Here is a 108,240-nt window from a genome sequence, read left to right on the forward strand (position 1 = left end):
CGACCCGAATCCCGATGACCATTCCCTACATGGCGATACCCGTAGGGGCTTCGCTGATGCTGATCAAGGTGCTGTGCCTCATGATCCTGCCCGAGGATGCGCTGCAGCGAGAAGCGGCCGAGGAGAACCAGCCATGATCGCGATGTCCATCGCCTTCGTCATCATGCTCATCATCGGCGTGCCGATCGTGTTTGCTCTGGGCATGGCGGGCGCCGTCGGCCTGTGGGCCCTCGACCTGAACCTGATCACGGTGCCCACGCGGCTGTTCACGGGCATGGACAATTTCGTCCTGCTGGCCGCTCCCTTCTACATCTTCGCCGGGGAGATCATGAACCGGGGGGGCATCACGACACGGCTGATACGGCTGGCCGGGCTGGTCACCCGCGGCGTGCCCGGCGGCACGGCCTACACCAATGTCTCGTCGTCGGTCCTGTTCGCGGGGATATCCGGCGCTGCCGTGGCCGATACCGCTGCCCTCGGACAGATCTTCATCAAGGGCATGCCGGAGGAGGGCTACGACAAGAACTACGCGGCGGCGGTGACGATCGCCTCCTCGATCATCGGTCCCATCGTCCCCCCGTCCGTGATCATGATCATCTATGCCGCCGTCACCCGCCAGTCGGTGATCGACCTGTTCATCGCGGGGATCGTTCCCGGCCTGATGCTGGCCGGCGTCATGTGGCTGGTGATCTGGTGGCAGGCGCGCGGCGGGCGACTCCCCCGCTCCAGCTACAAGGTGGAGCGGCACGAGATCGCCACCCTGGTCCGGGACGGGTTGCTGGTGATGGGACTGCCGGTCCTGATCGTCGGCGGGACCCTGATGGGGGTCTTCACCGCCACAGAGGCGGGCGGGGTGGCCGTCGTCTATGCGCTGCTCATCTCCTGGTTCGTCTTCAGGACCATGGATCTTGCCAGCCTGTGGGACGCGCTGAAGCGCAGCGCCCGGGTCACGGCCACCATCTACCTGATCATCGCGGCCGCGACGGTGGTGTCCTATGTGCTGACAATCGGCGGGATCGGAGGCTGGGTCCAGGGGTTTGCGCTGCAGTTTGCCGACAATCCCACCCTGTTCCTCATGGTCCTCGTCGCCGTCCTGCTGCTGATCGGGACCTTCCTCGAACCCGGGGCCGCCATCGTGCTGATCGTGCCCATGCTGATGCCGGTCACGGCGGCAATGGACATCGATCCGATGCAGTTCGCCATGATCGTCATTCTGCCCCTCACCCTGGGCCTGATCACGCCGCCGGTAGGCGTCTGCCTCTTCGTGGCCTGCCGAATCGCCGAGAGCCCCGTCTTTCCCATCTTCCGCGCCGTGCTCCCGTTCCTGGTGGCGGAAATCGGGGTCGTCATCATGCTGGTGCTCATTCCCGGCCTGTCTTCCTTCCTGCCGACGCTGCTGCGTTGAAGCACGTACTGAGAGACCCGAAGATGCTTGTGATTTCAGAGAGCCTTGCCCGAGAACTGGTGAGCGTCGAGGACGCCATCAGGGAGGTGGAGCGTACCTTTGCCGCCATGGCGAGGGGGGAGGCACGCAACTATCCCGTCGTGCGTGAAGCGATCGGATACCGGGATGCGGTCTACGGGGTGAAGTCCGGTGGCGACGTGGAAGCCCCCCTTCTCGGGCTCAAGGCCGGCGGATACTGGCCGCACAACGCCGGGCAGGGCCTGGGCAACCACCAGTCCTCGACGCTGCTGTTCGATCCGGAAACGGGACGAGCCACGGCCCTGGTCAGTGCCAACTACCTGACCGGCATCAGGACCGGGGCGGCGAGCGCCATCGCCACCCGTTACCTGTCGCGGGAGGAGGCGAGTATTGTCGGGATCATCGGTACCGGGGTTCAGGCCGAGTACCAGCTCAGGGCCACCATGGCGGTCAGGCGCGTGGCACGGGTCCACGCCTGGGACCCTTCGGAGCAGAGCCTGGCGAACTTCAGGGAGACGGTGGCCGGCCTCGGGCTGGCGTGTATCACCGAGCCGGGCTGCGAAGCCGTGGCCCGGGAGGCGGACATCCTGATCACGGCGACACCCTCGCGCCGGGCCCTGGTGGAACAGGGATGGGTGCGCCCGGGCACCCACATCAGCGCCATGGGCTGCGATACCCGGGGCAAGCAGGAGCTGGATCCGCAACTGGTGGCTGCCAGCGCCCTGTTCGTGGACGAGGCCGAGCAATCCGTCAGCATCGGCGAGTTCCAGCATGCCTACGCCAGCGGCTTGATTACCGGGGAGAGCCTGCGCGGCAGCATCGGCCAGGTCATCGCCGGGCACCGTGATGGCCGGCGGGATGCCGATGAGATCACGATCTTCGACGGTACCGGTGTGGCCTTGCAGGACCTGGTCGTGGCAGCACTCGCCGTGCGCCTGGCGAAGGAACATGGCCACGGCGTGGCGGTGGATTACTGACGCACCGACGGCCCCGAGGGGCGCCAGGGCGCCCCTCTTCCCTGGCTTCCCCAGCCTTTCACCCGCCTTTACCAGCCGTTGATTCGCGGCCAGGTGGCGATGATCTCGCAGCCGTCACCCTGGTCGCTGTCGACGAGATGATAGTGGTTGTACATGGCCGCCGTCATGCAGACATGGTTGGGATAGACGCGAAGTCGCGTCCCGACCGGCAGTTCTTCGCACGAGACGCCATCGGCCAGCGGAACCTGGCCGTGCTCCTGATAGACCCTTGCCACCTTCATCCTCTGCTTCAGGGGGTGTCCTCGCACATCGGTCACCAGCCCGAAACCGACATCATCCGGCATGTTCTCGGTGCTGCGGTCCTTGGACAGGGCCAGGGCCCCGGCGTTGATCAGCAGCCTGTTCAGCGAGGCGTGGTGGCTGCAGACCTCGGTGATCACGGAAACGGCAAGGTCGTCGACACCGCAGGAGTTGATCTGCGCCTGGAACATGTCACCGAACATGTAGACCCCCGGGCGTACTTCCGTCACGCCATCCAGCGAGCGAGCATGGAGCGCCGTCGGGGTGGATCCGATGCTGACCGTGGTGCAGGGGATGCCATGGTCACGGATTCGTTCGGCTGCCATGACCGCGGTCGCGCGCTCCGCCTCGGCGACCTCCTCGATCTCGGCGATCGAGCGACACTGGTAGGAGTGGCCGGCATGGGTCATGACGCCGGCAAAGCGTACATGAGAGGCCTCATGGGCAAGGCGGGCGATCTCGATGAGCTCCCCACTGTCGGGAAGGATCCCCGAGCGGCCTTCGCCGCAATCCAGTTCGACCTGGACCAGGAAGGTCGTATCGAGCGCCTTTCCCTTCTCGCAGATCGCTCGGGTGACCTCGACGCTGTCGGTGATCAGGGTGAGGCGAGCTCCCTGTTGCTGAATGCTGGCGACTCGCTCCAGCTGATCCGGCAGGATACAGACGGCATACTGGATGTCCACGATGCCATGACCGGCGAAATACTCGGCCTCTTTCAGCGTGGATACCGCGACACCACCGGCTTGTCCTTCCGTGGCCAGGCGTGCCACATCGATGGATTTTGCGGTCTTCAGGTGGGGGCGAAGTGCGACATTCCTGCTCCTGGCGGCATCGGCCATTCGCCGGATATTCCTCACCAGTTTCGCTCGATCGAGAATCAGGCTTGGCGTGGGAATGTCGAATAGGGTGGTAGGAGGCATGGGGGTTTCGAGACCTCTTCGGTCGTATCAATGAGAGCATCTGAATTTTTCATTGATACCCTATGCAAGTCGCGACAGGGTGGCCAATGCCGCTTTCTCCTAGCGCAATGCCGAGAACGAAAGATGTGCCACGATGGCCGGGTTCGATGCGGCATGCATCCCTTCACCCAGGTCGAGCGCAGCGGTCCGGCATGGCGATGAGACCCGAGCGGGACGTCGACAACGGGCGCCCCTGCTTCGGTCTCGGGGCGCCAGGACAGCCCTGGGCGATGTCGTCGTCGGCGGCGCCAGGCCTGGCCAGTGCCCTGCCGGCCGGGCAGCCGGGGCGGTGATCCCGACCGTGAACCATGAATCATGAGGTTAAGATGGATTATCGATTCATCTTTTGACCCCGCGAGGCGGTCGTGCTATTGACGGAAATCGCCATGCTTCATCATGAACATCGATCGATTTCAAATGGTTAGCGCTAATAAAGTGCGGCTGGATTGATCGCGTGAAACTACCACCGTGGACGTGTTCACCATGCAAGTCGCCACCCAGTGCCAGCCTCATGATCATGTCGTCCAGTTCTACGAGGACGAGACCTTCCTTGCCGATGTCGTCGCCGATTTCCTGCGGGTCGGGGCCGATGCCGGTGAACGCCTGCTGGTGCTGTTGACGCCACCCCATCTGGCGGCCGTTCTGCAGCGGCTGGAAGCCGGTGGCCTGGATACCGGTGCGGCCATGGCGAGTGGGCAACTCGTGGCACATGACGCCGAGCGTATGCTCGAGACCATCCTGCGCGACGGCATGCCGGTCGCGGCGCTGTTCGAGCGGCACATCCTCGCCGGTATCGAGTCCGTCTCCCCCTTGCCCACCCGCGCCTTCGGTGAACTGGTCGACCTGCTGTGCGCCCGGGGCAATCCCGCCGCGGCGGTGCTGCTGGAGGCGCTCTGGCATGCGGCCTGCCAGCGCCTGCCGATGACCCTGCTGTGCGGCTATGCCCTGCGGCATTTCGATCGGCCCGAGGACCAGGCGGCCTTCGACGCCATCTGCGACCATCACTCCCATGTCCTGCCGGCCGAACACTACAGCCGGCTGGAGCCGCGGCAGCAGCTGCGCGAGGTCTCCCGCCTGCAGCAGCAGGTCCAGGCGCTCGAACACGAGCGTGCCTCCCTCCGGCAGGCCGAGCGGAACCTGGTCGCGGTGCAACGGCTGTGCGGCGAGATGCTGATGGAACTGGCCGACCACGCGCTTCACGATGGGGTGACCGGCCTGACGACTCGCGGGCATGCCCAGCAACGGTTGGTGGAGCTCATCGCCGATTCTCGCGGCCAGGCGGGCGGGGTGGCCGTGCTGCATATCGACATCGACCAGCTCAAGGCGATCAACGAGTCACTGGGCCTGGAGATGGGCGACTACTACCTGCACGAGACCGCCCAGCGCATCAAGCGCTGCCTGGGCGGCCACGGGATCGTCAGTCGCCTCGGCAGCGACGAGATGATGGCGGTACTGCCGGACATCGGGCCGCTGGACGAGGTGCTGAAGGTCGTCGAGCGCCTGCTCGACTGGACCTCCAACCCCGTCGAACTGGAGGGCCACACGGTGGTCGCGGGCTGCTGTATCGGCATCAGCCTGTTTCCCGAGCATGGCCGTTCGGCCAATGAATTGATGCGCCATGCCAATCGCGCCCGGCGCCATGCCCAGCGACTCGGTCGTCGCCGCTACCATGTCTTCACCCCCGAGTTGCGCGACGACGACTTCGACCGCCTCGCCCTGCGCAGTGAACTCCGCGAGGCCCTGCCGCTCGGCGAGCTGGAGCTCTACTACCTGCCGACGCTGTGTGCACGCAGCGGCCAGGTCGTGGCCATCTCGGCACAGCCGCGCTGGCAGTCGCGCCGGTTTGCCACGATGGAATCCGCGCGCTGGATGTCGGTCGCCGAGGAGGCGGGGCAGGCGGCCATCATCGGCCAGTGGGTGCTGGCGCGGGCGTGCCGTCATGCCAAGGCCTGGATCGACGCGGGCATCGACCTGCGGGTGGCGGTGCAGGTCTCGGCCGCCGAGCTGCTGGATGGCGAGATCATCGACCGGGTCGGCGAGTTGCTGGACCACAGCGGCTTGCCGGCCGAGATGCTCGAGCTCGAGGTGAGCGAGGCTGGCCTGATGCGTGTTCCCCTGCGTGCCGCGGCCATGCTCGAGCGGCTCAAGGCGCTCGGCGTGCGGCTGACCGTCGACGAATTCTGCTGCGGACACTCGATTCTCGGGCACCTCGACCGCTTCCCGATCGATACCATCAAGATCCACGAGCCGTTCATCGCAGGCTGCCTCGACAGCCCTCATCATCAGGCGATCATCCAGTCGATGATCGGCATGGCCCACCAGCTGGGGCAGCAGGTCATCGCCGGCGGCGTGGCGACCCGGGAGCAGGCCGATTACCTGCGCCGGCAGGGTTGTGATCTCCTGCGAGGCCCTCTCTGGTCGCGCATGGAGTATCGCGACGCCCCCGATGACCCGGCTCCGGAGTAGCGTCATCGTGCCGGCCTGCGGCACGGCGTCCGTCTATCTGCCATCATCAGGTGTATCGCCGGAAGGGCTGCCAAGGAGTTGATTCATGCGACTGCAACACGCCACCTGGCAGGAGGTCGAGGCCTACCTGCAGCGCTCGACGGGCATCATCCTGCCCATCGGCTCCACCGAACAGCACGGCCCCAACGGCCTGCTGGGCACCGACGCGATCTGCCCCGAGGCCATCGCCTGGGCGCTGGGCGAGCGCCATGGCGTGCTGGTGGGGCCGACCCAGAGCATCGGCATGGCGCAGCACCACCTGGCCTTTCCGGGCACCATCACCCTGCGGCCGAGCACCCTGATCGCGGTGCTGCGCGACACCATCGTCTCCCTGGCGCGGCATGGCTTCACCCATGTGTTCCTGCTCAACGGCCATGGCGGCAACATCGCCACCGTGAACGCGGCCTTCGCCGAGGTCTACTCGGAGCGAAGCCTGCTGGGGCTGAGTGGCGAGCTCGATCTGACACTGTTCAACTGGTTCGCCGGTCGCCGGGGGCGCGAGCTGGCCGAGTCGCTGTACGGCGATGCCGAGGGGAGCCACGCCACGGCCTCGGAGGTGTCGCTCTCCTGGTTCGCCAGGCCGGAAGCCGTGAAGCAGGTGTCGATGTCGCCGCAGGTCGCGTCCCGGGGCAGTGCCCAGTGCGATGCCGACGAGTTCCGCCGCCGCTTCCCGGACGGCCGCATGGGGTCCGATCCGTCGCTGGCCAGTATCGAGCACGGTGCACGCTTCCTGGAGGCCGGCGTGGAGGATGCCTGGGAGGCCTATCGGGCCTTCACCGGCCAGGCCTGAGCCCCGCGCCCTCCGGGCAACACGAAACCCGCCGCACGGCGGGTTTCTGCTATCGTGGCCGGCTTCCCCCCCAGCGCCACAGGAGCCGACCATGCCTATTGTCACGATCCAGCAGTTCCCCCGCAGCGTGGAGCAGAAGCGCGAGCTTGCACGCCGCATCACCGAGGCCTTCGTCGAGGCCTACGATGCCCGGCCGGAATCCGTGCAGGTCTTCTTCAGCGAGGTCGACGGCGAGAACTGGTCACGGGGCGGGGTGATGGGCTGTGACCGGGAAGCCGGGTCGCGCTGAAGCCCTGCCTCTTCCGGCGGCGGCCGGAGCGCGCCTAGGGCCGCTTTGCGACCGTCGCTTCCGGATGGCGGTCACGCCACAGGCAGGCGAACATCCACAGGAACACCGGGACGTTCATCAGCAGGCCATAGAGCAGCGGCACCAGGCCGATGGCCGGCTGCTGCAGGATCACGAAGGCGACCATCATCGCCACCCCGGCATTCTGCACGCCGACCTCCACGGTGATGGCACGCACGCTGTCGTGGGGCAGGCGAAGCCGGCGGGCGACCCGGTGCCCCAGCGTCATGCCCAGCATGCACAGCAGCATGACCGCCAGGGTCTCGAGGCTGAGCAGGGCCGGCAGCCGTCCGGCGTGGCTGACGAAGAGCGCGATCACCACCGATATCATCGCCACCCCGGTAAAGACCTTCACCTTGGGCAGCAACCACGCGAGCCAGGGAGCCGTCAGGACTCGGCGCAGCAGCATGCCGGCGAGTACCGGGAACAGGGTGACCAGCAGCAGTTGCCCCACGGTGTGCCAGTAGGGCAGCGAGAAACCCCGGGCGGTGAGGCCCAGCAGTTCGAGGTTCCAGCCCATGATCAACGGCAGGGTGAAGGGGGCCTGCACGGCGGCGATGGCGGTCAGGCTGACCGACAGGGCCAGGTCGCCCTGCACCAGGTAGCTGAACATGTTCGAGGTCGCGCCCCCCGGCACCAGCGAGACCAGCAGCAGCCCGGCGGCCGCCAGCGGTGGCAAGGGCAGCAGCAGGACCAGTGCCCAGGCCAGCAGCGGCAGTGCCAGCATCTGCAGGCTCACCCCGAGCAGTACCCGGCGAGGGTGCCGCCAGGTGCGGGCAAAATCGGCCGTGGTCAGGCTGAGGCCCATGGCCATCATCACCCCGGCCAGCACCCAGGGGAGTATGACCTGGGACAACAACTCTGCGGACATCCTGCCTCCTTGCGGGGAATCGTGATCGGCCGGGCCGGCTTCCGGGGCCGGCAGGGTGGACGGGGGCCGCTGCCACGGACACAGTATGACGCATGCACGCGACAGGAGCGACGAATGGGACCTCGGCCATCAGGGACGATCATGCGGTGAACAAGCTGGCGATATGGTGGCAGACCCTGCGCCCGCGAACCCTCCCGGCGGCGCTCGGTCCCGTGATGCTGGGGCAGTCGCTGGTCGCTACGGGGCACTTCTCCTGGGCGGTTGCCGGCTTCTGCCTGCTCTGTGCGCTGGCGCTGCAGCTGGCGGTGAACCTGGCCAATGACCTGTTCGATGGCCTCGCCGGGGTGGACCAGCCGGACCGCCTGGGTCCCACCCGAGCGCTCCAGGCCGGGCTGCTGGATGCCGGCGAGCTGCGAGCCGGGCTGGCATTGACCCTGGGCATCGCGGTGGCGACGGGCCTGTGGCTGGTGATCGTCGGGCACTGGCTGCTGCTGGTGCTGGGCGGGCTCGCGGTGCTCGGCGTGCTCGGCTATAGCGGCGGACGCCGACCCTACGCCAACCGGGGGCTCGGGGAGGTCGCGGTCTGGCTGTTCTTCGGGCCGGTGGCGGTGCTGGGCAGCCTGCTCGCCCAGCAGAGCCCGATTCCCGCCCACGCCTACCTTGCCGCTGTGCTGATGGGCCTGCCGGTGGCGGCCATACTCGTCGTCAACAACCTGCGCGATCGCCATACCGACGCCCGGGCCGGCAAGATCACCCTGGCGGTGCGGCTGGGGAAGCGGAGAACCCGGCTGCTGTTCGCTACCCTGACAGTGGGGCCACTGCTGCCCAGCCTGCCCCTGCAACTGCCGCCCTGGGCCTGGCTGGCCTGGGGCGTCACGGGGCTGGTTGCACTGGGCCTGAACCGGCGGCTATGGCGCCGCGACGGTGCGGCCCTCAATCCGCTGCTGGGGCAGGCGGCACTCTACTCGCTGATGGTGGCCGGCTGGCTGATCCTGCGTTTCGTCATCGCCGCCGCCTGAGCGCGGCGTGGCCGGGCCATGGAGGTTCCATGCTGCTGCGTTTTCTCGTTGGTCTGGCGCTGGTCTATGTGCTGGTATCGACGCTGGCCTGGGGCTTCCAGAGCCGGCTGCTCTACCTGCCGCACCTGGGGCGCGAGCACGTCGGCACGCCGGCGGACCGGGGGCTGGCCTGGGAGGAGGTGACACTCGAGACCGAGGATGGGCTGCACCTCGACGCCTGGTGGATACCCGCGGACGAGCCCCGTGCCAGCCTGCTCTTCTTCCATGGCAATGCCGGCAACATTTCCCATCGGCTGGAGTCGATCCTGCAGTTCCACCGGCTGGGGCTGTCGGTGTTGATCCTCGACTACCGCGGCTATGGGCGTAGCGAGGGGAGTCCCTCCGAAGCGGGCACGGCGCTGGATGCCAGGGCGGGCTGGCGCTGGCTGGTGGAGGAGCGCGGCCATGAGCCCGGCGAGCTCGTGCTGTTCGGCCGTTCGCTGGGGGCTGCCGTGGCGGCGGAGCTGGCGAGTGCGCTGGAGTCGGGTGGCCGCCCCCCGGGGGCGGTGGTACTCGAGTCGTCGTTTCGCTCGGTGCCGAAGCTCGCCCAGCGGCTCTATCCCTTCCTGCCGGCGCGCTGGCTGGTGCGCTTCGACTATGACACCGAAGCCCACGTCAGGCGCATCACGGCGCCACTGCTGGTGATCCACAGTCGCGAGGACGAGATCATCCCCTTCGCCGAGGGACAGCTGGTATATGCCGCGGCGCGCGAGCCCAAGCGCCTGCTGGAGATCCGCGGTGGCCACAACACCGGCTTCATCGACAGCGAGCCGGACTACTCGGCGGGAATCGATGCCTTCCTGAGCGAGGAGGCTGGCCTGCCGCGACCGCCCTGAGCAGGCGGCAGCGGGTCAGGGGCTACTCGGCCACCTCGGCGTTGTGGTAGACGTTCTGCACGTCGTCCAGGTCGTTGAGGGTGTCGAGAAGCTTCTCGAACATGGCCACGTCGTCGCCCTCGACCGGGGTCATCGTCTGGGGCACGAACTGGATCTCGTCGACCTCGAAGTCGAGATCGCCGAAGGCGTCGAGCAGTGCCTGCTTGGCCTTGGCATACTCGGTATGCGGGGCGAAGACGGTGATCCGGCCCTCCTCGTTCTCGATGTCGGTGACGTCGACATCGGCCTCCATCAGCGCCTCGAGGACGGCTTCCTCGTCATCGCCGGCGAAGGCGAGGATGGCGCAGTGGTCGAACATGTGGCTGACGCTGCCCGGGGTGCCGAGCTTGCTCCTGGCCTTGTTGAAGCAGGCGCGCACGTCGCCGAACGTGCGGTTGGGGTTGTCGGTCAGGCAGTCGACGATGACCATGCAGTTGCCGGGCCCGAACCCCTCGTAGCGGGCCGGGGAGAAGTCCTCGCCGCCCACGCCGCTGGCCTTGTCCAGCGCCTTGTCGATCACGTGGCTGGGCACCTGGTCCTTCTTGGCGCGCTCGATCAGGCCGCGCAGGCTCAGGTTGCCGGCGGGATCGGTGCCGCCCTGCTTGGCGACCACATAGATCTCGCGGCCGTACTTGCTGTACACCTTGGTCTTGGCGGCGGCCGTCTTGGCCATGGATTCCTTGCGGTTCTGGAAGGCCCTGCCCATATCGTCGTCCCGTTGCGTTCAACACGAGGCTGGATTCTACGAAACCGGATGGGAAGGGAACAGCCTTATTTCGCGACTACACTGCCGTGAGGAACCGACCCAATCCTCGATCGGAGCGTCATCCATGGATTTCCATGCCTATCGCCATGCCCTGGCCGGACAACTCGCCGAGAGCGAGCTTCCCTTTCCCCCCGCCGAGCTCGAGGCCCGTCGTGATCGCGTGCGGCGGGCCATGCGCACGGCGGGGATCGAGGCGCTGCTGCTCACCGACCCCGCCGATATCTTCTACCTGACCGGCTATCACACCTTCGAGGTCTCGGTGTACACGGCCCTGGTGGTCTCGGCCCAGCGGCTGGTGCTGCAGGTGCCCTCCATCGAGACCGGCCCCGCGGTGGTCACCGCCCGGGTCGACGAGATCCTCGGTTACCGCTGGGAAGGGGTCGAGGAAGTGATCGAGCCGCTGGCCGAGACCCTGGCACCGTACCGGGCCATCGGCCTGGATGCCTTCGGCGCCGGCCTGCGCTTCGCCATCATCCGCGAGCTGCAGGCGCGGCTCGGCGCCGGGCGCTTCCGTGACGACGGCGGGACGCTGGTCGACGCCATCCGACTCGTCAAGACGCCGGCGGAGCTCGACTGCCTGCGCGAGAGCGCACGGATCACCTCGGCCGGCCTCGCCGCCGCCGAGGCGGTGATCGCCCCCGGGGTCACCGACAACGAGGTCGCTGCCGAGGGCGCCCGGGCGATGCTGGCGGCCGGAGGCGAGTTCATGAGCCTGCAGCCCATCGTCACCAGCGGGCGGCGCATCAGCATCATCCACGTCAACCACAAGCGCCGGGCCATCGGTCGCGACGAGCCGGTCTTCCTGGAGTTCGGCTCGGCCTTCCAGCGCTACACCGCGCCGATGATGCGCACCGCCGTGGCCGGCCGGGCCAGCCGCCAGATGCAGGAGGTCCGGGACCTGTGTCGCGGCCTCTTCGAGGCGCTGCTCGCCGAGATGCGCCCCGGCAATACCTTCGACGATGCCGCCCGGGCCGCCGAGGCGGTGTTGGCACCCCATGCCGACCGGCTGTTCTTCTCGGGGGTGTTCGGCTATGCGGTGGGGGCCCAGTTCCCGCCCAGCTGGGTCGAGGGCACCGGCTATATCGCCCGCGGCCAGCCGCGCGAGTTCGCCGCCGACATGGTCTTCCACCTGCCGCTCTGCCTGCGCCTGCCGGGGCAGTGGGGCATCGGACTGAGCGATACCGTGCGGGTCACCCCGGGTGGCGGCGAGCCACTCACCGACAACGATTGGCAACTGGCCGAGCGTCCCGGCTGAGGTCGTGAATCCGGTGGCAGCAACGTCATACGATGGTTACAGGAGGTGATCTCATGCCAGCGCTCAAGTTGATCCTGGCCGGCCTGGCACTCTCGATGGCCGGCCTCGTCCCGGCCGACGAGGCCCAGCGCCATCCTGACGTGGTCGGGGTCGAGGTGGCCCCGGCCGGCGAGAACCGCTTCGACTTCGACGTGACCCTCTCGTCTCCCTACGACTCCCCGTCGCGGTACGCGGACGCCTTCCGGGTGCTCGGGCCCGACGACCGGGAGCTCGGCGTGCGCGAACTGCTGCACCACCATGCCAACGAGCAGCCCTTCACCCGGCGACTTTCCGGTGTGGAAATCCCGGCCGGTATCGAGCGCGTGACCGTGCAGGGGCGCGACCAGGCGCATGGCTGGGGCGGCGAGACCCGGACGGTGCGCCTCCCCGGAAGACGGGACGATGATGGCTGAGGGCGTGGGGCGCGCCGCGGATAGCCGCGGCGGGCATCGTCCGCGACGATCGCCGATTCAGGCGGTCAGCCGTCGCGCCAGGTAGTCGATCAGGCCGTCCAGGGTGGCGAGTTCGCGGTAGTCGCTCTCCGGTACGCTGACGCCGAGGCGCTTCTCGAGGTCGACCAGGATGTTGAGGAAGTCGAAGGAGTCGATCTCCAGCGGCTCCCGCCAGGGGCGGTCGGGGCGCAGCGAGTCGATGTCGGCCTCGGGGGCCACCGCCAGGATGCAGTCGATGACGGTATCGCGGAGGGCGTCGCGGCTCAGGTCGGCCATAGGCGTTCGGGCTCCTGCAGGTAGTCGGTGAGCTGGTTCAGGAAGCGGGCGCCGATGGCGCCATCGGTGACCCGGTGGTCGGCGGCGAGCGAGGCGTGCAGGCAGCGGGCGGCGACCACCTGGCCATCGCGAACCCAGGGGCGTTCGACGATGCACCCGAAGCCCACCAGCGCCACCTGGGCCGGATAGATCACCCCCTGCATGCTCTCCACGCCGAGGTCGCCCAGGTTGGTGATCGTGAGACCGGCAGCGGTGAGCTCGGAGCTCCTCAGTCGGTCCTGGCGGGCGCGCGTCAGCAGGTCGCGCAGGGCGCTCATCATGGCGTCCGGAGACAGCCGGTCGGCGTCACGCAGCGCCGGGGCCACCAGGCCGCCGCCGCGCAGGGCGATGGCCACCCCCAGGTGTACGCCCCGGGCCGCGTGGAACTTGCCGTCGAGGTACCAGCCGTTGAGCTCCGGGACCTGGCGCAGGGCCAGTGCCACGGCGCGCAGCTGCAGCACCGGGAAGATCAGCCGCTCGGCCACCGGGCGCTCGACGTTGTAGGCCTCGAGCCATGCCAGGGCCGGCTCCACGCAGAGGGTGTGGCCCAGGTAGTAGTGGGGAATCTCGCGCTTGGAGCGGGCCATGGCGGCGGCGATGGCCTGGCGCATGGCGGCGTGGGCGTCGGCCGTGGGGGCTGCCCGGGCGGAAGGGGCGGGCTCGCCGGCCTCGGCCACGCGTTCGATATCGTCCAGGGTAATGCTGCCCCCGGCACCGCTGCCGCTCACGCCTGCCGGGTCGAGGCCCAGCTCGGCGGCCCGCTTGCGCGCGGCCGGGGAGATACGCAGGCGCTCGCCGGCGGCCGGCGCCTCCGGCGTCGCCCTGGCTGGCGGCGGCGCGATGTCGGGTGTCCCGGGGGCTTCGGGGGTGGGGCGGGCGGCCGGCGCCTCCCGGCCGGCGTCCTCGCCCTCGCCGCGAACCAGGGCCAGCACCTCGCCCACCGGCACCTTGTCGCCTTCCTCCACCACCAGCCGCTCCACGGTGCCGGCCTCCCAGATCTCCACGTCGATGGCGCCCTTCTGGGTCTCCACCACGGCGACGACCTGGCCGCGCTCGACCCGGTCGCCGGGCCGGATGTTCCACTCGACCAGGGTGCCGCTCTCCATGTCGGCCCCCAGCGAGGGCATGCGAAACTCGCTCATGGGTGTGTCCCTCTCGCCTGCCTGTGCATCAGCCGAGCAGCCGCCGGACGGCGGCGGCGATATCCTCGGCCTGGGGGATCGCCGCGTCCTCGAGGTGCTTGGGGTAGGGCACCGGCACCTCCTGGCTGCAGACCCGCACCGGCGGGGCATCCAGCTCGAAGAAGGCCTGCTCGTTGATGCGGGTGATGATCTCGGCCGACAGGCTGCCGCTACGCCACCCCTCGTCGATCACCACCACCCGGTGGGTCTTCGCCACGCTGGCCATGATCGCCGCGTCGTCCAGGGGGCGCAGGGTGCGCAGGTCGAGCACCTCGGCGTCGATGCCCTCGCTCGCCAGCTGTTCGGCGGCCGCCAGGGTCTTGTGCAACATGCCGCCGTAGGTGATCAGGCTGACCTGGCTGCCCTCGCGGCGGATGGCGGCGTGGTCGATGTCCACCGCCTGCACCTCGTCCTCGACCTCGCCTTCGACCCCCAGCAGCAGGGCATGCTCGAAGATCAGCACCGGGTCGGGGTCCTCCAGGGCGGTGAGCAGCATGCCGCGGGCGTCCTCGTGGGTGGCGGGGGTGACGATGCGCAGCCCCGGGATATGGGCATACCAGCCCTCCAGGCTGTGCGAGTGCTGGGCGGCGAGCTGGCGGCCGCCGCCGGTGGTCATGCGGATCACCAGCGGCACGCTGAACTGGCCCCCGGACATGTGCCGCAGGGTCGCCGCGTTGTTCATGATCTGGTCGAGGGCCAGCAGGCTGAAGTTCACCGTCATGATCTCGACGATGGGGCGCATGCCGTTGAGCGCCGCCCCGATGCCGGCACCGGTGAAGGTCGATTCGGAGAGCGGCGTGTCGCGGATGCGCGCCTCGCCGAACTCCTCCAGCAGGCCGTGGCTGACCGCATAGGTGCCGCCGTAGCGGCCCACGTCCTCGCCCATCAGGAACACCCGCTCATCCCTCAGCAGGGCCTCGCGAAGCCCTTCGCGCAGGGCCTCCCGATAGGGCAGTGTGCGGCTCGTGTCGCTCATGGCCGCGCCTCCGTGCCGGTCGGTGGCTGGCGGGCATAGACATCGCGGCAGAGCGTCTCCTCCGGCTCCCAGGTGCCCGCCTCGGCGAAGGCCACCGCCGCGTCGATCTCTTCGGCCACCTCCCGCTCGATCGCCTCGCGTACCCCGTCCTCGAGCAGGCCGGCGGCCAGGGCGTCGCGCATGAAGGTGTCGATGGGACAGCGCTTCTTCCACTGCTCGACCTCCGCCTTGTCGCGGTAGCGTTCGGGGTCGAACATCGAGTGGGCGCGAAAACGGTAGGTCCGGTACTCCAGGAACATGGGGCCCTGGCCGCTGCGCACGTACGCCACGGCTGCCTCGGTGGCCCTGGCCACCGCCACCACGTCCATGCCGTCCACCCACTCGCTGGGCATGCGGTAGCTGGCCGCCTTGGCGGCGAGGTCGGTCTGGGACTGGGCGCGCTCGAGCGCGGTGCCCATGGCGTAGTAGTTGTTCTCGCACAGGAACAGCACCGGCAGCTGCCACAGCGCGGCGAGGTTGGCCGACTCGTGGAACTCGCCCTCGGCCACGGCGCCGTCGCCGAAGAAGCAGGCGGTGACGCTGTCCTGTCCGCGCAGCTTGTCGGCCAGGGCAACCCCAACGGCCAGCGGCAGGGCACCGGCGACGATGGCATTGCCGCCGAGGAAGCGCCGGCCGGCATCGAACAGGTGCATGGAGCCCCCGCGGCCGCGACTGCAGCCCTCCTGCTTGCCGTACATCTCGGCCATGATCTCGCCGGCGGGCACGCCGCGAGCCAGGGCGTGGCCATGCTCCCGGTAGGTGGCCAGCACATGGTCCCGCTCGCCCAGGGTGGGCATGGCACCGGCGGCGATCGCCTCCTCGCCGATGTAGAGGTGCAGGAAGCCACGGATCTTGCCGGCGCTGTAGAGTTCGGCGCACTTCTCCTCGAAGCGCCGGATGCGGATCATCTGCCACAGCAGCGCACGGGCCTGGGCGGGGTCGTCCAGGCCGGCACTGCCGGTGGCGGGCCGGGTGGTGGCGTCGTCACTCATCAGGAGCTCTCCAGGGTGGAAGTGTCGCCTTCGGGCAGGCCGAGTTCGCGGGCCTTGAGCAGGCGGCGCATGATCTTGCCGCTGCGGGTCTTCGGCAGCGTGGGCTGGATGTCGATCTCCTTGGGTGCCACCGCCGGGCCCAGGCGCTTGCGGGCGAAGCCGAGCAGCTCGCGACGCAATGTCGCGCTGGCCTCGAAGCCCGGCTTGAGCGCGACGAAGGCCTTGACCACCTCGCCCACCACCGGGTCGGGCTTGCCGATCACCCCGACCTCGGCCACCGCCGGGTGCTCCATCAGTGCCGACTCCACCTCGAAGGGACCGATCAGGTGGCCGGCGGACTTGATCATGTCGTCGGCACGGCCGACGAACCAGAAGTAGCCGTCGGGATCGCGACGAGCGAGATCGCCGGTGAGGTACCAGTCACCGTCGAAGCAGCGCCGGTAGCGGGCCTCCTCGTGCAGGTAGGCGCGAAACATCGACGGCCAGCCGGCACGCAGGGCGAGCTCGCCCTCCTCGTCGTATCGGCTCACCGGCTTGATGCCGCCGCCGGGGAGGTGGCGCATCACGGCGGCCTCGATGCCGGGCAGCGGCTTGCCCATGGCACCCGGGCGGATGTCCACGGCGGCAAAGTTGGCGATCATGATCCCGCCGGTCTCGGTCTGCCACCAGTTGTCATGGATCGGCAGGCCGAAGGCCTCGACGCCCCAGGACACCGCCTGGGGGTTGAGGGGTTCACCGACGCTGGCGATGAAGCGCAGCGTGGGAAATCGGTGGGCCTTCGCGACGGCAGTCCCGCCCTTCATCATCATGCGGATGGCGGTGGGGGCGGTGTACCAGACGCTGACCCCCTCGGCCTCGAGGATCTCGTACCAGCGCTCGGCGTCGAACTCTGCCTCGTCCACCACCAGGGTCGCGCCGATGGAGAGCGGGGCGATGATGCCGTAGGAGGTGCCGGTGACCCAGCCGGGATCGGCGGTGCACCAGAAGACATCGTTCTGGCGCAGGTCGAGGGCGAAGCGGGCGGTGGCGTGATGGGCCACCACGGCCTGGTGGACATGCAGGGCGCCCTTGGGCTTGCCGGTGGTGCCGCTGGTGAAGTGCAGCAGCGCCGGGTCTTCCGGAGCCGTGGCCGGTATCACGTAGCGGTCCGAGGCCGCGTCGAGCAGAGGCCCGAGCTCCCGGGTGCCGGGTGGCAGCTCCGGCTCGTCATCGTCGCGGACCACCAGGACATGGTCGAGGTGGGTGAGCGCCTCGCGAATCGGTGCCACCTTGCGACGGTAGAGGCTGGTGGTGGTCACCAGTACCCGGCCCTCGCCGATGGTGAGGCGGGTGGCGATGGGTTCCGGACCGAAGGCGGAGAACAGGGGGGTGACCACGGCGCCGTGCTTGAGGGAGCCCAGGACGGTGACATAGAGCTCGGGAATCCGCCCGGCGAGCACGAAGACGCCGGCACCTCGCGCCAGGTCCAGCCCGGCCAGCACGTTGGCGAAGCGGCTGCTCAGTGCGGCGAGCTCGGCATAGGAGATATCGCGTCGCGCCCCCGCCTTGCCCCGCCAGCGAAGGGCAGTGCGTCTGCCCAGGGTCCCCGTGGCATGTCGATCCACCGCCTCATGGGCGATGTTCAGTCCACGCCCCTCGGGCAGGCCCTCCAGCCAGCTCTCGGCGTCCTGCCAGGAGAATCGGGCGCATACCGCCTTGTAGTCGTCCAGCACCGCGCCTCGTGCCTCGGCGCGGCTCTTGCGAAGAATCTCCATGGCCAGCAACCCTCCGGTGCAGCATCACCCCCAAGCATAGTCCGGTCACACCGATACGCTTGAGCGTGATGGCGACGGCTTGACTTGCGACAAGTCGGGGAGGGATGCGAGGTACCCCGGCAGGCGAGCAGCTATAACTACACTGAGTGTTCCGGGGGGAGTTCGTCTCCCCGGCAGCCCGTCGCAGTGCCGGTCGGCGCCCGCGACCCGTCAGCATGGATTCTGGAGGACGTCATGACTCAGACCGTTACCGCTGCCTACGGCAGTATCGACAAGGCCAACAATGCCTTCGATGAGCTGGTCTCCGAGGGCTTTCCCCGCGAGAAGCTCTTCCTCGACAAGGAGACCAGCCAGGTCAAGGTGATCATCCCGGATACCTCGAAGCCGGAGGCGGAGGAGATCCTGCGGCGCCACGAGCCGGACGAGGTCTGGGCACGCCCCTTCGAGGCCTCCTAGGGACGCCTTCGAGCCGTCCCGGGGACGATGGCGCCGGGTGACAGGGAAGGGGTGATGCGGTCGGCGGTCCGCCACGGCCCCCGGGCCATCCCCGGGGGCCATGACGGGGGCATGGTGGACGGGCCGCGTGCGGGTGTGGTGCCGGCGCCCGCTTCCTGGCCGGCCTCGGCGAGGGGCAGGAAGTGCCCGGCGGTCGCACCCGAGGACACCGGTGGCCCACCGGGATGGCGTCGAGTGACGGACCGATGAGCACGCTCTTCATCAGCCACAGCAGTGCCGACAACGCCGCGGCCAGTGAGATGGCCCGCTGGCTGCAACGCCATGGTCATCGCTCGGTCTTCCTGGACTTCGATCCGGAACACGGCATTCCCCCCGGGCGCGACTGGGAGGATGAGCTCTACCGCCAGCTGCGCGCCTGCCAGGCCTTCATCGTGCTGTGCAGTGAACCGGCCATGACGTCATGTTGGTGCCTGGCGGAATTGAGTCACGCCCGTGCCCTCGGCAAGCCGATCTTTCCCGTGCGCATCGCCCCCTGCACGCTGCGCCCCCAGCTGGCGGAGTTGCAGCTCATCGACCTGGTCAAGGAACCGCAGGCGGGCTACGAACGATTGCGCGGGGCCCTGACCGAGGTGTTCGACTGGGACCGACGCCGCCCGCCCTATCCGGGGATGATGGCGTTCGAGGAGGCGGATGCCGCCATCTTCTTCGGTCGCGATGCCGAGATCCAGCAGGCCCTGGATCGTCTTCAGCAAGTGCGGCGCTTCGGCGGGCCGCGACTGCAGCTGTTCCTGGGGGCTTCGGGCAGCGGCAAGTCGTCGCTGGTGCGCGCCGGGATCATGCCGCGACTGCGCGCCACGCCCGATGCCTGGACGCCGATCGGCCCCATCCGCCCCGGTGACCGTCCCCTGGATGAGCTGCTGGCCCAGCTGAGGCGCGGATTGGCCGCCGAAGGGGTAGCGAACGAGGAGCTCCTGGCGCTGGCGTCCCGGGCCGAGACGGCTCCCCGGCGCCTGCTGATCGAGGCCCAGCAGGCGCTGCGACAGCGGCCCGGCAGGGCGCATGCGACCCTGCTCCTGGTCATCGACCAGCTCGAGGAGCTGCTGTCGCCCTCGGCCCAGGCCGAGCAGTGCATGCGGCTCCTGCAGCCCGTCCTGCGGGATCCCGACTCCCCGGTGCTGGTCATCACCACCCTGCGCTCCGACTTCCTCGGTTCCCTCCAGGCGCACCCCGACTGGCGGGACCTCCGACCGGAGATGGTCACCGTGGCGCCCTTGTCGGTGGAGGGCTTCTCGGCGGTCATCGAGGGACCGGCGGAGCTCGCCGGACTCGACCTCGAGCCCGGCCTGGTCCGGGCCATGGTGGCGGAAACCGCCACCCAGGACGCCCTGCCGCTGCTGGCCTTCACCCTGCGCGAGCTGTGGGAGATGGGCGGGGCGGATGGACGCCTCACCCTGGCCGAGTATCGACGCCTCGGTGGCCTGGAGGGGGCAGTGGCCAAGGCCGCCCAGGCGGTGTTCGACGCCGTCGCGCCCTCCCGGGCGCAGAAGCAGGTGTTGCGCGCCGCCCTCTTCGCGCTGGTGCGACTCGACGAGGAGGGGCGCTACACGCGCCAGGTCGTGCGTTGGGAGGACCTGCCCGCCGCCAGCCATCCGCTGCTCGAGCCGTTCGTCCAGGCGCGGCTGTTGATCGCCGGGAGCCACGGCGGGGAGCGCACCCTGGAGGTGGCCCACGAATCGCTGTTCCGGGTGTGGAAGAAGCTCAGCGACTGGCTGGAGGAGAATCGCGAAGGACTGCAGGTCCACAACGGGCTGCGGCGTGCCGCCCGGGAGTGGCAGAGCGGCGGTCGCCCCGCCGAGCTGCTGAACCATCGCGGCAGTCGTCTGCAGGCCGCCCGGGTCCTGGCGCGCACCGGCCCGGTTCCCCTCGGTGACACGGAGCTGGCCTATCTGCAGGCCTGTCGCAGCCGGGAACGGTGGAAACAACTCGGGATTGGCGCCGGTCTCGTGGCCGCGGTGATCGTGGTCATCGGCTTGTCCTGGCAGGAGTGGTCGCGTCTCCAGCAGGTGCAGGAAGCCCGGCGGAGCCAGGTCAACTTGCACTGGGCCAGCGGGGTGAGTGCCCGCGACCGGGAGGCCCAGCCCCTCAAGGCGAGCCATCATCTTGTCCATGCCGCGGAACTGGCGAGCGCCCCGGCGCGCGCGGCCAGTGCCTATTGGGCCGCGGGATGGCTGGGGCGTGGCCCGATGCTGGTGGGGGGCGCGGATCTCGATCGGGTGCCGATCTCCGCCGCCTTCGATGCCGTCGTCGGTGCGGTGCGGCTATGGAGCCACGATGGTGCCAGCCAGGTCTGGCGCTGGGCGGAAGATGATGCCCCGCCGCCCCTGACCGAGGGGAGTCGCCGTGCCCAGCTTGTATCCCCGGACGGCCGCCCCTGGATCCGCTGGATCGCCCTCCATGGCGACGACGGCGTCGTGGAGATTCGTGACCGGCAGAGTGGCGCCTTGGGGATCACGACCTCAGCAGATGAGTTCGGCGTATGGATAGGCGGTCACCAGGAGGCCACGGCGGTGAGCGTGCATGGCCAGGACATGCGGGTCTGGGACCTGGAGAGCGGTGAGGCGCGCGACGAGTGGCAGCAGGCGCACGGGGTGGCCGGCGTGGCGATTTCCCCGGACGGAGCGCGGCTGCTGATCTGGACGGATGATGGTGAGGTGCTGCTCTGGCACGAGGGACGCCTCCGGGTGGTGGCCCCTCCCGCCGAGAATATCGCCGATCAGGTCGTCGGCGGCGTCCTGGGCCGGCAGGCGGACGAGGTCGTGCTCTGGCGGAGGGATGGTCGCCTGTGGCTCCCCGAGCGGCCGGACGTCGAGCTGTCACCGGTGGAGGGCGGGTTCTGCGGCCGGAGGGCCATCGGCGCCCGCTTCCTCGACACGCCCTCGCGTCTGTTGATCTGGAACCATGGCGCCTGCGGCACGGCGCAGTTGTGGGATCTCGAGGCGCAGCCCCCCCGGGGTGCCGTGATGCGTCATGGCGATGAGGCGCATGAGCTGGCTCCTCCGGCGATCCAGGGCGAGCGTCTCCTGACCTGGAGTCAAGGGGGGGGGCCGGCACGGCTCTGGCACAGCGCGACCGGCGAGGCATTGGCCAGCCTCGATGCCGTCGTGACGGGAGCAGGTTTCGCTGCGGACGACCTGCTGCTGACCTGGGGGGAACGCGAGGCCCGGCTCTGGTCGAGCCAGAGTGGGGAGCCTCGGGGGTTACCGCTGCGCCATGGGGCGTCGGTCAGGGAGGTGATTGCCAGCGCAGACGGGCAGCGCCTGCTCAGCCGGGCGGTCGACGGCAGCCTGCGGCTATGGGAAGCGCCACCTGAGCCGACCATGTTGACACGGCGGTTGCCGGAGGCGGTACTCGATGCCGTGCTGGTGACGGGGGAGGCGACGGTCCGCGCCGTCGCCCACGACGGTGAGGTCTATCTCTGGTCAACGAGCGACGATGCGCCGCTGGAGCGACTCCCGCTGGACCCCGACGCCGCGTTCGCCGCCTTCGCCCCCGGCGGCGATCGGCTGGTGACCGCCGACGTGAACGGCGAGGTTCGTCTGTGGAACTGGGAGCAGGACGGCTTCCAGCCACTGGTTACACCCGGCGGCACCGCCGGCAACGACCCCGTGGCCGGTGTGGCCTGGGGGGGCGCCGACCGCCTGCTGTTCTGGGGCCTGCGAGACTGTACCGCCTGGCTCTGGCGGGTCGGTAGTGCCCGGGTGGTGCCGATCGAACATGGCGAAGAGGGGCAGGAGGCCTGTCGTCTGCGCGGCGCGACCCTGGCCACCGATGGCAGCGGGCGTGGGCTGACCTGGGGGGAGGACCGACGCCTGCGGCTCTGGGACCTCAGGGAAGGCGCTCCCGTGCTGCTGCAGACGCTCGCCGAGGACGTGCTGGTGCGCTCGGCCGAGCTCGACGGCGATCGCCTGCTGGTCGCCAGCGACGAGGGGGGCATCGCTCTGTCCTGGCTGAGTGGTCGCGATGCCGAGCGGGTGCTGCCGCATGCGGCGATCCGTGGCGCGCGCTTGGCTGCCGATGGCGGGCGGCTCCTGAGCTGGGGGGGCGGCAGCGCGCGCATCTGGGAGGATGAGGGCAGGACATTACTGGCTTTCCTGACTCCAGCGGGCGAACTCGTCGAGGCGGCCTTCCTCCCGGGCGGGGAGCGCATGCTCGGCTGGCAGGCCGATGGGGGCGTGCAGGTTTGGGAGGCGCTCGGTGGTCACCCCCTGACCCCCGTCTTGCGTGGGCCGTGGCCCAGCGCCACGGCGCTCGACAGCGATGTCGGGGCCGCGGGGATCCGGCTGCTGATCGCCGCGAGGGATCGCCTCACCCTGTGGCGGTTGCCGGCGTTCGCCACACCCCCCTCCCGGCCGGCGTTGCACCAGGAGGTGCTGACCGGTACTCGGCTGACGCCTCCCGGCGAAGTGGAAGTGCTCTCGGCGGAGGCGTGGCGCAGCCTCGCCGGTGACCTCGCCGCCTCGGACTAGAGGCCCTCAGGGCGTGACATCGACACGGGAGTCCGACCAGGCGGTGACCCAGCCCTCGGTCGGGGCCCAGGCGCGTATCTTGAGGCGATGCGTCCCCGTGGAGAGGCGCTGGCCGCTGTCGCGCCCGTCCCACTGTCGCGGGTCGATGCTGCGGCCGGCGGTCACGCCGCCGGCGATCGGTGCCTCGTTGACGAAGAAATGGCGCTCGCCGTCCTCGGCCGCTTCCACGCGCATGAACTCGGCCACCGCGCCGGGGAAGTCGGAGTGGGAAAAGAAGCGGTAGGAGGCGTGCTCGCGGGCCTGGGCGCGAATCAGCCGGGGCAGGAACGACACCTCCTCGATGGCCACCGAGCCGAGGGCGCGCGGGCCGCAGCCCAGCGCAATCATCCGGAAGGAGGGCTCCGGGCGCTCGCCGCCCGGTTCGGTGGCGGTCACGGCGATCGCCGCCGGGCGTTCGCTGTCGCCGAACTCCGGCGGCAGGGCGAACTGCAGGCGATGCCGCCCCGTCTCTCCCGCGCCGAAGGGGATCCGCAGGGTATAGACCTCCGGCAGCCCCCGGGCGCTGAGGCGTAGCGTGACGGTGACCGGCCGTTCATGGGCGAAGTCCATCACGAACGGCCAGCCGCCGCGCACCATGCCGACGGCGGCGAAGGCACTGGTGTTGTACGCGGGGGCGAATTCGGGGCCCTGCCGACCCAGCCGCGCCAGCATGTCGTCCTCGCTCGCGGTGGCTTGCTGCCGGCTGGCCTGCTGACGGTTCCGCAGCCAGCGCACCACCAACGCGGTGGCGGCGGCGCCGGCCACGATGGCCGGCACCGTCCAGTCGCTGCCGCCATTCCCCCCCGGCTCCCTGGTGGTGCCGGTGTCGTCCCGGCCGCCGTCGTAGTCGTCGACATCGTCCTGGCTGCTGTCGTAGTAGTCGACGTCGTCGTGGCTGCCGGCATGCGCCGATGCCAGGGGGGCGGCGGTCAGCACACCGACCAGCAGGCAGGCGAGAAACCGGCTGCAGCGGTGATGCCCTGCGTGGATCCTGTTCATGCGCGCTCCCCTAGACCGTGGTCCACTCCTGGTCGTCCGGCCGTCGGCAGGCCGTGCCCGTGGTGCTGCGGGGCTCGCCGTCGACCAGCACCACCATCTCGAAATCCCGGCATTGCTGGTCGCCGCGTTCGAAGGTGTTGCGGGGGGTCATCGTGAAGTCGTGCCCGGTCTCGGGGTTGCGCCAGCGTTCCGACTCACCGTCGGGCGTCCGGTCGAGCGCGCTGCTCATGGAGCGCTGATCCTCGCGGGTCAGCCGGATACCGATCTCCCTGCCGAGCCATGCGCCCAGCCCCGCACCGATCAGGATGGCGGCGGTCCGCCCGGAACCGCTACCTACCTGAGACCCCAGCCCGGCACCGATGAGGGCGCCCAGGCCTGTGCCGACGCCCTCTCCGGTGCTGGTGGTCTGGCAGCCGCCCAGCGTGAACAGGCTCAGCAGCAGGATACACAGCAGGCGCAAGGGGCGCGCCATTGACGTTGCCATGACCACCTCCACGGTGTGGGTGAGTCCCCGGCCGCGCGGTACCGTGACCGCTGTCGAGGGAGGTTGTTCAGGTTCCGTCCCCGGCACTCCTCGCGTCCTTGCCCCGTCCTTGTCGCGTCCTTGCAGATAGTATTGCACCGGGGGCGCATTCGCTCCATGCGTCAGGCTGCTATCTTTCTTCAGGCCTGGCCCGGATATCGACCGAGTTCGCCGACTCGTCGGACCCGACCCTGGCCAAGCGGGTCCCCTGCCTTGCAGGGCGCCGTGGCGATGACCACCGGAGGGAGCCGTGGACGATACCGAACCCGCCGAGCACAGCGATTCACCGGCCGTCGACGCCCTCTCGCCGGACGCCACCCTGCGCCAGCGCGCCGAGTGGCGCCGGCTGGAGGACCAGCTCGGCTGGTACGGGCAGCGCAGCCGTTACTGCCGCCGCTGGCACAAGCGCCTGCGCCTGGTACAGGTGGCATTCGCCGCCGCCATCCCGGTGCTCTCCCTGGCGGACCCGCCGCTGGCCCGCTGGCTGACCGCCCTCCTCGGGGCCTCGATCGCGGTGCTCGAGGCCACCGAGCAGATCAACCAGTTCGGTCCCTTGTGGATCCAGTACCGCGCCACCGCCGAGCACCTGAAGCACGAGAAGTTTCTCCTGCTCGCGGCCGCCGGCCCCTACCGCGACCTGGACCGCGCGGAGGCACTGCGGTTGCTCGCCGAGCGGGTGGAGGAGCATGTCTCGAGCGAGCATGCCCGCTGGGTGCGAACCACCGAGCAGCGCCTGTCGCCCCGGGTGCCTGAAACACAGGGGAAGGGGTGAGCGGCCCCGGGACGCGATCAGTCCGGGTCGAGCAGCTGCGGCCCGGTTCCCCGTTCGGCCAGCTCGTCTTCGGGGTTGCGCAGCGGGCAGTCGTTCATCGACAGGCAGCCACAGCCGATGCAGTGGTCGAGCTGGTCGCGCAATCGGGTCAGGCGCGTGATGCGCTCGTCGAGCGCCCGGCGCCAGCTGGCCGAGAGGCGCTGCCAGTCGGCGGCGGTGGGTGAGTGGAATTCGGGCAGGGTGTCGAAGGCATCGCGGATCTCGGCCAGCGAGATGCCGGTGCGCTGGGCGACCTTGATGATGGCCACGCGCCTCAGCACGTCTCGGTTGAAGCGGCGCTGGTTGCCGGCATTGCGCCGGCTCCTGATCAGCCCCTTGGCCTCGTAGAAATGGATGGCCGATACTGCCAGGCCACTGCGGGCAGCGACTTCTCCGACGCTGAGTTCCCGGTGGCGGTGCGCTGTCATGCTTGCCTCCCTTGTCTCGACGGTACTGGCGGTTTTTATCCCGCTGGGCAGGCAATGGCAAGTTGCCCCTGATGAAGGTATCGGAGAGGCGATATATAAAAGCGTTTGTTATATGTACCCGATGGTCGCGACATAATATTCACGGGTCATCAAGTTTCATGATCAATCGCGCGGTGAATGGTCATATCCCATCATGACTTGTCGCTTGTAATGTCACTCTCCCGGTACTATTTTTCGTCTTTTCGAGTCCCTCGCCAGGGCTTCAGTGCGTCACTGCCGGTGATGGTTTCATCGCGACGTTCTTGACCTCTACTTAACTTGAAGTTTTACCCTGCAGGCCCTGACCGGGGCAAGCCCATGGCTCGCCTCGACGCTTCCCTGACGATCGGTGATGCCATGTTCCGCTACTTCGAAACCCTGGTGAACCCCTACCCCTCGGGGACGCCGGAGACGCCGCCCGGAGGCCTCCTGGCCTTCATCCTGTACTTCTCGCGCCCGGTGCTGCCGCTGTTGATCGCGATGTCACTGCTGACGGCGCTGGTGTCGGCCGCCGAGGTGCTGTTCTTCAGCTACATGGGCGAACTGGTGGACTGGCTCTCCGGCGCCGAGCGGGAGGGCTTCTTCGCCGAGTACGGCTGGCGCCTGGCGGGCATGGCGGCGCTGGTGGTGGTCGGCCTGCCGCTGCTGGTGCTGATGCAGTCGTTGCTGACCCACCAGAGCATCTTCGGCAACTACCCGATGATCGGCCGCTGGCTGGCCCATCGCCACATGCTCGGCCAGAGCATGGCCTTCTATCAGGACGAGTTCGCCGGCCGGGTGTCCCAGAAGGTGATGCAGACGGCGCTCGCCATTCGCGAGACGGTGATGAAGCTGCTGGGCCTGCTGGTCTACGTGGTCATCTACTTCGGCGGCGCCATGCTGCTGATGGGCAGCGCCGAACCCTGGCTGATGCTGCCGCTGGTGGCGTGGCTCGCCGGTTATGTGGCGATCATGTGGGGCTTCGTGCCGCGGCTGCGCCGGGTCTCCATGGAGCAGGCCGATGCCCGGGCGGTGATGACCGGGCGCATCGTCGACAGCTACAGCAACATCCAGACCATCAAGCTGTTCGCCGACACCCGCCGCGAGCAGGCCTACGCCCGCGATGCCATGGAGAGCTTCATGGCCACCGTGCACCGTCAGATGCGGCTGGCGACCCTGCTCTCGGTGTGCCTGACGCTGCTCAATTCGCTGTTGCTGGCGAGCGTCGCCGCCTTGGCCATCGGCGCCTGGTACTTCCAGGCGATCTCGCTGGGTGCCATCGCCGTGGCCATCGCCCTGGTGATGCGTATCCGCTTCATGTCCGACTGGATACTCTGGGAAGTGGCGGGGCTGTTCGAGAACATCGGCACGGTGCAGGACGGCATCAACACCATCGCCCGGGAACCGGCGGTCAAGGATCGTGCCGGGGCGGGAGAGCTCGCCGTGCCGCATGGCGAGATTCGCTTCGAGGCGCTGCGCTTCGGCTACGAGCGGCCCGACGGCGAGGGTGTTCGCGTGTTCGACGGCATGAGCCTGAGCATCGCGCCCGGCGAGAAGGTCGGGGTGATCGGCCGCTCGGGGGCCGGCAAGTCGACGCTCGCCAACCTGCTGCTGCGCTTCTACGACCTCGAGGGCGGACGCATTCTGATCGACGGCCAGGACATCGCCGGGGTGACCCAGGAGTCGCTGCGCCGACAGATCGGCATGGTCACCCAGGACACCTCGCTGCTGCACCGTTCGCTGCGCGACAACATCCGCTACGGCAGCCCGGAGGCCAGCGAGGAGGAGATCCTGGAGGCCGTCCGCCGGGCCCACGCCGACACCTTCATCGACGACCTGGTGGACATCAGGGGGCGCCGAGGGCTCGATGCCCACGTCGGCGAGCGCGGGGTCAAGCTCTCCGGCGGCCAGCGCCAGCGCATCGCCATCGCCCGGGTCCTGCTCAAGAACGCCCCCATCCTGGTGCTCGACGAGGCCACCTCGGCGCTCGACTCCGAGGTCGAGGCGGCGATCCAGGAGCAGCTCTACGCGCTGATGGAGGGCAAGACGGTGATCGCCATCGCCCATCGGCTGTCGACCATCGCCATGCTCGACCGGCTGGTGGTGATCGACGAGGGGCGCATCGTCGAGAGCGGCACCCACCAGGAACTGCTGGCCCGGGATGGCCTCTACGCCGCCCTGTGGCGCCGCCAGTCCGGGGGATTCCTGGGGCTGGACGTCAACGGGGAGGTGGACGAGTCACCGGGCCGGCCCGTCCCCTCCGTGTCGTAGTTCAGGCCGTCTCCCCCGCGGCCTCGGGCGATACCCGGGGTTCGGGAGGGACCGGCGGTTGCCACGCTTCGGGGGGGGGACAGGCTCTCGATCCGCATGCTCTCGACCACGAAGTCGACGAAGGTGCGCACCTTGGGCGAGATGAGCCTGCCGCCCGGAAAGACCGCGTTCAGCTCGAGCTCGGGGCCCTCCCAGTCGTCCAGGATTCTCTTCAGCTGGCTCTCTTCCGGGCCCAGGCAGGCCACGATCTCGCTGGCCAGCATCACCCCCTGGCCCTCGACCAGCAGTCCGCGCAGCACGAAGGGATCGTTGGCGATGGCGATGGGGTCGATCTCGACCTCCTCCCGGCGCTCCCCCTGGCGCAGCTGCCACAGGTAGCGCTGGCCGCGCTGGTCGCTGGACTTGGCCAGGGCCGGATGAAGGGCCAGCTCCGCCGGCTCCCGGGGTTCGCCATGGCGGGCGAGGTAGTCCTCGCTGGCATAGACGAAGGAGCGGAAGCGGGCGAGGGGGCGGGCCACCAGGCTGGAATCCGGCAGGGGACCGACGCGCAGCGCCACGTCGATCTGGTTGGCCACCAGGTCCAGGCGTTCGTTCGAGAGTACCAGCTCGATCCTGACCTCGGGATGCAGCGCCCGGAAATCGCGCACCAGGGCCGCGGTGAACTCGGTGCACATGGTGAAGGGGGCCGTGACCCGGAGCCAGCCCCTCGGGCTCTGCTCGAGCTGGTGGACGGCTCGCTCCGCTTCCCCCAGATCCCGGGCAATGCGGTCGCAGTAGTCGAAATAGGTGGCGCCGGCTTCGGTGAGGCTCAGGTTGCGGGTGGTGCGGTTGAGCAGTCGGGCGCCGAGGTGTTGCTCGAGGCCCTGCACCCGGCGACTTACCGTCGTCTTGGAAAGGCGGAGTTGCCTGGCCGCCGCAATGAAACTTCCTTGTTCCACCACCTTGGCGAATATCAACGCATCATTGAGATCCTGCAGCATGTTGTTGTCCTGTTCCGTTCCTGGAGAGTCAGGGGAGCAACTTGGCAAGAGGCGCGGGGAACGGTAGCACGGTGACTGTCCCGTCAGCGGGACAGTATTTCCCTGACGACCCGACTAATCAAGTAGGCGCCGGAGATTTAATGTTATCTGCGCCATGACTTTGCGGTGTCGATTATCGATGCCGTCGATCGATTATATGCAGTCCTCGTCAATGTAACGGTCATGTCGGGCGGTCGGTGACAAGAACCGCTGCTCCAGATTGATAGAGCCCCATCATGAATATCCACCAGGTATTCCATCGCCCCTGTACCGGGCGAGCCGGCGTGCTGATCGCCATGTTCGCAGGGCTCGCCCTGCTGACGGGCTGTGATGACCAGGAAGAGAGTGCCCATAAGGCGCCGCCTGCGTCCCAGGTCAGCGTGGCCGATGGGGAGGCGCCGTATCCCACCACATCGAGTCGATAGGGGAACCTTCATGAACGTCCACAAGATGTTCCATCACTCGGGTCTCGTGAGAAACGTCATGGTTACCGCCATGCTTTCGGGACTCGTGTTCCTGGCGGGTTGTGACAGTCAGGCGGACAGCGCCCAGCAGGCGCCGCCCCCACCCGAGGTCAGCGTGGCCGATGTGGTGGTCGAGGACGTGCGCTTCTGGGACGAGTTCACCGGTCGCATCGAGGCGGTGGAGACGGTGGAGCTGCGCCCGCGGGTAACCGGGTACATCGAGAGCATCCACTACACCGAGGGCCAGAGCGTCGAGGCGGGCGATGTGCTGTTCGTGATCGACCAGCGCCCCTACCGGGCCGAGCTGGCGCGCGCCGAGGCCGATCTCGAGCGTGCCCGTGCCCGCGCCGAACTCGCCCGCAGCGAGGCCGCCCGGGCCGAGGCGCTGTCCCGGACCCGCGCCATCTCAAGGGAGGAGCTGGACCAGCGCCGGGCGGCGGCGGCCCAGGCCGAGGCCGATATCCTGGCGGCGCGGGCGGCGGTCGACACGGCGAGCCTGCACATGGCGTTCACCGAGGTCCGCGCGCCCATCGCCGGGCGTACCGGCCGGGCCCTGGTGACCGTCGGCAACCTGGTCTCGGAGGCCACGCCGCTGACCAGCATCGTCTCCCTGGACAAGGTCCACGTGCACTTCTTCAGCGACGAGCGGACCTACCTGCAGCACGACGCCATGGCCCGCAACGGCGAGCGCACGAGCTCCCGGGACGAGCGCACGCCGGTGCGCGTCGGGTTGGCCACCGATGCAGGCTATCCGTACGAGGGCGAGGTGGACTTCGTCGACAACCGGCTGGACGCCACGGCGGGAACGATCCTGACGCGCGCCGTGCTCGACAACGTCGACGGCCGTTTCACGCCCGGCATGTTCGCCCGAGTGCAGCTGCTCGGCAGTGGCTCGGAGGACGCCATCCTGATCGACGACAAGGCGGTGCTCACCGACCAGGACCGCAAGTACGTCTACGTGGTCGACGACGAGGGCCGGGCACAGCGCCGCGATGTGCGGCTCGGGCGGAGGGCCGAGGGGCTGCGGGTGGTGGCATCCGGCCTCGAGCCCGGTGACCGGGTGGTCGTGCGTGGTGCCCAGCGGATCTTCTTCCCGGGGATGCCGGTGGCGGCCGAGAGCGTCGACATGCGCGGGCCGGACGCCGCCGCCGAGGAACTGGCCGCCACGCGCTGAGCGTCACGACTCCAGCGATCACCACAACCCCTGAATGACGTCCCCGGGCGGGCTTGGAAGTCCGCCCGGGGAGGGAGTCCTGTCATGGATTTTGCGAAATTCTTCGTCGACCGCCCGATCTTCGCCGCGGTGCTGTCGATCCTGATCTTCATCGCCGGGGCGATCACCATCCCCCTGCTGCCGGTCAGCGAGTATCCCGACGTGGTGCCGCCCACGGTGCAGGTGCGGGCGGTCTATCCCGGGGCGAACCCCAAGGAGATCGCCGAGACGGTGGCCACGCCCCTGGAGGAGGCGATCACCGGCGTCGAGGACCTGATGTACATGAAGTCGGTGGCCGGCTCGGACGGGGTGCTGGCCATGACCCTGACCTTCCGCCCCGGCACCGACCCGGACGCGGCCCAGGTGCAGGTGCAGAACCGGGTCAGCCAGGCGCTGGCCCGGCTGCCCGAGGCGGTGCGCCGCCAGGGCGTGACCACCGACAAGCAGTCCCCCGACCTGACGATGGTGCCGCAGCTGACCTCGCCGGACGGCCGCTACGACAGCACCTACCTGCGCAACTACGCGGCGCTGCACGTACGTGACGAACTGGCGCGCCTGCCCGGCGTCGGCCAGGCGATGCTGTTCGGCGCCGGGGACTACGCCATGCGGGTGTGGATCGACCCCGACCGGGCCGCCGCGAGGGGGCTGACCGCCGGCGACATCCTGGCGGCGATCCGCGAGCAGAACGTCCAGGTCTCGGCGGGCCAGCTCGGTGCCCCGCCGACGCCGGAGGGGGCGGACTTCCTGATCTCGATCAACGCCCAGGGGCGGCTGACCACCGAGCAGGAGTTCGGCGACATCATCGTCAAGGCCGGCCGCGACGGCCAGGTCACCTATCTCTCCGATGTGGCGCGGCTCGAGCTCGGTGCCGCCGAGTACTCGCTGCGTTCGCTGCTCGACAACGATCCGGCCGTGGCGATCGGCATCTTCCAGGCGCCGGGGTCCAATGCCATCGCGCTCTCCGACAGCGTGCGCGAGAAGATGGAGGAGCTGGCCGAACGCTTTCCCGAGGGGGTGGAGTACGAGGTGGTCTACGACCCGACCGTCTTCGTGCGCGACTCCATCAAGTCGGTGATCAAGACCCTGCTCGAGGCGGTGCTGCTGGTGGTGCTGGTGGTGACGCTGTTCCTGCAGACCTGGCGCGCCTCGATCATCCCGCTGCTGGCGGTGCCGGTGTCGATCGTCGGGACCTTCGCGGTGCTCTACCTGCTGGGGTTCTCGATCAATACCCTGACGCTGTTCGGCCTGGTGCTGGCGATCGGCATCGTGGTCGACGACGCCATCGTGGTGGTCGAGAACGTCGAGCGCAACATCGCCGAGGGGCTGGCGCCGCTGGCGGCGGCCCACCAGGCGATGCGCGAGGTGAGCGGGCCGATCATCGCCATCTCGGTGGTGCTGTGTGCGGTGTTCGTGCCCATGGCGTTCCTGGAGGGCGTCACCGGCCAGTTCTACCGCCAGTTCGCGGTGACCATCGCCATCTCCACGGTGATCTCGGCGATCAACTCGCTGTCGTTGTCGCCGGCCCTGGCGGCGCTGCTGCTCAAGCCCCACGACGCGCCCAGGGATAGACTGTCGCGGGCGATCGACGTCCTGTTCGGCTGGCTGTTCCGGCCCTTCAACCGCCTCTTCCACGCCAGCTCCGACCGCTACCAGCGCGGGGTGGGGCGCAGCCTGCGCAAGCGCGGGGTGGTGTTCGGCGCCTATGTCGTGCTGCTGGTGGGCACCGGGCTGATGTTCCAGGCGGTGCCGGGCGGGTTCATCCCCACCCAGGACAAGATGTACCTGATCGGCGGGGCCAAGCTGCCCGAGGGGGCGTCGCTGGACCGCACCGAGGCGGTGATCCGGCGCATGACCGAGGCGGCGCTCGAGACCGACGGGGTGACCTCGGCGGTCGCCTTCCCCGGCCTCAACCCGCTGCAGTTCACCAATACGCCGAACACCGGCACGGTGTTCTTCGGCCTGGAGCCGTTCGCGGAGCGCAAGCGCAGTGCCGAGGCGATCAACGCCGAGCTCAATGGCCGGTTCGCCGCCCTGCAGGAGGCCTTCAGCTTCGCCTTCCTGCCGCCGGCGATCCTCGGCCTGGGCTCCGGCTCGGGGTTCTCGCTGTTCGTGCAGGATCGCGCCGGCCTCGGCTACGGCGAGCTGCAGGATGCCGTCGACGGCCTCAGCGGCGCCCTGGCGCAGACGCCGGGCATGGGCTATCCCATCACCTCCTACCAGTCCAACGTGCCGCAGCTCGACCTGCACGTCGACCGGACCAAGGCCAAGGCCCAGGGCGTGGCGCTGACCGACCTGTTCGAAACCCTGCAGGTCTACCTGGGGTCGGCCTACGTCAACGACTTCAACCGCTTCGGCCGCACCTGGCAGGTGATCGCCCAGGCCGATGGCGACTTTCGCCTGGACGTCGAGAACATCGATCGCCTGCGCACCCGCAACGGGGCCGGCGAGATGGTGCCGATCGGCAGCATGATCCGCGTCAGCGAGACCTTCGGGCCGGACCCGGTGATCCGCTACAACGGCTATCCGGCCGCCGACCTGATGGGCGAGTCCGATCCGAGGGTTCTCTCGTCCAGCCAGGCGCTGGTGGTGGTCGAGGGCCTGGCGCCGGCGGTGCTGCCGGCCGGCATGACCTTCGAATGGAGCGACCTGAGCTACCAGCAAGTCAACCAGGGCGGCGCCGCCCTGGTGGTCTTCCCGCTGGCGATCCTGCTGGTGTTCCTGGCGCTGGCCGCGCTCTACGAGAGCTGGACCCTGCCGCTGGCGGTGATCCTGATCGTGCCGATGTGCATGCTCTCGGCGCTGATCGGCGTGAAGCTCACCGGCGGCGACAACAACATCTTCGTGCAGGTCGGCCTGGTGGTGCTGATCGGCCTGGCGTGCAAGAACGCCATCCTGATCGTCGAGTTCGCCCGCGAGCTCGAGCGGCAGGGGCGGGGCATCGTCGAAGCGGCGCTGGAGGCCTGCCGCCTGCGCCTGCGGCCGATCATCATGACCTCGATCACCTTCACCGCGGCGGTGGTGCCGCTGATGCTGGCCGGCGGGGCCGGCGCCGAGGTGCGCCAGGCGCTGGGCACCGCGGTGTTCGCCGGCATGCTCGGCGTGACCCTGTTCGGCCTCTTCCTGACCCCGGTGTTCTACGTCGCCCTGCGCAAGCTGGTGACGCGTGACCGCCCGGAGCCCGAGGGCTCCCAGCCGATGGAGGATGAATACCGTGCCTAAGCTGCTGCTGATGCCCGTGCTGCTGACGCTCACGGCCTGCGCCGTGGGACCCGACTATCGCGCGCCGGCGTCACCGGCGCCCGAGACGCTGGTGCGTGCCGACGAGGCGCTCTATTCGGCCGAGCCGGTGGAGGCCGAGTTCTGGCGGCGCTTCGAGGACCCCTTGCTGACGCAACTGGTGGAGGAGGCCCTGGCCGCCAACCACGACCTGCGCATCGGCCTGGCGCGCTACGACAGGAGCCGGGCCCTGCTGCGGCAATCCCGTCGCGACCTGGCGCCGACGGTCACCGCCGAGGGCGGCGTGGCGACCCAGCGCCTGAGCGCCGACCAGATGCCGGGCGTCCCACGCGCCGACCGCGACAGCGACAGCTTCGATGCCGGGGTATCGGCCTTCTGGGAGCTGGACTTCTTCGGCCGCGTGCGCCGCAGCGTCGAGGCCCGGCACGCCGACGCCGAGGCCACGGCCGCCGACCTGCGCGCGCTGCAGGTAGTGGTGGTCGCCGAACTGGTGGACACCTACTTCCGGCTGCGCGGGCTGCAGGAGCAGCTGCGGGTCGCGCGGGCCAACGCCGACAACCAGCGCGAATCGCTGGCGCTGGTGGACGCCCGCCTCGAGGCGGGCCGCGGCACCGAGTTCGACAGCGTGCGCGCCTGGGCCCAGCTGGAGAGCACGCTGTCGCGCCTTCCGGCCCTCGAGGGGGAGATCGCCGCCGCCACGCACCGCATCGCCGTGCTGGCGGGCCAGGAGCCCGGTGCCCTGGTCGCGGTGCTGGAGGCGCCGGCCGACCCGCCGGCGCTGCCGACCCGGGTGGCCACCGGCCTGCCCGGCGAGCTGCTGCGCCGACGCCCGGACGTCGCCGCCGCCGAGCGCCGCCTGGAGGCCGCCGGCGCCCGCATCGGCGTGGCCACCGCCGACCTCTATCCGCGCTTTACCCTGAGCGGGCTGCTGGGGACCCAGGCGGCCAGCGCCGGGAACCTGTTCGCTCGCGACAGCGAGACGCGGCTGATCGCGCTCGGCGTCGACTGGTCGTTCCTCGATACGGGGCGGGTCCGCGCCCGGATGGCGGTCGCCGATGCCGACGCCGACGCCAACCTGGCCCGTTACGAACAGACGGTCCTGGCGGCGCTCGAGGAGACCGAGACCGCGCTCGCCCGCTACGCCCAGGCGCTGCGCGAGCGCGAGCACCTGGTCGATGCCGCCGAGGCCAGCGCCGAGGCGGCGCGCCAGGCCCGGGTGCGCTTCGAGGTGGGGGTCATCGACTTCCTGGAGGTCATCGACGCCGAGCGCTCGCGGCTCGAGGCCGAGGACAGCCTGGCGCGCAGCCATGCCCGTTCCGCCACGGCCCTGGTCGGGCTCTACAAGGCGCTGGCCGGCGGCTGGGAGGGCGCCCCGGAGGGCAGGAGGACGAGCGTCGAGAGCGCCTCGCTCTGAGGCGCGACCCCGGCGGTCGGCTCTGCGCTGGCGCAGGCGGCCGGCGGGCGCCCAGCCAGGACGGCAGGAGGCCGGTTCGATGATTTCTTGCCACACTGGCTGTGAATCCACTCGCAAGGGAGTTGCCCCGATGCCCCGTTACCGCCCAGGAAGGCTTTCCTCGTTGTCCTGTCCCCCGCCTGCCCTCGCCCTGGTCGTGCTGCTCCTCCTCGCCGGTTGCCAGCTGCAGCCGCCGGAGCCGCCCGACGAGGACAAGCTGGCCATCGACAGGATGCTGGTGTTGATCGATGAGCGCCTCGACGTCGCGCCTGTCGTGGCCCGGGCGAAATGGAATTCCGGCGCGGCGATAGAGGCCCCGGAGCGCGAGGCGCAGATCCTCGAGCGGGTCGCGGACGAGGCGGGCGAGGCCGGGGTCGACGAGGCCTTCGCCCGGGAGTTCTTCCAGAAGCAGTTCGACGCCAGCAAGCAGATCCAGCGCCGCCTCCACTTCCAATGGCTTCGGGAGGGGCGCTCGCCGTTCGCCGATCCGCCGGATCTCGCCGAGGAGGTCAGGCCGGTGCTCGACCGCCTGACGCCCCGGCTCATCGACGCCCTGGGCGACATGCAGCGGATCGCCGGGGTCGAGGGGGCGGGACGTTACCTGGAGGAGCGGGCCCGGGTCCTGGTGCAGGACGACTTCGACGGCGAGCCCCGCGCCGTGGCGCTGGAACCGCTGCTGGAACGCATGGTGCCATAGGGTCGGGGAGCCGCGGCGCCCCGGCCTGGTGCTGGGCTATGCCGGTGCCAGCGAAGACGAGATCGAGCGTGCCGGGCGCTGGCTGGCGCGCGAATGGGCAGCGGTCACCCGCCGCTGAGCCCCGCTTCGAGCGCCTCCCGGCGCTGTGGTACCGTTGACGGCAGCGACAGCATCGGTCGATCGGCTGTCGCCCGTTCCCCATCGCCCGGAACCGCCCCGATGATCCATACGCCTCCCGGCGACCGTCGCCGGTGTCGATCGCTCACCTTGCCCAACGGCCTGAGGGTCCTGCTGCTCCGCGATCCTGACGCCGACCAGGCGGGGGCCGCCATGAGCGTCGGCGCCGGCAGCGGCGATGAGCCGCCCGACCGCGCCGGGCTGGCCCACCTGCTGGAGCACATGCTGTTCCTGGGCACGGACAGGTATCCGGCACCGGAAGACTTCCCGGCCTATGTGCAGGGGCACGGCGGGCGCTACAACGCCACGACGGAGCTCCACCAGACCTGCTACTTCTTCGAGGTCCCCCCGGCCCATCTGGGTGGCGCCCTGGATCGCTTCGCCCAGTTCTTCATCGCCCCGCGCCTGACCGAATCGGCCATCGCGCAGGAGCGTGAGGTGATCGACGCGGAGTACCGGGCACGGCGAGGGGACGACGAGCAGCGCATCCTGGGCGTCATCAAGCAGGTGCTCGATCCGGCGCATCCCGCCAGCCGCTTCCTGGCCGGCAACCGCGACACCCTGGGGGAGGCCCCCGAGGCGCTGCGCCGGGCCCTGATGGCCTTCCGGCAGCGCCATTACACGGCCGCCAACCTGCGGCTGGCGGTCGTCGGGAACGAGCCGCTGGACACCCTGGAGCGGCAGGTGCGCCGCTGTTTCGCGGACATCCCGCCCGGGACGATGCCGGCGCCGGCGGCCCATCCCCCCCTGCTGCCGCCGGGGAGCCTCCCTCTGGGCCTGGCGCTGCAGCCGACACATCGCCGCCACGAGCTGCGCCTGTGCTTTCCGGTGCCCGCCCTGCGGCCGGACGACTACCTGCAACCCTGGGCGTACCTGGGAGAGCTGCTGGCGTTCCGCGGTCCCGGCAGCCTGTACGGCCAGCTCATGGATCGGGGCTGGCTCACGGGCATCGACGGCTCGGTGCTGCTGGATACCCGGCCCCAGGCCCTGTTCCAGATCCGCTTGCGCCTCACGCCCGACGGCATGGGCCACACCGCGGCCATCACGGCGGCGGTGTTCGCCTGCCTGCGGCGGATCGGGACGGACGGCATCGCCGCCTGGCGCCACCGGGAACGGCAGGTGCTGGCCGATCAGCGCTTCCGGCTCGCGGCGACGACGTCCACCCTGGAGTTCGTCAAGTCGCTGGCCGACCAGCTCCACCGCTATCCCGTCGCGGAAGCGCTGCGCGGCCCCTACCGGCTCGATGCGTTCCAGCCCCGGGTGATCCGCGATTGCCTGGCCCACCTGACCCCGGACAACCTGCTGACGCTGACGGTCGACCCGGCGGTCCGGGGCGATCGCACGAGCCCCTGGTTCCCGGCGCCCTATCGGGTCGCGGCGGCGCCCGACCCCGGGGCCACCCGATGGGACGGGGCGCCCGACTTCACGCTGCCGCCCCCCAACCCCTTCCTCGTGACGATACCCCATGCCGAGCCAGGGGGACCGAGTGCCGCCGTGCCCCGCCTGCTGCACGACAGCGGGCAGAGCCGGGTCTGGCATCAGCCGCTCGCCCGGGCCCCGGGCGGGCGCACCGGGATCCACCTGAATCTGGTGGCGGCCTGTCCCACGCACACCCTGGGCGCCACCGTCCTGACGGCGCTGCTGATCGCCTGGCTGGAACGGGAGCTGGCCGCCGAGTGGCAGCAGGCACGGGCCGCCGGCATGGAAGTGACGCCGAGCCGCCATCACCAGGGCATCACGCTGAGAGCCAGCGGCCTTCCCGAGCAGCTCGACCGGCTGCTGCAGCGGCTGTCGAGCTGCCTGAGCCGAACCCGGATCACCGCGGAGCGCTTCGATCAGGCCCGCCAGGGACTGCAGGCGTGCTGGGAGGCGCAGCAGCACGACCTCGCCTTTCGCCGCCTGCTGCGGCTGCCCGAGGCACGCCTGGGCCACGGCTTCGATGACGAGGAGCGCCTGGCCGAGCTGGCCACGGTGAGCCTGGAGCGGTTGCAGGTGTTTCGGGACGAGCTGCTGCACGGCGTGGGGATCGACTGCCTGGTGGCGGGGCCGCTGGATGGGGCCCGGGCACGGCGGCTCGTCGCGGGGCTGGAAGCGCGCCTGCTGGCCGGCGAGGCGTCGGCGGTGGAACGGCGCCGGCCGCCCATCGTTTCGCTGCAGGCGGGCCAGGCCTATCACTATCGTCTCGAGGCGAGCCACCCCGACAGCGCGGTGGCCCTGTACCTGCCGGGGCCCGATGGCTCGCCGCTGCAGGAGGCTCGCTATCGCCTGCTGGCCGCGCTGCTCCACGACGCCTTCTTTCATCGCTTGCGCATCGAACAGCAGCTCGGCTATGTGGTGCTGGCCCGCTACCTGCCCCTTCACGACTGCCCGGGGCTGATCCTGCTGGTTCAGTCGCCGTCGCTCTCGGTGGACGAGCTGCAGCGGCGGATCCGCCACTTCCTGACGGCGCCCGACGCTCCCCTCCCGAGGCTCGACCCCGAGCGCTTCGCTCACTACCGCGACGGCCTGCTGCACGCCCTCCAGGCGCAGCAGCGCCAGCCCGCTCAGCAGATGGAGCAGTTCTGGGCCAGCCTGGCCGCGGGCGATGCCGATTTCCAGCGGCCCCGACAGCTGCTGCAGGCCGTCACCGACCTGACCCTCGAGGAACTGCAGCGCTTCTACCAGGCGCAACTGCTGCCGTCGCCCTGGGTCTGGCTGCATACCTGACGGCTGGGCGTCGCTGCTCAGGGGCGCCAGCGGGCCGGATGCTCGTCCCGGAGCACGCCATGCTCGTCCCAGTCGTCCCAGCCGGTGAAGGGGAGGGTGGCCTCGCCAGCCAGCCCCTCCAGCCGCCTTGTCCAGAGCGTCTTGTCGCCTTCCAGCTGGGCGCGGAAGGCCTCTTCGGCCTGATAGCTGAGCCCGCCGGCCTGAACGCCATAGGCGACATGGGGCGCGAGCACGTCCATGCCCAGGTAATAGAGCGAGCAGTGCATGGGCCACATCAGGGTTGCCATGTCGCCCCCGCGACCGTGGCGCGAGAAGGCGGCTGCCGGTGAGCCGGTCGTCACCGAGCAGATGGCCCGCTTGCCGCGAAAACGGCCACGGTCGTAGCGCATGCTTCCCGAGTAGACGCCGCCATAGACCATGACCCGATCGAACCAGCCCTTGAGCATCGCCGGCAGGGCGTGCCACCACAGCGGAAACTGCAGGATCACCAGGTCCGCACGTTCGATCCGGGCGATCTCGCGCTGCACGTCGTCGGGCAGGGTGCCGGCGTCGAAGGCGTGGCGCTGCTCGGTCAGCGGCAGGAACGTCTCCGGCTCGGCGCGCTCGGCGAAGTGTGCCGGGTGCTCGACGGGGTCGAATCCCTCGGCGTAGAGGTCCGAGACCTCGACGCTGTGGCCGAGGCCCTCGAGGGTCTCCACTGCCAGCTCCTTCAGGGCGCCGTTGAACGAGCGGGGCTCGGGGTGGCAGAACACGATCAGGGCATGCATGTCGGGTCTCCGGTGGGAAAGCATTCGAAGTGTCCCTGCAGGCTATGATGTACGCTGACGAAACGGTATTCCCTGAAAATGACAATGAACCTTGCATGAATGAACAAGCACTGCGCTGGGACGACCTGCGCGTCGTGCTGGCCATCGCCGAGTCGGGAACGCTGTCGGGGGCGGGGCGGCGGCTGGGTGCCAGCCACGCCACGCTGTTCCGGCGCCTCAACGCCATCGAGCAACGCCTGGGGGTCCGGCTGTTCGATCGGGCACGGACCGGCTATTCACCCACCGCGGCGGGGGAGGAGCTCGCGGCGACGGCCGCGCGGGTGGAGGCCGAGGTCCTGCATGCCGAACGGCGCCTGGTGGGGCGCGACCTGCGCCTCTCCGGGGTGATTCGGATGACCACCACCGATACGCTGCTGATGGGGCTGCTGTCGCCGATCCTCGCCGATTTCCGGCGCACCCATCCCGAGATCGTGCTCGAGGTGGCGGTATCCAACCAGCTGTTCAATCTCTCCCAGCGCGACGCCGACGTGGCGGTGCGGCCCTCGCTGGCGCCTCCCGAGCACCTGGTGGGACGGCGGGTCGGCAGCATTGCCCAGGCGATCTATGTCAGGGCCGACGGGACGGGAGACGATGCCGCCTGGGTCGGGCCGGATCGCCACCTGGGCTATGCCGCGCTCGACGCCTGGATGGCCGCGCAGGGAGCGAACGAGCACTGTCGTTATCGCGTCGACACCATGTTCGGCATGCTGGCCGCCGCCCGCGACGGGCTCGGCCGCGCCGTGCTGCCCTGCTACCTGGCCGATGCCGAGCCGGCGCTTGCGCGCCTCGGCGAGCCGATCCCCGAGCTCGCCACCGAGCTGTGGCTGCTGACCCACCCCGACCTGCGCCGGGTGGCGCGCGTCCGCGCCTTCATGGCCTTCGTCGCCGAGGCGTTGGGGAAGCGTCCGGCGCAACTGTGTGGCCAGGGACTCATGTAACCGAATCCACTGGCGATCTGTTTTGCATTACAAGGTCGATGAGGGTGGGGGCGAGCCCGTCGGGGTCGAGGATGGCCTGGATGTGATTGGCCTGGGGAAGGCGCACCAGGCGGGCATCGTTCAGCTCGTCGTGGAATCGCTCGATCTGGGGCAGCAGCGGGTCGTTGCTACCCGCGAACAGCAGGCAGGGGCAGCGTAGCTGGCCCCAGGGGCCCTCGAGCGGTGGGCGGTCGTGGGCCACGGCGGCGGCGAGGGCGAGTGGGTCGTTGCGAAGAAAGCGCTGCACCCCGGCCTCCGTCAGGCGCGGGCCGGCGGCCTGGCGCAGGACGTCGGCCCAGGCTGCCATGCCGCCGGCGATCCCCTGGCGATAGGGGCCCATGTCCTGGCCATAGGGATGGATACCGCCGAGGGACAGGCTGAGCAGCCTGTGGGGGGCCGCCTGGGCCAGGCCCAGGCCGATCCAGCCGCCCATGGAGTAGCCCAGGCAGTGGACGCGTTCGAGCCCGAGGGCATCGAGTACCGCCACGACATCGGCCACCCGATGGGCCAGGGCATAGGCCTCCGGGGCGTGCGGCTTGTCGCTGTCGCCATGCCCACGGGCATCGATCATGATCAGGCGGAAGTGGCGCTCGAGTCGTGCCACCCAGCCCGCTTCGTACCAGCCCGCGATGCTGTCGCTGAAGCCGTGCTGCAACACCAGCGGCGGCCCTTCGCCGGCCTGCCGATAGTGGATCCTGACCTGTGCGTTGTCGATATACGGCATGGGGAGTCTCCGCTTCGGGGGTGTGGGGCCTTCGGTATAGCCCCGGGGCGTCTCCCGGGCGTCCCCTCAGGTGTCGCGGAGCCTCAGGTGTCGCGGAGAGAGTGCAGGAAGGTGGCCAGGTGGTGCAGGACGAGGCCGGCATCGCCGACCCACCACCAGTGATCCTCGCCGGGAAGCTCTATCCATCGGGCCCGGGCAATATGCTCGGCCAGATACCGGCCATGCCCGATGGGCACCGCCAGGTCGTCGCGTCGATGCAGCACCAGGGTGGGGCAGGCGATGCCGGCGAGCAGTGGCCGGACATCCATCGACTTGAGCGCTTCGAAGACCTGTCTCACCGTGCCGGGGCTGGCCGCGAGCCGCAGGGCCCGTGCCCACCAGGCGCGTCGCTCGACGTCGCCAGCCCAGCCCGGGGCGAAGCGCTCGATACCGGCGGGTCCTCCCCAGTCGTCGATCAGGGCGCGCACCTGGGCGTCGTAACTCTCGGCCGCATAGCCCCAGGGGTAGTCGTCCGCGCGCATGGCCCGTGCCAGGGTGCCATAGAGGATCAGCGCCTTGACCCGTGCCGGGGCCGCCGCCGCCAGGGTCAGGGCCGCCGGGCCGCCCTCCGAGACGCCCAGCAGCACCGCCTGATCGATCCGTTCCGCGTCGAGGATTCTCAGCAGGTCCTCGGCGGTGTGCTGCGGTGTCGCGGCTTGGTCGACACGGTCCGAGAGCCCCATGCCCCGCTTGTCGAAGCACACCACCCTGGCCAGGCGGCCGAGCGCCTGCATGAAGCCGGCAAGCTCCGGCTGATCCCAGTAGAAGTCGAGATGCGACACGAAGCCGGGCAGGGCCACCAGGGTCAGCGGACCCTCCCCGTACAGCCGATAGGCGACATGGACTCCATCGCTGACCACGTACCTGACCGGTGTCGGCGTGCTCATCGGCACGAGGGCGAGGGGGTAGTCGCCGTGCGCGATGGCGTGCCGGATGCGCTCGGTGCTCGCCTGGGGCTCGACGCCGAGTTCCCGCATGAGCATGTCGCGACACTCCTCGTACCGCCGAAGGGCGGCCGCCGGCTCACCTGACTCTGCATGGAGCCGCATCAGCAGTTGGTGGGTGGGCTCGTGCAGGGGATCGAGCGACAGCCTGCGATGGGCATGGGCGAGTGCCGCCTCGCGGTCGTCTGCAGCGGCTGCGGCATGTGCCAGATGCGTCAGCGTCTCGCCGAATGCCTGGCGCAGCCCCTCGCTCTGCTGGACCTGCCAATCCTCGAAGTCGGGGCACTCGGGGAGACCGAAACCCGCGAGAAAGTCGTCCCGGTAGAGGGCCACGGCCTGGCGAAGCAGGGCGCGGGAGGCCTGGGGGTCGACCTCGCGTCGTGACTGCTCGAGGAGTGTGCCGAAGGTGACCGCATCACTGGCCACCACCTGGGGGGCCAGGGCGATGGTGTCGGGGGTGGCGAGGAACACGCCGGCGCCGAGCCGCTGCTGCATGCGGTGGAGGGTGCGACGCAGGCAGGCACGACCGTCACCGGCAGGTGACTCCGGCCACAGCAGTTCCGCCAGCCGGTCGCGACCGAGGGGGCTGCCGGCCATGGCCAGATAAGCCAACAGCGCCAGACCCTTGCGCAACTTGATGGGCAGGGGCTGACCCTGGTGTTCCAACCGGGGGTAGCCAAACAGGAACAGGTTCAGCGGCACGCTTTCTTCCTCTCACGCTGGCGGCCGGTGCGGCATGGGCCAGGGGACGCACAGGCGACGCCCGCCGGGCAAGCTGATGCCGAGCCTGGCGTGGCAGGGGGCGCGACGGCCTACCTCGAGTCTAACCAGTAAACGGCCCTGCCGCGATCTGGCCCCCCCATCCTCCCAGGATGCCAACCCATACCAACCCAGGAGATGACGATGCGTTGGGTAACGATGCTCTATGCGGCCATGGCCTATCTGTTGTTCTGGTTGTGCTCCGCCTATCTGATCGGCTTCACGGCCGACTCCCTGGTGCCTCGAACGATGAATCGCGGCCCCGTCGGCGAGACGGGGCCGGCACTGCTGGTCAATGCCGGCCTCATGCTGCTGTTCGGCGTGCAGCATTCGCTCATGGCGCGGCAAGGCTTCAAGCGCTGGTGCCGACGCTGGCTGCCGGAACCGATGGAGCGCAGTACCTTCGTGCTGGCGTCGGCGCTGATGCTGGGCCTGCTGTACTGGGGCTGGCGCCCCATCCCCAGGATACTGTGGCAGCTGGAGGGCGGCTGGGCCCTGGCCGTGTGGGCCCTGTTCGGCCTGGGCTGGGGCCTGGTCGTATATGCCACCTTCCTGATCAGCCATGGCGAACTGCTGGGTGTCAGCCAGGCCTATCGACACCTTTGCGGCAGGGCCTCCCGCGAGACCGGTTTCCGCACGCCCGGGCTGCACCGCATGGTGCGCCATCCCCTGATGCTGGGGCTCCTGCTGGCCTTCTGGGCCACGCCGCACATGACCGTGGGCCATCTGGTGTTCGCGGCGGGCATGACGCTCTACATCCTCGTCGGTGTCCACTTCGAGGAGCGAAGCCTGGTCGAGGCCTTTGGCGATCGTTACCGCGCCTACCAGGCATCGACCCCCATGCTGCTGCCCGGGCCGGGATCGCTGTATCGCTGGCGCAGGTCTCGGCTCATGAAGCGCAGAGGGAGCGTATGAAGTCCCCCTTGGCCCGGGTGTAGGCCTCGCGGTCCCGGTGATGGCGGGAAGCCAGCTCGCGCTTGAGCGCGGCGTAGCGCGCGGCCAGTACCGGGTCACCGCGCAGGGCATCGCGAAAGGCCAGCCGCTGGCGCCACAGGTCGCCGTCGTGGACCACCACGTGCAGGTGATGGGTACGCCGGCCGTTGGCGTGGCGCATGAACCAGCGGCGGTCGGTCAGGCCGGCGTTGAACTCGAGCGAGGTCACGTAGCCGAAATCGAGCAGCGGATCGAACAGGGTGTCGGCGACGGCCATGGAAACGACCCCGGCCATGACATCGATGATGGGCTTGGCCGGCATGCCGGGAATGGCGGTACTGCCGATGTGTCGCACGTCGAGCAGCTCGGCGGGGAACCGCTCCAGCAGGCGACGGCGCTCGGCGTCGAAGCGTGCCGGCCAGGACGGGTCGGAGGGCACCAGCATCACCCGCTCGTGGATGGCGCGCTCGAGGGATTCCGTGTCCGTCATGCGTGGGGCTTCGCGAGGGCCCAATGGACGGCCTCCTCGGCGTGGATGGCCGTGGTGTCGTAGAGCGGTACCGGGGTGTGTTCCTGTTGCACCAGCAGGGCGATCTCCGTGCAGCCCAGGATCACCGCCTCGGCGCCCCGTGCGCGCAGGGCGGCGATGATCTCGAGATAGTGCTGCCGCGATGCGTCGCGGACCCGGCCGAGACACAGCTCGGAGTAGATCACCTCGTGCACCAGGGCCTGTTCCCGGGCATCGGGCACGATGACGTCGATGCCGTACCCGTCGGCGATCCTGCCCTTGTAGAAGTCCTGCTCCATGGTGAAGCGGGTGCCGAGCAGGCCGACCCGCCCGATGCCGTCGGCGGCCAGGCGCTGCGCCGTGGCATCGGCGATATGCAGCAGGGGAATGGAGATCGATGCCTCGATCTCGGGGGCGACCTTGTGCATGGTGTTGGTGCCGATCATCAGGAAGTCGGCGCCACCGGCCTCCACCGCGCGTGCCGCCGTGCAGAGGATCTCCGCCGTCGCCGGCCAGTCGCCCTCGTGCTGCAGCCGCTCGATGTCGGCGAAGTCCACGCTGTACAGGCACAGCTTCGCCGAGTGCAGCCCGCCCAGGGCGGCCTTGACCCCCTCGTTGAGCGCCCGGTAGTAGCTGACGGTGGACTCCCAGCTCATGCCGCCCAGCAGGCCGATGGTCTTCATGGCGATTCCTTGCTCCTCATCATTCCTCGAGTTCCCAGACGGGGTTCCAGGCCACTTCCCACAGGTGGCCGTCGGGGTCCTGGAAGTAACCGGCATAGCCGCCCCAGAAGGTCTCGTGGGCGGGCTTGGTGATCGTGGCGCCGGCCTCCTTTGCCTGCTCCATGACGCCATCGACCTCTTCCCGGGAGGCGACATTGTGCGCCAGGGTGAACTCGGTCGCGCTCGGTGCGTCCATCGGCAGGTCGGCATCATTGGCGATGCAGCGACGCGGCCAGAGCCCGAGCTTCAGCCCGCCCTGCAGCTCGAAGAACACCACGGCCCCGTCGCCTTCCTGGAACTCCTCGCCGACGATGCCGGGCGTTTCCAGGCCGAGGCCGTCACGATAGAAGTGCAGGGCGCGCTCCAGGTCGTCGACGCCCAGGGTGATCAGCGTGATACGCGGTTGCATGTGATGCTACCCCCGTTCGTGGCACATCATTGCCGGGAAAACCCGGTGAGGTGGCATTCAGGGTAGATCAAGTTATCTCCGCGGGTGGAGCCGGGGGCGTTCGTTCACGACTCGTACTCGTCGTGGCGGCGGTTCCATGCGTATGGCGGCGTCTGGGGCCAGCCCGCCGGCGAGTCCTCCCAGGTCTCCTGGCGGCCGTAGGGCGTCAGGTCCAGATAGGTCCAGTGGCTGCCCAGGTGCTCGACGCCACGCCTGCCGGTGAAGTAGGTCCGGAAGACCCGTTCGCCGTCGCGCAGGAAGACGCTGACCCCGTGGCGCTCGCCGCGGTCGGTGTCCGGGGCGCAGCAGTCCTCGCTCGTCACGCCCATGTCGCGGTTGAAGTCGCTGCCCAGGGAGGAGACCCAGGGCGGGTGCTGCCAGCCCATGCGCGCCCGGTAGCGTTCCAGTTTTTCCAGCGGCGCCCGCGACACCAGCACCAGCGAGGTGTCGCGGGCGTGCAGGTGGGCGGGGTGGCTCATGGCGTCGACGACCCAGGAGCAGCCGTCGCAGCCGGCCTCCCAATCGGGGCCGAACATGAAGTGGTAGACGATCAGCTGGCGACGCCCTTCGAAGAGGTCGAGCAGGCTCGCCGGGCCATCGGGCCCCTCGAAGGCGTACGCCTTCGTCACCTCGACCATGGGCAGCCGGCGGCGCGCGGCATTGAGCCGGTCGCGCTCCCGGGTATGGGCCTTCTCCCGGGCGATCTGGCGCTCGAGCGCAGCCTGCCACTCGTCCATCGAGACGATGGGAGGAAGCGGATGGGGGGCATCGTTCACTGCTGGTTCCTCCCGCTTGAGTTTACCCGCACTCAGCCGCTTCAGCAGGGCGAAGTGGGTCGGCCAGGGCATGGAAGGCCTGGTCCAGGGATGTCGACTGTTATTCAACCCTAGATACCATCTCTAGGGTTTAGTTAGACGCCGTGTCGGCAACGGTCAACCTCTTCTCACCGATAGCCAAGCCCTATCGAAGCCATTGCCACGATGACCTTTGACCTCAACTTTGCTTGAGGTCGTATCGTGCAGCGTATTCATCACCCGACAGGAGAGAGTGCGATGAGCGATACGATCAAGGTGGCCGTGATCTATGGCAGCGTGCGGGAAGGGCGCTTCGGCGATACCGTGGGGCAGTGGGTCGTGGAACAGATCCAGCGCCGGGAGGCGTTCGCGCCTGTGGTGATCGATCCCGCCGCCGAGCCGGTGGAGGCCTTCGCCGGGCGCCTCGACGAGGCGGATGCCTTCGTGGTGGTCACGCCCGAGTACAATCACTCCTACCCGGCTGCCCTCAAGGCGCTGATCGACGCCTACAAGGTGGAGTGGCAGGCCAAGCCGGTGGCCTTCGTCTCCTACGGCGGCGCCTCGGGCGGGCTGCGGGCGGTGGAGCACCTGCGCCATGTCCTTGCTGAGCTGCACGCGGTGGGCATCCGCGACGGAGTGATGTTCCCCAACGCCTGGGAGCAGTTCGACGAGCATGGGCAGCCGCTTCAGGCACCGCGCGCCGAGCGCGGCATGCAGACCCTGCTGGCGCGACTCGCCTGGTGGGCCGAGACACTGCGCCAGGGGCGTGCCGCCCGCGACTACGCCCAGGCGGTCATGCTGGATTGAGGGGTGGACGAGGAGGAATACCATGAAGGAATCATGCGACGCGATCGACCTCGCCGCCTATTGCGCCCGGATCGGCCATGACGGCGAACTCGGCCCGACCCTCGAGACGCTGCGCCGCCTGCAGGCACGGCATGTGGCCGCCATTCCCTTCGAGAATCTCGACATCCTGCTGGGTCGCGGCATCGACATCTCGCCCCGGGCCGTGGACGCCAAGCTGATCGGCGCCCGCCGTGGCGGCTACTGCTTCGAGCAGAATGCCCTGTTCAAGCGGGTGCTGGAGGCCATCGGCTTCCAGGTGGAGGGGCTGCTCGCACGGGTGCTGTGGATGGCGCCGAGCGATGCGCCGCCCCGGCCGCGTACGCACATGGCGCTGCGGGTGGTGGTCGAGGGACGGCCCTGGCTCGCCGATGTCGGCTTCGGCGGCAATGCACCCGTGGCGCCGCTGGCGATGGATGTCCGGGAAGTGCAAGCGACCCGGCATGAAACCTACCGGGTGACGCCGAGCGAGGAGGGCCTGCTGCTGCAGGCGCGGCTGGACGGGGAGTGGGCCCCGCTCTACGACCTCTCGCTGCAACCGCAGTTGCCGGTGGATTACGAGCTGCCCAACTGGTACACCGCCACGCACCCCTCGTCGCACTTTCGCCATCAGCTCAGCGTGGCGCGCACCACCCCTGAAGCGCGCTACGCGCTGAGGAATGCCCGGCTGACGGTGCGGACGCCCGCGGGCGAACAGACCCGGCGGGAGCTCGGGGTGGGCGAACTGGAGACGGTGTTGCGCGAGACCTTCGGCCTGCCCGTGGCGGAGGGCTGGCGCGCCGTGCTCGAGCGCGCCGTGGCCGCCGAACGGGAGACCGCCTAGCCGTTCCCGGCGGCGCCGGGCGGAAGGTGTCAGTCGCCCGCGGCCTGGGCGCGCAACCAGGCGATCTCCTCGGCCCAGATCGCCGGCTCGATGGTCTCCAGTATCATGGGGATCTCGTCGATGCGCGGGTCGCGCATGAGGGTGGTGAAGGCGTCGAGCCCGATGTTGCCCTGGCCCAGGCTGTGGTGGCGGTCGACGCGGCTGGCGAATTCGCTCTTGGCGTCGTTCAGGTGCATGCCGCGCAGATACTCGAAGCCGACCACCTTGTCGAACTCGTCCAGCGTCGCGGTGCAGGCCTCCGGCGTGCGCAGGTCATAGCCGGCGGCGAAGGCGTGGCAGGTGTCGATGCACACCCCGACCCGCGACCGGTCGTCGACCTGGTCGATGATCTCGGCGAGGTGCTCGAAGCGCCAGCCCAGGTTGGTGCCCTGGCCGGCGGTGTTCTCGATCACCGCAGTGACGCCCCGGGTCTCGGCGAGCACATGGTTGATCGAGTCGGCGATACGGGTCAGGCACTCGCGTTCGCTGATCTTCTTCAGGTGGCTGCCGGGGTGGAAGTTGAGCAGGGTGAGCCCGAGCTGCTCGCAGCGCTGGAACTCGTCGAGGAAGGCCGCGCGGGACTTCTCGAGCCCGGCGGCATCCGGGTGGCCGAGGTTGATCAGGTAGCTGTCGTGGGGAAGGATCTGCCCCGGGCCGAAGCCGTGCTCGTGGCAGGCCGTGCGGAAGGCCTCGATGGCCTCGTCGGTCAGCGGCTTGGCGTGCCACTGGCGCTGGTTCTTGGTGAACAGCGCGAAGGCGTCGGCGCCGATCTCCACGGCGCGCAACACGGCCTGGTCGGGGCCGCCGGCGGCACTGACGTGGGCTCCGAGATATTTCATGCGGCGTTTCCTTCCATCACGGCTCGGGGAAGGGCTTACGATAGCACCGTGACGGGCCGGCATCAGCCCGTCACGGTGCGCACCCGGTTGCTGCTGCCTGGCGCCGGGTCTCGCCTGCCGGGCTCGGCGGTGAGCCGAGGGGAATCGCGTGCTCGACGTCGCCGGCGGCCCGCCGTCGCTATGCCGACGGCAGGTGGACGAACAGCTTCTCCCGGGGCCAGCGTACCTTCTCGAGGCCGGCGTGCCGGTCGGCCTCGCCGTCGCGATAGCCCAGCGCCATCAGCACCACGCTGCGCAGGTTCTGCGCCCTGAGCCCCAGCAGGTCATCCAGCCCCGCCGGGTCGAAGCCCTCCATGGGCGAGGCGTCCACGCGCTCCGCGGCCGCCGCGGCGAGTGCCGTGCCCAGCGCCAGGTAGGCCTGCTTGGCCGCCCACTGGAATTTCTCCCGGGCCGAGGCGAAGCCGCCGACGGCGCCCTTGATGGTGTTCCCGTATGCCGCCAGCTCGTCCGGGTGCTGGCCGCGTGTCTCGGCGGTGAGCCGGATCAGGTCGTCGACCTGGGCCTCCTCGACGGGATCCCAGGCGGCGAACACCAGCAGGTGCGAGGACTGGGTGATCTGCGGCTGGTCGAAGGCCACCGGGCTGATCCGCTCGCGCAGCGCCCGGTCCTCGATCACCAGCACGGAGTAGGGCTGCAGGCCGTAGGAGGAGGGGGCCAGGCGCACCGCCTCCAGGATCCGGTCGACCTGTGCCCGGGGCACACGCTCGCCGTTCATGCGCTTGGTGGCGTAACGCCAGTTCAGGGCTTCGATGAGGCTCATGATGACTCCTTGTCGGGGAAACGTGACGCCATCAGGTGGTCCGGGCGCCACTCGGGACGGACGCGGCGCGGGCGCCGCGATGGAAGAGCACGGTGCCGAGCGCCACCAGCAACGCGGCCAGGCCCAGGTTGGGGGGCGGGGCCTCGCCGAGTGCCAGCACCGCGATCAGCGTGCCGACCAGCGCCGCCACCGTGCCGATCTGGCTCAGGTAGACGGGGCCGGCGATTTTCTGCAGCACGAAGTAGACGAGGTAGAGCACCGAGAACACGGCGACCTCCACCAGCAGCAACCGCAGAACGGCACCGCTGGTGAACAGCGCCAGGGACTGGCCGGGTTCGAGCAGCAGCACGAAGGGCACCAGCGTCGCGGCGCCGCCGAACATCATCAGCGCCGCCAGGAACACCGGCGCGGTGCCGTCGGGCCAGCGCAGGGTGCGGTAGATGTTGCCCAGCGCGATCACCAGCGGCATGGCCAGCACCAGCAGGACCCACCCCTGGCCACCGCCGGCGCCGCCGGCCTTGGCCGCGGCCAGCACCAGCCCCCCGGCGAGCCCCAGCAGCACGCCCAGCAGGCGCAGCGCGCGCAGCCGCTCCAGGCTCAGCCAGACGGCCAGCAACCAGGTGACGAGGATCGGGAAGGCGAAGCTGAGCGAGATGAAGCCCGCGCCGACATGGCGTACCGCGAGGAAGGCCAGGGCGTTGGGCACGGCGAACAGGGCCCCGGCCACGGCGGCGTACTCCAGGGTGCGGCGGTTGAGTGCCATCGACCGCCGTTGCAGCGCCCCGATGGTGGCCAGCACGATCCCGGCCCCGGCCATGGCCGTCATCAGGAAGGTCAGCCGCGGCGCCCCCGCGCCGTCCGCCAGCTTGGCCACCACCAGCGACAGTGCCAGGAAGGTGCCGACCAGCAGCAGGCAGCCCAGGGCGTGGAACCCGGCCCGATCCGTCCCCTTGCGCGACAGCGTTGCGTTCGACATCATCCCTCCTCCCGTAGCTTGGCGGAAAGTATCTCCACACAAAGTATCTTTTCATCAAGATAAAAGCACCTTAGCATCGAGATAAATGGTTGGCAATGAACAGAGTGAAATCGGCGATCGCCCAGTGGCAGCGCGAGATGCCCGGCCTCGACCTGCTCCCGATGGAGGTGGTCGGCTACCTGAAGACCAGCCAGGTGATCACCCGGAACCAGTTGGAGGCCTTCTTCAAGGCCCATGGCCTGCAGCTGGGCGAGTTCGACGTGCTGGCCACCCTGCGCCGTTCCGGCGCCCCCTATGCGCTGACGCCGACCCAGTTGTTCGGCACCCTGATGGTCTCGTCCGGGGGCATGACCAACCGGCTGGATCGCCTGGAGCGGGCCGGACTGATCGTGCGCACCCCCAACCCCGAGGATCGTCGTGGCACCCTGGTCTCGCTGACGGACGAGGGGCGGGAGATGATGGACAGGCTCGTCCCGCTGCATGTCGAGAACGAGGCGGGCCTGCTCGCCGGCCTCAGCCGGGAGGAGCAGGAGACACTGGGCCGGCTGCTCGGCAAGCTGCTCGACGGCCTGGAAGGGGAGTAGCGGCCGGGCCGCGGCGGAGGCGATCGCAATCGGCGGGGCAGTGGCATGGGCCAGGGCTCCTGGCGGGAGTTCGCCAGGAGCCCGGGTGCCTCAGGGTGACTTGGGGGCCGGCGGGGGGGAATCGCCCTGCCGGGCCTTGCGCAGCGCCCGGCGCTCCTCGATGGCCTTCAGCGCATCGACCCGCAGCGGCAGGCGCGATGCCCACAGGATGTCGTCGCGGCGGTGGCCCATGTCGTCGAGGATATGGTCGTCATGGGCGAGCAGCGGCAGGAAGCGCCGCCGGAACTGCCACCGGCGGCGAAAGGCGTGGCACCAGTGCTCCACGGCGGTGATCAGCCCCAGGGGCGGCATGGCCGGCATATAGAAGTCCGGTACTGGCGGTGGCGCCGGCTTGTCGGCGACTCTCGGGCGGCGAATCGGTTCGTACTGGCTCATCTCGCACCTCCATCCAGGCGGCCGCCAGGCGGGCGGCTGCCGGTGTCTGCTTGCGGGTGGGTGGAGGGTCGCGACCTCTGGGGGACAGCATGGCCCGGGTCTTTTGATCAATCCAGCGAAAAGGCTTACATTGACCTTTAAGAATTTCTGAAAGGTTAGGGCCATGACCCAGATGCCATCCACCGGGTGCGCACCGTTGCCGCTGCTGGATACCGACGTGCTGCGCACCTTCGTCGCCATCGCCGAGAGCGGCAGCTTCACCCGCGCTGCCCGGCAGGTGTTTCGCACCCCCTCGGCCCTGAGCATGCAGATCAAGCGCCTGGAAGAGACCCTGGGCCAGACGCTGTTCGTGCGCGAGGCGCGCCAGGTGCGGCTCACGCCGGAGGGCGAGGTGCTGCTGGGCTATGGGCGCCGGTTGCTCAAGCTCAACGAGGAGGCGGTGACCCAGTTCCTGGCGCCGTCGCTGGAGGGGCGGGTGAGCATCGGGACCACCGATGACGTGGGCACGCGCATCCTGCCCGGGGTGCTGGCGCGGTTCGCCCGCTCGCACCCGGCGGTGCAGGTCGAGGTGGTGGTGGGCGGCAGCACGGGGATACTGGCGCGCCTGGACGCCGGCGAACTCGACCTGGTGCTGGTCACCTCCGGCAACCCGGGGCAGCCGGTACGGGGCGAGATCGTGCACAGCGAGCCACTGGTGTGGGCCGGGCGCGAAGGCGGGATCGCCGCCCAGCGCTCGCCGCTGCCGGTGGCGTTGGCCCACCATGGCTGTGCCTGGCGGGGGATGGCCCTCGACGCCCTCGACCGGGCCGGGGTGAGCTACCGCATCGCCTACACCTGCGAGCACTCCGCCGGGCAGGAGGCCGCCATGCTCGCCGACCTGGCGGTTTCCCCCTTCCCGCTGACCCTGGTCCGGCCGCCGCTGCGCCGGATCGACAGGGCCCTGCTGCCGCCCCTCGGCGACTACCAGCTGGAACTGGTCAAGCGGGGCGGCGCGGGCGAGGCCAGCGAGGCCCTGGTGGGGCATGTGATCGAGGCATTTCGCGACATGCACGGCTAGCAGCCGGCGTGGCGACACCGGTGGCGTCGCCTACCGATCGAGATTGCGGATCAGGTCGCCTGCCCAGGGCAGGGCTTGCGGGTAGTCGTCGCCGTCGAGGACGAACTCCTGGCCGCGTGCCGCCGCGGTCAGCTCGGCGTGAGCGTCGCGCTTGCGCCACCGTTGGCGGTTCGCGTGGTAGGTCAGGGGCCGGCGGCCCGCTTCCGGATAGCACCACGCGGGCAGCCGCCAGGTGGAGGTGTTGGCGGCATGGGGGGCGGTCAGCTGGCGCTCCGCTGCGAAGCGCGGGAAGACGCCGGCACCGGGCAGTGTCTCGCCGAGCCCCGGCAGGCCGAGCCGGCGAGCGGCCAGGTAGAGCACGTTGCCGGGATCGGCCCCGCGTCGGAAGTGGGGGTGATAGGCCGCCCAGGCGAAGTCCCCCGAGCGTGCCTCGTCCACCGCCACCACCGAGCCGACCTGCAGCCAGCCCCAGACGACATGGCAGGGGCGGGAATCGGGGGCCCAGCGCCAGGCACCGTCGTGGGGCTCGACGCGCCGGAAGAGCCCGAAGAAGAGGAACAGGTCGCCCGGCCCGACCCCCTGGTTGCGCAGGTGCCCCTGGGCCTGGCCGGCCTGCCCGAAGAGCGGCCGCCAGCCGGGCATGCGAGGCAGCATGTCGGAGATCAGGTCGGGGTCGAGATGGGCGCCGTCCTCGGGGGTCACCTTGCCCCGGGTGAGCTGGCCGACCAGATCGCCGAGCGAGGCGCCGTCGTGGGCGATATCCCGGTAGCGAATCGTCGAAGCGGCATCCGGAATCGGCAGGGTGACCATCCGGCCGTCGGGAAAGATGGGGCTCGGCACGCCGCCGGCGGAAGAGTCGAAGCCCTTGCGGCTGAGGATCAGCTTCATTCGTTCGCCTGCGGCAAGGGGGGCCCAGGAGCCGGTCCGCTCGTCGGCCGGGGGGAGGCATCGAGGCGGGCGGCACTCGGCGTGGCGTGCCACGTTCCCTTCGATATCGCCGTCGCGGAGGCGTCCTGCACGGCACACAGCGTCATCGGCTCGTTCCCTCTCGCCTGGTTTTCCAGAAAGCGTAAGCCATTCTTCGAAACCACCACAACGGCCTGCCGTCGATGGCCGCCAGCCTTCATCGATGACACGGGCTGCCAGCAGGGATCGACCCTGCGGAGTGAGACGGGCATTCTTATGGGTGTTCATCCGGGCCCCCTGGAGGTTGGTTTGGTTCGCACCCCCAGTTTCCGGGTAGGCTCCGGATGAACAACCTGTCGAGAGATCACTCCTGGGCTTCCCGCTGCATCTTCTCGCGCCTTGCTACTTCCGCCGCAGACGGCGGCTCCATGGCAAAGTCGCCGGTCTTCACCGAGCCTTCGCGCTCATACCTGGCGATCACGATGCCGTTGGGCGACACGCGACTGCCGGTGAGCTTGAACGCTGCCGCCTTGCCGCCGTCGTCGAACAGCTTCTTGCCGTTCCCCAGCACCACGGGAAAGGTGAACGTATGAATCTCATCGACGAGGTCGCCGGCAAGCAGCGTGTGGATCAGCTCGGTACTGCCCTGGGTGAGCAGCGTCGGCCCGTCTCCCTGTTTCAGCCTGGCGACATCGGACGCCGCATCGCCGAGGGCCACCGAGCCCTGCCAGGTCAGTTCCAGTCCCTTGCGGGTCGCCACGTACTTGGTAATCGAGTTGAAGGTTCTGGCGATGGCGTCATCCGGGCCATTCTCGGCATGGGGCCAGTGCGCGGCGAAGATCTCGTACGTCTTGCGCCCGAGCAGCAGATCGAAGGGATGTTCGAACAGCTTGCCCATCTCCTCCCCGAACACCTCATCCGCCAGCGGTGCGACCCAGCCGCCGTGGTGGAAACCGCCGGTCGGGTCTTCCTGAGGCCCGCCGGGTGCCTGCATGACGCCGTCCAGTGACACCATCGCGCCAACGATCACTTTCCGCATGTGCTCATCCTCCAGGTTCATTCATGTACCCGGTAATCGAACGGGATGCGGCGGAATCGACAGGGTGGCAAGGCAACGACCTCGTCAACCTGCCCTGTCTCTGGTTAGATGCCTCTTTGGTGACATGCGTCCCCGACGAGATTCATCCCATCGATACCCCGGAGCCCGCTCATGTCTCGCGCCATCGAAATCCCTGCCGCCGACGGCATCATCGACGCCCATGTCTTCACGCCGGGGAGCGCCAAAGGCCCCCTGCCAGCCGTAGTGCTGTTCACCGATATCGGCGGCCTGCGCCCCTGCTATCACGAGAAGGCCCAGCAGATCGCGGACAACGGCTATGCCGTATTGATGCCCAACGTCTACTACCGCGATGCGAGCGGCCCCGTCGTGCCGGAGGGCAAGTCCTTCCGCGACCCGGACGTGCGTCCGACGCTGTTCGAGTATGCCGGCCGCCTGACGCCCGAGGCGCAATCCCGCGATTTCGCCGCCCTGTTGGACTGCATCGATAATGAGGCCGAATTCGCACACGGCAGGATAGGCGTGGTCGGCTACTGCATGACCGGGGCCTTCGCGCTGCGCATGGCGGCCGAACACCCCGACCGCGTCGCCGCCGCAGCCGGCTTTCATTCGGCCCGGCTGGCGGAGGCCGGCGACCCGGACAGTTCCGTGCACCTGGTCGGCAGCATCGAGGGGCGCGTCTACCTCGGCCACGCCGACAAGGACGAGCTGCTGCCCCCCGAGCAGATCGCCCGCATGGACGAGGCACTGGCCACAGCCGGCGTGCACTTCACCACCGAGCTCTACAAGGGCGCCGCCCACGGCTTCACGGCCAAGGACGCTCCCTCCTACGATGCGACCGCCGATGCCCTGCATCACAAGCGGCTCGCCATGCTCCTGGAAGAGACGCTGTAACGGGACCCTCCCGCTTTCATCAGCGGCCCCGCTGTATGGGGCCGCGATGGCGGGAGCAAAGAGCAGCCTTTGAGAAGGGGAAATGTGAATTTCTTCCCGGTTATCCAATTGGGGTCTTCACTCGGCCAATAGCGGACATTAACTATTTTTGACCCTATTCAAATAGGGTCATTTTTCGTGAAATAGTTGTATCAATGTCGTAAAGCGATTGAATCTGATCTAGAAAGATGTTCTGACCACCGTAACTCGGATGACGAACCTTAAATACCTTACAGCGATCCTCGAATTTGTTTGCTGCATTTTCTGCATCATTTCCTACAGCAATTAACCTTTTTGGTCTGAGAAAACCAATGAGATTATCTAGCAACTCTTCTCCTGCTTTCCGCTCTCTGGAATTATGAGCACGATTGCTAAACGGAGAACCAGATTCAAACGGATGAAGAGGAAATACATTCCATAGAAAGACGGGAGAAGAAACTTGAGAAAGAATACTCCAGATCACTGCTGCTGTTCGTTCTGGAACAGCATCTCCTTTTGTAAGTCGGCCAAAATCAAGCTGCCATCTATCAACATGGTGGCAAAAATGAACATCATCTGTTAATGCTAATCCAGTTCGTCTTCCACCTCTATACCCCAAATCTCGACCTATCCAAATTGCATCGATTTCTACTTGGCTCGCGGCCTCTAGCATTTTCTTTAAGATCGCTCGTCGTTTTTTGGGGGCATCAAAATAATCATATATTTCACAACGCTCAGAATATGGATTAAATACATTTTCGAACTTTAGATTAGCTAGATCTTTTACAAAGCCTTCAGCTTTCATGACTCTCTCCTATCGGTCGGTATTCGAGAGTTCGATTGTCTCGATTTCCAACTACTATTCCGCCATTATTTTTTTTCAATTCTCTAAATACTGCATAACCCTGAAGAATAGCATTTTCCCATAGCTTTAGAGGGCATCTTTCCACCTCATAGCCTTGAACAAATTTTTGAATTGTCTTTAGAACATCGAAGGATACGCCATCATGTCCCTCAAAATTATCCAGCCCTTGCGCATAGGAAAATAGCCATGCGGTTAAGCCTTCTTCAACAACTATTGCACGCCCACCATCCTGATCTCTATCTGTCGTAGGATCACTTTTTCTTTTTTGCTTGATAAGTGCTCTTAAAGTGGGTGACCAGTGAAGAACTGCGGCGTGAGCCATATGAAAAACATCATGAAAACGATAACCATCAGGTTTGCTTATATTGTCAGTCAAAGGATCGCCGATAAAGACACCATTCCACTTAAGATAGCTAAATCCACTTTTTCTCTGAGTAATGTGAATTTCAAAATATCTTGGTAGCTGTTCATCTTTTGGAAATGCTTCGTCAAAATCATCAAGTTCTCTTAGATCAGGCTCAGAAAATCTACCAAGCGTCTTAATTAAATTATCTTCAACTACTTTGCGAAATTCTAGGCCAGTTAATCGAAGAGCAGAACCGTATAAACAGGCAACTTTTAGTACCTCATTCTTTAAAAGACCTTCATTTTCTTTCGCTATAAGCAGATCAGTAACGGCACAGCCGAGATCAATCAAGGCAGCGTCAAGCTCTTTTGAAACAGTTGATTTGGATTCCAAAGTGCTTGAAGTTTTTTTTATGCTTGGCTTATCATCAGCTAAGTCTCCGACAATGCGCTCTATATTGATATCTAACCGACGACACAAAGCCGACAAATACCAGAAAGCATCACCAAATTCTTCTTCGACAGCGGCTTTATGGCCAACATATGCCTTTTTTTCACGATAATACTTTTTCGAGGTAGCCATAATGCTGCCAACTTCGCCGTATAGCCCCATAAGGATTGGCGTGATTTCATCCTTCGAAAATCTGTCGGTCTTTTCTATGGACAGTTCATACTGTCGAAGAAAAGATATGCTGGTATCATCGTCCATTTTTCAGCCTTCCTAGCTGTCTCTTTTGGGTCTCAGAAACATAATTCACGAATTTCTGCCACTCAATTTATTTAATCCTTTAAGGATTAAATAAAGACATTCATCTACGAATGGGGAGTTCATTATTCTAATGTATTCATCCTCAGATAGCCCACAGCGCGTTGCTAAATCTGATACATTTTGCTTCTGAAGAAATTCGATTATCGCGCTGTAATCACACGCTTTCCCATGACTTTTCGCTATAGCTTGCAGCTCGCTATATCCAGAATTGTGGGAATTCTGCCAATCCTCAGTCAGCTCTTCTGGTACAGCTTTAGTGAGTAACAGGTTACAGACACCTCCAACTACGCCGCCAAATGCCCCAAGTAGAAATGTCGGCTTTTGGGAGTTTAAAGCCAAAACGATCTCTTCTAATACCCCCGGCATTTTTCCTTTGTAACCGGATAGCTTTCCACCAGCACAAATTCTTGCCGTCGAGGACGCTATAGACTTTTCCCGCATCTCTGTCAAACATCTCGACCAAACATATGAATTGTCCGGTGTAGTCGGTGGCAAAAAGACATCCCGCGCAAGCCCGCTCGCAACATCGCTAGCTATTTCGTATTCCTCCGTTTTCATTACTTGACTATATTTAGCTCGCCATGACACAACCCTCGGCTCGGACTCTGTATATATCGGCCATGCCAAATGATTTTCTACCTTGGGCAAGTCTCCACCAATGCGTTCTTTCAAAATGGAAGCTTCATCAAGAATAAACTCAGTAAATCCATCTGGGCGCAAATCACCTCCATAGATCAGGGTGGCAGAACGTGCCAATAAATGTCTGGCAATGTCCTGAGCCAATCGAATTAAATGGTCAGGATGAATGTGATTACTTGAAAAGCCGTCTCCCTGCACATCAGAAATGGAAATACCAATTCGCTGCTGAAGCAAGTTATCTTGTTCAGCCAAGTTCCACAGGGGCGTAAACGCTTCTATATCTAGATGATTGTGCCAGTCGGCTTCATCCGAATATATTGGCGGTTCTGGATAACAAATCTTTTTCTGTTTACTACTCTTTACCTTTAATACCTGCCTAATTTCCGGCGGTCGAGCAGACAATTCACAATCATTTTCGATCCATCCAACATGTTTATATAATTTAAGGCACTGAATAGAATGGGTGTAACGAATAGTTTCAAGCATTGCGGCTGATAAAATGCGCAATATGTCCCGCTGACTTAATGGGGTTTCCGACGAAACATGGACACATGGAACGTTTGATGCGGCAGGGAAAATACGGTCTTCGTAGTCATTGAGGCTGTTTACTACAACAATGGGGCGCCCGTTTTCTTTTGCGCATAATATTTCTCTCTGGCACCAATATCGAGATGAATACGCATCACTTTCGATTGCGACAAGAGTTGACTTCTTAACGCATTTCTCGATTTCTTGGTCAAACTGAAATCCAGGTGATATTTCTGTAGAATCAAAAAATCGATTGAGATTTGTATTGTCTATAAATTTCTTTATTTCCTCTGAATGTAACCTACCTGTATCTCCGGCTTTGGCATGACTTAAGAAAATTGTTATTGAGGATTCTTTGCTTGGATCATCAGGAGAGAATTCATTGCATCCGTGACGATAAATTTCATGTGCTAGTGATACGATTGCGTAAAACTCTCTATTTTCAGGAGGCCAATCATATAGTCGAATACAGTTCGTTCCTGAAAGAGGCCCATGATGCGCCAAACCACCCTTGTCCAAGGCAATGGGCACAATAATAGTAGAGGGTGATACTGAAAGCCCTTCCACGTATTCTCGCCAGTTGTCTCTCCCATTTGTATTCACGCTTGTGAATACAAAAATCACATTCTTTTTTGCCTGCGCAGCGGGGATGTCATGAGGAATCTTATTGGCATTCTGGGAACTGTAGAAAAATAGCGGTATGTTCAGCCCCCTTGAGAAGGGTTTATCTTTGTCTCTTGCAAAGCTCTTTTTTACAACTTCAATAACGGGATTAACAGCTTCGGAATCTGCGAAATTCCAGACAAAGCTCACAGAAAGTGGTGGCGTGTATAGCGTGCTCATTAGTGTGTTACCCCGCATATTCTGCATCTGGAATTATACTTCATCATATCTTGTGAATTATTAATCAGGTTTGCTCGTGTAGTGCGCGCTTGATGAGCATCTTCTATCCAGATAGATAGTTGCTGTGAAGAAGCCGGATATGACCAATATCTCGCATAGCAATTAACATGATTTGAGTTCCAATTACTTTGGAGTCTATCTGGCAAAAATGCATTGTTTTCTCTGCTTGGTAGTACTATCCCCATAAGACCATTCGGTGTGAAGTTACCCTGTCTCAATGAGCTTTTAATTTCCCAATCGATATACCTTCTGCTGTGTGTACATGCTCCAAGAAGCACAATAGTTACAGTGCTATCTTGAAGGTACATTTCTCGAATACGCTGCATTACGTAATTTGTATCTGAGCTATTAATAAAGTTATCATTGTTATTCGCACCAAGAACCTTGGGAATAAATACATTGGAAAAATTTCGGATAAATGCATCTGCTTCATCACGATCAGCACCATAGTGAGAAATAAAAACTTTTCGACGTGGCGAATTCATTTAATGTCCCTTATTACACAATTTTTCCACTACCTTGATCTACACGCTGGTGTGAATCCATAAATTGACATGGATCTGATATGACGCGATTTAAATTACTCTTATTCTGATTAACAATTGAAGCTATTAAATTTTGCGCTTCAACAGATTCAGAAAGCTTAATTTTTCTGAAGTTTCTAATTCTTCTATAGCCTATTGACTCCAAGTCAATAGCTATTGCCTGACTTCCAAAATAGAGGAAACAATCGGAGATCAAAACTTGATTGGTCTTTCCTGTGTCCCGCCTTAAGTTCACAAGATTTGGTGATCCATCAGGATTACTGTGATGTGAATCCTCTTGCAGCCAATGGCCCTCATCATCTTTGTGATAAATGTTATCGCCAAGCATCTGAACTCTGCTGCCATTTCTTGAGGGTTTTTTTATTGAAAAACGCTCATCATCCCAATAGTCCTGGAAGCTCAATTTTTCTGATACTCTCATCAAACAAATACATTTTCCCTTTACAGGCCTGAGTAGACTTCCTCCCACACCCATAACCCAATCACCGACTTTCGCAGATTTACGTACATCTGGCTTACATGTGGCCAGAGTGCAAATACCGTGGAATGGATTTGGCGCAAAGCCAAAATCTCTTGTTATCGCATATGCAAATAGAGTCGATTTATCATCAATCAACATGTCACGTTCCCACCGTCGATTTTAGGAGAAGGAGAGCCATCCGGATTCTGGAACTGAGTTTTACCTTCTAAAGCATCGACGACTGAATCTGATTTCCATCCGACAATAGATGTCGCATACTTCTTAAGATTCTCCGGTATTTCAACTTGATCTTTCAGGCCATTTTCATAAACACCGATTATGGGCTTCCCAAGTTGATGGGCGGCTTTTATTTCCCAGTTAACCCAGTCTCTTTGGTGAGTTTCTTTACCAATAACCACTATTACCTGACTTGCCCAACGCATTTTCATTCGAAGTAACCGAGCTATCGTTTTGTCACTAATCTGCTTGTTGTCTATGCGCTTCTGGTTTTCCGGTTTCACTCTGATAGAACTATTTCTAAGTTGATATCCTTTCCCAGAAACCATGGATGTCAGACCATCAACGCTCGCATCATCCTTGTGGTGATGACTCACAAACACATTTTTAATTTTATCAGTCATTCGGTTCTCTCTCTGCTTTCTGCTTCAACAACGTGTTTCGTGTGAGTAAGTAGCATCATTGTTAGGTAATCACGCAATGTCCGCTAAGGGTCGATTGCTGTCTTTCACCTGCCATTGAGAAGGCGATCATTCATCCCCGCATCCATAGTCTCAGAAGCATATGGCTAATTCATCTTAGCAGATCATGTTTTGCCTGCTGTCAGTCGAGTCAACGCTGACCGCATGGAGCATCGCGACCCCTTGGCGCAGGTCGTATCGGCAAGGGGCAGCAAGGCGAGGGCAGGTCTGGACTTGGCGGTGACTATGGGGTCGATAGGACTTCTTGTGCTTTACCTCAAGCGAGCTTGAGGTCCTAGCCTTGCGCTGCAAGGTCGCCCTCGGCGGCCGTCTCACTCACCGCGGCAGGGTGCCGCCGAGCGAAGGAGTCCCCACCATGAATGCTTCCGTGTCCCCGCTTTCGCCCCAGGAATCGGCCCGTTGGGAGACGCCGCTTCTCGATCTCGAGGCCTACCTGGCACGCATCGATTACCGGGGCCCGTTGACGCCGACCCTGGCGACGCTGCGCGCCCTGCAGCGGGCGCATCTCCAGGCGGTGCCCTTCGAGAACCTGGAGATCGTCACCGGTGGCGAGATCCGGCTCGATCTGGAGAGCCTGCAGGACAAGCTGGTACGGCGGCGGCGCGGTGGTTACTGCCACGAGCAGAACACCCTGTTCGCCACGGTGCTGGATCGGCTCGGCTTCGCCGTCGCGGGGCGCAGCGCGCGGATGCTGATGGGCGTCGACGCGGGCAGGATCACCGCCATCGGGCACACGATCCTCGATGTGACGGTGGAGGGGCGGCAGTGGCTGGTCGATGTCGGCGTCGGCAACGTCGGCCCGCGTGAGCCGGTCCCGCTCGAGGAGGGCGTCGAGGTGCGCCATGGCCGCTGGGAATACCGCCTGGAACGCTCGCCGCTGGGGTACTGGCTGCTGCGCCATCGGCGCCACGATGGCTGGTTCAATCTCTACCAGTTCGGCGACGAGCGCCACTTTCGCGCTGACTTCGAAGAGCACAACTATCTCGCCTCCCATCACCCGGGCTCGCCCTTCGTGCGGCGGATCGTGGCCCAGCGCAACGGGGACGCGGAGCGCCTGGCACTCACCGACCTGGAGCTCAAGACCTTTCGCCCCGGCGAGGCACCGGAACTGCGGCGGATCGGTGTCGAAGCGCTGCCCGGCGTGCTGCGCGAGCGGTTCGGGCTGGTGCTCTCGCCCGAGCAGGAGGCGATCCTGCTGCGGCGTGCCGAGTCCCTCGCCGGGGCGTCGTCCGAGGGCGAGCAGCTCGGCACCTGAGGCAGGTGCGATCAGCGCTTCGGCGGGCCGTAGTTCTCGCGTGTGTAGACCGGCCGGAATCCTGCTCGGGTGATGTTCCTGGGAGTGCTGCGGGTCTCCTTCGGCCGCTTCCCCCGTGGCCGTGACCAGGGTGCGGCAGCCCAGTGCGGCGGCGTGGCGCAGGCGGGCAGCCATCAGGGTGCGCTGGCTGCCTCGCCTGCGATGGTCGGGGTCGGTCGCACCGAAGTCGAACCAGCCGAGGTTGCCGTGGACATGGAGCCCGCCGGTGCCGATCGGCGTGTCGCCCTCGCAGGTCATGAAGAGATGCCAGTTCGGCTCCTTCGCGAGACCACGCACCACGCCGCGGAACGCGTCCGCCATGTCGAAGCCGGCGCAGACGATACGAGCAAAGGCGTCGGCGTCGGCCGCGCTCTCGACTCTGCGGACGGTGAAGGAAGGCGTCTCCGAGTCGGTCCCCGCCGTCGGGGGCAGCTGGCGGGTGAACTTGACCCAGCCGCGTCGCTTGACCAGCCCGTTATCCGCCAGCCAATCACGGATCGCTGGCGGGCGAATGCCGTCGTTCACGTGAATGAAGAACTGCTCGATACCCGCCCGGCGATACTCGGTCACGATCGCGGCGACGTTCCCGGGCGATACTGCCTCCTGCTCGCCCAGGCCCAGGGCTCGATTGAGGAGGATGTTCGTCGGGTCATGCTCGGCGATCGACACCAGGGCGTCGCCGATCACTGTCGTGCGCAGGCCGAGCGCGGCGCGCGTGTCGGCATCCGCGACGCGGTGCATGTCCTCGAGCACCCGCCGCTCGATCATCTCGGGGAACGTCGATCCTGTCTCTCTCATGGGCGTGTCCTCGCCAGTCGTTGAAGCCTCTGAGACTGCATTCTGGCGCTCCCGGCTGGGTTACACTGAAGTCCCCACGGACACAAACCGGCGGTTTCCGCCATGTCGAGACACAAGCCCTCCATTGCCCTGCTGGCCATCCCGGAAGTGGCCGCGTCCACCCTCTACGGGGTCTACGACGTCTTCGCCGCTGCGGGGCGCGACTGGCCCGCCCTGATCGAGGGCAAGGCCGGCGAGCCGCTATTCGTGCCCAGGGTGGTCGCTCGCAGCGGCACGCGTGAACTGACCATCGCCAACGGCGTGCGCATCGTTCCCGACACCGGCCTGGATTGGGTGCCCGACGTGGTGTGCATCCCCGAGATCATGCTGCCGCCCGAAGCGGTGCTCGAGGGCCGCTATACCGAGGAGGTCGAGTGGATCAAGCGCTGCCATGCCGCCGGCGCGATCCTGGCCACCGCCTGCTCGGGCGCCCTGTTGCTGGCCGAGGCGGGGCTGCTGCGGGGCGAGGACGCCACCACGCACTGGGCCTACTGCGATGTGCTGGGTCGCTATCCGGAGGTTCGGGTGCATCCCCATCGCGCGCTGGTGATCGGGGGAACCGGAAGTCGCCTGGTCATGGCGGGGGGCGGCACCTCCTGGACCGATCTGGCGCTGTACCTCGTCGCGCGCCTGGCCGACATCGACGAGGCGATGCATCTCGCCAGGCTGTTCCTTATCGACTGGCATGCTGCCGGTCAGCTGCCCTTCGCCATGCTCGCGCGCACCCGCCAGTCCGAGGATGCCGTGATCGCCCGCTGCCAGGCGTGGATCGCCGAGCACTACGACGAGCCGTCGCCCGTGGCCGCCTTGATCGAGGTCTCGGGGCTGAGCGAGCGCAGCTTTCATCGTCGCTTCCGCAAGGCCACCGGCCTGACGCCCATGGAGTACGTGCACACCCTGCGCCTGGAAGAGGCCAAGCAGATGCTGGAGACCGAGAAGACGCCCGTGGATGCCATCGCCGAGGCCGTGGGCTACGAGGATGGCACCTTCTTCGGGCGGCTGTTCCGGCGCAAGGTCGGCCTGACGCCGGCCCAGTACCGGCGCCGCTTCGGGGGGCTGCGCCAGGCCCTGGCAGGGTGAGGGCAGCGGGCTGTCCTCACCCGTTCGCGCGGCCGAGCCATGGCCGCGGCACCTGAGGCAGTCGGATCAGTCGGGGCGGTAGCTGCCGGCGTCCGCCGCGAAGCCGATCGCCAGGCGGTTCCAGGCGTTGATGGTGCAGATCGCCAGGGTCAGGTCGACCAGGCCCTGCTCCGAGAAGTGGGCACGGGTGGCGTCGAACAGGGCGTCGTCGATGCCGCGGCCGGCGATCAGGGTGTGGGCCTCGGCCCAGGCCAGGGCGGCCCGCTCGCGCGGGGTGAAGAAGGGCGTCTCGCGCCAGGCGCTCAGGGCGTAGAGCCGCTGCTCGCTTTCGCCGGCCTTGCGCGCGTCCTGGGTGTGCATGTCGATGCAGTAGGCGCAGCCGTTGATCTGGGAGACGCGGGTATAGACCAGCGCCACCAGGCCGTCGCCCAGTTCGCCGTTTTCGGCGGCCTTCTGGACATGGCCTTGCAGGTCGAGCATGGCCTTGAGGCCGGCTGGGCTGGCGGAAAAGTGGTTCATGCGCATGGGTGGGACTCCATAAGGTATTGGAAGCCCCACCCTGACACGGCGGTTACCGCCTCGATTGTAGATTTTCGGCCTCAGTGCAGCTTCATGCGCGGGCGAATGAAGCGGTTGAGCCCGTCCGAGAGCAGGATGAGTGCCGTCTTGGCCGTGCCGTGGATGGCACGCTGGTGCATGCGGTAGAGCGAGGCGTAGAAGAACTTGGCCAGCCGCCCCTCGATGAACAGGCTGCGTGCCGAGGCCCCGCGCATCAGGCTGCCGATCGCCTCGAAATGGGCCAGCGAGATGAGCGAGCCGCGGTCGCGATAGAGGAAGGTCTTGAGCGTGCGGTTGTCGAGCCGGGCAACCAGGTTCTTGTAGAGCCGCTGGGCCTGCTGGTGGGCGGCCTGGGCCCGCGGCGGCACCATGGAGCCGTCCGGCTGCGGGCAGCTGGCACAGTCGCCGAAGACGAAGATGTTGGGGTCGTCGACACTCTGCAGCGTCGGCTCCACCTTGATGCGCTGGTTGCGGTCCAGGGTGAGCCCCAGCTTGCTCAGCACCTCGGGGGCCTTGATGCCGGCGGCCCAGACGTTGAGGTCCGTCTCGATGCGCTGCTCGTCGGCAGTGACGATGGCACCCTCCTCGACGCTCACCACCCGGGTGCCGGTATGCACCTGCACGCCCAGGCGTTCCAGCTCGGTGCGCACGGCACCGCGAATGCGCTCGGGCAGGGCCGGCAGTACATCCGACGCCGCCTCGATCAGGTGAACTTCCAGATGGCGGCTGTCCATCTCGGTGAAGCCGTAGCTGTGCAGCATGCGCGAGGCGTCGTAGAGCTCCGCCGAAAGCTCCACGCCGGTGGCGCCGGCGCCGACGATGCCCACGGTGAGCCGCGGATGGTGGCGCCGCTCGGGGGCGCTGTAGCGCAGGAAGGTGTTGAGCATGTCGTGGCGGAAGGCTTCCGCCTGGGCCGGACTGTCGAGGAAGTGGCAGTGCTCGGCGACACCGGTCGTGCCGAAGTCGTTGCTCACGCTACCCAGTGACAGCACCAGCAGGTCGTAGTCCAGGCTGCGCGCCGGCAGTACCTCCTCGCCGTGGTCGTCGAGCACCGCCGCCAGGCGCAGCCGGCGGGCGTCGCGGTCGAGACCCTCGAGCGTACCGCGCTGGAAGCGGTAGCCATTGAGGCTGGCATGGTTCTGGTAGGAGATCTCGTCGATGCTGGAATCGAGCGCCCCGGTGGCGACCTCATGCAGCAGGGGCTTCCAGATGTGGGTCGCATTGCGATCTATCAGGGTGATCTCGGCCTTGCCGCGTCGGCCCAGGCGCCGGCCGAGGCGGGTGACCAGCTCCAGTCCGCCGGCGCCACCGCCGACGACCACGATTCGCGTTCTGTCCATGTAGGGCTCCGCTAGAATGAGAGTGTGTGAAATCGAGAAATGGGTGCCCTCTACTCTACATCTTGCATTAGTGAGTCGTTCTACTTTTTGCTTAGATAGCCAGCGCTCCCAGGCGGTGACTGTCTCGCTTCGGGTGGCCTCCCTTTCGCTGGAAGACGTTGAACATGAGTGAAGTTTCCCAGCCTGACCTGGCTGGCAGCAGCGGCATTGGAGATTTCCGTCCTGCACCCCAGGCGGTAATGACCGGCCTGACACTCGAGCGCGTCGCCCCCGGTGCGGCGCTGCGCCCCTACGTGCAGTGCTACTGGCAGGCGAGGGGAGGGGGCGGCGCGCCGGCGGGCACGGAGCTGCTGCATCCGGATGGCGCCTCGGGGCTGCTGTTCAACTTCGGCGGTGCGCTGGAGCGCGACGGCGAACGAGTGCTGGGTGACTGCTGGATCGACGGTCCCAAGCGGCGCACGGCAAGGCTGGCGGTGGGTGCCTCGCTCGATCTGCTCGGCGTGCGCTTCCTGCCGGGCATGGCGTTTCCCTTCGTCGGCGAGGCACTCTCGGCCCTGGCCGGTGAAGGCCTGACGTCGGGGGATGCCCTGCGCCAGCTGGAACTCGAAGCACTGCACGAGCGGCTGTGGCAGGCACCCGACCTGGCCGGACGCCTGGCACTGCTGGAGGAGTACCTGCGAGCCAGGCTGCGCCACGCGGAACGGACGCCATCGGCCCTGGTGACATCGCTTGGCTGGCTCCAGCGTCAACAAGGCCAGGCCAGCATCGCCGCGCTGGTAGACGAGCTGCCGTTCGGCCAGCGTCGCCTGGAACGGCTGTTCCAGCGCCATGTGGGGCTCTCGCCCAAGCGCTACGCGCGGCTGCTGCGCGTCGCCCACAGCCGCGAGCTGATCAAGCGGGGCAGGGCACGCACGCCGCTCACCGATATCGCCCACGAGGCGGGCTATTTCGACCAGGCGCACTTCATCCACGACTTCAAGGCGGTGACCGGCGTCACCCCGGGCGGCTATCTCGCCCATGTGCGGCGACGCTACGGGTAGCGGCGGCTTGCGGGGACGTTGACACCTCGAACATCGAGGTATAGGCTTCGACCCATGACAACGCCCGGATCGACACCTGCCGGCGGCCGCAAGGTCCCGGACTACAGCGACCCTGCCTACTGGCGCGGCACCATCAAGATGTCGCTGTCGAAGTTCTTCGTGCTCAGCGTGTTGCACCGCAAGCCGATGCACGGCTACGAGGTGGTGCAGGCGGTGGAGAAGAGCACCAGGGGTTGCTGCAGCCCCTCGGAGGGAACGGTCTACCCGATGCTCAACGAGTTCGAGGCGGGGGGCTACCTGAGCGCGACCGCCGAGGTGGTGCAGGGGCGCACGCGCAAGGTCTACGCGCTCACGGAGAAGGGCCGGGAGGCCTTCCAGGTGGCGGTGGATGCCTGGCTGGAAGCCACGGACTGCATCGTCGAGAGCCGCCGCATGGCGGGGAGGGCGACGGCGGATCGGGAGGAGCGGGAAGGATGAGGGCAAGGCGTCTTTTCAGGTCTCGATACCTCGATGGTCGAGGTGTCAGGTGAACGCTCGCACCCGCGTGGTCATCGCCCTGGGCGTGTCCCAGACCCTGGCCTGGGGCTCGACCTACTACCTGCCGGCGATCCTCGCCGTGCCCATGGCGCGGGACCTCGACCTTTCCACCGGCACGGTGTTCGCGGCGTTCTCCTCGGCGCTGGTGGTGCCGGCGCGCTTCGGCCAGGCGCTGGCACCGCTGGCCTTCGCCCTGCTGATCGAGCGCTTCGGCACCCAGGCGCTGCTGTTCTCCGCCGCCCTGGGGCTCGCCGGCCTGGGGGCGCTGTTCGTCCTGCAAACACACGCCATGAAGGAGGCGACATGAGGCTTCGCACGCTGTCCGACCCCGACTATCTGCCGGCCCTCGACGAGCGTTTCGCCCGTCAGCGGCCCGGCGAGAACTTGCCCGATCCGCTGGGCCATCCGCCGCGCTTCCTGCTGCTCTACGGTTCGCTGCGCGAGCGCTCCTGTTCGCGCCTGGCGGTGGAGGAGGCCGCACGGCTGCTGCGCTTCTTCGGCGCCGAGACGCGCATCTTCGACCCGTCGGACCTGCCGCTGCCGGACCAGGTGGCCGGCGATGATCACCCGGCGGTGCAGGAGCTGCGCGAACTCGCCATCTGGTCCGAGGGGCAGGTGTGGTGCAGCCCCGAGCGGCACGGCCAGATCACCGGCGTGATGAAGACCCAGATCGACCACCTGCCGCTGAGCATGGGGGCGGTGCGGCCCACCCAGGGGCGCACGCTGGCGGTGATGCAGGTCAGCGGCGGCTCGCAGTCGTTCAATGCGGTGAATACCCTGCGCCTGCTGGGTCGCTGGATGCGCATGACCACCATCCCCAACCAGTCCAGCGTGCCCAGGGCCTACCAGGAGTTCGACGAGGCCGGCCGCATGCGCCCCTCGCCACTCTACGATCGCATCGTCGACGTGATGGAGGAACTGGTGCGTTTCACCCTGCTGCTGCGGCCCTACGCCGAGACGCTGGTGGATCGCTACTCGGAGCGCCGCGAGGCGGCCGGCGCCAAGGCCGACCCGGTGACCGACAGGGCGGCGGTGAGTCAGGCCTCATAGCGGAGAGACGCAAGGCGGGGCGCCAAGCGCCCGTGTTCGCGTCTCGAAGGGCCGTCATCATGCCGGCTGCGTCAGGCGTGGTGTTGCCAACTCGCGATGCAACCGCTCGACCAGTCGATCGATGCGCGCCAGGGCGCTCTTGGTCGAGGCCGCCAGCGCCTCGCCGCCTTCCTCCTGGTGCTCGATGGCGATGTCGTGGAAGCCGCCGATGCCGATGAACTGCAGGGCGGTGCGTGCGCTGGGCTCGAGGTGGTTGAAGGCGGCGAGGGTACGTCCCGGGTCGAAGTCGTAACCACCGCGGGAGGAGAGCAGCACGGCATGCCGTTCATGATCGGCCAGCAGCGGCACGTATTGCGCCAATGGCATGAAGGGGTGGGAGGCCTGCTGAGGATCGAAATCGACAGTGCGGCCTACGCGGACGATATTGTCGATCCACGCCTTGAACGCGGCCGGGGGACCGAAGTTGTACATGGGCACGCCGAGCACCAGGATGTCGGCCCGTTCGACCTCGTCGACCAGCGCATCGCTCTCGGCGAGTACCGCTCGCATCGATACGCTTTGCTGTTCGGCGGGCGTGAAGGCGGCCTCGATCCATTCGACACTGGTCAACTGCGGCGGGGTGGCGCCGAGATCGCGATAGACGACCTCGGTGTCCGGCTCCAGGGTGCGCCAGCGGGAAACGAAGTGGTGGGTCAGGCGGCGGGTGTGCGAACCGTGTTCGTGTGTGCCGGCGCGTCCGGGGCGCGGGCTGGCGTCGAGGTGCAGCAGGCGCGTCATGGGCTTTCTCCTTCGTTGGGTGTAGGATCTTTTGCATGAGCTGCTTTCAGCTGTGATCGGCAGCTCGTGTCATCAAGCCAGAAGCCCTATGGGGCGACAAACGACGATTCTTTTCCGCCAACGGAAAATAGAATTCATCCATGATGCCGCGACGACTCCCCTCCCTTTCCGCCCTGCGCGCCTTCGAGGCGGCGGCGCGCCACCTCAGTGCCAAGCGGGCCGCCGAGGAGCTTTCGGTGACGCCGACGGCGATCAGCCATCAGATTCGCCAGCTCGAGGAGGCCCTCGGCGTGGCGCTGTTCGTGCGCAAGCCGCGGCAGCTGGTGCTGACCGCCCAGGGGCAGGCGCTGCTTGGCGTGCTGAGCGACTCCTTCGATGCCATCGCCGAGACGGTGGCCAAGCTGCGCCGGCCACCGGCTCGGCAGTCGGTAACGCTCTCCACCACGCCGGCGGTGGCCGCACGCTGGCTGCTGCCCTGGGTCTGCCTGCTGCGCGACGCCCATCCGCAGATCGACCTGAGCATCCAGGTCTCCCACGAAGCGGTCGCCCTGGATGGTGTCGTCGCCGACATGGCGATCCGCTATGGCGAGGGCCCCTGGCCCGGACTGGTGGCCGAGAAGCTGTTCGACAATGTCTTCATACCGGCCTGCAGCCCTGCGCTGGGGCTGAAGGAGCCCGGCGAGCTGGTCCGCCATACGCTGCTGCACTTCTCCTCGCCCACGCCGGTGGACTGGGCGGCCTGGCAGCGCCAGGTCCAGGTGCCGGGGCTCGACGTCAGCGCCAGGCTGCTGTTCTCCGACGAGACGCACGGTATCGCGGCCGCCCTGGATGGCCAGGGGGTGGCCCTGATGAGCCGCTACCTGATCGAGGAGGAGCTGCGCCAGGGACGCCTGGTCCAGCCTTTCGGTCCCGAGATCAAGGCCGCTCCCTTCCAACTCGTCTACCCACCCGAGCGGCTCGAGGAGCCGGCCATCGCCGCCGTGCGCGAGTGGATCATCGGGTTGCTGGACCCTCAGTCCAGTGAGAGTGGTTGCCGTGCGATAGTCGAGCGCCATTCATGACATCCGCCGTGCCAGCTTGTCGGGCAGTGCCTTGCGGGCGATGAAGGGAGTGCCCTGGCTCATGACAGGATTCCTGAATCGTTGGGGGAAGATCGGGTGATGAAGGCCGAGTGGCCGTCACAGTGATGACGATTCAGGAAGGCGTCGTGTGACATGGGTGACGGCGTTGCTACCGTTCCAGCCGGGAGGGGAACTGGTCGATCGCCTCCCCTCGCTCCGGATGAAGAGGCAGCAGTCGCCCCTGCTCGCGATAGAGGCCGATGTCGCGCAGCATTCGTGCGTCACACTCTCTCAATGCGACATGGTCCCGATAGTTGGCAGTACCTCGGCGGCTACGCTTCAGCCAAGTCATGAGCTTGCGCAGATCCATGTTCTTCTCTCCGAAAGTGGCGTTTCCCTGCCACTTTCCCGCTCCGGTCGAGAGGCCACACTCCGTTTATTGCTGTCGGGGGTGCTCACTGGCGGGAAGGTCAGGGCAGACGGGTGGCCTGCACCGGGAAGGGGGCCGCCCGGCGGCCAAGGTTCGCGCTTCATCGGTCTGCTCGCCGAGCGGCCGAGGCAGGGCGCGATGCTGCGGCTAGGTCGAGTCCTGCTCTTCCTTTTCGTGGTTGATCATCCAGGCAACGCCGAATCGATCCACCAGCATGCCGAAACGATATGCCCAGAAGGTCTCCTCGAGCGGCATCTGCACGGTGCCGTTGTCGGCCAGGGCGTTGAAGAGCCGTTCGGCCTCTTCCACCGAGTCGACGCCGACCGCAATGCTCGCCCCCTTGATGCCTTCGTAGGGCACGGGGCACATGGGGGCATTGTCCGAGGCCATCAACAACTGGTCGCCGATGCGCAGGCGGGCATGCATGATCAGGTCGTGGGCTTCCGCGGGGATTTCCATGCCTTCGCTGTCGGGCATCTCGGCGTAGGTGGCCATGGCCTCGAGCTCGGCGCCGAAGCAGCGCTGGTAGAACGCGAAGGCATCACGGCAGTTGCCGTCGAAGATCAGGTAGGTGGAAAGTTGCATGGGGGACCTCCAGGCGGTGTGTTGTCGGTGCTGCTTCCTTTCGTCGATTCACCGTGGTCGATTTCGACACGCATTCGCGCATTTTCTGGAGGCCAGCCGCTGGTGCGGGACGTTTCCAACTATCCGAGCCGTGGCAAGTATCCGAGCCGTGGCAAGTGGCGGTATCGCAACAGCGGTGAATGGAGCCGGGTCGAGCACGTGCAGCGCGAGCCGTAGGTGGAGGAGCTCCAGGTCGAGCCTTGCCGGTAAGTAAGTCCTTACCGGGGCGCTATCCCTTCACTCGAAAAGTGGAGCTCAGTCGTGGCACTCGCGGCTGTCGGCGGGTGCCTGTTCGCGGTCGTGCATGCCGTAGTCGCGCATCACCCCGGCCACGCGCAGCCGGTAGTCGTCGAAGACCCCTTCGCGGCCCTGGGCCTGGGCCGCGCGGTGGCGTTCGAGCCGGCGCCACTGGGCCACGGCCTGCTCGTCGCGCCAGAAGGAGAGCGAGAGGATCTTGCCCGGCTGGGTGAGACTCTCGAAGCGTTCGATGGAGATGAATCCGTCGATCTCGTCGAGCAGCGGGCGCAGGCTGGCGGCGATGTCGAGGTAGTGGTCGCGGCGGCCGGATCTGGGGATGACTTCGAAGATGACGGCGATCATGGGAGTTCCTGACTCGGTGATGGCTGATGTGGTGTCGCATTGCGCCAGCGTTTCAGGTCGCGATCTCATCGTAGCCGCGATTCAGGAACTGCACGAAGCAGAAGCCGTGGCCGAAGGGGTCGGCCATCAGCGCAAGCTTGCCCCAGTCGTGGGTGACAATGGGCTGCTCCTGGGTGGCACCGGCCGCCCTGGCACGCTCCACCGCGGCCTCGATTTCCTCCACCACCACGTCCAGGTGCACCGGGGTCCAGTGGCGCGTGTAGTGGCGCTGCTCACCGGGCACGGGCTGTCCCGCGGCATAGGCCGGGGAGCCGGTCGCTTTCTCGAGCAAGTAGATCGGCGCCGGGCCACCGACCAGCTCGACCCCGTCATTGCCGAAGCGACGCCCGATCTCGAGGCCGAAAGCCTGCACGTAGAAGTCGATGCCACGTTCCAGGTCGTCCACGTCCAGGTTGACGAGAAAATCCATGTCGCCTCCTGCCACTGAATCAGGCCGGACTCCAACCGAAGTGGAGCCGTAGGCGTCGCCAGGTCAGCAAGTGCTTGCCGGGGCTGTGCCTGACAAGGTAGCAGGACGTTGGGGTCGCTGCCGTGCCGAACGCGGTAGCGCCGGGGTTGCAGACTCGGGCGTGCTGGACCGATGCCCGGGCGGGCACTCGCTGCGCTCTTGCCGTCGAAAAACCTGGCGGTTCCGGCGGTGCTATGCTGCGGATGTTGCGAAATACTGTGAAGAGGCGGGCTCACTTTGAAAGCAAGGGACGGAGTGTGCCAGGCGTGTACCGGGCTCATCCTCGACTCACAAGGCACGCCGAAGACACTGCAGGAGCCCGCCATGAACGAGACGCCCTCCGATTCACTTGCCACCTTCGATACCGATGAGGCGAAATGGGCGGCGGTACTGGCCCGCGATCCCGCGGCGGACGACGCCTTCGTCTATGCGGTGCGCACCACCGGGATCTATTGCCGTCCTACCTGCCCGTCACGCCGGCCGCGCCGCGAGAACGCCGAGTTCCATGCCGATGCGGCAGCCGCCGAGCGGGCCGGTTACCGGCCGTGCCAGCGCTGTCGTCCCCAGGAGCCTTCGTTGACCCAGCGGCACGCCCGGAGCGTCGCCAGGGCCTGCCGTCTCATCGAAGAATCCCAGGACCTGCCATCGCTCGACGAACTGGCGCAGGTGGCGGGGCTGAGTCGCTTCCACTTCCATCGTGTCTTCAAGTCGGTCACCGGGCTCACGCCCAGGGCCTATGCGGTCGCTTGCCGGGCGGAACGTGCGCGCCGGACACTGACGCAGCGAGAGACGATCACCGAGGCGATCTATGAGGCGGGCTTCAATTCCAGCGGGCGCTTCTATGCCGGTGCCGATCGCATGCTTGGCATGACACCCGGGCGCTACCGTGAGGGAGGGAAGGGCATGGAGATTCACTTCGCCCTGGGAGAATGTTCGCTGGGCAACATTCTAGTCGCGACCAGCGAAAAGGGCATCTGCGCCATTTCCCTGGGGAGCGATCCGGAGCAGCTGTTGCAGGAGTTCCAGGAGCGATTCGCCAACGCCAACCTGCTTCCGGGGGGCAAGCGCTTCGACGCCTGGGTGGCCAAGGTGGTGGCCTTCGTCGAGGCGCCTGGTGTCGGCTGTCACTGCCGCTGGATATTCGTGGTACCGCCTTTCAGCAGCGCGTCTGGCAGGCGCTGACCGAGATTCCCGTGGGCACCACGATCAGCTATGCGGAGTTGGCGGAGCGGATCGGCTCTCCCAGGGCTGTACGCGCCGTGGCCGGGGCCTGCGCCTCCAATCCCATCGCGCTTGCCATTCCCTGCCACCGGGTCGTGCGCAGCGACGGGGCGCTCTCGGGCTATCGTTGGGGCGTGGAGAGAAAGCGCACGCTGCTCGAGCGCGAGGCGGCGCGAGCAGAGGCCGCCATGCGGGAGCAGGAGCATGAGTGAAGATGATTCATCGCGGAGTTTCCTCCAGGGGCGGCTCTTCCAGCGCGTCGGTGACGCTGGTGCTGCCGGTATTCCCGGGTTATTTGTCGGTTATCCCTTCGATGGCCAGGATGTCAGTGTGGGAAATGGCACCATGACGGCCTTCCAGTTCGCTGACCCTGAGCGGGTCGACAAGCTATACGAAATGGCTATCGGCAACGGGGGCAGTGACGAGGGCGCTCCCGGTTATCGGCCTCAATACGCCGAAGGTTTCTATGCGGCCTATGTAGGGGATTGCGATGGCAATAAACTGGCGTTTGTCGTCTATCCGGATGAGTCGGAGCAAGCGAAATAAACCACCATCCTGAGATGCCGATGCTCGTCCACCAGCAGTGTGGCGTGTTCGTATGCTTTCGGATTCGAGTCGGCGTCGAGCAGCGTGCCGATGCCGTAGCGGTAGGCTTCATGATCGGGCTGTTCCCACCAGCGGCGAAAATCCGGCGACAGCTTGGCGAGCGCTTCGGTCAGTTCCTGCATGGCGGGGTCTTCGGGGGCGGCGGCCAGGTCGCAGCGAAACTGGGCCAGCAGGCGGGGGGCATGCCGGTGCGGGGTTCGAACCACCGATTTCCCCGTCGCCTGCTAACCTGTCTAGAACAGTCGAGTAGCCTTGGCATGGATCCGCAGCGGAGTTGTAGGAGATGCCCGAACGAAGCCCCGAACGTATCCGCAATATCGCGCTGGCCGGCCCGGCCGGCGCGGGAAAGACGTCCCTGGCCGAGGCGCTGCTGGCGGCCGCCGTCGGAAACTCCACTCCCGGCAGCGTGGAAACGGGCACCACGGTAAGCGACACCATGTCCCAGGAGAAGGCGTTGCAGCACTCCATCGCCGCCTCGGTGATGGGCGTCGAATGGGGCGATACCTGGATCAACCTGATCGACACCCCCGGCATGGCCGACTTCCAGGGCACGGCGCTCTCCATCCTGCCCGCCGTCGAGACCGTCGCGGTGGTGATGAATGCCGGTCGCGGCATCGAGGCCGGCGCTCGGCGCATGATGCAGTGGGCCGCAGAGCGCGGGCTGTGTCGGCTGATCATCGTCAACCAGATCGATGCTGCGCCCTCCGCGCTGCCCGCCCTGCTCGAGGAGATCCGTGCCACCTTCGGGGCCGAGTGCCTGCCGCTCAACCTGCCGGCGCAGGGTGCCGAGCAGGTGGCGGACTGCTTCTTCACGCCGGCCGGCGAGGCCGACTTCTCCTCGGTGGCCGAGACCCACGAGATGCTGGTCGACCAGGTGGTGGAGCTCGACGAGGAACTGATGGCGCTCTATCTGGAGCAGGGCGAGGAACTCGATCCCGCGCAGCTCCATGACCCCTTCGAAGCCGCACTGCGCGACGGGCACCTGGTGCCCGTCTGTTTCGTCTCGGCGGCCAGCGGTGCCGGGGTCCGTGAGCTGCTCGAGGTCTTCGTGCGGCTGATGCCCAATCCCCTGGAGGGCAATCCGCCGCCCTTCCTGCGTGAAGACGAGGAGGGCCGCCGCGAGTTCCACGCGCGGCCGGATCCTCAGGCCCATGTCCTGGCCCATGTGGTCAAGGTCGAGCACGACCCCTTCCTCGGCAAGATGGGGGTATTTCGTGTCCACCAGGGCACTGTCACCCGTGACACCCGGCTGTTCGCCGGGGAGGCCCGCAAGCCGTTCCGGGTCGGCACCCTCTTTCGCCTGCAGGGGCGCGAACACCTGGACGTGGAGCGCCTGGGCCCCGGCGAGATCGGCGCCCTGACCAAGGTCGACGAGGTGACCTTCGACAGCGTGCTGCACGACTCCCACGACGAGGACGATATCCACCTGCGCCCCGTGGCGCTGCCGGCCCCGGTGTTCGGCCTGGCGATCCAGGCGACCCGCCATGGTGACGAACAGAAGCTCTGGGAAGCCCTGGCCAGGATCGTCGAGGAGGATCAGGGGCTCAGGGTGGAGCAGGACGCCACCACCCAGGAGATCGTGCTGCGCGGGCTGGGCGAGCTGCACCTGCGCACGGCCCTGGAGCGGCTTCGCGAACGCTTCCGGCTGGAGGTCGAGACCAGCACGCCCTCCATTGCCTATCGGGAGACCATCGGTGCCTCCGCCGAGGGGCACTGCCGGCACAAGAAGCAGACCGGCGGGGCGGGGCAGTTCGGCGAGGTGTTCCTGCGCGTCGAGCCGTTGCCGCGCGGGGCCGGCTTCGAGTTCGTGGACACCATCCGCGGCGGCGTGATTCCGGGATCGCTGCTGCCGGCGGTGGAGAAGGGGGTGCGCCAGGCCATGGCCAGCGGCGCGGTGGCCGGCTACCCCATGCAGGACATTCGGGTCACCGTGCACGACGGCAAGACCCATCCGGTGGACTCCAAGGAGATCGCCTTCGTCATCGCCGGTCGCAAGGCATTCCTCGATGCGGTGCGCCGGGCGAACCCGATGGTCCTCGAGCCGGTGGCGGAACTGGTGGTGGAGGGCCCGAGCAGCGCCATGGGCGATCTCACGGCGGATCTCGCCGCGAGTCGCGGGCGCATCCAGGACACCCGCAATCACGGCGACCAGGTCGGTATCCAGGCGATCGTGCCGCTCGCGGAGATCGCCGACTACTCCAATCGCCTCAATGCCCTGACCGGAGGGGCCGGCAGCTACACCCTGCAGTTCAGCCACTACGAGCCCGCTCCCGACAATGTTCAGCGCCGGCTGATGCAGGCCTATCGGCCCACCGAGGAGGAGTAGCCCGGCTCGCCGGGATGATGGCCCGCCGGGGTCTGCTGGCGTCCGGTCGTGTAGCACGGCTGCCTGCTAGGCTGGAGGTTGGACAGGGACGAGCAGGAGAGGCGAGATGCTTCAGGCCGTACTACTCGATATCAGCGGGGTGCTTCACGAGGATGGGGTACCGCTGCCCGGTGCCGTGGAGGCGGTGGCGCGGCTGCAGGCCTCCCGCCTGGCGCTGCGCTTCGTCACCAATACGTCCCGCAAGACCAGCGCTACCGTCTATGCCGAGCTGCTGGAGATGGGCTTCGACCTGGAGCGGCAGCAGGTTTTCACGGCGCCGGCCGCCGTCCGGCGCCATCTCGAACAGCACCGGCTGCGTCCCTACCTGCTGGTTCACCAGGCCCTGGAGCCGGAGTTCGAGGGATTGGACGTCGCCGACCCCGATGCCGTGGTGCTGTGCGATGCCGAGCATCGACTGGACTATCGGCATCTCGATGAGGCCTTCCAGCTGCTCCTGCAGGGGGCGCCGCTGCTGACCGTGGGCACCAATCGCTATTTCCGCCAGCACGGCGGACTGCACCTGGACGTGGGCCCCTTCGTCAAGGCACTCGAGTATGCCGCCGACACCGAAGCCGTGGTGCTGGGCAAGCCGGCGTCGGGCTTCTTCCGGGCCGTGCTCGAGGATGTCGGCGTGGGGGCCGAGGATGCGCTGATGGTCGGCGACGATGTCGAGGCCGATGTGGCCGCGGCCATGGAGATCGGCATGTGCGCTGCGCTGGTCCGGACCGGCAAGTATCGCGACGGCGATGAGACGCGTGCGCCGGGGGCGTCGGTCGAGGCCGGTCTGGCGGGCCTGGTGGAGAGGCTGCTCTGACGAAGGCCTGTTGCCGACCGCACTTGGCCTGCTGGCGCGAGCCGAGGCCTGGCGGCCCTGGCGCGCCAATGCGGCGATGGACCTGTGGCATGCCGGTGCGGCCACCACGGGGGCGACCGTCCACCAGGGGGAGACCCTTGCCATTCTCACGGGCGCCGCGCTGCTAAGCTGATACCAGGCCTGGCTCTGCCTGTCGGGGGGAGGGAAGCATGCTGCCGGAACTGCTGATGGTGGTCGCACTCGGGCTGGAACCCGACCCCTTGTCGGCGGCCCTGTCGCGGTTCGAGCAGGTACCCGCCTACCAGCTGACCGTGCGCAGCGAGGGCCGGCGTGGCGAAGAGGTCATCCGCTACACCTACCGTCGTCCCGGCTTCATCCGCATGGACATGGTCACGCCCTACCGCGGGGCCGTGCTGATCTACAGCCCCGAGACCCGGAGGGTCCGGCTGTGGCCCTTCGGCTCCCCCGAGCGGCGTGCCGGCCTCTCCCTGAGCCCGCTCAATCCCCTGGTGCGCAGCGCCCGGGGGCACCGGGTGGACGAGTCGGACGTGGGCACCCTGCTGCGCAACGTGCAGCGACTGCAGCAGCAGGGGGAACTGCATCACCTGGGCGGCGCCGTGGTCGATGGCCGACACAGCCAGCATCTGGTCGTGCAGGGCGAGGAGGGGCATCGGGTGGGGGAGGTCGCCCGCTACGAGCTCTGGCTCGACGACGAGACCCTCTTCCCGCTCAAGGTCATCAGCTCGGATCGACTGGGGAGCGTGATCGAGACCGTGTGGCTGGAGGATATCGTCATCGACCCCGACCTGCCGGCCAACGTCTTCTCCCCCTGAGCGCCGGTCGCGAGTCCACGCAGGGACCCCGAGCATGGCGGAATTCCGGTTCGTCACCACCTGGGAGCTCGAGGCGCCGATCGACGCGGTGTATCGGGCGATCGGTGACTCGCCGTGCTGGCCGGCCTGGTGGAAGAGCCTCCGTTCGGTGGAGGAGCTGGCGCCGGGTGATGCCGACGGCATCGGCCGGCGATATCGCTATACCTGGAAGAGCCGCCTGGGCTATCGGCTGTGTTTCGAGATCCGTGTCACCCGGGTCCTGCCGGGCCGATCGATCGAGGGCAGCGCCAGTGGCGACGTGCAGGGGACAGGCCGCTGGCTGCTGATCGACGAGGGGGGCGTCACCCGGGTGCGCTACGAATGGCGGGTGCGTCCTGCCCGGCGCTGGATGACCCTGGTCGCCCCCGTCGCGGGGCCGCTGTTCGCCTGGAATCATCATGCCGTGATGGAGGACGGTGCCACCGGGCTCGCCCGGTGGCTCGGCGTGCGGCTGCTCCGGACCACCCGCGAGTGAGGTGGCCATCGACATCGCCCGCGCGCTCGCTGCGTTGTCGATTCGCGGCGCCGTCGCTCGACCCTTGAGCAGGCAGCGCCTAGGCTGCTGGGCAACCGAGGAGATTTCGACATGCAATACATGCTGATGTGCTGTATCGACGAGGCGCTGTGGGAGGCACTGCCCGAGGCATCGCGCGACGAGGTGATGGACGACTACCATGCACTGATCCAGGAGATGGTCACCAGCGGCCACTATCGGGGCGGCGCGAGGCTGCAGCCGGTGGCCACCTCCACCACCCTGCGCGAACAGGACGGCAAGGTGGTGATGCTCGACGGCCCCTTCGCCGAGGCTCGCGAGCAGCTGGGGGGCTTCCATGTGGTGGAGTGCCGCGACCTGGACGAGGCCCTGGCCCTGGCCCGGCGCATTCCGCCGCTGCGGGTGGGGGGCTCGGTCGAGGTGCGGCCGGTGGATCCGGCCTATCGCATGTGATGGGCATGCAGGTGGACCTGGCCGCCCTCTACCGCCGTGAGTATGGCCGTCTGCTCGCCGGCCTGATTCGCCGCTACGGCGATTTCGCCCTGGCCGAGGACGCCCTCCAGGCCGCCTTCGAGGCCGCCATGGAGCAGTGGCCGGCCGAGGGCGCACCGCCGAATCCGGTCTCCTGGCTGGCGGCCACCGCCCGACACAAGGCCGTCGACCAGCTGCGGCACCGGCAGATGCGCGAGCGCAAGCAGGGCGAGCTCGCGACCCACCTGACACTGCTGCTCGAGTCCGCGGCGGGCCCGGACGACCCCGAGCCACTGGACAGCCTGCGGCTGATCTTCACCTGCTGCCATCCCGCCCTGTCCCGCGCCGCCCAGGTGGCACTGACCCTGCGCACCCTGGGCGGGCTCACCACCGAGGAGATCGCCCGGGCCTTCATGGTGCCGGTACCCACCCTGGCCCAGCGGCTGGTGCGCGCCAAGGCCAAGATCCGCGATGCCGGCATCCCCTTCGAGGTGCCGGGTGACGACGACCTGGCCGAGCGCCTGGAGGCGGTGCTGGCGGTGATCTACCTGATCTTCAACGAAGGGTATGTCGCCAGCTATGGCCATCGGCTGATACGCGTCGAGCTGTGCCATGAGGCGATTCGTCTCGGCCGCCTGCTGGTCGGCCTGATGCCCGCCGAGCACGAGGCCCGGGGCCTGCTGGCGCTGATGCTGCTGCATGACGCCCGGCGCGAGACGCGTACCGATGCCGCCGACGATATCGTGCTGCTCGAGGACCAGGATCGCACGCGCTGGGATCGCGAGGCGATCGAGGAGGGGAGCGCCCAGGTCGAGCTGGCGTTGCGCGGCCGATCGGTCGGCCCCTACACGATCCAGGCCGCGATCGCGGCCCTGCATGCCCAGGCACCCACGGCGGCCGAGACCGACTGGCGGCGCATCGCGGCGCTCTACAGCCTGCTCCACGGCCTCCAGCCCACCCCCGTGGTGGCGCTCAATCGCGCCGTGGCCATCGCCATGGCGGACGGCCTGGAGACGGGGCTTGACCTGCTCGAGAAGATCCACCTGCCCGGCTATCACCTGCTACCGGCCACCCGGGCCGACCTGCTGCGCCGGCTGGGCCGCTACGGCGAGGCCGCCGTGCAGTATCGCGAGGCCCTGCGCCTGGTGTCCCAGGCGGCGGAGCGGCGCTTCCTCGAGCGGCGTCTGGCCGAGGTCGAACGCCTGCGGGATTGAGCGCGCGTGCCGGCTCAGACCAGCCACGCCACCCCGAGCCCTGCCATCAGGGAGGCGAGCATCGGCAGGGCGACCCGCTGGCCGAGTCGGCGGGTGCCGAAGCCGGCCGCCAGGCCGGCCTTCACCAGGTTGTTCACCGCGGCGGCGATGACGATCCCCAGCACCGCGGTGGAGGGGTCAATGCGCTCCAGCGACATGCGGGTCAGCGAGAGGGTGATGGCATCGACGTCGGCCAGCCCGGAGGTGGCGGCCAGCAGGTAGATGCCGGCGTCGCCCAGCCACTCCCTGAGCCACTCGCCGAGCAGCATGATCAGTGCCAGCAGGGCACCGAACAGCAGCGCCGTGCGCAGTTCCAGCGGGTTCTGGATCAGCGCGGGTCGGTCGAGCTTGAGCGCCCGGTACCGGGTGCGCCAGAGGTAGAGGGCCGGGGCATAGAGCAGCAACCCCATCATCGTGACCGGCAGCAGCAGCCGGGGCAACAGGCCGGGGCTGACCACCGCGGCGTAGATCAGGATGCGCGGGAACATGGTGCCGCAGGCGAGCAGGATGCCGGCGGCCAGCATTTCCTGGACCTCCTGGTTGTGGCGCGACTGGCGGGCGAAGTGCAGGGTCAGGGCGGTGGAGGAGCTGAGTCCGGCGAACAGGCCGGTGAAGAGGATGCCCTTCTCGGGGCCGCCGACCCGGATGGCGAAGTAGCCGACGAAGGAGATCGAGGCGATCAGCACCACCATCCACCAGATCTGGTAGGGGTTGAGGGCCTCGCCCGGCCCCATGCCCTGGTTGGGCAGCAGCGGCAGCATCACCACGGTGATCAGCAGCAGCTTGAGGCCGGCGTCGAGCTCGTGGGCCTGCAGCTTGCCCAGCAGGGCGTGGATCTCGCGCTTGTTGTCGAGGATCACCGCGGTGACCACGGCGCAGGCGGTGGCCAGGGCCAGGTCGATGGCCACCGCGATGGCGCCGAAGCAGAAGGTGAGCAGCAGCCCGACCAGGCCGGTGATGCTGTAGTCGCGGTGTTCGCTCACCCGGGCCCGCCAGGCCACCAGGCCGATGGCTGCCACGGCCAGGAACAGCAGCGGGAAGGCCCAGGCGATGAGCCGCTCGGCGAGCAGCGCGGCGATGCCACCAAGCAGCCCCACCAGGGCATGGGTGCGAATACCGGCGATACGCTCGCCGGACTTCTGCTCCCGTGCCACCCAGCCCCGCTCGATACCGATCAGCGCCCCCAGCAGTAGCGCCACCGCCAGCTGGATGGCGGTCTCGTTGGCGGCGATGAACTGGCTGGCGACGTCGTCCATGGGGCAATGTTTCCAGAACTGATGTGATGGTTGGTACGCCTTCAGAGTGGAGGGCAGGCTGCATGATTTCCATGCCATGGACGGTGCCTGTTCCGGATGCCTGGTTTTTCCTGTCCTGCATCAACAAGTCCACGGATCGAACGGTTGTGGGGTGCTGGTCCATGGACGGGGGCCGTCAAGCCAGCTAGATAGTGAAGAAGCAAGGGACCGCCATGGTCCCTTATCACTTTGCACGAGGTTACCGCCATGAAACGCCAGTCACTCTTCCAGCGCTGCGCCACCCTGCTGCCGGTGGCCGTGCTGAGCCTCTCCGTGGGCCTGGCCCAGGCCCAGGACGCCGACCTTGAGGAGTCCCTCTACGGCCGGCAGATGACCACCCAGCAGGAGCGCGACCAGATCCGCCAGCGCCTGCAGAGCACCCGCTCCTTCGAGGAGCGCCAGCAGATCCACAACGAGTACCAGCAGATGATCCGCCAGCGCGCCATGGAGCGCGGGTTCGAGCCCGACGGCATCTATGGTCGCCAGATGATGAACCAGCAGGAGCGCCGGGACTTCGCCGAGCGCATGCAGGGCGCCCGTTCCCTCGAGGAGCGCCAGCGGCTGCAGGCCGAGCATCGCCAGCAGATGCGCCACCGCATTCTCGAGCAGCGTGGCGCCGAGCAGCGGCAACGGCAGCAACAGCGTCAGCAGGAGCCGGGCAGCGGTGCCGGTAGAGGCAGGGGGGCGGGCCAGGGACGCAACTAGCGCGACCCCGCGGGCTTCCTGCCATGTCTGTCACCACGATCACGGCCTCGCGAGGGGCCGTGATCGTGAGGGATGGGGGCGTCGAGCGAAACGGCATCGCTCATGCCCCGGCTTCCTTGAGGTGCGCCTGCGCCTCCTCGGCACTCTCGAAGATGTGCGGCGCCACGGCCCGGGCCTCCAGGGCATGGCCGAGCTTCTTGCGCATGAAGCCGCTGGTGGTGTAGCGAGTCACCCGTGAATAGAAGCGCTCCTCCAGGCCGCGCACCATGTCGGTATAGGCGTCGAGCAGTGCCTCGTCGATGCGGCAGTGGTCATAGTTGACCACGGCATAGACACGCCGTCCCAGCGGGGCCAGCCGTGTCTGCACCTCGCGCTCGATGGCGTCGATGTCTGCCTGCGAGGCGATGCTGAGGTTCTCGAAGTTGATGAAGAGGATGTCCTCGGCCTCGTCGAAACTGAAGCGCCGGGCGAGTGGCAGGGCGAGCAGATCCCCACGCAGGCCCATGGGGGACTCGCGGAAGATGCGCTCGTCCATCGGCCTTGGCGGCTCGGGCATCAGCGGGGTGAAATCCATCTGCGCGAGGATATCGCGCTCGAGGTCCACCCCCGGGGCGATCTCGGTGAGGGCGATGCCCGCCGGCGTGAGCTCGAAGACGCCGCGCTCGGTCACATAGAGCACCGGCTTGCCATCCCCGGCGGCCAGTTCGCCGCTGAAGGTGCGGTGTTCCACCGCGGTGACGAACTTGGGGTGGCCGCCCTCGGGCAGGCGCAGCTGGCCGTCGACGAGGGCCAGCTCCTGCTTCGTGGCCGTGAAGGTGCCCATGAACACCACCTTGCGGGCATTCTGGCTGATGTTGATGAACCCGCCGGCACCGGCCAGGCGCGGGCCGAACTTCGAGACGTTGACGTTGCCGGCGGCGTCGACCTGGGCCATGCCGAGGAAGGCGATATCCAGCCCGCCGCCGTCGTAGAAGTCGAACTGGGCCGGCTGGTCGATGATCGCCTGGGTGTTGAGCGCCGCGCCGAAGTCGAGCCCGCCGGCGGGCAGGCCGCCGATCACCCCGGGCTCGGCGGTGAGGGTCACCAGCTCCAGCACCCGCTCTTCGCTGGCCACCGCGCCGACCCCTTCCGGCATGCCGATCCCCAGGTTCACCACGCTGTTGGGGGCCAGCTCGAAGGCGGCGCGTCGGGCGATGACCTTGCGTATCGACAGGGGCAGAACCTCGGGGGCGGCCATGGGCGCCTTGATCTCGCCGGAATAGGCCGGGTTGTAGGGGGTGCGGAAGGTCTGCCAGTGGTGCTCCGGTTCGTCGCACACCACCACGCAGTCCACCAGCACCCCGGGGATGCGCACGTCCTTGGGGTGCAGGGTGCCGCGCTCGGCGAGGCGTTCCACCTGCACGATGACCAGGCCGCCGGAGTTGCGCACCGCGGTGGCGATGGCCAGCGCCTCCAGCACCAGCGCCTCGCGCTCCATGGTCACGTTGCCCAGGGTGTCGGCGGTGGTGCCGCGCAGCAGCGCCACCTGCAGCGGCAGGGCCGGGTAGAACAGGTACTCCTCGCCGTCGATGGGCAGCAGCCGCACCCGTTCGTCGGGGGTCACGTCGTTGATCCGCCCGCCGCCCAGCCGCGGGTCGACGAAGGTGCCAAGGCCCACCCGGGTGAGGGTGCCGGGCTTGCCGGCGGCGATGTCGCGGAACAGGTGGGAGATCACCCCCTGGGGCAGGTTCCAGGCCTGGATGCGCCCCTCGATGGCGAGCTTCTGCAGCCGGGGCACCAGCCCCCAGTGGCCGCCGATCACCCTTGCCACCAGCCCCTCATGGCCCAGGTGGTTGAGGCCGCGCATCTTGCCGTCACCCTGGCCGGCCGCATACATCAGGGTCAGGTCGCGGGGCGTGCCTGTCTCCAGGAAGCGCGCCTCCAGGGCCACCGCCAGGTGCTCGGCGAAGCCGATGCCGACGAAGCCGCCGGTGGCCACGGCATCGCCGTCGCGGATCAGCTCGATCGCCTCGCGGGCCGAGACCACCTTGCCCTTCTCGGTGAAGGGGCGGCGGGAGAGCAACGGGTGGGTGCGGCGTTCCATGGCGTGGCTCCCCTGTGTCGATGGCGTCTCGTTGTCATGGACGGGTACTGTCTCGTTACATTAGCACAGCCCCTGGGGGTGGCCGCCTGATGCAACGCAAGGCCGGCGTGCGAGAGCCCGGTCAGGCGCCATGGTCTGCCGGATGAGGCGGGAGGCGTGTTGATGAAGGTCAAGGCCAGTTGATAAAGGCCTTGTGAGACGGGGAGGTCGGCGGGTCGCCTGCGGGATGATTGGCTACACTGAGGGCGCGCCGGGTGGTCCGCCTGCCCGGCCGTCTCATCGAGAACCGCCTTGCCCGGTCGAGGCGAGCGTCGTCAAGGAGCATCATCAATGCGTCTGCAAGGAAAGAACATCATCGTCACCGGCGGAGCCAGTGGCATCGGCCTCTCCTCCGTGGAGCGCTGCCTGGAGGAGGGCGCCAGTGTGATCATCGCCGATATCGAGGACGGTGACGGTGCCTCGCGCGCGGCAGCGCTGGACGGCAAGCACGCGGGACGCTGCCTGTTCAAGGCGGCCGACGTCACCGACACCGACCAGGTCGACCACCTGTTCGAGCATGCGGTGGCCGAGCTGGGCAGCGTGGATGCGGTGTTCAACAACGCCGGCATCGGCGGCATCTGCCCTTCCGACGAGGTGAGCGACGAGGCGTATCTCCGGGTCATCGACGTCAACCTCAACGGCGTCTTCCGGGTGGCCCGGGCTGCCCTGCGGGTGATGTACCCGCAGGGCAGCGGCAGCATCGTCAACTGCGCCTCCATCCTCGGGGTGTTCGGTCAGTCCCAGACCGCCGCCTACACCGCCGCCAAGGGCGGCGTGGTCAACCTCACCCGTACCCTGGCCATCGAGGCGGCACCGAAGGGCGTGCGGGTCAATGCCATCGGCCCGGGCTATATCGATACGCCGCTGCTCGAGGCGCTGGATGACGACATGCTGCAGGGATTGATCAGCCTGCACCCCCTCGGCCGCCTGGGGCGCCCGGAGGAGATCGCCAACGCCTTCCTGTTCCTGGCCAGCGACGAGGCGAGCTTCATCACCGGGGCCAACCTGATGGTCGACGGGGGCTTCACCGCCGGCAAGTCGTGAGACGGCCCCGGTGGCGTGCCGGACTCCCGGATGGCGCAGTGCCGACCGGACTGCCATGCTGAAAGGGCATTCACTCAGCCGCCGATCCTGCCAGGATGGGGGCGGATGCCGAGGAGCCCATGACACCCACCCTGCTGTCAGCATCCCGGCGCCTGCTGGCGCCACTGTGTCTCATCCTGCTGCTGGTCGCCTGGAGCCAGGCTGCCGCTCGCGAGCTCGCTGCCGAACCCGATGACATGGTCGAGGTGGAGGTTGCCACCGTCGGCATGGCCGGCATGGGCGGCCCCCCCGTGGTGCTGCTGCGAGAGCCTGGCGCCAGGGAGGTGATCCCGATCTTCATCGGCCCGGTGGAGGCCGGTGCCATCCTGCGAGGGTTGCACGGGGACCGGCCGCGTCGGCCCATGACCCATGACCTGCTGGGCGACGTGCTCGACGGCATCGAGGTGCGCCTGGAACGGGTCTATGTCGACGCCATCGTCGACAACACCTTCCTGGGGATGCTCGAGCTGCGCCTGGCGGGGCGCGATGACCCGCTGCACATCGACAGCCGGGCCAGCGATGCCATCGCCCTGGCCCTCACCGCCGGGGCGAGCATCCACGTGGCACCGCGGGTGCTGGAGGCCGCGCGGCAGATCGAGTACGAAGGGTTCGAGGACCAGGCGGTGGTGGCACTCGGCATCACGGTCACTCCCATCGACGACGACCTGCGCGAGGCACTCGGGCTGCCGGACGAAACCGGCCTGCTGGTCAGCGATGTCAGCGGCCCGGCCGAGGAGGCCGGCATGGCCCCGGGATCGATGCTGCTCGAGGTGAACGGCGAGGCGCCCGAGAGCCCGATGCACTTCCTCGAACTGGTGCGCGGTACCGCCGAGGGCGAGGATGCCCATCTGCGCTACTGGCAGCAGGGCGAGGTCCATGGTCTCGACCTCTCCACCGATGTGCCCGCCCCCCGGCCGCGGCGCCGCGAACCGGCGACCCCGAGTATCGAGACCTGAGCGCCGACGTCTCTCCCTCCTGAAACGCCGACAGCCGCCGGGTGATGACCGGGCGGCTGTCTCGCGGTGTCTTCATGGTGCCGGTGATAGGAGTCGAACCTACGACCTACGCATTACGAGTGCGTTGCTCTACCGACTGAGCTACACCGGCTCCGTTGGCGATGATAGTGACAACCTCGGGGCATTGCCAGCGGCGGGGCGCGATCGGCGGGGGCGTCAGCGCAGCCGCGTCAGTCCCTCCTGGGCCGTGGAGGCGACCAGCCGGCCCCGGCGGTCGTAGATGCTGCCGCGGGCGAAGCCACGGGAAGCGCCGGCCCAGGGGCTGTCCATGTCGTAGAGCAGCCAGTCGTCGAGCTTGACGTCATGATGGAACCAGAGCGCGTGGTCGAGGCTGGCGATCTGCAGTGTCGGGTCCCGGAAGGTGATGCCGTGGGGCACCAGTGCCGTGGTCAGCAGGTTGAAGTCGGAGCTGTAGGCGAGCAGGTAGCGGTTGAGTGCCGGGTCGTCGGGCAGTCTGCCGGCGAGGCGGAACCAGAGCCGCTTGCGTGCGGGCTGGCCGGGCGCTGCCTCGTCGCCGAGGTGCAGGAACTCGATGGGGTGGCCGGGGAAGCGCTCCACCCGGGCGTCGGTACGCTCCAGCGTCTCGGGCAGGGCCACCTCGGGCATTGTCGGCTGGTGGGTGAACCCCGCCTCCTCGCCGTGGAAGGAGGCGCTGCAGAAGAAGATCGGCCGCCCCTTCTGGATGGCGGTGACCCGGCGGGTGGTGAAGCTGCCGCCGTCGCGTACCGCATCGACCTGATAGACTACCGGGCGATGGGCATCGCCCGGGCGCAGGAAGTAGCCGTGCAGCGAGTGGGCGCGCCGCGAGGGGTCGACGGTCTGGCTGGCGGCCGACAGGGCCTGGCCCAGCACCTGGCCGCCGAACAGCTGGGGCAGGCCGAGATCCTGGCTGGTGCCGCGGAACAGGTTCTCCTCGAGGGCTTCCAGGCCGAGCAGGTCCACCAGGGCATTCAGGGCGTCAGGCATCGTCGCTATCCTCCGGGGGCCGCCGGCGGAGGAGCGCCGGCGGTGTCATACGATCGTTTCATGGTGTTCAGTCTACCGGAGTCGATGCCGATGCGCAGTGACGAATTCTACATGCACCGGGCGCTCGATCAGGCCCGGGAGGGGCTGGCCGCCGGCGAGGTGCCGGTGGGGGCGGTGGTGGTGGATGCCGCCGGCGAGATCGTCGGCGGCGGCTTCAATGCCCCGGTCTCGGGGCATGACCCCAGTGCCCATGCCGAGATCCGGGCCCTGCGCGACGCCGGCGAGCGGCTCGGCAACTACCGGCTGGACGGCTGCACCCTCTACGTGACCCTGGAGCCCTGCCTGATGTGTACCGGGGCCATCATCCATGCCCGCCTCGCCAGGGTGGTCTACGGGGCCGCCGAGCCCCGCACCGGGATGGTGGAGTCGAAGGCCAACCTCTTCGCCCAGCCCTGGCACAATCACCGTGTCGAGGTGGAGGGCGGGGTGCTGGCCGCCCGGGCGGCTCGGCTGCTGCGTGAGTTCTTCGCCGCGCGGCGGGAGGAGGGCGAGCCCGGTTGACCCTTACTGCCTCACCGAGGGAACGACTTCGAACGCCTCCCGCTCATGCTCGGCGGGCAGCCGGACATCGAGCCGGTGGAACTGCTGCTGGCTGCGATCCACATAGGAGAGGATCTCGTGGTAACGGCGAATGTTGCGCACGTAGATCACCGGCTCGCCACCCCGGGCATAGCCGTGCCGGGTCTGGCTGTGCCATTCGCGTTCCTGCAGCAGCGGCAGCGACTCGCGCACGTCGCGCCAGAGGTCCGGGTCCCCTCCGCGCCGTTCGGTGATCCGGCGTGCGTCATACAGGTGCCCCAGCCCCACGTTGTAGGCCGCCATGGCCATGAACAGCCGGTCCTCCCCGGTGATCGACTCCGGCAGGCGATCCTTCAGGCTGCGCAGGTAGCGAGCGCCGCCGTCGATGCTCTGCTCCGGGTCGAGGCGGTCGTCGACGTCCAGGTCGCCGGCGGTGGGCAGGGTCAGCATCATCAGGCCGCGCACCCCGGTGGGCGAGGTGGCCTGCGGATCCCAGTGGGACTCCTGGTAGCCCAGCGCGGCCAGCAGCTTCCAGTCGAAGTGGGTGTTCCGCGCGGCCTCGCGAAACAGCTCGGCGTACTCCGGAAGGCGCTTGTGCACGTGGTCGATGAAGGTGCGAGCCCCGACATATTCCAGGTAGTCGTCGTGGCCGAAATAGCGGGCCACGAGTCGCTCCAGCTCGCCCTCCATCCGCAGGGACTCGAGGAAGCGGTTGGCCTCCTCCACCAGCCCCAGGCCGCGCCCGGCGGGGAAGGCCCAGGCCATGGAGAGCGGCTCGCCCAGCACGAAACCCCGCTCGACGGCGGGGAAGAACAGCCGGTTGAGGCGGAACTGGTGCTCGAAGATCACGGCGGCGTCCAGGGTGCCGTCCTCGACCAGGCCGAGCAGCTCGGCGACCTCCAGGTCGGCGGACTCCCGCCAGCTCAGCTCGGGGTGCTCGGCCTGCAGTTCCCGCAACACCAGGTCGGTGCCTGAGCCCCCCAGGGTGGCGATGGCGAGGTCGTCCAGGTCGTCGAGCGCCTTCACCGGTGGCAGCCCCCGGCGGTAGACCAGCAGCGGCTGCAGGTCGAGGATCGGCCGGCTGAAGATGACGCCCTCCAGGGTCGGGTCCAGCGGCAGGGCGGCCGCCCCCAGGTCGCCCTCGCGGCGGACCGCGTCGAGCACGCCGGAGATATGGTGGCTGGCATCCAGGGTCAGGCTGACATCGAGATGGGCGGCGAAGCGTCGCATCAACTCGTACTCGAAGCCGGTGGGACCCTGCCGACCCTCGTAGTAGGTGGTGGGGGTGTTGCGGGTGTGCACGCTGATGAAGTCGCGCGCCAGCACGTCCTCGAGATGCCGGCCATTGGGCACCTCGGGCCGTTCCGGCACGAGGCTCAGGAGCAGCGCGACCACCAGGGCGGCATGGCCGCGCCGGACGCGCCGGAAATGGTCGGGAAGGGCTGTGGGCATTCGGGCACTGGATGACGACGGGACTCGTCACCATAACCAGCGGACGGCGAGCTGTCATCTCCGTGATTTCTCGCGCCCCGCGCTTTCCAGTATCATGTTCGCTCGTTGCCGCAGGCCGCGGCCCCGGATTTATCTGCTTCAGAGGCTCCAAGACATGCTCGAACTGCGAGGCGCGCCCGCCCTTTCCGCTTTCCGTCATGCCAAGCTGCTGGCCGCCCTGCGCGACACCGTTGCCGACGTCGAGTCGCTGCATGCCGAGTACGTGCACTTCGTCGACCATGACGGCGAGCTGGCCGGTGATGACATGACCGTGCTGGAGCGACTGCTGGACTATGGCACCAGGGACGAGGGGGAGCGCACCGGCCCGACCGATGGCCAGCTGTTTCTGGTGGTGCCGCGTATCGGCACCCAGTCGCCCTGGTCCTCCAAGGCCACCGATATCGCCCGCAACTGCGGCCTGGACCAGGTCCGGCGCATCGAGCGCGGCATCGCCTACCGGGTCAGGCTCAAGGGCATGCTCTCCGAGAAGGCCTTCGACAGGATCGTCGCCGCCCTGCACGACCGCATGACCGAGACGGTGCTGGCCAACGCCAGCGACGCGGCGAAGCTGTTCGCCCACCATGAGCCGGCGCCACTGGGCAGCGTCGACATCCTCGAGGGGGGGCGGGAAGCGCTGGCCACCGCCAACGTCGAGCTGGGCCTGGCACTGGCCGAGGACGAGATCGACTATCTTCTGGAGGCCTTCCGGGAACTGGGTCGCAATCCCGCGGATGTCGAACTGATGATGTTCGCCCAGGCCAACTCCGAGCACTGCCGTCACAAGATCTTCAACGCCGACTGGCTGATCGACGGCGAGGCGCAATCGCACTCGCTGTTCCGGATGATCAAGAACACCCATGCGGTGTCGCCCGAGGGCATACTTTCGGCCTACAGCGACAATGCCGCGGTGATCCGTGGCACGACGGCACCGCGCTTCTTTCCGGCCCCCCTCACCGGCCAGGCGGGCGAGCGCGCCGTCTACTCGAGCGTCGAGGAGCCGATCCACATCCTGATGAAGGTGGAGACCCACAACCACCCGACCGCGATCGCGCCCTATCCCGGCGCCGCCACCGGCGCCGGCGGCGAGATCCGCGACGAGGGTGCCACCGGCATCGGCGGCAAGCCCAAGGCGGGCCTGACCGGCTTCACCGTCTCCAACCTGCGTATCCCCGAGTTCGTGCAGCCCTGGGAGGCCTTCGACTACGGCAAGCCGGAGCGCATGCAGTCGGCGCTGGAGATCATGCTGGATGGCCCCATCGGCGGTGCCGCCTTCAACAACGAGTTTGGCCGGCCCAACCTCGCCGGCTATTTCCGCAGCTACGAGCAGGAGGCGCTGGGCCGGGACGGTATCGAACGCCGCGGCTTCCACAAGCCGATCATGATCGCCGGCGGCTACGGCAACATCCGCGACGGCCACGTCCAGAAGGGCGAGATCCCCGTGGGGGGCAAGCTGATCGTGATGGGCGGCCCGGCCATGCTCATCGGCCTGGGCGGCGGCGCGGCCTCGAGCATGGCCTCCGGGGCATCGAGTGCCGACCTGGACTTCGCCTCGGTGCAGCGCGAGAACCCCGAGATCGAGCGCCGCGCCCAGGAGGTGATCGATCGCTGCTGGGCCCTGGGGGAGCAGAACCCCATCCGCTTCATCCACGACGTGGGCGCCGGCGGCCTCTCCAACGCCCTGCCGGAACTGGTCAAGGACGGCGAGCGCGGCGGCCGCTTCGACCTGCGTGCCGTGCCCAACGCCGAGCCGGGGATGAGCCCGCTGGAGATCTGGTGCAACGAGGCCCAGGAGCGCTACGTGCTGGCGGTGGCGCCGGAGGATCTCGAGACCTTCGACGCCCTGTGCCGGCGCGAGCGCTGCCCCTATGCGGTGGTCGGCGAGGCCCTCGAGGCGCACCACCTGGAGGTGCGCGACGGCCACTTCGAGAGCAAGCCCGTCGACCTGCCCATGAGCGTGCTGTTCGGCAAGCCGCCGAAGATGCAGCGCGAGTTCACCCGCGAGGAGAACGAGCTGCCGGGGGTGATGCTCGACAACCTCGACCTGCGCGAGGCCATGGACCGGGTGCTGCGGCTGCCTACCGTGGCCTCCAAGAGCTTCCTGATCACCATCGGCGACCGCTCCATCACCGGCCAGGTGGCTCGCGACCAGATGGTCGGCCCCTGGCAGGTGCCGGTGGCCGATGTCGCCGTGACCACGGCCGGCTTCGACACCCATGCCGGCGAGGCCATGGCGGTGGGCGAGCGCCCGCCGGTGGCATTGATCGACCCCGCCGCCAGCGCACGGCTGGCGGTGGCCGAGGCGATCACCAACCTGGCCGCGGCCGCCATCGACGGGCTCGGCGACATCAAGCTCTCCGCCAACTGGATGAGCGCCGCCGACCATCCCGGCGAGAACCAGGCGCTGTATGACGCCGTGCACGCGGTGGGCATGGAGCTCTGTCCCGCACTCGGCATCGCCATCCCGGTGGGCAAGGACTCGATGTCCATGCGCACCGCCTGGCAGGAGGAGAACGACCGGGGCGAGGTCGAGGAGAAGAGCGTCACCTCGCCGCTCTCCCTGGTGGTCACCGGCTTCGCCCCGGTGCGCGATGCCATGCGGACCCTCACCCCGCAGATCAACCTGGAACAGGACGAGTCCGACCTGATCCTCGTCGACCTGGGCGGCGGCCGCAACCGCCTGGGCGGCTCGGCGCTGGCCCAGGTCTACGGCCAGGTGGGCTGCGAGTGCCCGGACCTCGACGACCCGGAGGACCTCAAGGCGTTCTTCGCCGTCATCCAGGGCCTCAATCGTGACGGCAAGCTGCTCGCCTACCATGACCGCAGCGATGGTGGCCTGCTGGTGACCCTGCTGGAGATGGCCTTCGCCGCCCATGCCGGCCTGGAGATCAAGCTCGACTGGCTGATCGACGAGCCGGCCGAGGCGGTGAACGCGCTGTTTGCCGAGGAGCTCGGCGCGGTGATCCAGGTGAACCGCCAGTACACCGAGGAGGTGCTGGCGCAGTTCGCCGCCGCCGGCCTCGAGACCTGCGGCGTCATCGCCCGGCCGCGTTACGACGACCAGGTGCGCGTGACCCTCTTCGAGGAGCCGTTGCTCGAGACCACCCGGCTGCTCACCCAGCGCACCTGGGCCGAGACCAGCTACCGGATGCAGGCGCTGCGCGACAATCCCGACTGCGCCAAGAGCGAGTTCGACGGCCTGCTCGACGACCGTGACCCGGGCCTCTCCGCCACGCCGACCTTCGACGTGGACGAGGACATCGCCGCCCCCTACCTGAACACGACCCGGCCGGCCGTGGCGGTGCTGCGCGAGCAGGGCGTCAACGGCCAGCTGGAGATGGCCTGGGCCTTCGACCGCGCCGGCTTCGAGGCGGTGGACGTGCACATGAGCGATATCCTCGCCGGGCGTGTGACCCTGGAGGCATTCAAGGGGCTGGTGGCCTGCGGCGGCTTCTCCTACGGCGACGTGCTGGGGGCCGGCGGCGGCTGGGCCAAGTCGGTGCTCTTCAATGCCCGTGCCCGCGAGCAGTTCGCCGGCTTCTTCCAGCGCGACGACAGCTTCGCGCTGGGCGTCTGCAACGGCTGCCAGATGCTGGCCCAGCTCAAGGAGCTGATTCCCGGTGCCGAGAACTGGCCGCGTTTCGTGCGCAACGAGTCCGAGCAGTTCGAGGCTCGGGTGGCCATGGTGCAGGTGGAGCAGAGCCCGTCGATCCTGCTGGCCGGCATGGAGGGCTCGCGGCTGCCCATTGCCGTGGCCCACGGCGAGGGACGCAGCGAGTTCCGCGACAGCGCCCACCTGCGTCGCATGCAGGGCAGCAGCCAGGTCGCCCTGCGCTACGTGGATAACTACGGCCAGGTGACCACCCGCTACCCGGCCAACCCCAACGGCTCGCCCTCCGGCATCACGGGCCTGACCACCCCGGATGGCCGGGTCACCATCATGATGCCGCACCCCGAGCGCGTGGTGCGGGCGGTGACCAACTCCTGGCGCCCGGCGGAGTGGACCCGCGAGGGTCCCTGGATGCGGCTGTTCCGCAACGCCCGGGTCTGGCTGGGGTGATCCCTCGGCGTTGAATGGTCCGAACGACGCGAGGCGGCCGGTGGCCGCCTCGCGTCGTTCGGGGTGCCTGGGCAGCGCTGCCTAGCACAGGGCGATGGGGCGGGCGAGGTGTTCGCCGTCGGTCAAGCGCCTGCCGAGCACGCCGAGCTCAGAGCGCTTCTGCTGGACGATGGTGTCCAGCAGGGGGTGAAGTGCGGCGGAGCTGGCCTCGCGCAACTGCTCGTAGAAGCGCCGTGATGCCTCGGCGTCCATGAGGGCCTGGGTCAAGGCGTCCATGGCCATGCCTTCGCAGTCGATGAAATGGCAGGGGTCGGCCTGCTTGCCATGCCGCTTGGCGTGCAGCATGGCGCCGTAGCGGTCGCTGCTCGACAGCGGGTACAGCAGCTCCATCTGCTGGGCGATGTGACCAAGCTTCTTCAGGCGCATCTCGCATTCGATACCCAGCCCGGCCATCATGCGGCTGATGCCCGTGTTGTAGGTGAGGAAGCTGAAGGCGAGGCGACGGTAGCGGGTGAGTTCGGCCAGCTCGTGGGTGCCGGCGAGGGCCAGCAGCTGGTCGACTCGCCAGCTGTTCCGGCAGGGAGACCGCGGGGCAGGCGTGGGACGTCGGGTGGGTGTCGTCGGCATGGCGGTGTCCTCTCGTGGTGGGGGAGTGACATCGGGGAGTCCGACAGCCGCGTGAGGTACGAGGGCGACCGCTCGGCAGTTGATGCCCTTCGTTTGTCGTGGCGCGTTACGCTGTTGATCCGTGACCCGATGCCCGCATGATGGGAAGAGCCGTACACTCGTGATGAGTGTCGCCATCACGCCTTGGACATTGGTCTGATACCCGGTGGTCAGCTCACTATAGTCCAGGCCAGGAGGATTCCGGATGAAAGTTCTTCATGGCGAGCGTCCCCCACCGGCACCTTGCCCATGCGGGGCATGAAACGGCTGTTTGAATGCTTGGGCGGGACTGGTCACACTCTGTCGGTGACACCCATACAGGAGAGTGGCATGGCAGTGACGGAACGCTTTCATGATCGAGTGGCCGTGGTCGTCGAGGACCATGTGGCCGAAGTGCGCCTGGCGCGGCCGAAGCAGCACAACGGCCTCGACTGGCCGATGATCGATGGCCTGCTGACGGCGCAGCATCGGCTGGTCGAGCTCGCGAAGGAGGGCGATGAAGGGTTGCGTGCCGTGATCCTCGGGGGAGAGGGGGACAGCTTCTGTGCCGGACTCGACATGGGCGCCATCATGGGCGAGCCGACGCGGCTGCCGACCCTGCTCGAGGCCGACGCGGCCGGCGTCAACACGGTGCAGCGCCTGGCGCTGGGCTGGCGCGAGGTCGGGGTGCCGGTGATCGCCGCCCTCCATGGCCATGTCTACGGGGGCGGGCTGCAGATCGCCCTGGGCGCCGACATCCGAGTCAGCCACCCCGAGGCTCGGCTGGCGTTGCTGGAGATCGTCTGGGGCATCATCCCCGACATGGGCATCAGCGTCACGGCGAGCGACATCCGCGGGGACGTGCTGCGCGAACTGGCCTGGACCGGCCGCAAGGTCACGGGCGAGGAGGCGCTGGCGCTGGGGCTGGTCACGCGGCTGGCCGACGACCCGTGGCGCACGGCCCGGGATATCGCCACCGCCGTGGCCGAACGCTCGCCCAGGGCGGTGGCCGCGGCCCGCGAGCTCTTCACCCTGGCGCCGGACATGCCGCCCCGCGAGCGGCTGGCGCTGGAGGCCCGCCTGCAGCATGGCCTGCTGGGAGGGGAGGAGCAGCTCGAGGCGGTGGCGGCGAGGCTGGCAGGGCGTCAGCCGCGCTTCTGACCCCTGACGCGGGCGGTGGTGGCGGGTAAGATGGCGGCGTTCCGTCGCCACTGCGGTCTGCCCATGCCCGTCGCGCCCGTCCCCGTGCCCCCATCGCTGCGCCCCTACCAACGGGAGGCGGTCAGCCGGGTGGTCGAGCACTTCCGCGCCGCGGACGACCCGGCGGTGGTGGTACTGCCCACCGGCAGCGGCAAGTCGCTGGTGATCGCCGAGCTGGCGCGGCTGGCGCGGGGACGCGTGCTGGTGCTGGCCCATGTGCGGGAACTGGTGGAGCAGAACCACGCCAAGTACCTCGATTACGGGCTCGAGGCCGATATCTTCAGTGCCGGGCTCGGCCGCAAGGAGGCGGCCCGCCAGGTGGTCTTCGGCTCGGTGCAGTCGGTGGTGCGTAACCTCGGGAACTTCGACGACGGCAACTTCACCCTGCTGGTGATCGACGAGTGCCACCGGGTCTCCCTGGACGAGGACGCGAGCTACCGCCGGGTGATCGATCATCTGCGTGCGGCCAACCCGCGCCTCAAGGTGCTGGGGCTGACCGCCACCCCCTACCGGCTGGGGCAGGGCTTCATCTATCATCGCCACCATCACGGCATGGTGCGCGGCGATGCCGGCTGCTTCTTCCGCGACTGCGTCTTCGAGCAGCCGCTGCGGCTGATGGTCAGGCAGGGCTACCTCGCCGAGCCGCGGCGCATCGATGCCGCGGTGGAGCGTTACGACTTCTCTGCGCTCGCCCCCTCCTCGAGCGGACGCTTCCGCGAGGAGGAGCTCAACCGGGTGGCGGCGGGTAATCGCGCCACCCCGGGGATCATCGCCGAGGTCGTCGAGCGCGCCCGGGAGCGCCGGGGGGTGATGTTGTTCGCCGCCACCGTGGCCCACGCCGAGGAGATCCTCGGCTACCTGCCCGCCGGGGAGGCGGCGCTGGTCACCGGCGAGACCCCCTCCGCCGAGCGCGAGCGGCTCATCCGTGCCTTCAAGGCCCGGGAGCTCAAGTACCTGGTCAACGTGGCGGTGCTGACCACCGGCTTCGATGCCCCCCACGTGGACCTGATCGCCATCCTGCGTCCCACCGAGTCGGTGAGCCTCTACCAGCAGATCGTCGGCCGCGGCCTGCGCCTCTCGCCGGGCAAGCGCGACTGCCTGATCCTCGACTACGCCGGCAACCCCTGGGACCTCTACGCCCCCGAGGTGGGCAGCCCCAGGCCCGCCGGTGACACCGAGCCGGTGCAGGTCGAGTGCCCGGCCTGCGGCCATGCCAACCTCTTCTGGGGGCGGCGCGACGGGGAGCTCGTCATCGAGCACTTCGGCCGCCGCTGCCAGGGGCTGGTTCTTTCCAGTCGCGCCCGACCCCGCGCGAAAAGCGTAAATTCAACCGCCGACTATCGCGACCCGACCCGCACGCAAGGCGCTGGGCCAAAACCACCAACGACGGCGATGGAGCAATGTTCGTTTCGCTTTCGCTTCAAGGTGTGTGGCGACTGCGGCGCCGAGAACGATATCGCCGCCCGTCGCTGCCACGGCTGCCAGACGCTTTTGGTCGACGCCGACGACAAGCTGAAGGAAGCGCTGCGCCTGCGCGACGCCCGGGTGCTGCGCGTTTCCGGCATGCAGCTGGAGGCCACCCTCAACGGCCGGGGGCTACCGCGCCTCAAGGTGACCTACCATGACGAGGATGGCGCGACGCTGTCGGAGTGGTTCGCCCTGGAGACACCGGCCCAGCGCGGCGCCTTCGCCGCGGCCTTCCTGCGTGACCACCTGCGCGCACCGGGCGTGCCCTTCCGTCCCGCCACCCCCGAGGAGGTCATTGCCGAGCAGCGTCGCCTGCGCGCCCCGGACTTCGTGGTGGGGCGCCGGGTGGGCCGCCACTGGCAGGTGCGCGAGAAGCTGTTCGACTACACCGGGCGCCACAGGAAGGCGGCCGATGCCGGCTGAATTACCCCCGATGGCGAGGAGTTGGTAGACTGACGGATCGATCATCCGTCGATTCGTCGAGAGGCCAGGCCCCGCGTGAGCGAAACGTCCCAGACAGCAGCACCCCGGAGTGCCGTGCCACCGGCAGCCGAGCAGGCCGTGGCGCTGGGGCGGCTGTTCGACGAGCCGATCACCGAGCTGCCGGAGGACCTCTACATCCCGCCGGAGGCACTGCGGGTCTTCCTCGAGGCCTTCGAGGGGCCACTGGACCTGCTGCTCTACCTGATCCGTCGCCAGAACCTGGATATCCTGGCCATCGACGTGGCCGCCATCACCCGCCAGTACATCGAGTACGTGGAGCTGATGAAGGCCCTGGAGATCGAGCTGGCCGGGGAGTACCTGCTGATGGCGGCCATGCTGGCCGAGATCAAGTCGCGCACCCTGTTGCCGCGCCCGCCGAAGGAGGGCGGTGACGACGAGGAGGAGGACCCGCGCGCCGAGCTGATCCGCCGGCTGCAGGAGTACGAACAGCTCAAGAGTGCCGCCGAGGCGCTGGCCGAGCTGCCGCGACTGGGACGTGACTGGTTCCCGGCGCGGGCGGTGCTGCCGCCGCTGGAAGCCCGGGTGATCCACCCCGAGGTGGAACTCGACGAGTTGCTCGGGGCGCTCGCCGGCATCCTGCGTCGTGCCGAACTCAACCAGGCGCACCAGATCAGCCGCGAGGTGCTCTCGACGCGGGAGCGGATGCTCAGGATCATGGAGCGGCTGAATCACGAGCAGTTCACCCCGTTCGAGGCACTGTTCACCCTCGAGGAGGGGCGGGCTGGCGTGGTGGTGACCTTCATGGCGATCCTCGAGCTGGCCAAGGAGGCGATGATCGAGATCGTGCAGAATGCACCGCTCTCGCCGATCCACGTACGGGCTCGCCTGGAGGAGCAGGAGGCCTTCGAGGTGGAGGCCCTGGAGGAGGGCGGCGAGAGCCCCTTCGACGAGCGTCCCGCCACTGATCCGGAAGGGAGTGCCCCGGCATGACCGCCATGGAATTTCCCGACGCGCTGGACGAGATCCTCGAGGCGGCCCTGCTGGCGGCCGGGGAGCCGCTGGGGCTGGATCGCCTGGAGGGCCTGTTCGACGATCACGAGCGCCCGCCGCGACGCGCCCTGCGCGAGGCCCTGGAGCGGCTCGGGATCCGCCACGAGCGCGGTGCCATGGAGCTGATCGAGACCGCCTCGGGCTACCAGCTGCGCATCAGGCCGCGGCTCTCCTCCTGGGTGTCGCGGCTGTGGGACGAGCGCCCCCAGCGCTACTCCCGGGCGCTGCTCGAGACCCTGGCGCTGATCGCCTATCGCCAGCCGGTGACCCGTGGTGACATCGAGGAGGTGCGCGGGGTCACGGTGAGCGGCTCGATCATGCGCACCCTGCTCGAGCGTGGCTGGATCCGCGTGGTGGGGCATCGTGATGTCCCGGGGCGCCCGGCGGTCTATGCCACCACGCGCAGCTTCCTCGATGACTTCGGCCTGAAGACCCTCGACGAGCTGCCGCCGATGCACGAGCTCAAGACCTTCGACGAGCCGGCCTTCGAGGAGAGCGCGCCCCCGCCGCCCCAGGAGGCGCTGCTGGCCCAGGCCGATGCCCCCCTCGACGAGGGCGAGGGGGACGACGACACGAATCACGAGGGCCTCGAGGCGGGTGACATCGCCACAGGGGCCGTCGAGCCGACGGCCGGGATGGCCGACGATGACCACGCCGGGATGGCGTCCGAACGGGCAGGGCTGAGCTTCGCCGATCTGGAGGCCCGCCTGTCCGAACGTGCCCGCGGCCGCGTCGACGATGACGCTGCCCCGGGGGCGGAATCCACACCCAGTGAGACAGACGACTGATGAGCAACACCACCGAGAAACTGCAGAAGGTCCTGGCCCGCGCCGGGCTGGGCTCGCGTCGCGAGATGGAGGCCGCCATCGCCGATGGCCGGGTCAAGGTCAACGGCAAGGTGGCGACCCTGGGCGACCGTATCGAGATGCGCGACAGGGTCAGCTTCGACGAGCGCCCGGTGACCCTGCGCGGCGCCGAGGAAGTGCCGCGCCGGGTGATCATGTACAACAAGCCCGAGGGCGAGCTCTGCACTCGCAAGGACCCGGAAGGGCGCCGCACCGTCTTCGACCGCCTGCCGCGGCTCAAGGGCGAGCGCTGGATCGCCATCGGTCGTCTCGATATCAACACCAGCGGCCTGCTGCTGTTTACCACCGATGGCGAACTGGCCAACCGGCTGATGCATCCCTCTACCCAGGTGGAGCGCGAATACGCCGTGCGGGTCATGGGCGAGGTGAAGAAGGAGCAGATCGTGGCCATGGTCGAGGGCGTGATGCTCGACGATGGCCCGGCGCGCTTCACCGATGTCCAGGAGTTCGGCGGCGAGGGCATCAACACCTGGTTCCATGTGGTGATCATGGAGGGCCGCAACCGCGAGGTGCGTCGCCTGTGGGAGTCCCAGGGGCTCACCGTCAGCCGCCTCAAGCGGGTGCGCTACGGCAACATCTTCCTCGACAAGCGGGCCCGTGCCGGCGAGTGGACCGAGCTGACCCAGGACGAGGTCGACGACCTGGCCGCCCAGGCGGGGCTGGCACCGCGCAAGGTGCCGGAGCTGACGCCGGACGAGAAGAACCGCTGGAGCCGTGACAAGAACAAGCGTCGTCCGGTGCAGGCCATGCGCAAGCCGAAGGGGGGGCGCAGCCGCTGAGCGTGCTGCCTGCGACCAAAGGCAATAAAGCGCTTGCTTTCAGGCAGCTGGATCAGTAATATCTGCCCCCGTTCGGACGGGTCGTTAGCTCAGTTGGTAGAGCAGTTGGCTTTTAACCAATTGGTCGTAGGTTCGAATCCTACACGACCCACCATCCGAGCCTGTATGCTTGTCCGCAAGCACCGGGTCGTTAGCTCAGTTGGTAGAGCAGTTGGCTTTTAACCAATTGGTCGTAGGTTCGAATCCTACACGACCCACCAGATTGCCGACAAAGCCCCCTCGCTTCCAGAAAGCGAGGGGGCTTTGTCGTTATGGGATCCGCGGATTGATCCCCTAATGCTCCAGCCGTACCCGACGCAGGTTGTAATCGCCTCCATGATTCACCAGCGTGAAGCCCTGGAAGCCTTGGCGAAGACGCTGATCCTGTGCCTGCAGCACACGCCGGCCATCCATCCAGACTTGCATGTTCCCGCTCTCGTCGCGGGTCCAGCTCAGCATATGGAAGCGGCCATCCTCGAGGTCGAGCGCGCCCGCGGTGCTGGCGATCACCTCGCCCCCATCGGTCGTCATCCGTACCAGGCTGAGCCCGGGCCGCGAGCCCGGGTTGTAGACCAGGCGGTAGCCTCCGCCGGGCTGATTGCCCTGGAACAGCCCCACTTCCAGGCTGCCCGGTCGCTGGTGGGAGGCCAGTTCCAGCTCCAGTCTGAAGGCGTTGTCGACCGGTGCATGGACGAAAATTCGGGCCGCGTCCCCGAATTCGACCTCTGCCGCCTCCGGCGGTGCCGCGTCTGGCGTCAGCCCGCCCGCCTGTCCGAGGATCAACTGGAGCATCGCCAGGCCGATCTCCTCCGGTCGCTCCGGGCGGAGCGTCGTTGAGGCGGGGGTGGCCACCTGTGGCTTCTCAACGATGCTGCGCAACCCGCCATCATCGATTGCGAAGCGTCCGCTGAGCACGGTCCAGGGTGGGTTGCGCCGGAAATCACCGTCGCTGAAGGCGTCGTCCAGGGCGACCCGTCTTGCCGGTGTCGGCTCCGGCTCGGGTGGCGCCGTGGCCACCGGCTCCCGGCCCGTCTGCCGTAATCGAGCCAGCAGTGCCGTCGTCGGTTGACCATCCTGGGCCAGGCCCACCGTGCCCTGGTAATCGCGAATCGCATTACGGCTGCGAGTTCCCATCAGACCGTCCACCGGACCGGCCTCGTAGCCGAGTCGGTTGAGTTCGCGCTGGACTTCGGTCACCAGCTGTCGGTCCGACAGGGTCTCGACAGGTGGCGCTGGTTCGTGCGCTCTCCCCGACGATGTCGCCCTCGGCTGCCAGGCGCGGGCTGCCTGTTGGGCCTCGCTGATCTGTTGCGCGGTCATCCGCGCCGCCACTGCATCCCGCGCAGTGGCGGCATGGCGGTGGCCGCGAGCCGCGGCCAGGTTGTACCACTTGTGCGCCTCCACGAAGTCCTGGAGCGTCCCTTGGCCGGCCTCGTGCATCTGCCCCAGCATGTACTGGGCCTCGGCGTTGCCGATGGCGGCAAGCCGGTCGAACATCTGCAAGGCCGGGCGGTACTCCTGCCGCTCGTAGGTCTGCAGGGCGTCGGTGTAGCCGTCATCGGCACTGGTCAGCGCGATGTGACCGAACAGAAAGAGCAGGAACACGAATCCTTTGAGGATGATCACGGGGCATCTCCAGTGAACGGGGCGGCATCTTCGGCCTGCAGCCTCCCGGCTTCACCGTGCTGCCTTGCCACTCGACTCTCTCGTCGCTTGTCTCAACGAAGACCGAGAACGGAAAGAACCACCAGCACGATGACGACTGCGCCGACGATATAGACGATATTGTTCATGAAGCTTTCCTCTGCGGCGCATTATCCTGTTTCAGGATGCTGCGGGATGGTTCGTGTCATGATGGCGTCGCAGTCCGTGCGACGCGTGGCGCAACTCCCTGTACCGGCTGTTCCCTTGCCACACCCATGTTGAGGCTATGCCAACGGCGCCCCCCCGTCTGTGCGCTGGCGTACATGGCCATCCTGATGCCTGGTGGAACGCTCTTCGGCTAGAAGTCGAAAAAGAGTTGCGACGGCCGGAGGGAGCGATCCAGACCTGGTTCGAGCCGCCTTCGTTGAATGAGCAGGGTATTCATCCCGGCCGTGAAGCACTGATGCCCATTTCGGCCATTTCGCTTGGTGTGGTACATGGCCGTGTCGGCGTTGTGCATGAGGGTATCGGCATCGTCGGCATCATCCGGGTAGAGACTGATGCCGATGCTGAGCGTGATGAGGAGTTCATGACCATGGATACGATACGGTCTGCCCAGGACGGCAAGTAGTTTTTCCGCGACCCTGGTGGCATCCTCAGGCTTCATGATCTCGGCGAGCAGGATCACGAATTCGTCGCCACCCTGACGGCAGACGGTGTCGATGTCGCGCATGCAGTCCTGAAGGCGACTCGCAACCGCCTGGAGCAGACTGTCCCCCAGAGCATGGCCGAACGAATCATTGATGGGCTTGAAGGCGTCAAGGTCAAGATAGAGCAGGGCGACCAGGTGTCGGTGTCGTCGGGCCAGGCCAATGGCCCGGGAAAGCCGTTCCGTCAGCAGGGCACGATTGGGCAGGCCGGTGAGCGCATCATGCTGCGCCAGATAGGCCATCCTCGCCAGCATGACCTGTGAGCGAGTGGCGTCGTGGAACACGATCACGGCGCCGGTGACTCGACCTTCCCGGTCACGGGTGGGCGCCGCTGAATCCTCGATCTCGAGCTTGCTGCCATCCTGTCGGACGAGCACACCATCCAGGGCGAGGCCTACCGTTCTGTTCTCCTCGATGGCCCGCTGCCCAGGGGGAATGCTCGTTTGCTGTGTCTTGCCATCGACGCGATGGAACACTCGGGAAAGTGGCTTGCCGATCGCCTCCGGTTCCGACCAGCCTGTCAGGGTCTCAGCCACTCGGTTCATGTAGGTGACCGTACCGTGAAGATCGATGGTCAGGACGGCATCGCTGATTGTGTCGAGAGCCACCCGAGCCCATGCCGTCTCGGCATCCACGGCCGCTGCGACTTCCCGTCTCGAGGCGTGGATCTGGGGGTGTCCTTGCCGTACCGGTTCCTCTGCGCGTAAGGAGGATGAAGGCAGCGGCGTCCAGGCGGTGCCCTGGTGCATCGAGTCATCCTTCATGCACTCGGCCTGGCAACGCGCCTTACCCATGGGCCGCACGCCCAAGGGAGAGGCAAGAGCGGTGTGGCCCGGTGCGGCGCTGGAGACCATGAGACAAGAGACGTCATCATCCGAAACGTGGGCACTACCATGAGCTGGTTTCCTGTTCCGCCTGCGTGTGAGCCCCGGCAGGACGGCATTGCCTGACCCGAGCCTTGGGGCTTGGCCGGTATCCAGCGAGCGTAGTGGCGTGACGGAGTCGCTTCCGTGCGCTAGCGTACACAGCATGTGCTGCGGTTCCTGCGCCTGAGTCGGCGGGTGGGGGAGAACAGCGAGAACCATTGGACGAGTCCACTTTTCGTACCCTGTACGGGGGTGGCTTGCCTGAAGCGGGAGTGTCCGTCATGGCCTTGCAACATGACCCTCGTCAGAATCACTTGCTGGCGGTCCTGCCGAGGGATGAATACCAGCGCCTGGCGCCTCACCTCGAACGGGTCGAGCTGAAGCTGGGGGATTCGCTGGTCGAGTCGGGAAAGGTGATGCATCATGTCTATTTTCCGACGGATTCCATTGTCTCGCTACTGTGCGTCATGGAGGATGGTGATTCGACAGAAATTGCCGTCGTCGGCGCCGAGGGTATCGTCGGCATCTCGCTGTTCATGGGCGGTGAAACCACGCCGAGCCGTGCCATCGTGCAGAGTGCCGGCAGTGCCTATCGCCTCAAGGGGCAGCTGCTGAAGGACGAATTCGATCGCGCGTCGACCCTTCAGCACCTATTGTTGCGTTACACCCAGGCCCTGATCACCCAGATGGCGCAGACGGCGGTATGCAACCGGCATCACAGCCTGGATCAGCAGCTGTGTCGCTGGCTGTTGCTGAGCCTCGACCGCCTGCCGACCAACGAGCTGGTCATGACCCAGGAACTGATCGCCAATATGCTTGGCGTTCGTCGCGAGGGCGTCACCGAGTCGGCCGGCAAGCTGCAGAGGGCCGGCCTGATTGCCTACCATCGCGGGCATATCAGCATCCTCGACAGGCCTGGCCTGGAAGCGCGGGTCTGTGAATGCTATGCGGTCGTCAAGAAGGAGTATCAACGACTGCTGGGCGATCATCACGAGTCGTGAACGAGGCACATCCTTGCTGCATCCCCCTCGCTTGAGGAGGCGAGGCTTTCCGGTGATATGTATCCTGCCGTACAGATGGACCATCGATGCCATGCTAATTTGAAACCTTGCTGCGCGAGGAGCGCTGCCCGTTTCCTGTCTAGCAGCGGACATCGATTTTTCATGGCTATTTTCCATGTGACGATTCCAGTTATCTCGAGCAGGAGCGTGCGCATGGGACTCGTTGATTTTGGCCCCGCCGGCAATCGGCTTCTCGACAGCTTGCCGCGCCAGGACAAGGTACATCTCCTCAACGGCTGCGAGGTCGTCGACCTGGTGTTCGGTGAGGTGCTCGCCGAGCCAGGCGGACCGATCTCGCATGTCTATTTTCCCCTCATGAGCTTCATTTCCCTGATTGCCAATCTGAGTGACGGGGACCGGCTGGAAGTGGCAATGATCGGCAGTGAAGGCATGTACGGGATGCCCTTGATCCTGGGGGTCGAAGAGTCGCCCTGGCACGCCCTGGTGCAGGGCGCCGGGCCGGCACTGCGCATGCCGGCGGCTGTCTTTGGCCGTCACCTGGAGCAGAGCCCCGCGCTTCAGGCGCTGCTGAGGCGCTATCTCTATGTGCTGATACACCAGCTGTCCCGGGTGGCGGCATGTACCCACTTTCATCAGGTCGAGGCCCGTCTGGCTCGCTGGCTGTTGATGACCCAGGATCGTGCGCACTCGGATCAGCTGCATCTCACCCACGAGTTCCTGGCCATGATGCTGGGGGTGCGTCGTGCCGGCATCACCCTGGCCGCCATGGCACTGCAGACGCGCCGGTTGATCCGCTATCACCGTGGAAATATCACGGTGCTGGACCGGCCCGGTCTGATCGAGGCCGCTTGTGGCTGCTATGCCTCCGATCAATGCATCTACCGTCAGGTCATCATCGAAGGGGAGGCACCATGAAATCGGCTGGTGCGCCCTGGGAAGGGTGCGCCAGCCGGGACGTCATGACGGCATCTTGGGGGCGAGCGCATTGATATCCTGGCTCATCGGGTCATCGTCGCCTCCGGCAGAGCGCCTCTCTGGCTCGCCGAGTGCCTCTTCGGGGGGCGTCTCGCGTGGTGCTTCGGGCAAGCGTTGCGGCTTGAAGGGATAGCCGTGCTGTTGTTCGCCTGGCGCGCGGTCGGGCAGGCGCGTGAATGTCTTGAATGCAGTCGTGGGAGGGGGGCTGTGCTGGATGGGGGATGGCATGGCGACCTCGTGTCACTGTCCGGCCTTCACGATGTCGTGAAGCATCGGTAGCACGACTATGGCGGAACGGCAGGCCGCCGTCGGTGCGCTAGCACACGAACGCCACCGAAACCGCCGGGAACCTCGAGTGCCCTTGACCCTGCCGGGCGGAGCCCCCACATCATGTGCATGACCCTTTTCTGGCTGGGACTGGTAAACATGCCACCGTTTTGGTCTAGAATAGGGGCTCGGGTCGACCACGGCGAGAGACGCAAGGGTTGGCCCCAGGCGCATCGTCCGCGCGGAGCGCGCGAGCCGAGATGCACCCGATCATGCAGGGGGAGCCCCTGCCAGTCACAGTGGTAGACACGATGACGATCATGACTTCCCGTGCCGATCTGCGTGAGCAGCTCGCACGCACCTACTGCCCCACCCGCATTCCCGTCGAGGACGAGGCACGCATCGAGGAGATCAAGCGTCTGCTCGAGGCCAACAATGCCGTCCTGGTGGCGCACTACTATACCGACGATGCCATACAGCAGCTGGCCGAGGAGACCGGCGGCTGCGTGGCCGACTCCCTGGAGATGGCCCGCTTCGGCGCCCGCCACGAGGCCGATACCCTGGTGGTGGCCGGCGTTCGCTTCATGGGCGAGACCGCCAAGATCCTCTCCCCGGAGAAGCGCGTGCTGATGCCGACGCTCGAGGCGACCTGTTCCCTGGACCTGGGCTGTCCGGCCGACGAGTTCAGCGCCTTCTGCGACCAGCATCCCGATCGTACCGTGGTGGTCTATGCCAACACCTCGGCGGCGGTGAAGGCGCGCGCCGACTGGGTGGTGACCTCGTCGATCGCCGTGGAGGTGATCGAGCACCTCCAGGCCCGTGGCGAGAAGATTCTCTGGGCGCCGGACAAGCACCTGGGCGGCTACATCCAGAAGAAGACCGGCGCCGACATGCTGCTGTGGGACGGCGCCTGCATCGTCCACGAGGAGTTCAAGGCCAAGGGCGTCGAGGACCTCAAGGCCCTCTATCCGGAGGCGGCGGTGTTGGTGCACCCGGAGTCACCGGCCACGGTGATCGATCTGGCCGACGTGGCGGGCTCCACCTCGCAGCTGATCAAGGCCGCGAAGGAGCTGCCCAACGACAAGCTGATCGTGGCCACCGACCGCGGCATCTTCTTCAAGATGCAGCAGGCGGTCCCGGACAAGACCCTGTTCGAGGCGCCCACCGCCGGCAACGGCGCGACCTGCAAGAGCTGCGCCCACTGCCCCTGGATGGCGATGAACGCCCTGGACAACCTGGCCGGCGCCCTGCGCCACGGCAGCGGCGAGATCTTCGTCGACGACGCGCTGCGTACCGCTGCGCTCAAGCCGCTGGAGCGGATGCTCAACTTCCAGCGCTAGGCTTCGCCTAGCGCTGGAGCTGGAAGAGCGCCCGCTTCGCGGGCTTGAGCTTGAAGCTGGAAGAAAAACCCTTGACGCCAGGGCTGGTGGCAACATGCTGATTTCCAGCTTCCAGCTTCCAGCTTCCAGCTTCCAGCTTCCAGCTTCCAGCTT

General features: G+C 67.2%; 101 protein-coding genes, 3 tRNA genes and 1 pseudogene (1 of these 105 cut by a window edge). 57 read left to right on the plus strand and 48 right to left on the minus strand.

Features of this window, described 5'->3' with window-relative positions; translation table 11 throughout:
• The 3 genes in view from ACOMD9_RS03590 to ACOMD9_RS03600 are tightly spaced (at most 23 nt apart) and all read left to right on the plus strand, a layout consistent with a single transcriptional unit that may run on beyond the window.
• A protein-coding gene (locus tag ACOMD9_RS03590; protein WP_197567824.1) for a TRAP transporter small permease crosses the window boundary here: on the plus strand, window positions 1-137 show its 3' end. It extends 370 nt beyond the left edge of the window; 137 of the gene's 507 nt are visible here — the last part of the coding sequence; the start codon falls outside the window, past its left edge; it ends in the stop codon at window positions 135-137.
• Entirely contained in the window at window positions 134-1,405 is a 1,272-nt protein-coding gene (locus ACOMD9_RS03595) for a TRAP transporter large permease (RefSeq protein ID WP_421412179.1), read from the plus strand. Before ACOMD9_RS03590 ends, ACOMD9_RS03595 begins: the two co-directional genes overlap by 4 nt.
• A gap of 23 nt (window positions 1,406-1,428) precedes the next feature.
• A complete protein-coding gene (locus ACOMD9_RS03600; RefSeq protein WP_421412180.1) occupies window positions 1,429-2,400 on the plus strand; it encodes an ornithine cyclodeaminase family protein in 972 nt (323 codons plus the stop codon).
• Window positions 2,401-2,468: 68 nt separating this feature from the next.
• On the opposite strand, the gene ACOMD9_RS03605 is transcribed toward ACOMD9_RS03600, so the two are convergent.
• Window positions 2,469-3,620 (minus strand): alanine racemase, encoded by a 1,152-nt coding sequence (locus ACOMD9_RS03605; protein WP_421412181.1) that lies wholly within the window; start codon window positions 3,618-3,620, stop codon window positions 2,469-2,471.
• A gap of 522 nt (window positions 3,621-4,142) precedes the next feature.
• Between ACOMD9_RS03605 and ACOMD9_RS03610 the strand changes: the two genes are divergently transcribed.
• The 3 genes from ACOMD9_RS03610 (at window position 4,143) to ACOMD9_RS03620 (ending at window position 7,243) form a co-directional block, all read left to right on the plus strand.
• The gene (locus ACOMD9_RS03610) at window positions 4,143-6,125 is read left to right on the plus strand and encodes a putative bifunctional diguanylate cyclase/phosphodiesterase (RefSeq protein WP_421412182.1); all 1,983 of its coding nucleotides are present in this window, start codon (window positions 4,143-4,145) and stop codon (window positions 6,123-6,125) included.
• An 85-nt stretch (window positions 6,126-6,210) separates the two neighbouring features.
• Complete coding sequence (locus ACOMD9_RS03615) at window positions 6,211-6,954, plus strand: creatininase family protein (protein ID WP_421412183.1); 744 nt, start codon at window positions 6,211-6,213, stop codon at window positions 6,952-6,954.
• A gap of 91 nt (window positions 6,955-7,045) precedes the next feature.
• A complete protein-coding gene (locus ACOMD9_RS03620; protein ID WP_421412184.1) occupies window positions 7,046-7,243 on the plus strand; it encodes a tautomerase family protein in 198 nt (65 codons plus the stop codon).
• 34 nt (window positions 7,244-7,277) lie between these two features.
• On the opposite strand, the gene ACOMD9_RS03625 is transcribed toward ACOMD9_RS03620, so the two are convergent.
• Window positions 7,278-8,171: a bile acid:sodium symporter family protein gene (locus ACOMD9_RS03625; protein WP_421412185.1), complete on the minus strand. Its 894-nt coding sequence runs from the start codon at window positions 8,169-8,171 to the stop codon at window positions 7,278-7,280.
• Between the two features lie 146 nt (window positions 8,172-8,317).
• Between ACOMD9_RS03625 and menA the strand changes: the two genes are divergently transcribed.
• Both menA and ACOMD9_RS03635 read left to right on the plus strand, forming a co-directional pair.
• Entirely contained in the window at window positions 8,318-9,190 is an 873-nt protein-coding gene (menA, locus tag ACOMD9_RS03630; protein WP_421412186.1) for a 1,4-dihydroxy-2-naphthoate octaprenyltransferase, read from the plus strand.
• A 29-nt stretch (window positions 9,191-9,219) separates the two neighbouring features.
• Window positions 9,220-10,065: an alpha/beta hydrolase gene (locus ACOMD9_RS03635; protein WP_421412187.1), complete on the plus strand. Its 846-nt coding sequence runs from the start codon at window positions 9,220-9,222 to the stop codon at window positions 10,063-10,065.
• A gap of 22 nt (window positions 10,066-10,087) precedes the next feature.
• On the opposite strand, the gene ACOMD9_RS03640 is transcribed toward ACOMD9_RS03635, so the two are convergent.
• Window positions 10,088-10,810, minus strand: coding sequence for a YebC/PmpR family DNA-binding transcriptional regulator (locus ACOMD9_RS03640; protein WP_421412188.1), 723 nt, complete (start codon window positions 10,808-10,810; stop codon window positions 10,088-10,090).
• Window positions 10,811-10,934: 124 nt separating this feature from the next.
• On the opposite strand from ACOMD9_RS03640, the gene ACOMD9_RS03645 reads away from it, so the two are divergent.
• On the plus strand, window positions 10,935-12,125 hold the full coding sequence (locus tag ACOMD9_RS03645) for a M24 family metallopeptidase (protein WP_421412189.1): 1,191 nt from the start codon (window positions 10,935-10,937) through the stop codon (window positions 12,123-12,125).
• A 53-nt stretch (window positions 12,126-12,178) separates the two neighbouring features.
• Window positions 12,179-12,577, plus strand: coding sequence for a hypothetical protein (locus ACOMD9_RS03650; RefSeq protein WP_421412190.1), 399 nt, complete (start codon window positions 12,179-12,181; stop codon window positions 12,575-12,577).
• Window positions 12,578-12,634: 57 nt separating this feature from the next.
• Here ACOMD9_RS03650 and ACOMD9_RS03655 read toward each other — a convergent pair whose 3' ends face one another.
• The 5 genes from ACOMD9_RS03655 to acsA are packed head-to-tail and all read right to left on the minus strand — an operon-like array spanning window position 12,635 to window position 17,873.
• A complete protein-coding gene (locus ACOMD9_RS03655) occupies window positions 12,635-12,892 on the minus strand; it encodes an acyl carrier protein (RefSeq protein WP_421412191.1) in 258 nt (85 codons plus the stop codon).
• Window positions 12,880-14,073 carry a dihydrolipoamide acetyltransferase family protein gene (locus ACOMD9_RS03660; protein WP_421412192.1) on the minus strand — a complete coding sequence of 398 codons (1,194 nt, stop codon included), beginning with the start codon at window positions 14,071-14,073 and terminating at the stop codon, window positions 12,880-12,882. The genes ACOMD9_RS03655 and ACOMD9_RS03660 overlap by 13 nt, the downstream gene beginning before the upstream one ends.
• A 28-nt stretch (window positions 14,074-14,101) precedes the next feature.
• Window positions 14,102-15,088 (minus strand): alpha-ketoacid dehydrogenase subunit beta, encoded by a 987-nt coding sequence (locus ACOMD9_RS03665; protein ID WP_421412193.1) that lies wholly within the window; start codon window positions 15,086-15,088, stop codon window positions 14,102-14,104.
• The gene (pdhA, locus tag ACOMD9_RS03670) at window positions 15,085-16,119 is read right to left on the minus strand and encodes a pyruvate dehydrogenase (acetyl-transferring) E1 component subunit alpha (RefSeq protein WP_421412194.1); all 1,035 of its coding nucleotides are present in this window, start codon (window positions 16,117-16,119) and stop codon (window positions 15,085-15,087) included. Before pdhA ends, ACOMD9_RS03665 begins: the two co-directional genes overlap by 4 nt.
• Entirely contained in the window at window positions 16,119-17,873 is a 1,755-nt protein-coding gene (gene acsA / locus ACOMD9_RS03675; protein ID WP_421412195.1) for an acetate--CoA ligase, read from the minus strand. Before acsA ends, pdhA begins: the two co-directional genes overlap by 1 nt.
• 234 nt (window positions 17,874-18,107) lie before the next feature.
• On the opposite strand from acsA, the gene ACOMD9_RS03680 reads away from it, so the two are divergent.
• Window positions 18,108-18,329, plus strand: coding sequence for a hypothetical protein (locus tag ACOMD9_RS03680; RefSeq protein ID WP_421412196.1), 222 nt, complete (start codon window positions 18,108-18,110; stop codon window positions 18,327-18,329).
• Window positions 18,330-18,574: 245 nt separating this feature from the next.
• Window positions 18,575-22,855 (plus strand): nSTAND1 domain-containing NTPase, encoded by a 4,281-nt coding sequence (locus tag ACOMD9_RS03685; RefSeq protein WP_421412197.1) that lies wholly within the window; start codon window positions 18,575-18,577, stop codon window positions 22,853-22,855.
• 6 nt (window positions 22,856-22,861) lie between these two features.
• On the opposite strand, the gene ACOMD9_RS03690 is transcribed toward ACOMD9_RS03685, so the two are convergent.
• Both ACOMD9_RS03690 and ACOMD9_RS03695 read right to left on the minus strand, forming a co-directional pair.
• Window positions 22,862-23,893, minus strand: coding sequence for a hypothetical protein (locus ACOMD9_RS03690; RefSeq protein ID WP_421412198.1), 1,032 nt, complete (start codon window positions 23,891-23,893; stop codon window positions 22,862-22,864).
• A 10-nt stretch (window positions 23,894-23,903) separates the two neighbouring features.
• Complete coding sequence (locus ACOMD9_RS03695; protein ID WP_421412199.1) at window positions 23,904-24,377, minus strand: glycine zipper 2TM domain-containing protein; 474 nt, start codon at window positions 24,375-24,377, stop codon at window positions 23,904-23,906.
• Window positions 24,378-24,666: 289 nt separating this feature from the next.
• Here ACOMD9_RS03695 and ACOMD9_RS03700 point away from each other — a divergent pair, with 289 nt between their 5' ends.
• Complete coding sequence (locus ACOMD9_RS03700) at window positions 24,667-25,188, plus strand: DUF4231 domain-containing protein (RefSeq protein ID WP_421412200.1); 522 nt, start codon at window positions 24,667-24,669, stop codon at window positions 25,186-25,188.
• A gap of 17 nt (window positions 25,189-25,205) precedes the next feature.
• On the opposite strand, the gene soxR is transcribed toward ACOMD9_RS03700, so the two are convergent.
• Entirely contained in the window at window positions 25,206-25,655 is a 450-nt protein-coding gene (soxR, locus tag ACOMD9_RS03705; protein ID WP_421412201.1) for a redox-sensitive transcriptional activator SoxR, read from the minus strand.
• Between the two features lie 396 nt (window positions 25,656-26,051).
• On the opposite strand from soxR, the gene ACOMD9_RS03710 reads away from it, so the two are divergent.
• A complete protein-coding gene (locus ACOMD9_RS03710; RefSeq protein WP_421412291.1) occupies window positions 26,052-27,944 on the plus strand; it encodes an ABC transporter ATP-binding protein in 1,893 nt (630 codons plus the stop codon).
• Here the strand turns inward: ACOMD9_RS03710 and ACOMD9_RS03715 are convergent.
• Window positions 27,842-28,924, minus strand: a complete 1,083-nt coding sequence (locus tag ACOMD9_RS03715) for a LysR family transcriptional regulator (RefSeq protein ID WP_421412202.1) — start codon at window positions 28,922-28,924, stop codon at window positions 27,842-27,844. The genes ACOMD9_RS03710 and ACOMD9_RS03715 overlap by 103 nt on opposite strands.
• 489 nt (window positions 28,925-29,413) lie before the next feature.
• On the opposite strand from ACOMD9_RS03715, the gene ACOMD9_RS03720 reads away from it, so the two are divergent.
• The 5 genes from ACOMD9_RS03720 to ACOMD9_RS03740 all read left to right on the plus strand — a co-directional run bounded on the left by ACOMD9_RS03720 (window position 29,414) and on the right by ACOMD9_RS03740 (window position 38,910).
• Window positions 29,414-30,601, plus strand: coding sequence for an efflux RND transporter periplasmic adaptor subunit (locus ACOMD9_RS03720; RefSeq protein ID WP_421412292.1), 1,188 nt, complete (start codon window positions 29,414-29,416; stop codon window positions 30,599-30,601).
• Window positions 30,602-30,685: 84 nt separating this feature from the next.
• A complete protein-coding gene (locus ACOMD9_RS03725) occupies window positions 30,686-33,859 on the plus strand; it encodes an efflux RND transporter permease subunit (protein ID WP_421412203.1) in 3,174 nt (1,057 codons plus the stop codon).
• Window positions 33,852-35,291, plus strand: a complete 1,440-nt coding sequence (locus ACOMD9_RS03730) for an efflux transporter outer membrane subunit (protein ID WP_421412204.1) — start codon at window positions 33,852-33,854, stop codon at window positions 35,289-35,291. Before ACOMD9_RS03725 ends, ACOMD9_RS03730 begins: the two co-directional genes overlap by 8 nt.
• Window positions 35,292-35,454: 163 nt before the next feature.
• A complete protein-coding gene (gene aroQ, locus ACOMD9_RS03735; RefSeq protein WP_421412205.1) occupies window positions 35,455-36,027 on the plus strand; it encodes a gamma subclass chorismate mutase AroQ in 573 nt (190 codons plus the stop codon).
• Between the two features lie 219 nt (window positions 36,028-36,246).
• Window positions 36,247-38,910, plus strand: a complete 2,664-nt coding sequence (locus tag ACOMD9_RS03740; RefSeq protein WP_421412206.1) for an insulinase family protein — start codon at window positions 36,247-36,249, stop codon at window positions 38,908-38,910.
• 17 nt (window positions 38,911-38,927) lie between these two features.
• On the opposite strand, the gene ACOMD9_RS03745 is transcribed toward ACOMD9_RS03740, so the two are convergent.
• The gene (locus tag ACOMD9_RS03745; RefSeq protein ID WP_421412207.1) at window positions 38,928-39,677 is read right to left on the minus strand and encodes an NAD(P)H-dependent oxidoreductase; all 750 of its coding nucleotides are present in this window, start codon (window positions 39,675-39,677) and stop codon (window positions 38,928-38,930) included.
• Between the two features lie 95 nt (window positions 39,678-39,772).
• Between ACOMD9_RS03745 and ACOMD9_RS03750 the strand changes: the two genes are divergently transcribed.
• On the plus strand, window positions 39,773-40,654 hold the full coding sequence (locus tag ACOMD9_RS03750; protein ID WP_421412208.1) for a LysR family transcriptional regulator: 882 nt from the start codon (window positions 39,773-39,775) through the stop codon (window positions 40,652-40,654).
• Here the strand turns inward: ACOMD9_RS03750 and ACOMD9_RS03755 are convergent.
• Entirely contained in the window at window positions 40,647-41,417 is a 771-nt protein-coding gene (locus ACOMD9_RS03755; RefSeq protein ID WP_421412209.1) for an alpha/beta fold hydrolase, read from the minus strand. The two genes, ACOMD9_RS03750 and ACOMD9_RS03755, sit on opposite strands and share 8 nt — an antisense overlap.
• A gap of 83 nt (window positions 41,418-41,500) precedes the next feature.
• A complete protein-coding gene (locus tag ACOMD9_RS03760) occupies window positions 41,501-43,102 on the minus strand; it encodes a bifunctional AfsR/SARP family transcriptional regulator/alpha/beta hydrolase (protein ID WP_421412210.1) in 1,602 nt (533 codons plus the stop codon).
• Window positions 43,103-43,303: 201 nt separating this feature from the next.
• On the opposite strand from ACOMD9_RS03760, the gene mddA reads away from it, so the two are divergent.
• Window positions 43,304-44,074, plus strand: coding sequence for a methanethiol S-methyltransferase (mddA, locus tag ACOMD9_RS03765; protein WP_421412211.1), 771 nt, complete (start codon window positions 43,304-43,306; stop codon window positions 44,072-44,074).
• Here mddA and ACOMD9_RS03770 read toward each other — a convergent pair.
• The 4 genes from ACOMD9_RS03770 to ACOMD9_RS03785 all read right to left on the minus strand — a co-directional run bounded on the left by ACOMD9_RS03770 (window position 44,049) and on the right by ACOMD9_RS03785 (window position 46,618).
• The gene (locus ACOMD9_RS03770; RefSeq protein ID WP_421412212.1) at window positions 44,049-44,582 is read right to left on the minus strand and encodes a GrpB family protein; all 534 of its coding nucleotides are present in this window, start codon (window positions 44,580-44,582) and stop codon (window positions 44,049-44,051) included. The two genes, mddA and ACOMD9_RS03770, sit on opposite strands and share 26 nt — an antisense overlap.
• Window positions 44,579-45,283: an aspartate/glutamate racemase family protein gene (locus ACOMD9_RS03775; RefSeq protein WP_421412213.1), complete on the minus strand. Its 705-nt coding sequence runs from the start codon at window positions 45,281-45,283 to the stop codon at window positions 44,579-44,581. The genes ACOMD9_RS03770 and ACOMD9_RS03775 overlap by 4 nt, the downstream gene beginning before the upstream one ends.
• A 19-nt stretch (window positions 45,284-45,302) precedes the next feature.
• Window positions 45,303-45,731, minus strand: a complete 429-nt coding sequence (locus tag ACOMD9_RS03780) for a VOC family protein (protein WP_421412214.1) — start codon at window positions 45,729-45,731, stop codon at window positions 45,303-45,305.
• 104 nt (window positions 45,732-45,835) lie between these two features.
• Window positions 45,836-46,618: a DUF899 domain-containing protein gene (locus tag ACOMD9_RS03785; protein WP_421412215.1), complete on the minus strand. Its 783-nt coding sequence runs from the start codon at window positions 46,616-46,618 to the stop codon at window positions 45,836-45,838.
• Window positions 46,619-46,822: 204 nt separating this feature from the next.
• Between ACOMD9_RS03785 and ACOMD9_RS03790 the strand changes: the two genes are divergently transcribed.
• Together ACOMD9_RS03790 and ACOMD9_RS03795 are read left to right on the plus strand one after the other, a co-directional pair.
• Window positions 46,823-47,371 (plus strand): NADPH-dependent FMN reductase, encoded by a 549-nt coding sequence (locus ACOMD9_RS03790; protein WP_421412216.1) that lies wholly within the window; start codon window positions 46,823-46,825, stop codon window positions 47,369-47,371.
• A gap of 22 nt (window positions 47,372-47,393) precedes the next feature.
• On the plus strand, window positions 47,394-48,230 hold the full coding sequence (locus tag ACOMD9_RS03795; RefSeq protein WP_421412217.1) for an arylamine N-acetyltransferase family protein: 837 nt from the start codon (window positions 47,394-47,396) through the stop codon (window positions 48,228-48,230).
• Between the two features lie 29 nt (window positions 48,231-48,259).
• Here ACOMD9_RS03795 and nfo read toward each other — a convergent pair whose 3' ends face one another.
• The 3 genes from nfo to ACOMD9_RS03810 form a co-directional block, all read right to left on the minus strand.
• Window positions 48,260-49,108 (minus strand): deoxyribonuclease IV, encoded by an 849-nt coding sequence (gene nfo / locus ACOMD9_RS03800; protein ID WP_421412218.1) that lies wholly within the window; start codon window positions 49,106-49,108, stop codon window positions 48,260-48,262.
• Between the two features lie 178 nt (window positions 49,109-49,286).
• Entirely contained in the window at window positions 49,287-49,928 is a 642-nt protein-coding gene (locus ACOMD9_RS03805; RefSeq protein ID WP_421412219.1) for a nitroreductase family protein, read from the minus strand.
• Window positions 49,929-49,959: 31 nt separating this feature from the next.
• Window positions 49,960-50,907 carry an EamA family transporter gene (locus ACOMD9_RS03810; RefSeq protein ID WP_421412220.1) on the minus strand — a complete coding sequence of 316 codons (948 nt, stop codon included), beginning with the start codon at window positions 50,905-50,907 and terminating at the stop codon, window positions 49,960-49,962.
• Window positions 50,908-50,999: 92 nt separating this feature from the next.
• Between ACOMD9_RS03810 and ACOMD9_RS03815 the strand changes: the two genes are divergently transcribed.
• Window positions 51,000-51,488, plus strand: coding sequence for a MarR family winged helix-turn-helix transcriptional regulator (locus tag ACOMD9_RS03815; protein WP_421412221.1), 489 nt, complete (start codon window positions 51,000-51,002; stop codon window positions 51,486-51,488).
• Between the two features lie 90 nt (window positions 51,489-51,578).
• Here ACOMD9_RS03815 and ACOMD9_RS03820 read toward each other — a convergent pair whose 3' ends face one another.
• A complete protein-coding gene (locus ACOMD9_RS03820; RefSeq protein WP_421412222.1) occupies window positions 51,579-51,923 on the minus strand; it encodes a hypothetical protein in 345 nt (114 codons plus the stop codon).
• A 163-nt stretch (window positions 51,924-52,086) separates the two neighbouring features.
• Between ACOMD9_RS03820 and ACOMD9_RS03825 the strand changes: the two genes are divergently transcribed.
• On the plus strand, window positions 52,087-52,980 hold the full coding sequence (locus tag ACOMD9_RS03825) for a LysR substrate-binding domain-containing protein (protein WP_421412223.1): 894 nt from the start codon (window positions 52,087-52,089) through the stop codon (window positions 52,978-52,980).
• Between the two features lie 30 nt (window positions 52,981-53,010).
• On the opposite strand, the gene ACOMD9_RS03830 is transcribed toward ACOMD9_RS03825, so the two are convergent.
• Together ACOMD9_RS03830 and ACOMD9_RS03835 are read right to left on the minus strand one after the other, a co-directional pair.
• On the minus strand, window positions 53,011-53,868 hold the full coding sequence (locus ACOMD9_RS03830) for an Nmad3 family putative nucleotide modification protein (protein WP_421412224.1): 858 nt from the start codon (window positions 53,866-53,868) through the stop codon (window positions 53,011-53,013).
• A gap of 382 nt (window positions 53,869-54,250) precedes the next feature.
• Window positions 54,251-54,946, minus strand: a complete 696-nt coding sequence (locus tag ACOMD9_RS03835; protein ID WP_421412225.1) for a dihydrofolate reductase family protein — start codon at window positions 54,944-54,946, stop codon at window positions 54,251-54,253.
• 150 nt (window positions 54,947-55,096) lie between these two features.
• Here ACOMD9_RS03835 and ACOMD9_RS03840 point away from each other — a divergent pair, with 150 nt between their 5' ends.
• Window positions 55,097-55,837, plus strand: a complete 741-nt coding sequence (locus ACOMD9_RS03840; RefSeq protein WP_421412226.1) for a dienelactone hydrolase family protein — start codon at window positions 55,097-55,099, stop codon at window positions 55,835-55,837.
• A 154-nt stretch (window positions 55,838-55,991) separates the two neighbouring features.
• Here the strand turns inward: ACOMD9_RS03840 and ACOMD9_RS03845 are convergent, their stop codons facing one another.
• The 6 genes from ACOMD9_RS03845 to ACOMD9_RS03870 are packed head-to-tail and all read right to left on the minus strand — an operon-like array spanning window position 55,992 to window position 61,550.
• Window positions 55,992-56,660, minus strand: coding sequence for a uracil-DNA glycosylase (locus ACOMD9_RS03845; protein ID WP_421412227.1), 669 nt, complete (start codon window positions 56,658-56,660; stop codon window positions 55,992-55,994).
• Entirely contained in the window at window positions 56,650-57,774 is a 1,125-nt protein-coding gene (locus ACOMD9_RS03850) for a nucleoside triphosphate pyrophosphohydrolase family protein (protein WP_421412228.1), read from the minus strand. Before ACOMD9_RS03850 ends, ACOMD9_RS03845 begins: the two co-directional genes overlap by 11 nt.
• A gap of 45 nt (window positions 57,775-57,819) precedes the next feature.
• Window positions 57,820-59,844, minus strand: coding sequence for a hypothetical protein (locus ACOMD9_RS03855; RefSeq protein ID WP_421412229.1), 2,025 nt, complete (start codon window positions 59,842-59,844; stop codon window positions 57,820-57,822).
• On the minus strand, window positions 59,844-60,389 hold the full coding sequence (locus ACOMD9_RS03860) for a TIR domain-containing protein (protein ID WP_421412230.1): 546 nt from the start codon (window positions 60,387-60,389) through the stop codon (window positions 59,844-59,846). Before ACOMD9_RS03860 ends, ACOMD9_RS03855 begins: the two co-directional genes overlap by 1 nt.
• A 13-nt stretch (window positions 60,390-60,402) precedes the next feature.
• Window positions 60,403-61,068, minus strand: a complete 666-nt coding sequence (locus ACOMD9_RS03865) for an Nmad2 family putative nucleotide modification protein (protein ID WP_421412231.1) — start codon at window positions 61,066-61,068, stop codon at window positions 60,403-60,405.
• Complete coding sequence (locus ACOMD9_RS03870) at window positions 61,062-61,550, minus strand: TIR domain-containing protein (RefSeq protein ID WP_421412232.1); 489 nt, start codon at window positions 61,548-61,550, stop codon at window positions 61,062-61,064. Before ACOMD9_RS03870 ends, ACOMD9_RS03865 begins: the two co-directional genes overlap by 7 nt.
• Window positions 61,551-61,983: 433 nt before the next feature.
• On the opposite strand from ACOMD9_RS03870, the gene ACOMD9_RS03875 reads away from it, so the two are divergent.
• Window positions 61,984-62,883 carry an arylamine N-acetyltransferase family protein gene (locus ACOMD9_RS03875; protein WP_421412233.1) on the plus strand — a complete coding sequence of 300 codons (900 nt, stop codon included), beginning with the start codon at window positions 61,984-61,986 and terminating at the stop codon, window positions 62,881-62,883.
• A 174-nt stretch (window positions 62,884-63,057) separates the two neighbouring features.
• On the opposite strand, the pseudogene ACOMD9_RS03880 reads toward ACOMD9_RS03875, so the two are convergent.
• Window positions 63,058-63,720 (minus strand): annotated as a pseudogene (locus ACOMD9_RS03880) (hypothetical protein); the annotation flags it as partial.
• A 102-nt stretch (window positions 63,721-63,822) separates the two neighbouring features.
• Here ACOMD9_RS03880 and ACOMD9_RS03885 point away from each other — a divergent pair.
• On the plus strand, window positions 63,823-64,839 hold the full coding sequence (locus tag ACOMD9_RS03885; protein WP_421412234.1) for a GlxA family transcriptional regulator: 1,017 nt from the start codon (window positions 63,823-63,825) through the stop codon (window positions 64,837-64,839).
• Between the two features lie 66 nt (window positions 64,840-64,905).
• Here the strand turns inward: ACOMD9_RS03885 and ACOMD9_RS03890 are convergent, their stop codons facing one another.
• Window positions 64,906-65,358 carry a carboxymuconolactone decarboxylase family protein gene (locus tag ACOMD9_RS03890; protein WP_421412235.1) on the minus strand — a complete coding sequence of 151 codons (453 nt, stop codon included), beginning with the start codon at window positions 65,356-65,358 and terminating at the stop codon, window positions 64,906-64,908.
• Between the two features lie 80 nt (window positions 65,359-65,438).
• The gene (locus ACOMD9_RS03895; RefSeq protein WP_421412236.1) at window positions 65,439-66,737 is read right to left on the minus strand and encodes an NAD(P)/FAD-dependent oxidoreductase; all 1,299 of its coding nucleotides are present in this window, start codon (window positions 66,735-66,737) and stop codon (window positions 65,439-65,441) included.
• Window positions 66,738-66,901: 164 nt separating this feature from the next.
• On the opposite strand from ACOMD9_RS03895, the gene ACOMD9_RS03900 reads away from it, so the two are divergent.
• From ACOMD9_RS03900 to arsH, 4 genes are read left to right on the plus strand one after another with little or no spacing between them, the layout of a single operon-like run.
• Window positions 66,902-67,777 (plus strand): helix-turn-helix domain-containing protein, encoded by an 876-nt coding sequence (locus tag ACOMD9_RS03900; protein ID WP_421412237.1) that lies wholly within the window; start codon window positions 66,902-66,904, stop codon window positions 67,775-67,777.
• Between the two features lie 54 nt (window positions 67,778-67,831).
• Window positions 67,832-68,254 (plus strand): PadR family transcriptional regulator, encoded by a 423-nt coding sequence (locus tag ACOMD9_RS03905; protein WP_421412238.1) that lies wholly within the window; start codon window positions 67,832-67,834, stop codon window positions 68,252-68,254.
• Between the two features lie 49 nt (window positions 68,255-68,303).
• On the plus strand, window positions 68,304-68,621 hold the full coding sequence (locus tag ACOMD9_RS03910) for a hypothetical protein (RefSeq protein ID WP_421412239.1): 318 nt from the start codon (window positions 68,304-68,306) through the stop codon (window positions 68,619-68,621).
• Window positions 68,618-69,364: an arsenical resistance protein ArsH gene (arsH, locus tag ACOMD9_RS03915; protein ID WP_421412240.1), complete on the plus strand. Its 747-nt coding sequence runs from the start codon at window positions 68,618-68,620 to the stop codon at window positions 69,362-69,364. Before ACOMD9_RS03910 ends, arsH begins: the two co-directional genes overlap by 4 nt.
• 57 nt (window positions 69,365-69,421) lie before the next feature.
• Here the strand turns inward: arsH and ACOMD9_RS03920 are convergent, their stop codons facing one another.
• The gene (locus ACOMD9_RS03920; RefSeq protein WP_421412241.1) at window positions 69,422-70,141 is read right to left on the minus strand and encodes an FMN-dependent NADH-azoreductase; all 720 of its coding nucleotides are present in this window, start codon (window positions 70,139-70,141) and stop codon (window positions 69,422-69,424) included.
• Window positions 70,142-70,281: 140 nt separating this feature from the next.
• Between ACOMD9_RS03920 and gcvA the strand changes: the two genes are divergently transcribed.
• Window positions 70,282-71,202 (plus strand): transcriptional regulator GcvA, encoded by a 921-nt coding sequence (gene gcvA / locus ACOMD9_RS03925; protein WP_421412242.1) that lies wholly within the window; start codon window positions 70,282-70,284, stop codon window positions 71,200-71,202.
• Between the two features lie 169 nt (window positions 71,203-71,371).
• Here the strand turns inward: gcvA and ACOMD9_RS03930 are convergent, their stop codons facing one another.
• The 4 genes from ACOMD9_RS03930 to ACOMD9_RS03945 all read right to left on the minus strand — a co-directional run bounded on the left by ACOMD9_RS03930 (window position 71,372) and on the right by ACOMD9_RS03945 (window position 73,325).
• Window positions 71,372-71,572 (minus strand): hypothetical protein, encoded by a 201-nt coding sequence (locus ACOMD9_RS03930; protein ID WP_421412243.1) that lies wholly within the window; start codon window positions 71,570-71,572, stop codon window positions 71,372-71,374.
• Between the two features lie 207 nt (window positions 71,573-71,779).
• Window positions 71,780-72,217 carry a VOC family protein gene (locus tag ACOMD9_RS03935; protein WP_421412244.1) on the minus strand — a complete coding sequence of 146 codons (438 nt, stop codon included), beginning with the start codon at window positions 72,215-72,217 and terminating at the stop codon, window positions 71,780-71,782.
• Window positions 72,218-72,511: 294 nt separating this feature from the next.
• On the minus strand, window positions 72,512-72,856 hold the full coding sequence (locus ACOMD9_RS03940; protein WP_421412245.1) for an antibiotic biosynthesis monooxygenase family protein: 345 nt from the start codon (window positions 72,854-72,856) through the stop codon (window positions 72,512-72,514).
• 52 nt (window positions 72,857-72,908) lie between these two features.
• On the minus strand, window positions 72,909-73,325 hold the full coding sequence (locus ACOMD9_RS03945; protein ID WP_421412246.1) for a VOC family protein: 417 nt from the start codon (window positions 73,323-73,325) through the stop codon (window positions 72,909-72,911).
• Window positions 73,326-73,688: 363 nt separating this feature from the next.
• On the opposite strand from ACOMD9_RS03945, the gene ACOMD9_RS03950 reads away from it, so the two are divergent.
• The 3 genes from ACOMD9_RS03950 to ACOMD9_RS03960 are packed head-to-tail and all read left to right on the plus strand — an operon-like array spanning window position 73,689 to window position 75,131.
• Window positions 73,689-74,546 carry a bifunctional transcriptional activator/DNA repair enzyme AdaA gene (locus ACOMD9_RS03950; RefSeq protein WP_421412247.1) on the plus strand — a complete coding sequence of 286 codons (858 nt, stop codon included), beginning with the start codon at window positions 73,689-73,691 and terminating at the stop codon, window positions 74,544-74,546.
• An 11-nt stretch (window positions 74,547-74,557) separates the two neighbouring features.
• Complete coding sequence (locus ACOMD9_RS03955) at window positions 74,558-74,797, plus strand: methylated-DNA--[protein]-cysteine S-methyltransferase (protein ID WP_421412248.1); 240 nt, start codon at window positions 74,558-74,560, stop codon at window positions 74,795-74,797.
• Entirely contained in the window at window positions 74,790-75,131 is a 342-nt protein-coding gene (locus ACOMD9_RS03960; protein WP_421412249.1) for a VOC family protein, read from the plus strand. Before ACOMD9_RS03955 ends, ACOMD9_RS03960 begins: the two co-directional genes overlap by 8 nt.
• Here ACOMD9_RS03960 and ACOMD9_RS03965 read toward each other — a convergent pair.
• A complete protein-coding gene (locus ACOMD9_RS03965; RefSeq protein ID WP_421412250.1) occupies window positions 75,101-75,397 on the minus strand; it encodes an MmyB family transcriptional regulator in 297 nt (98 codons plus the stop codon). The genes ACOMD9_RS03960 and ACOMD9_RS03965 overlap by 31 nt on opposite strands.
• 77 nt (window positions 75,398-75,474) lie before the next feature.
• On the opposite strand from ACOMD9_RS03965, the gene fusA reads away from it, so the two are divergent.
• The 6 genes from fusA (at window position 75,475) to ACOMD9_RS03995 (ending at window position 81,420) form a co-directional block, all read left to right on the plus strand.
• Window positions 75,475-77,517, plus strand: coding sequence for an elongation factor G (fusA, locus tag ACOMD9_RS03970; RefSeq protein WP_421412251.1), 2,043 nt, complete (start codon window positions 75,475-75,477; stop codon window positions 77,515-77,517).
• Between the two features lie 106 nt (window positions 77,518-77,623).
• Complete coding sequence (locus tag ACOMD9_RS03975; RefSeq protein ID WP_421412252.1) at window positions 77,624-78,370, plus strand: TIGR01458 family HAD-type hydrolase; 747 nt, start codon at window positions 77,624-77,626, stop codon at window positions 78,368-78,370.
• A gap of 209 nt (window positions 78,371-78,579) precedes the next feature.
• Complete coding sequence (locus tag ACOMD9_RS03980; RefSeq protein ID WP_421412253.1) at window positions 78,580-79,203, plus strand: LolA family protein; 624 nt, start codon at window positions 78,580-78,582, stop codon at window positions 79,201-79,203.
• Window positions 79,204-79,237: 34 nt separating this feature from the next.
• Window positions 79,238-79,717, plus strand: a complete 480-nt coding sequence (locus tag ACOMD9_RS03985; RefSeq protein WP_421412254.1) for an SRPBCC family protein — start codon at window positions 79,238-79,240, stop codon at window positions 79,715-79,717.
• A gap of 111 nt (window positions 79,718-79,828) precedes the next feature.
• Window positions 79,829-80,188: a YciI family protein gene (locus tag ACOMD9_RS03990; protein WP_421412255.1), complete on the plus strand. Its 360-nt coding sequence runs from the start codon at window positions 79,829-79,831 to the stop codon at window positions 80,186-80,188.
• A gap of 5 nt (window positions 80,189-80,193) precedes the next feature.
• Entirely contained in the window at window positions 80,194-81,420 is a 1,227-nt protein-coding gene (locus ACOMD9_RS03995; protein ID WP_421412256.1) for an RNA polymerase sigma factor, read from the plus strand.
• Window positions 81,421-81,434: 14 nt separating this feature from the next.
• Here the strand turns inward: ACOMD9_RS03995 and ACOMD9_RS04000 are convergent, their stop codons facing one another.
• Complete coding sequence (locus ACOMD9_RS04000; RefSeq protein WP_421412257.1) at window positions 81,435-82,715, minus strand: MgtC/SapB family protein; 1,281 nt, start codon at window positions 82,713-82,715, stop codon at window positions 81,435-81,437.
• Between the two features lie 246 nt (window positions 82,716-82,961).
• On the opposite strand from ACOMD9_RS04000, the gene ACOMD9_RS04005 reads away from it, so the two are divergent.
• Window positions 82,962-83,459 (plus strand): hypothetical protein, encoded by a 498-nt coding sequence (locus tag ACOMD9_RS04005; RefSeq protein WP_421412258.1) that lies wholly within the window; start codon window positions 82,962-82,964, stop codon window positions 83,457-83,459.
• Between the two features lie 100 nt (window positions 83,460-83,559).
• Here the strand turns inward: ACOMD9_RS04005 and ACOMD9_RS04010 are convergent, their stop codons facing one another.
• On the minus strand, window positions 83,560-85,542 hold the full coding sequence (locus ACOMD9_RS04010; protein WP_421412259.1) for an acyl CoA:acetate/3-ketoacid CoA transferase: 1,983 nt from the start codon (window positions 85,540-85,542) through the stop codon (window positions 83,560-83,562).
• Window positions 85,543-85,872: 330 nt separating this feature from the next.
• Here ACOMD9_RS04010 and ACOMD9_RS04015 point away from each other — a divergent pair, with 330 nt between their 5' ends.
• Both ACOMD9_RS04015 and ACOMD9_RS04020 read left to right on the plus strand, forming a co-directional pair.
• A complete protein-coding gene (locus tag ACOMD9_RS04015) occupies window positions 85,873-86,625 on the plus strand; it encodes an SDR family NAD(P)-dependent oxidoreductase (protein ID WP_421412260.1) in 753 nt (250 codons plus the stop codon).
• Between the two features lie 119 nt (window positions 86,626-86,744).
• Window positions 86,745-87,620, plus strand: a complete 876-nt coding sequence (locus tag ACOMD9_RS04020; RefSeq protein WP_421412261.1) for a bifunctional nuclease domain-containing protein — start codon at window positions 86,745-86,747, stop codon at window positions 87,618-87,620.
• A 75-nt stretch (window positions 87,621-87,695) separates the two neighbouring features.
• Here ACOMD9_RS04020 and ACOMD9_RS04025 read toward each other — a convergent pair.
• Window positions 87,696-87,771, minus strand: a tRNA-Thr gene (locus ACOMD9_RS04025).
• Between the two features lie 65 nt (window positions 87,772-87,836).
• Window positions 87,837-88,646 (minus strand): acyl-CoA thioesterase, encoded by an 810-nt coding sequence (locus tag ACOMD9_RS04030; RefSeq protein ID WP_421412262.1) that lies wholly within the window; start codon window positions 88,644-88,646, stop codon window positions 87,837-87,839.
• A 90-nt stretch (window positions 88,647-88,736) separates the two neighbouring features.
• On the opposite strand from ACOMD9_RS04030, the gene tadA reads away from it, so the two are divergent.
• A complete protein-coding gene (tadA, locus tag ACOMD9_RS04035) occupies window positions 88,737-89,207 on the plus strand; it encodes a tRNA adenosine(34) deaminase TadA (protein WP_421412293.1) in 471 nt (156 codons plus the stop codon).
• A 3-nt stretch (window positions 89,208-89,210) separates the two neighbouring features.
• On the opposite strand, the gene mltF is transcribed toward tadA, so the two are convergent.
• Window positions 89,211-90,677 carry a membrane-bound lytic murein transglycosylase MltF gene (gene mltF / locus ACOMD9_RS04040; RefSeq protein ID WP_421412263.1) on the minus strand — a complete coding sequence of 489 codons (1,467 nt, stop codon included), beginning with the start codon at window positions 90,675-90,677 and terminating at the stop codon, window positions 89,211-89,213.
• 154 nt (window positions 90,678-90,831) lie between these two features.
• Here mltF and purL point away from each other — a divergent pair, with 154 nt between their 5' ends.
• Window positions 90,832-94,773, plus strand: coding sequence for a phosphoribosylformylglycinamidine synthase (gene purL / locus ACOMD9_RS04045; RefSeq protein WP_421412264.1), 3,942 nt, complete (start codon window positions 90,832-90,834; stop codon window positions 94,771-94,773).
• 81 nt (window positions 94,774-94,854) lie between these two features.
• On the opposite strand, the gene ACOMD9_RS04050 is transcribed toward purL, so the two are convergent.
• Window positions 94,855-95,400: a hypothetical protein gene (locus tag ACOMD9_RS04050; protein ID WP_421412265.1), complete on the minus strand. Its 546-nt coding sequence runs from the start codon at window positions 95,398-95,400 to the stop codon at window positions 94,855-94,857.
• Window positions 95,401-95,769: 369 nt separating this feature from the next.
• Here ACOMD9_RS04050 and ACOMD9_RS04055 point away from each other — a divergent pair, with 369 nt between their 5' ends.
• From ACOMD9_RS04055 to ACOMD9_RS04085, 7 genes are all read left to right on the plus strand, one after another.
• Complete coding sequence (locus tag ACOMD9_RS04055) at window positions 95,770-96,579, plus strand: crotonase/enoyl-CoA hydratase family protein (protein WP_421412266.1); 810 nt, start codon at window positions 95,770-95,772, stop codon at window positions 96,577-96,579.
• 63 nt (window positions 96,580-96,642) lie between these two features.
• The gene (locus ACOMD9_RS04060) at window positions 96,643-98,508 is read left to right on the plus strand and encodes a DEAD/DEAH box helicase family protein (RefSeq protein WP_421412267.1); all 1,866 of its coding nucleotides are present in this window, start codon (window positions 96,643-96,645) and stop codon (window positions 98,506-98,508) included.
• A 75-nt stretch (window positions 98,509-98,583) separates the two neighbouring features.
• On the plus strand, window positions 98,584-99,519 hold the full coding sequence (locus ACOMD9_RS04065) for a segregation and condensation protein A (protein ID WP_421412268.1): 936 nt from the start codon (window positions 98,584-98,586) through the stop codon (window positions 99,517-99,519).
• Window positions 99,516-100,367, plus strand: a complete 852-nt coding sequence (scpB, locus tag ACOMD9_RS04070; RefSeq protein WP_421412269.1) for an SMC-Scp complex subunit ScpB — start codon at window positions 99,516-99,518, stop codon at window positions 100,365-100,367. The genes ACOMD9_RS04065 and scpB overlap by 4 nt, the downstream gene beginning before the upstream one ends.
• The gene (gene rluB / locus ACOMD9_RS04075) at window positions 100,367-101,224 is read left to right on the plus strand and encodes a 23S rRNA pseudouridine(2605) synthase RluB (RefSeq protein ID WP_421412270.1); all 858 of its coding nucleotides are present in this window, start codon (window positions 100,367-100,369) and stop codon (window positions 101,222-101,224) included. The genes scpB and rluB overlap by 1 nt, the downstream gene beginning before the upstream one ends.
• Before the next feature lie 78 nt (window positions 101,225-101,302).
• Window positions 101,303-101,378: transfer RNA gene (locus ACOMD9_RS04080), tRNA-Lys, on the plus strand.
• 30 nt (window positions 101,379-101,408) lie between these two features.
• Window positions 101,409-101,484: transfer RNA gene (locus ACOMD9_RS04085), tRNA-Lys, on the plus strand.
• 73 nt (window positions 101,485-101,557) lie between these two features.
• Here ACOMD9_RS04085 and ACOMD9_RS04090 read toward each other — a convergent pair.
• Both ACOMD9_RS04090 and ACOMD9_RS04095 read right to left on the minus strand, forming a co-directional pair.
• Window positions 101,558-102,889, minus strand: coding sequence for a peptidoglycan-binding domain-containing protein (locus tag ACOMD9_RS04090; RefSeq protein WP_421412271.1), 1,332 nt, complete (start codon window positions 102,887-102,889; stop codon window positions 101,558-101,560).
• 376 nt (window positions 102,890-103,265) lie between these two features.
• Entirely contained in the window at window positions 103,266-104,366 is a 1,101-nt protein-coding gene (locus ACOMD9_RS04095; protein WP_421412272.1) for a diguanylate cyclase domain-containing protein, read from the minus strand.
• Window positions 104,367-104,701: 335 nt separating this feature from the next.
• On the opposite strand from ACOMD9_RS04095, the gene ACOMD9_RS04100 reads away from it, so the two are divergent.
• The 3 genes from ACOMD9_RS04100 (at window position 104,702) to nadA (ending at window position 108,087) form a co-directional block, all read left to right on the plus strand.
• Window positions 104,702-105,484 (plus strand): Crp/Fnr family transcriptional regulator, encoded by a 783-nt coding sequence (locus ACOMD9_RS04100; protein ID WP_421412273.1) that lies wholly within the window; start codon window positions 104,702-104,704, stop codon window positions 105,482-105,484.
• Window positions 105,485-105,697: 213 nt separating this feature from the next.
• Window positions 105,698-106,420 (plus strand): Crp/Fnr family transcriptional regulator, encoded by a 723-nt coding sequence (locus ACOMD9_RS04105; RefSeq protein WP_421412274.1) that lies wholly within the window; start codon window positions 105,698-105,700, stop codon window positions 106,418-106,420.
• A gap of 638 nt (window positions 106,421-107,058) precedes the next feature.
• Window positions 107,059-108,087, plus strand: coding sequence for a quinolinate synthase NadA (gene nadA / locus ACOMD9_RS04110; protein ID WP_421412275.1), 1,029 nt, complete (start codon window positions 107,059-107,061; stop codon window positions 108,085-108,087).
• The last annotated feature ends 153 nt before the right edge of the window (window positions 108,088-108,240 follow it).

This window comes from Halomonas terrestris (assembly GCF_049166755.1).
In the GTDB taxonomy this organism is placed as follows: domain Bacteria; phylum Pseudomonadota; class Gammaproteobacteria; order Pseudomonadales; family Halomonadaceae; genus Halomonas.

Coding starts and splice junctions, on each gene's coding strand:
- ACOMD9_RS03595 (WP_421412179.1), top strand. CDS start 134: ATGATCGCGATGTCCATCGCCTTCGTCATCATGCTCATCATCGGCGTG.
- ACOMD9_RS03600 (WP_421412180.1), top strand. CDS start 1,429: ATGCTTGTGATTTCAGAGAGCCTTGCCCGAGAACTGGTGAGCGTCGAG.
- ACOMD9_RS03605 (WP_421412181.1), bottom strand. CDS start 3,620: ATGCCTCCTACCACCCTATTCGACATTCCCACGCCAAGCCTGATTCTC.
- ACOMD9_RS03610 (WP_421412182.1), top strand. CDS start 4,143: ATGCAAGTCGCCACCCAGTGCCAGCCTCATGATCATGTCGTCCAGTTC.
- ACOMD9_RS03615 (WP_421412183.1), top strand. CDS start 6,211: ATGCGACTGCAACACGCCACCTGGCAGGAGGTCGAGGCCTACCTGCAG.
- ACOMD9_RS03620 (WP_421412184.1), top strand. CDS start 7,046: ATGCCTATTGTCACGATCCAGCAGTTCCCCCGCAGCGTGGAGCAGAAG.
- ACOMD9_RS03625 (WP_421412185.1), bottom strand. CDS start 8,171: ATGTCCGCAGAGTTGTTGTCCCAGGTCATACTCCCCTGGGTGCTGGCC.
- ACOMD9_RS03635 (WP_421412187.1), top strand. CDS start 9,220: ATGCTGCTGCGTTTTCTCGTTGGTCTGGCGCTGGTCTATGTGCTGGTA.
- ACOMD9_RS03640 (WP_421412188.1), bottom strand. CDS start 10,810: ATGGGCAGGGCCTTCCAGAACCGCAAGGAATCCATGGCCAAGACGGCC.
- ACOMD9_RS03645 (WP_421412189.1), top strand. CDS start 10,935: ATGGATTTCCATGCCTATCGCCATGCCCTGGCCGGACAACTCGCCGAG.
- ACOMD9_RS03650 (WP_421412190.1), top strand. CDS start 12,179: ATGCCAGCGCTCAAGTTGATCCTGGCCGGCCTGGCACTCTCGATGGCC.
- ACOMD9_RS03655 (WP_421412191.1), bottom strand. CDS start 12,892: ATGGCCGACCTGAGCCGCGACGCCCTCCGCGATACCGTCATCGACTGC.
- ACOMD9_RS03660 (WP_421412192.1), bottom strand. CDS start 14,073: ATGAGCGAGTTTCGCATGCCCTCGCTGGGGGCCGACATGGAGAGCGGC.
- ACOMD9_RS03665 (WP_421412193.1), bottom strand. CDS start 15,088: ATGAGCGACACGAGCCGCACACTGCCCTATCGGGAGGCCCTGCGCGAA.
- pdhA (WP_421412194.1), bottom strand. CDS start 16,119: ATGAGTGACGACGCCACCACCCGGCCCGCCACCGGCAGTGCCGGCCTG.
- acsA (WP_421412195.1), bottom strand. CDS start 17,873: ATGGAGATTCTTCGCAAGAGCCGCGCCGAGGCACGAGGCGCGGTGCTG.
- ACOMD9_RS03680 (WP_421412196.1), top strand. CDS start 18,108: ATGACTCAGACCGTTACCGCTGCCTACGGCAGTATCGACAAGGCCAAC.
- ACOMD9_RS03685 (WP_421412197.1), top strand. CDS start 18,575: ATGAGCACGCTCTTCATCAGCCACAGCAGTGCCGACAACGCCGCGGCC.
- ACOMD9_RS03690 (WP_421412198.1), bottom strand. CDS start 23,893: ATGAACAGGATCCACGCAGGGCATCACCGCTGCAGCCGGTTTCTCGCC.
- ACOMD9_RS03695 (WP_421412199.1), bottom strand. CDS start 24,377: ATGGCAACGTCAATGGCGCGCCCCTTGCGCCTGCTGTGTATCCTGCTG.
- soxR (WP_421412201.1), bottom strand. CDS start 25,655: ATGACAGCGCACCGCCACCGGGAACTCAGCGTCGGAGAAGTCGCTGCC.
- ACOMD9_RS03710 (WP_421412291.1), top strand. CDS start 26,052: ATGTTCCGCTACTTCGAAACCCTGGTGAACCCCTACCCCTCGGGGACG.
- ACOMD9_RS03715 (WP_421412202.1), bottom strand. CDS start 28,924: ATGCTGCAGGATCTCAATGATGCGTTGATATTCGCCAAGGTGGTGGAA.
- ACOMD9_RS03720 (WP_421412292.1), top strand. CDS start 29,414: ATGTTCCATCACTCGGGTCTCGTGAGAAACGTCATGGTTACCGCCATG.
- ACOMD9_RS03725 (WP_421412203.1), top strand. CDS start 30,686: ATGGATTTTGCGAAATTCTTCGTCGACCGCCCGATCTTCGCCGCGGTG.
- ACOMD9_RS03740 (WP_421412206.1), top strand. CDS start 36,247: ATGATCCATACGCCTCCCGGCGACCGTCGCCGGTGTCGATCGCTCACC.
- ACOMD9_RS03745 (WP_421412207.1), bottom strand. CDS start 39,677: ATGCATGCCCTGATCGTGTTCTGCCACCCCGAGCCCCGCTCGTTCAAC.
- ACOMD9_RS03750 (WP_421412208.1), top strand. CDS start 39,773: ATGAATGAACAAGCACTGCGCTGGGACGACCTGCGCGTCGTGCTGGCC.
- ACOMD9_RS03755 (WP_421412209.1), bottom strand. CDS start 41,417: ATGCCGTATATCGACAACGCACAGGTCAGGATCCACTATCGGCAGGCC.
- mddA (WP_421412211.1), top strand. CDS start 43,304: ATGCGTTGGGTAACGATGCTCTATGCGGCCATGGCCTATCTGTTGTTC.
- ACOMD9_RS03770 (WP_421412212.1), bottom strand. CDS start 44,582: ATGACGGACACGGAATCCCTCGAGCGCGCCATCCACGAGCGGGTGATG.
- ACOMD9_RS03775 (WP_421412213.1), bottom strand. CDS start 45,283: ATGAAGACCATCGGCCTGCTGGGCGGCATGAGCTGGGAGTCCACCGTC.
- ACOMD9_RS03780 (WP_421412214.1), bottom strand. CDS start 45,731: ATGCAACCGCGTATCACGCTGATCACCCTGGGCGTCGACGACCTGGAG.
- ACOMD9_RS03785 (WP_421412215.1), bottom strand. CDS start 46,618: ATGCCCTGGCCGACCCACTTCGCCCTGCTGAAGCGGCTGAGTGCGGGT.
- ACOMD9_RS03790 (WP_421412216.1), top strand. CDS start 46,823: ATGAGCGATACGATCAAGGTGGCCGTGATCTATGGCAGCGTGCGGGAA.
- ACOMD9_RS03795 (WP_421412217.1), top strand. CDS start 47,394: ATGAAGGAATCATGCGACGCGATCGACCTCGCCGCCTATTGCGCCCGG.
- nfo (WP_421412218.1), bottom strand. CDS start 49,108: ATGAAATATCTCGGAGCCCACGTCAGTGCCGCCGGCGGCCCCGACCAG.
- ACOMD9_RS03805 (WP_421412219.1), bottom strand. CDS start 49,928: ATGAGCCTCATCGAAGCCCTGAACTGGCGTTACGCCACCAAGCGCATG.
- ACOMD9_RS03810 (WP_421412220.1), bottom strand. CDS start 50,907: ATGATGTCGAACGCAACGCTGTCGCGCAAGGGGACGGATCGGGCCGGG.
- ACOMD9_RS03815 (WP_421412221.1), top strand. CDS start 51,000: ATGAACAGAGTGAAATCGGCGATCGCCCAGTGGCAGCGCGAGATGCCC.
- ACOMD9_RS03820 (WP_421412222.1), bottom strand. CDS start 51,923: ATGAGCCAGTACGAACCGATTCGCCGCCCGAGAGTCGCCGACAAGCCG.
- ACOMD9_RS03825 (WP_421412223.1), top strand. CDS start 52,087: ATGACCCAGATGCCATCCACCGGGTGCGCACCGTTGCCGCTGCTGGAT.
- ACOMD9_RS03830 (WP_421412224.1), bottom strand. CDS start 53,868: ATGAAGCTGATCCTCAGCCGCAAGGGCTTCGACTCTTCCGCCGGCGGC.
- ACOMD9_RS03835 (WP_421412225.1), bottom strand. CDS start 54,946: ATGAACCTGGAGGATGAGCACATGCGGAAAGTGATCGTTGGCGCGATG.
- ACOMD9_RS03840 (WP_421412226.1), top strand. CDS start 55,097: ATGTCTCGCGCCATCGAAATCCCTGCCGCCGACGGCATCATCGACGCC.
- ACOMD9_RS03845 (WP_421412227.1), bottom strand. CDS start 56,660: ATGAAAGCTGAAGGCTTTGTAAAAGATCTAGCTAATCTAAAGTTCGAA.
- ACOMD9_RS03850 (WP_421412228.1), bottom strand. CDS start 57,774: ATGGACGATGATACCAGCATATCTTTTCTTCGACAGTATGAACTGTCC.
- ACOMD9_RS03855 (WP_421412229.1), bottom strand. CDS start 59,844: ATGAGCACGCTATACACGCCACCACTTTCTGTGAGCTTTGTCTGGAAT.
- ACOMD9_RS03860 (WP_421412230.1), bottom strand. CDS start 60,389: ATGAATTCGCCACGTCGAAAAGTTTTTATTTCTCACTATGGTGCTGAT.
- ACOMD9_RS03865 (WP_421412231.1), bottom strand. CDS start 61,068: ATGTTGATTGATGATAAATCGACTCTATTTGCATATGCGATAACAAGA.
- ACOMD9_RS03870 (WP_421412232.1), bottom strand. CDS start 61,550: ATGACTGATAAAATTAAAAATGTGTTTGTGAGTCATCACCACAAGGAT.
- ACOMD9_RS03875 (WP_421412233.1), top strand. CDS start 61,984: ATGAATGCTTCCGTGTCCCCGCTTTCGCCCCAGGAATCGGCCCGTTGG.
- ACOMD9_RS03885 (WP_421412234.1), top strand. CDS start 63,823: ATGTCGAGACACAAGCCCTCCATTGCCCTGCTGGCCATCCCGGAAGTG.
- ACOMD9_RS03890 (WP_421412235.1), bottom strand. CDS start 65,358: ATGAACCACTTTTCCGCCAGCCCAGCCGGCCTCAAGGCCATGCTCGAC.
- ACOMD9_RS03895 (WP_421412236.1), bottom strand. CDS start 66,737: ATGGACAGAACGCGAATCGTGGTCGTCGGCGGTGGCGCCGGCGGACTG.
- ACOMD9_RS03900 (WP_421412237.1), top strand. CDS start 66,902: ATGAGTGAAGTTTCCCAGCCTGACCTGGCTGGCAGCAGCGGCATTGGA.
- ACOMD9_RS03905 (WP_421412238.1), top strand. CDS start 67,832: ATGACAACGCCCGGATCGACACCTGCCGGCGGCCGCAAGGTCCCGGAC.
- arsH (WP_421412240.1), top strand. CDS start 68,618: ATGAGGCTTCGCACGCTGTCCGACCCCGACTATCTGCCGGCCCTCGAC.
- ACOMD9_RS03920 (WP_421412241.1), bottom strand. CDS start 70,141: ATGACGCGCCTGCTGCACCTCGACGCCAGCCCGCGCCCCGGACGCGCC.
- gcvA (WP_421412242.1), top strand. CDS start 70,282: ATGATGCCGCGACGACTCCCCTCCCTTTCCGCCCTGCGCGCCTTCGAG.
- ACOMD9_RS03930 (WP_421412243.1), bottom strand. CDS start 71,572: ATGGATCTGCGCAAGCTCATGACTTGGCTGAAGCGTAGCCGCCGAGGT.
- ACOMD9_RS03935 (WP_421412244.1), bottom strand. CDS start 72,217: ATGCAACTTTCCACCTACCTGATCTTCGACGGCAACTGCCGTGATGCC.
- ACOMD9_RS03940 (WP_421412245.1), bottom strand. CDS start 72,856: ATGATCGCCGTCATCTTCGAAGTCATCCCCAGATCCGGCCGCCGCGAC.
- ACOMD9_RS03945 (WP_421412246.1), bottom strand. CDS start 73,325: ATGGATTTTCTCGTCAACCTGGACGTGGACGACCTGGAACGTGGCATC.
- ACOMD9_RS03950 (WP_421412247.1), top strand. CDS start 73,689: ATGAACGAGACGCCCTCCGATTCACTTGCCACCTTCGATACCGATGAG.
- ACOMD9_RS03960 (WP_421412249.1), top strand. CDS start 74,790: ATGAGTGAAGATGATTCATCGCGGAGTTTCCTCCAGGGGCGGCTCTTC.
- fusA (WP_421412251.1), top strand. CDS start 75,475: ATGCCCGAACGAAGCCCCGAACGTATCCGCAATATCGCGCTGGCCGGC.
- ACOMD9_RS03975 (WP_421412252.1), top strand. CDS start 77,624: ATGCTTCAGGCCGTACTACTCGATATCAGCGGGGTGCTTCACGAGGAT.
- ACOMD9_RS03980 (WP_421412253.1), top strand. CDS start 78,580: ATGCTGCCGGAACTGCTGATGGTGGTCGCACTCGGGCTGGAACCCGAC.
- ACOMD9_RS03985 (WP_421412254.1), top strand. CDS start 79,238: ATGGCGGAATTCCGGTTCGTCACCACCTGGGAGCTCGAGGCGCCGATC.
- ACOMD9_RS03990 (WP_421412255.1), top strand. CDS start 79,829: ATGCAATACATGCTGATGTGCTGTATCGACGAGGCGCTGTGGGAGGCA.
- ACOMD9_RS03995 (WP_421412256.1), top strand. CDS start 80,194: ATGCAGGTGGACCTGGCCGCCCTCTACCGCCGTGAGTATGGCCGTCTG.
- ACOMD9_RS04000 (WP_421412257.1), bottom strand. CDS start 82,715: ATGGACGACGTCGCCAGCCAGTTCATCGCCGCCAACGAGACCGCCATC.
- ACOMD9_RS04005 (WP_421412258.1), top strand. CDS start 82,962: ATGAAACGCCAGTCACTCTTCCAGCGCTGCGCCACCCTGCTGCCGGTG.
- ACOMD9_RS04010 (WP_421412259.1), bottom strand. CDS start 85,542: ATGGAACGCCGCACCCACCCGTTGCTCTCCCGCCGCCCCTTCACCGAG.
- ACOMD9_RS04015 (WP_421412260.1), top strand. CDS start 85,873: ATGCGTCTGCAAGGAAAGAACATCATCGTCACCGGCGGAGCCAGTGGC.
- ACOMD9_RS04020 (WP_421412261.1), top strand. CDS start 86,745: ATGACACCCACCCTGCTGTCAGCATCCCGGCGCCTGCTGGCGCCACTG.
- ACOMD9_RS04030 (WP_421412262.1), bottom strand. CDS start 88,646: ATGCCTGACGCCCTGAATGCCCTGGTGGACCTGCTCGGCCTGGAAGCC.
- tadA (WP_421412293.1), top strand. CDS start 88,737: ATGCGCAGTGACGAATTCTACATGCACCGGGCGCTCGATCAGGCCCGG.
- mltF (WP_421412263.1), bottom strand. CDS start 90,677: ATGCCCACAGCCCTTCCCGACCATTTCCGGCGCGTCCGGCGCGGCCAT.
- purL (WP_421412264.1), top strand. CDS start 90,832: ATGCTCGAACTGCGAGGCGCGCCCGCCCTTTCCGCTTTCCGTCATGCC.
- ACOMD9_RS04050 (WP_421412265.1), bottom strand. CDS start 95,400: ATGCCGACGACACCCACCCGACGTCCCACGCCTGCCCCGCGGTCTCCC.
- ACOMD9_RS04055 (WP_421412266.1), top strand. CDS start 95,770: ATGGCAGTGACGGAACGCTTTCATGATCGAGTGGCCGTGGTCGTCGAG.
- ACOMD9_RS04060 (WP_421412267.1), top strand. CDS start 96,643: ATGCCCGTCGCGCCCGTCCCCGTGCCCCCATCGCTGCGCCCCTACCAA.
- scpB (WP_421412269.1), top strand. CDS start 99,516: ATGACCGCCATGGAATTTCCCGACGCGCTGGACGAGATCCTCGAGGCG.
- rluB (WP_421412270.1), top strand. CDS start 100,367: ATGAGCAACACCACCGAGAAACTGCAGAAGGTCCTGGCCCGCGCCGGG.
- ACOMD9_RS04095 (WP_421412272.1), bottom strand. CDS start 104,366: ATGCACCAGGGCACCGCCTGGACGCCGCTGCCTTCATCCTCCTTACGC.
- ACOMD9_RS04105 (WP_421412274.1), top strand. CDS start 105,698: ATGGGACTCGTTGATTTTGGCCCCGCCGGCAATCGGCTTCTCGACAGC.
- nadA (WP_421412275.1), top strand. CDS start 107,059: ATGACGATCATGACTTCCCGTGCCGATCTGCGTGAGCAGCTCGCACGC.